The following is a 115,343-nucleotide window of genomic DNA, read 5'->3' on the forward strand; positions in this document are numbered from 1 at the left end:
CTTCAAAGTCCAATTCAAACACGCGCAGCGGATTACGGGTGTATTCAATCGGCGTGGCAATCGCCACCAGCGGCAGAATGACATCGCATTTCTTGATGTGGTATTCGATCCATTCGTTATGGATGCTGATATCGCCTTCCACAAAATGGAAACGCGGATCGCCAAGAAAACGGGCGATGGCATCCGAGCTGATATCCAGCCCGTAGATCTCATAGCGATCGTCACGCAGCAGGCGCTCGGTCAGGTGGTTACCGATAAAACCGTTCACACCGAGGATCAACACACGCGTGCGGCGTCGTTGCACTCGGCTGGCGAGGTTGCCCAGCCGCGCCTGCGGCACCATGCCCATTTCCGCCGCCAGTCGGCTACCCGACATGTACAGCCCGGCTTCACTCTGTCCGCTGACGATCTCAAGTGCGTCTTCACCGCAGGACACCACCAGCGGTGACGTCGAGATAATCGCGCCCGGCTCACCACCGATCTTGTCCTTTACAATACGAGCGCGCCAAATCGTCACGTTGCGCTCGCCGAGAAACGTAAATGCTCCCGGATACGGCTCCGTCACCGCGCGGATCAGGTTGTTAATCTCACGGGCGCTTTTTTGCCAGTCGATCAGCCCATCTGCCGCCGTGCGGCGTCCGAAATAGCTGGCTCGACTTTCATCCTGCGGCGTCAGCGTAATCTCACGCGAGCGGATCAGCGGTAACTGCTGTGCCAGTAACGCGGCAGCGGCGGTACGACATTTTCCATGTAGCGTCAGCGCGGTGTCTTCCTCGTCAATCGCCACCACGGATTGTGCGACGATATCGCCCGCATCGGCGCGAGAAACCATCTTGTGCAGCGTTACGCCCGTTTGCGTTTCACCGTTCACCAGCACCCAATTCACTGGTGCTCGCCCACGGTAGCGCGGCAGCAGTGAGCCATGCAGATTGAATGCGCCAAACGACGGTAGCTGGAGAATGTCATCGCTTAATAACGTGCGGTAATAGAAGGAAAAAATAACATCCGGTGCCAGCTCTCGAATGCGGTTCACCCAAAGTGGGTGATTCACGTCTTCCGGTGCAAACACCGGCACATCCATCTCAGCTGCCGCTTTCGCCACTGATGCATAAAAGTGATTCTCACCCGGTGCATCACTGTGCGTGAATACCGCCTGAATCTCGTAGCCTGCAAGCCTCAACGCTTCAAGACCAACACAGCCGATATCATGGTAGGCAAATACGATCGCTTTCATTCTTCTTCATCCCGTAAGCTGGTGGTCAGTGGCGTTGCCGCGCTCACCGTTTTTTGCACAAAATAGCGTGGCCGAGCACGCACATCGGTATAGATACGACCGATGTATTCCCCCAATAGCCCCATCCCGACGAACTGCGCGCCGATAAACATGAACAGCACGGCAAACAGCGTGAACACGCCTTCAGCCGCCCACTCCGCGCCAAAAAACAGCCGCAGACCAATCAACAGCAGCGCCAGCAGGAACCCCGACAGCGCAACGACGCTGCCAATCAGGCTGAGTATGCGCAGCGGCGTCGTGGTCAGGCAGGTCAGCAGGTCGTACATCAGGTTAATTAGCTTGAGAAAGCTGTATTTGGACGTGCCGAACTCGCGCTCGGCGTGCAACACGTCGATCTCGATAGTTTTGCGCGCGAAGGTATTGGCAAGAATAGGAATAAAGGTGCTACGTTCGTGACAGCGCAGCATCGCGCTGACGATATGGCGACGGTAGGCACGCAACATGCAGCCGTAATCTGCCATCGATTTTCCGGTTGAACGTCGGATCATCATATTGATGGTTTTCGAGGCCAGTTTGCGAAACAGCGAATCCTTCCGGTTTGCCCGCACAGTGCCGACCACGTCATAGCCTTGCGACGCGAACTCCACCAGCCGCGGGATTTCCTCCGGCGGGTTCTGCAAATCAGCATCCAGCGTGATCACCACATCGCCCACCGCCTGCTGGAATCCGGCCATGATGGCCGAATGCTGGCCATAGTTGCGGTTCAACAGCACAGCGATGATGTGCTTTTCCGGGTCGCTCGCCGCCTCAGTCAACAGTTCTGCCGAGCGGTCGCTGCTGCCGTCATCAACCAGAATAATTTCCCAGGGTTTACCGATCTGCCGACAGGCCGCCAGCGTGCGTTCAATTAGCGCCGGCAGGCTCTCTTCTTCGTTATAAACGGGGATCACAACAGAAACATTGTTGATGTCATCAATCACGAACAGACTCCAGAATCGAGGTTAGCGCCGCGACGACGCGATCGACATCGCTATCTAGCATGTCGGGGAACAGCGGCAGCGTCATCAGCGACGCCGAATTCCACTCCGTTGCCGGCAGGTGCAAGTAAGGGTAACGTTCACGGTAGTATTTCTGCGTATGCACCGCCCTGAAATGCAGCCCGGTGCCAATGCCGCGTAACTGCAATGCCGCCATCAAATCATCGCGCGATATGCCGCATTGCGTTTCATCCACCCGCACCATAAACAGATGCCAGGCGTGCAGATGAGGATAGTCAGGAACGGCCAGCGGCAGGAGTGGCAGCGAGCGCAACTGGGTAAGATAGCGCGCCGCAAGCTGCTGACGGCGGGCGTTGATCGCCGGGAGTTTATCCAGTTGAACCAGCGCAATCGCCGCATTGATATCCGCCAGATTGTATTTAAGCCCCGGCGTCACCACTTCAGCCTGCGGTTTGCGCCCCTGCCGTTGCCTGTCGAACGCATCCACGCCCAGCCCATGAAACTTCAGGCTGCGTAGTCGTTCGGCGAGCGCCTCGTTGTCCGTCACCACCATGCCGCCTTCCGCACAGGTGATATTTTTAATCGCGTGAAACGAGAAAATGGCAGTGCCACGCGCGCCGATCCATTCATCACGATATTGCGTACCGACGGCATGCGCCGCATCCTCAATCAGCGGGATGTCGTAGCGTTCACTGATCGCACGCAGCGCATCCAGATCGGCAGGCGCACCGGCATAATGCACGGGAATAATCGCTTTAGTTTTTGGCGTAATAGCAGCTTCAATGTCCTGTGGTCGCACCATCAGCGTATGCCGATCCACATCGACCATCACCGGTTCCGCGCCCAAGAGCGTGATGATGTTGACGGTTGAAACCCAGGTTTGGGATGGCGTAATCACCTCGTCGCCGGGGCCGACACCGAGCGCCATCAGCGTGACGTGCATACCGCCCGTCGCCGAACTGACCGCTATCGCCTGTCGGCACCCTATTCGCTGGCAAAACGCCTGCTCTAATTGCTGACATTTCGGCCCCGTGGTTATCCAGCCGGATCGTAATACTTCTGCCACGGCAGCAATTTCCTCTTCGCCCATGTTCGGGCGGGAAAAAGGCAAAAAATCCGTCATAACGTCTTCCCAAAATAAATAATGGCGAGAAATCATCATTCAGCAGTCTAAATAATGAAGCCTTAAGCCAACCTTAATTTATTACGACAGCCATAAAACCATAGATAAATGGCACCACATGACATAGCGCAAACACATCTCGTACTCAAAGAGATATAATTAATTACAATGTATAAATGAACTTTTCGCTAATAGCCGAATAACAAAAACATCAGAATCTTGGTTTACGACAAAAACTCAATCCTCACCGAATAAATCTCGCGTATAAACCTTCCCCATCACATTTTTTAATTCATCGGCGTAACGATTGGTAATAATAATGTCACACTGATTTTTGAAACTATCGAGTTGATGAACGACAGGGAAATCGAGAAAATGATCATCATCAATACCCGGTTCATAAATCACAACATTGATTCCTTTCGCTTTTATCCTTTTCATAATGCCCTGAATGGAGGAAAAGCGAAAATTGTCCGACCCCGCCTTCATGATAAGGCGATAGACGCCAACGGTTTTAGGGTGGCGGCGGATAATCGTGTCGGCAATGAAATCTTTCCGCGTATGGTTAGCGTCCACAATAGCCTTGATCAGATTATTCGGCACGGTACGATAATTAGCCAGAAGTTGCCGGGTATCTTTCGGTAAGCAGTAACCGCCGTAGCCAAAAGAGGGGTTGTTGTAGTAATCGCCAATGCGAGGATCGAGACACACCCCTTCAATAATCTGCCGGGTGTTCAACCCCAACGATTCGGCATAGCTGTCCAACTCATTGAAGTAGGCCACCCGCATTGCCAGGAAGGTATTCGCAAATAGTTTTATCGCTTCGGCCTCTGTCGGGTCGGTAAAGAGCACGCGGATATCTTTTTTTAATGCACACTTTATCAATAGGTTAGCGAAGAATCTTGCCCTTTCCGACCGTTCCCCCACCACAATCCGTGACGGGTAAAGATTGTCATGCAGCGCCTTTCCTTCACGTAAAAACTCCGGCGAAAAAATGACATTATCCGTATCCAACTGTTGACTGATTTTCTCTGTAAAGCCAACAGGCACCGTCGATTTAATCACCATAATCGCCTGCGGATTAATCGCCAGTACGTCACGAATGACCGCCTCTACCGATGAGGTATTGAAATAGTTGGTTTGCGGATCGTAATCCGTCGGCGTAGCGATAATCACGAACTGCGCATCGGTATACGCTTCATGTTTATCCAGCGTAGCCGAGAAATTGAGCGTTTCATGTTGTAAAAAACGCTCAATTTCAGCGTCATTAATCGGCGATTTTCGTTGATTTAACAGCGCCACTTTTTCAGTCACAATATCCAACGCTACAACCTGATGCCGTTGTGCTAATAATAATCCATTCGATAAACCGACATATCCCGTTCCGCTAATGGCTATTTTCATGAAGGGCTCTTTATTTCATTAGTGGCTAAAAAAACCTATTTCGCCGCAGTATCTTTCTTCTGTTTACATCTGAATAGAGGTGTAACATGTCAATTTATTTCGTGTTTCTCTCCCACGATACGTCGCCATCATTCACAAATGCACACTTTCCTTATCCGTCGATAACGTCAGAAACACAAGAGCCTTATCATTAGCAATCCCAGTTAAACGCCAATTAAACATAGCGTATTTAATGATAAATAAAGATCCCCTTACGCCTTGTGACATGTCTTAATCATTAGCGTGAAAACAAATTTTCATGAGATTGTGTAACACAACGTTATTTATCTTAGAGGATTTTAGTGAATAAACACGATGATGCCTGTTTATTTTTAAGTGTTTATCAACACAACATGGAGATAGTATGTAGAGACGTTATTTTATTATTAACGTGGCTTATTATTCGATAAAAACCGACAAAAAAGCATAAGCAAACCTCATCAATAGCAGCATAAATAACAAGAGCGTCTACACTTATCATCAGTCATCTCTCTGGCTAAGGATGGGAAGAACAATGAGGGTCAGCACGCACAGCAAAGCCAACTACTATCAAATGCCGCTGCAAAAGCTGATGATTGTCTTTATGCTATTCATCATCACAACCGTAGTGGCGCTAAACGGGTGGGCTGTATTCAACTCTCACCAACAGCTTATTGATTCCACAGAGCAAAACGCCAAAAATCTGTCGCTGTCGCTGGCGCGCCATGCTGAAGACACGTTTTTACAAGTCGATATCCTGTTACAAGATTTACAAGAACGTATCGACAAAGATGGCCTATCACCGGCACAAATAGTCAGGCTCGGCGATATTTTAAAAAGCAGAAAAGCCACGCTGCCACAGCTGCATGGCATCTTTATCTACGATGAGAAAGGCGAATGGCTGGTGAACTCGGGGGGAACCAAACCCGCCAACGCCAATAACGCCGACAGAGAGTATTTTAAATATCACCAAAGCAACGTCAGCAAAGACATGCACATCGGCAGCGTGATTCAAAGCCGCTCCACAGGTGATTTGATCATTCCCGTTTCCATGCGCATCAGTAAACCGGACGGTAGCTTTAACGGCGTGCTGCTCGCTACCCTCTCGCTGAACTATTTCAAACAGTATTATGGCTACTACTCCATGGGAAATATGGACGTGCTCGCCATCCTGCTTTCCGATGGTCGGATTCTGTACGGCCGGCCTTACGACGATTCATACGTCAACCGCAATGTGTCCAACGGTCCGCTGTTTTCAGAACATCTGAAACAGTCCGAAAGCGGAACGGCGACGTTTATCTCTACACTTGACCACATCGAGCGAATTTATGGTTACACAAAATTAAAGCGTTACCCCATCGTCATCGCAGCGGGCTTCGATCTTAAGTTGGTTCTCAGTAAATGGCGAACGGACAGCATGATCTACGGTGTCATTACGCTCATTCTGCTGTTCACTATCACTCTGCTCGGCCTGATCGTACTGCGGCAGATTCGCATGAATTTAAAAAATCAGATCGATTTAACCATCGTGCGTGATGAGCTCACATCAGTTAACCACACCCTGCAAACGCTGGCGCTGTTTGATGGCCTGACGGGATTAGCTAACCGCCGTCAGTTTGATATTTTCCTGCAACAAACGCTCTTGCGGATTGCAGGCACGCGGCAGTGTATGGCGCTGATCATGATCGATGTCGACGCCTTCAAGAAATATAATGACCATTATGGGCATGTGGCTGGCGATGAGTGCCTGCGCAAGATTGGTAACGTCCTGAGCAACATGCCGAAGCGTAACGAAGATTTAGTCGCTCGCTATGGCGGCGAGGAATTCGCTATCATCATCACCGATACTGATAAGCAAGGTGCCGCCACGTTCGCTCAGCGCGTGCTGGACTTAGTTCGGGCGGAAAAAATCCCCCATGAAATGACGTTATTTCCAGAAAAAATCGTCACCATTAGCGCTGGAGCCTATGTATTCTGCGTCGATAACCCACCGCCAACAGCGGCATCCGTTGTCGATATTGCCGATGCCGCACTGTATCGCGCCAAAAATGGTGGTAAAAACCGGTTCGAAGTCAGTGAATAGCGAGGGCAATTGGAATTAATGTTGACGCAATGCCTGACAGCACGCGCAGGTTCTGACAAAATAGCGGCCATCTCCCCCCTATTTCAAATTGATGGGTCTCATCTCAGATGGCAGCAAAGATTATTGATGGTAAAACGATTGCGCAGCAGGTCAAAGACGAAGTTGCCGCACGAGTCACGCAGCGTTTAGCTGAAGGAAAACGCGCACCGGGTCTGGCTGTTGTACTGGTCGGCGAGAATCCAGCATCACAGATCTATGTCGCCAGCAAGCGTAAGGTATGTGAAGAAGTCGGCTTTATCTCCCGCTCTTATGATTTACCCATCACCACCACGGAATCAGAGTTGCTGGCGCTTATCGATCGGCTCAACGCTGACCAGGCGATTGACGGTATTCTGGTTCAACTCCCGCTGCCGGAAGGCATTGATAACACCAAAGTGATTGAACGCATCGCCCCGGATAAAGATGTTGATGGCTTCCATCCTTACAATGTGGGTCGTCTGTGCCAGCGGGCACCGCTGCTGCGAGCTTGTACGCCACGCGGCATCATTACACTGCTAGAGCGCTATAATATCGACACCTTCGGACTGAATGCCGTTGTGGTTGGCGCATCCAACATTGTTGGCCGCCCGATGAGTCTGGAGCTGTTACTGGCGGGCTGTACCACCACCGTTACACACCGTTTCACCAAAAATCTGCGTCACCATGTTGAGAACGCCGATCTATTGGTTGTCGCCGTGGGCAAACCGGGCTTCATCCCTGGCGAATGGATCAAACCGGGTGCAATCGTGCTGGACGTGGGTATCAACCGTCTGGAAAGCGGTAAAGTGGTTGGCGATGTGGAATTTGAAACGGCGCAGGAAAGCGCGTCTTACATCAGCCCTGTACCGGGCGGCGTCGGCCCTATGACCGTTGCAACACTGATTCAAAACACGCTACAGGCGTGTGAAGAGTATCATGACCACGCCGAATAATTGGCGATAAGGTCAAACACCGATAAGCAGGAACTTATGGCAACCTTTAATCTTGAAAAACATCCGCACGTTGAACTGTGCGATCTCTTAAAATTGCTGGGCTGGAGTGAAAGTGGCGCAACAGCCAAACTGGCTATCGCCGCAGGTGACGTGACCGTTGACGGCCAGACAGAAACGCGCAAACGCTGCAAAATCTTCGCCGGGCAAACCGTTCAGTTCAATGGCGAGAAGGTAACCATCGCCGAGTAATCCTTACCACGTCGATGATGCCGAAAAAAAGCCCGCGATTTATACTCTGCGGGCTTTTTATTGACTGAAAGTGTGTTGACTGAGAGAAAAGATTACTTACGGCGCCAGATCGTTCCCTGCGGGCCATCTTCCAGCACAATTCCCATTTCGTTTAACCGATCGCGTGCCTGATCGGCCAGCGCCCAGTCTTTCGCCGCGCGTGCATCTTTACGCTGTTGGATTAACGCTTCGATTTCTTTCACTTCATCGTTATCCACCTGCGCACCGTTTTGCAAGAACTGCTCAGGATCTTGTTCCAGCAGACCAAGCACGCCAGACAGTTTACGCAGTGCCGATGCCAGTTGGTTTGCCGCCAGCACATCTTCCGCTTTCAGGCGATTGACTTCGCGCGCCATATCAAACAACACCGAGTAGGCTTCCGGCGTGTTGAAATCATCGTCCATCGCTTCGCGGAAGCGTGCCTCAAACTCATCACCGCCATGCGCCTCAACGCTGAGATCCGTGCCGCGCAATGCGGTATACAGGCGTTCTAACGCCGCACGCGCCTGTTTCAGATTATCTTCACTGTAGTTCAATTGGCTACGATAGTGGCCTGACATCAGGAAGTAGCGCACGGTTTCCGGGTCGTAGTACGCCAATACATCGCGCACGGTGAAGAAATTGTTGAGCGACTTTGACATTTTTTCGCGGTCAACCATCACCATACCGGAGTGCATCCAGTAGTTCACGTACGGACCATCGTGCGCACAGCTGGATTGTGCAATCTCGTTTTCGTGGTGCGGGAACATCAAATCTGAACCACCGCCGTGAATATCAAAGTGCTCGCCGAGCTGCTTGCAGTTCATGGCAGAACATTCGATATGCCAACCAGGACGCCCTTCTCCCCACGGAGAAGACCAATGAGGCTCACCCGGTTTGGACATTTTCCATAGTACGAAGTCCATCGGGTTACGCTTCACTTCGGTAATTTCAACGCGCGCACCAGCCTGCAACTGATCCAGATCCTGACGAGACAGCACACCATAGCCCGGAGCGGTATCAACAGAGAACATCACATCACCATTACTCGCCACATAGGCGTGGCGGCGGGCAATCAGCGTTTCCACCATTTCAATAATGTCGGCAATATGGTGCGTCGCACGCGGCTCAGCATCTGGGCGCAGAATATTCAAGGCATCAAAATCAGCGTGCATTTCTGCGATCATGCGAGTCGTCAATTGGTCGCTGGTTTCCCCATTTTCGATCGCACGCTTAATAATTTTGTCGTCAATATCGGTGACATTACGCACATACTTCAGTGAATATCCCAGATACCGCAAATAGCGCGCCACCACATCAAACGCCACGAAAGTACGCCCGTGACCGATATGACACAGGTCATAAACGGTGATGCCACACACATACATTCCCACCTGCCCGGCGTGGATAGGTTTAAATTCCTCTTTTTGGCGACTCAGCGTATTAAAAATCTTTAGCATCAGGGCGTTCCAGTGTTTTTATAAAAAAATGGTTTTCACAAAAAATGGTCTTCACAAGAAAAATCGTGTTCACTCGATAGGTCAATTACAGCCGCGGTTAGCGCTAGTAACATCAATACATTCAGGGTTTCCACCCTAACGGCGTATTGAAACCTGAACCTTATTGTATTGCAAGGTTAAGAAGAGGGAATAAGAGAGAAAGGATAAAAATGGAATGGCCCGGAAGATCCGGGCCATTTCACACAATCAGTATTGCTGTCGAAAAAACGATCTGCTGACAAAAAACAATCAGCGCCAGCGTGGATTCGACATCACAGAATATTTACCACTACCCAGCAAGGCAATAGCGATACCAGCAAAGAAGAAGACAGCCGCGCCTTCGACCGCCCACGCTCCCGTTTTCTCCAGAGAAAGGAAGTCGCCAGAATGCACTAGCAACGCAGCGACAAGCATCGTGAAAGAAAAGATTACCGCAGCAGGACGGGTCAGAATACCGAGGATCATCATGATCGGGATAATAATTTCCCCGACATAAACCCCATAGCCGACAAAAGCAGGGAGCCCGGCATTGGTCAGCATTCCTTCAATAAAACCAATGCCGCCGTGCAGTTTGTGCCAGCCATGAAACAGCATCAACACGCTGAAAGATACGCGTAAAAACAGTTTGCCAAAATCCGGTTTGTCTAATAAACGATTAACACTGTCCAGAATACCCAGCATAGTTCACCTATCTCTTTAGAGTTATTTGGGAAAATAAGAGTTACTCTCAGATTAATCTGAGCCGAAAAAAAAGAATACGTTGATTACGCAAAACATTGATCTGGGGCAATAAAAATATCATTCAAATAAATTAACCATAAATTCATTACTTGATCAATTTATTTGCTTTTAAAAATCCACATTGCATGATTAATGTGTTCATCAATGCACACTTAGCCACCGCCCCCCTTTCCCAGCGATTACCTAAATCAGAGTAGTACACATTTTTATACGACTTTTCAATCACACCCGTCGCCAACAAACACGCAGCAAGAGCGAAATACTGACTCAATCGACCAGTTATGCTATAACAGCGCTCTTGTTGTTCACCGTCTTTTGTGGACAGCACTCTTAATCACTAAGGCTATCTAGGGTTCATTATTATGATTACGCTTCATACCAATCACGGCGATATCGTTATTAATACGTTTGCAGACAAAGCGCCAGTTACCGTAGAAAACTTCCTGAGCTACTGCCGCAGCGGTTTTTATGACAACACGATTTTTCACCGTGTCATTAATGGTTTTATGATTCAAGGTGGTGGTTTCGCTCCCGGTATGGATCAAAAAGAAACCAACGCGACAATCAAAAATGAAGCCAACAATGGCCTGAAAAATACGCGCGGCACGCTGGCGATGGCTCGCACTAACGATCCGCACTCGGCAACAGCCCAGTTCTTTATCAACCTCGTTGATAACGATTTCCTGAACTTCCGTTCAGAACGTGCCGATGGCTGGGGCTACTGTGTTTTCGCTGAAGTGACCGACGGTATGGACGTCGTTGATAAAATCAAAGGCGTGGCAACAGGCCGCAGCGGAATGCACCAGGACGTACCGAAAGAAGACGTGGTGATTACCCACGTAACGGTCAGCGAATAATCCGTCCTGCATGGCAACGCTGTTCATTGCCGATTTGCATTTAAGCGTTCATGAACCGGCGATTACCGCCGGTTTTCTGCGTTTTTTACGCCATGATGCAATTCATGCCGATGCGCTGTACATCCTTGGCGACCTGTTCGACGCCTGGATAGGTGACGACGATCCGCAACCGCTGCATGCGACTGTCGCCACGGAACTGTATGCCTTACACCAGCGCGGCATTCCCTGCTATTTCGTGCACGGTAACCGTGATTTCCTGATCGGTAAGCGTTTCGCCAAGCAAAGTGGAATGACGCTGCTGCCGACAGAAACGGTGCTCGATCTCTACGGCCAAAAGATTCTCATTCTGCATGGCGATACGTTGTGCACTGACGATCGGCATTACCAGCAATTCCGCCGTCGGGTCCATAACCCGTTCATTCAATGGCTATTCCTGCGGTTACCGTTGTCATCGCGTGTGAAAATTGCGGCGAAGATGCGGGCAACCAGCCAGCACGAAAACCAGAAGAAGTCGCAGCAGATTATGGATGTCAATCACGACACCGTGCTTGAACGCTTACGACATTATCAGGTGGAGACGATGATCCACGGCCACACGCACCGTCCGGCCATTCATCAGGTCGATCTCGGTGAATCTTCTGGTCGTCGCGCCGTTCTCGGTGCCTGGCATGAAGAAGGGTCGATGATTAAGGTCACGCCACAGAATATCGAACTGATTTCCTTCCCCTTTTAATACGTTTTCTGCCATTGACTTAACGGTCTCTCACCTAGTCCCCCCTGTATTTCCGCATACGCAACCGTTTTCCTCGCCATAATGGCGTGATATGCTCTACGCCCTCAACGCCAGACCCTCTCTGTCTGGCCGACGTAAAATCGTCACGAACACGTACAATCACAGGAGCGTCACAGGCATGTCATCCAACGTTGCCCCGGCTAAAATTGCCATCGTCATGGGTTCAAAGAGTGACTGGGCCACTATGCAGTTTGCTGCGGAAATCCTCACCACGCTGAACATTCCTTTTCATACCGAAGTCGTTTCTGCACACCGGACGCCAGATAAGCTGTTCAGTTTCGCTGAGCAGGCGGCAAAAAATGGTTTTGATGTGATTATCGCTGGCGCAGGTGGCGCAGCACACCTGCCGGGTATGCTGGCAGCGAAAACGCTGGTTCCTGTGCTCGGCGTACCAGTACAAAGTTCAACGCTGAGCGGTGTAGACAGCCTGTACTCCATCGTCCAAATGCCGCGCGGTATCCCAGTCGGCACGTTGGCAATTGGCAAGGCAGGTGCAGCGAATGCCGCTCTGCTGGCCGCACAAATTCTCGCCCTGCATGATAACGGCATCGCCACCCGACTGGCCGACTGGCGTCAGGCGCAAACTGATGATGTGCTCTCTCATCCCGATCCGCGGGAGGAGGCATGAAACCGGTCTGCGTATTAGGCAATGGTCAGTTAGGCAGAATGCTCCGCCAGGCTGGCGAACCGTTAGGGATCGCAGTTTATCCCGTGGGATTGGATGCAGAGCCGGAGTCGGTTCCGTTTCATAACAGTGTGATTACTGCCGAGATCGAACGCTGGCCTGAAACTGCACTCACCCGCGAGCTGGCCGAACACACGGCGTTTGCGAACCGCGATATTTTCCCGCGTCTGGCCGATCGCCTGACGCAAAAACAGCTGCTGGACTCGCTGAATCTGGCAACCGCCCCGTGGCAATTGCTGGCCAGCGCCGATGAATGGCCACACGTCTTCTCTTCACTCGGTGAGCTCGCTATCGTTAAACGCCGCGTCGGCGGTTACGACGGCCGTGGGCAATGGCGCTTGCGTGACGGCGAACAGCAAACGCTGCCTGCTGATTGCTACGGCGAGTGCATCGTTGAACAAGGGATTAATTTTTCTGGCGAAGTCTCATTGATTGGCGCCCGTAATGTACACGGCAAATGCGTGTTCTATCCGCTAACGCATAATCTGCATCAGGATGGCATTCTGCGCACCAGCGTGGCTTTCCCTCAGCCCGACCCGCAGTTGCAACAGCAGGCTGAGCAGATGCTGTCCGCGATTATGAATGCGCTAGGCTATGTTGGCGTGATGGCGATGGAATGCTTTATTGTCGGCGACCACCTGCTCATTAACGAACTGGCACCACGCGTACACAATAGCGGACACTGGACGCAAAATGGCGCATCGATCGGCCAGTTTGAGCTCCACCTGCGCGCCATTCTGGATCTGCCGCTGCCAGTACCGGTCGTCGAAACCCCTTCAGTGATGGTCAATTTGATCGGAACCGATGTGAATATCGACTGGCTGGCGCTGCCGCTGGTGCATCTGCACTGGTATGAGAAAGAGGTTCGCCCTGGCCGCAAAGTAGGACACCTCAATCTACCGTCGTCGGACACCGCACAATTGCAGCACACACTGCAATCGCTGGCGCCTCTCTTACCAGAGGAATACCACAGCGGCCTGGCGTGGGCAGAAGAAAAACTCACAGCCTGACGATCGGCGGCTGTTATCCGGCAGATTGCGATCTGCCGGATAACGCTCATTAGAGCACGACGCGATGGGATGTAAAGGTAGGAACGAGATCGCCAGTCTCCCCCAAAAGAGAAAAACCATCATTACGCGTGACATCAGAAAATTTGCGTTTATTATTTCACCTGCCTTTTATTTTATTTACTGTTCGTTTTTTATCACTCGGTAATTAAATAAAGTATCAATAACGAGCCGTTAAAAATATTTAAAATAAAGTATCATTATTGATATTTTAATTTGCGCGGAAATTTATTAAAATATTCCCCGTCAATTCATTTCTGTGATCGCCTCAATATTATTCGCTGACCACCACGATATAGAATGCCGCCACAAAACAGTATTGACCTGTTGACATAATTAGCAATATGTCTTGTTCGTTTTTTAAACTCTGTAACGGCAAGTTGCCGATACTGTAATTTTTATACCTAAATATACCCTAAATAATTCGAGTTGCGTGACAAAACGTGAGCGTTTTAAACAACGCTCTGCGGACAGGGCCGGATTGCCTTGTAACGCGGCAACTAAGCGAATCCCCAGGAGTTTACTCAGGTAAGTGACTGGAGTGAGTAAAGACAAATCGGCTAAGCCGATTTGAACGCCGCTTGCGGCGGCCCTTCGGGCGAGGCCCGAGATGAGCCGAGTATTGCCAACGCACAAGCAGCTTGAAGTATGACGGGTATAAACGGGTATTAATGTGTTCACCGAGGAGAAACCATTAAATGAGCACAATTCAAGATAGCAGCCACGTGTTAGAACAGGCTTCTGGATGGCGTAAAAGCGATACCGTCTGGATGCTCGGCCTCTATGGCACAGCCATCGGCGCTGGCGTGTTATTCTTACCCATCAATGCTGGCATCGGTGGTTTAATTCCGTTAATTATCATGGCACTGATTGCCTTCCCGATGACGTATTATTCTCACCGTGCATTATGCCGTTTTGTATTATCCGGCAAGAAAGGTGGCGAAGATATTACCGAAGTCGTTGAAGAACATTTCGGCGTTGGTGCAGGTAAATTAATCACTTTGCTTTATTTTTTCGCTATTTATCCGATCCTATTAGTTTATAGCGTTGCTATCACCAATACGGTAGATAGCTTTATTACTCACCAATTGCACTTACCTTCTCCACCGCGTGCCGTGCTGTCATTAATATTGATCCTTGGGTTGATGTTTATTGTCCGTTTCGGTGAAGCGATGATCGTTAAGGCAATGAGTATTCTGGTTTATCCTTTTGTTGCCGTGCTGATGCTACTGGCGCTTTATTTAATTCCTAACTGGAATACCTCTGTTTTCGAAAACATTTCTTTGAGTTCCAGCGTAACGGGCAACGGTCTGTTAGCAACATTATGGCTGGCTATTCCGGTGATGGTTTTCTCCTTCAACCACTCGCCAATCATCTCCTCTTTCGCCGTTGCCAAGCGTAAAGAATATGGCGATGACGCAGAGAAAAAATGTTCACGCATCCTGTCTTATAGCCACATCATGATGGTGATGACCGTGATGTTCTTTGTCTTCAGCTGCGTACTGAGCCTTTCTCCGGCTGAGCTGATGGAAGCGAAAGCACAGAATATTTCTATTTTGTCCTATCTGGCGAACCACTTTAACAATCCGGTCATCGGCTATCTGGCACCGGTTATTGCTACTATCGCGATCTCTAAATCCTTCCTGGGTCACTACCTGGGCGCTGGCGAGGGTTTTAACGGCATGATCGTGAAAACGCTACGTAGCAGAGGCAAAACCATTTCCCACACCAAACTGAACCGCATCACAGCGCTGTTCATGCTGATCACCACCTGGATTGTTGCGACCAAGAACCCAAGCATTTTGGGTATGATCGAAACATTGGGTGGTCCGATTATCGCCTGCTTGCTGTTCCTGATGCCGATGTACGCTATCCAGAAAGTTCCAGCGATGAAGAAGTACAGCGGCCACATCAGTAACGTCTTTGTTACCCTGATGGGACTGATCGCTATTTCCGCCATTGTTTACAGCCTGCGCGATCTGCTGTAAGCCCCCGACACTACTTTAACGCCGGCACGTTATTTTCTAGCCATACCCTAAATAATTCGAGTTGCAGGACAAATCGGTCTTAGACCGATTTGAACAGTGCTAGCACTGACCCGAAGGGTGAACCTCATTTATGAGGTTCATCAATCCCCAGGAGCTTACTCAAGTAAGTGACTGGGGTGAGTGGGGAAGCCAACGCACATACGGCTTGAAGTATGACGGGTATGCGGCGTTTTTTTTCAAGGAAATCGCAATGGTCAGCGTATTTGATATCTTCAAAATCGGTATCGGCCCGTCCAGTTCTCATACTGTCGGCCCAATGAAAGCGGGTAAAATGTTCACCGACGATCTGGTGAATCGCGCGCTTATCTCATCGGTGACACGCATTGTCGTGGATATTTACGGTTCGCTCTCCCTGACGGGGAAAGGGCACCACACCGATATCGCCATCATCATGGGGCTTGCGGGTAACCTGCCAGATAACGTAAACATCGATAGTATTCCGGCGTTTATTCAACAGGTGAAAGACTCTCAGCGCCTGCCGATGCTCAACGGTCAGTATGAGGTCAGCTTCCCGCTGGAATCTTCTCTGCGCTTCCAGCCGGAGAACCTGCCGCTGCATGAAAACGGCATGACCATTCGCGCCTATAACCAGCAAGAGCTGGTGTATAGCAAAACGTATTACTCCATCGGAGGCGGATTCGTCGTCGACCAGGAAAATTTCGGCAAACCCAATCTGGCAGAGGAAAGTGCGCCCTATCCATTCTTTTCTGCCCAGAAATTACTGCAACATTGTCACGATCACTGCCTGTCGTTATCCGCCATCGTCCTGAAAAATGAGATTGCGATGCATGGGCGGGAAGCACTTGAGCACTATTTTGCTGACGTGTGGAAAACCATGCAGGACTGCATGCATCGCGGTATGAATACCGAAGGCGTGTTGCCAGGGCCATTGCGCGTCCCCCGCCGTGCATCGGCGCTGCATCGCCTATTGTTCATCAACGATCGTTTCTCTAACGATCCGATGGATGCGATGGACTGGGTTAACATGTTCGCGATGGCCGTGTCGGAAGAGAATGCGGCTGGCGGACGCGTCGTTACGGCACCGACGAACGGTGCATGCGGTATTATCCCCGCCGTACTGGCCTATTACGATCGCTACGTTCAACCCGTCACCCCAGAATCTTACCTGCGTTACTTTCTGGCATCCGGCGCTATCGGCATGCTCTACAAAATGAACGCATCTATTTCTGGGGCTGAAGTTGGCTGTCAGGGAGAAGTTGGCGTGGCCTGTTCGATGGCCGCAGCGGGTCTGGCTGAGCTACTTGGCGCCAACCCGGAACAGGTGTGCATCGCCGCAGAAATCGGCATGGAGCATAATCTGGGGCTGACATGCGACCCGGTAGCGGGTCAGGTTCAGGTACCGTGTATTGAGCGTAACGCTATCGCCTCCGTGAAGGCGATCAATGCCGCAAGAATGGCAATGCGCCGTACCAGCGAGCCACGCGTATCGCTCGATAAGGTGATTGAAACCATGTATGAAACAGGCAAAGACATGAACGCCAAGTACCGTGAAACGTCTCGCGGTGGGTTGGCGATTAAAGTCGTGCTGTGCGAATGATCAAACTGGCCTTGTCGCGTTAAATGCCAGGCAGCTTAACGCGACAATCGGGGTTAATGCATTTGTATTAACCCTTTATTTTTTATCACGTTCCGGCAGCGACCAGACAATATTATTTTCAGCCGCCGCGATGTACCAGTCCACCGTGCTGTTAGCTGGCTTCTTGATGTTTTCATGTTTGGCGAGCGCTTTGGCAGGAAACGTCGCTGCTTTCTTCCTGATACGCAGCGGCGTCTGTTTTTTCTCACCGCTGATCTGCGCATGAAAAGATTCGACTTCCGCATCGAAGAGCACACCTTCAATCTGATGCAGACGGTTCAACCCACGTAGAATAGAGAGCAGGCTGCTGAGCGTAATGGATTCGCCCATTTCAGCCCGTTTAATCGTTGCAATCCCCAGCCCCGCACGCTCAGCGAGATCGACCTGTGATAAACGCTGCTGGATTCTGGCATCTTTTATTCTCCGGCACAGTTCGGTAATAATTTCGCCTTCGTTCATGGTGCTGAATTTCATTTTACCCGCCACTTACCAGAGTCATAAAATTGCGCGCATTTTATCATCAATTTTTCAAATGGCACGGATAATTGATGAACGGTAGCCATAATTTTTTTATGGCCTGATGGGACTATGCACATCCCACCAGCCTGACCGTCAATACGGGTTATATACCCGTAATACTTCAAGCCGCAGGTGCGTTGGCTGCGTTCACTCACCCGAATCACTTACCTGAGTAAGCTCATCGGGACTCCCTCTCTTGCCGCCTTCCTGCAACTCGAATTATTTGGGGTATATTTAATAGAAACGATTAAGTAATATAATAATTAAAACCACTAATAAACAATGAAGAAGACAGAAAATTTAAAATAATCAAATAAAAACAATAAACTAAAAAACAACCGATAATTAACAAAATAAAAAAGAAGACAAATACATTAAGTACGATAAACTTTGTTCTATATTCACGCGATTGTACTGCATAACGATGCTCTACTATTGAATCTCACTCTCACAGGAAAGGAACCTCCATAATGAGCATTACCAGCCTTAATGGTATCACTCATTACTCAGCCCCCTCAGTGAACCGTAAAGAACCAGCGGAAAACGCATTTTCACTCGCTGGCGACACGTCAAAGTCAACCCTCCATTCTGTTTCTGCCAATACCCCCTCAACGATTCAGCCAAGCAAACGTTATGACTTTTCCAATATGACGCCACAAGAAGCGATTGACGCAACAAAAGAATTTACGGCCTCCGGCGATATGTCATTTGAAGAAAGCCTGGAAATTGGTATGGCGGCGCTGCTTATTTTGCATCCTCCGCTTGACGATGTCGCCCCCGCCGACCCCAACCAGAAAATCAATTTTATCCAAATGCTCAAAAACGGGATAAGTGGTTCACTGTCACGCGGTGAGCACTTACATGCGGAACAGCAAAAGGCGGTATTAGACAAATTAGTACAACTCAGTTACACACCGATTAGCGTGAAAGCATAATAAAAAGCAGGCTCTCTTTTTGGGAGAGCCTGCTGAAAATATGGCGTTATCGAATATTCAGTGAAGTGCCAAGCGTTCTAAAAGGAGGATTAGTAGAAGTGGATTGATAGCGGAAATTGCCAGACTGCATGCCATCGCCATTGAAATAAACCATCCATCCTACATAAGTCGCCCCAACGGGGCATGATTCGCTGTAATTACCACGAACAATACAAACGCCATTAACCTGATAGGATTTCTTGTCTAGACCACCAACCGAAGCAAAACGATGGTTCCCATAACCGACTTCCAGCACCGCAATGCGCAGTTGTGCCCCACCATGGTCCTGAGCCGTTATCGATTTATTTGGGCCAATATATTCCCAGGCTCCACCATTCTGTGTTGATGCCACGGCGTAGACATAGACAGAACTCAATGCAGGCGCTGGCGCACGAAGAGGTTTATAGTCCTGAGAAGAGGATTCATTTGCAGATGTTGGGTTCTCCAGAAGCGGAGAATCAAATGCGGTAATTGCTTCCGCCACGGGCTCTTCAATATCCTGAGAATAAGCTGGAAATACAGCGCTAACCAGCATACTGAAGGCAAATCCAATATATATTTTCTTTCTCATCCTGAGTAATTCCATTTAAATACAGCCAATCGCTGTACATAAACTATGAATCAAAATGTTATTTTTTCCAGTAATTAAATCACAATAAAATAAAAATATTTAAATTAGATAAAAATGATTGCTCAGTTATTTATTATTTATAATAAAACTGACCGAATTTATAATATCACCACCATTTATAATAAAATTATATGCATGGTGATGATATTGTATTATTTGAATAATAACCTAACCAAAGCGTCCGGTAATATAATCTTCTGTGCGGCGCTGCATCGGCGAAGTAAATAAATCATCCGTGCAGTTGTACTCAATTAATTTACCCTGATTGATAAACGCGGTGTAATCTGACACACGAGCCGCCTGCTGCATATTGTGGGTCACTAATACCAGCGTAAAGTGCTGTTTTAGCGTTCCCATCAGTTCCTCGACAATCAGCGTCGAAATCGGATCGAGCGCAGAGGTTGGCTCATCTAGCAGCAGCACTTCCGGTTCAATGGCGATAGCGCGAGCGATCACCAAACGCTGCTGCTGTCCGCTGGATAACGTGAGCGCGTTGTCACTTAGCCGATCCTTTACTTCGTGCCATAGTGCCGCTGCCCGCAGCGCACGCTCAACGGCATCATCCAGTACGCGACGATCGCGCAGCCCCTGTAATCTCAGGCCATAAATCACATTTTCATAGATCGACTTGGGAAACGGATTAGGACGCTGAAAAACCATACCGATGCGGCGACGTAACACGGCAACATCCAACTGGGGGTCGTTAATTGGCATACCGTTCAGCCTGATATCACCTTCGGTACGGCAGTCATCCACCAGATCGTTCATGCGATTAAAACAGCGTAATAGCGTGGATTTGCCACAGCCAGACGGCCCAATCAGCGCCGTGACCTGATTCTTCGGAATGCGAATCGAAATATCGTTCAATGCCTGTTTATTGCCATAGTACAGATTCAGATGTTCCACGGTTAACGTCGTCTGTTCATCACTCAGCTGATGAACATCAGGCAGCGGTACCATCTCCTTTTGTGTCATAAATCCCATAACTTCATCCTACTTTCAGAGTGATAACGAACGGTATTTCTCACGCAAAACATGGCGAATCCCAATTGCAGCAAGGTTCAACCCGACAACAATCAATACCAGCAGCAGCGCGGTGATATACACCAGCGGCCTTGCCGCTTCCACATCCGGGCTTTGAAATGCCAGATCGTAGATTTGGAACCCCAGATGCATAAATTTTCGCTCAAGATGCAGATAAGGGAAAATGTCATCAATCGGTAAGACGGGCACCGACTTCACCACGCCGACTAGCATCAGCGGCGCGGTTTCCCCTGCGGCACGTGCCACCGCGAGGATCAACCCCGTCATCATTGCGGGAACTGCCATCGGCAAGACAACGTGCCACAGCGTTTCGGCTTTGGTTGCCCCCAGCGCTAACGAACCGTGGCGCACAGACATCGGAATCCGTGACAACCCTTCCTCCGTCGCCACAATCACCACTGGCAGCGTTAGCAATGCCAGCGTCAACGACGCCCACAGCAACCCCGGCGTACCAAATGTCGGGTTCGGCAACGCTTCAGAATAGAACAGTTGATCCAACGTGCCGCCGATGAGATAAACAAAAAAACCTAATCCGAATACACCGTAAACAATCGACGGCACACCCGCCAGATTAACCACCGCAATCCGCACCCAGCGCGTTAAACTGTTTTTTCCTGCATATTCATGTAGATAAACCGCAGCGATCACCCCCAGTGGCATCACGACAATGGACATCAGCACCACCATTAATACCGTACCAAAAATGGCAGGGAAAAGTTGCCCCGCGCTGTTACTGTCCGGCGAGTAGTGCATCAGCATGTATTTCGCCTGATAGCCCCAATGGCGGGCTTTTTCCCACAAGCTCATTGCATTAGGATACCAGACCTGCTCAATGTCTTTGAGCGGGATAAGATGGACGCTACCGTTCGCATCCCGTAACTGCACAGTATCGCGATTAATATCCAGATTGAGTGCGGTTAACTGGCGCGATAGCTCATCAAAGCGACGTTGCAGTTCAATACGTTCTGCCTGAAGACGGGCTAGCGCCTGATTGTCCAGCGTCTTTGCCTGCTGTCGCTTTTTCTCTTCCAGCCGTAGCGTCTCAAACTGCTGGTTGATCTTTGCCATCTCGCCCATGCGGATTGTCTGCGTCTTCGCGAGCAATCCCTGCACCTGCTCGACGCGATGCTGTAGGGTTGCGGAGAGATTCGTCGCCACTAGCGGTTGCTCTCCCTCCAGCATCCCGGCCAGATAACCGTAGGCGGTGCCATTATTGGTTCGCTTTAACACCAGAATGTCGGCTGGCTTATCAAAGCGAACAACGTCGCGGGACAGCAGCGTGCGAAAGCTTTGCCCATGAATTTCACGTTGGCCAATTTTGATCAAATAGCGGGTTTCTTCCTTACCCTTACCAGACGAAGACGCTAAATTGGCCTGTTGCAACTGCAAAGGCGAAAGCGTCTGCTCGGCATAAATTTCCCCCATCAACGCACGTTGCACACCCTGCTCAGGCTGTAACGTCAGTAGCCAGACGGGCTGCGGCCACAAATAACGCATTCCCTGCCCCGCCAACAGCACGATAATCGCTAGCATGGCCAACAGGCTGATAGAAATTGATGATGCAGTCAGCCACACCCACGGCCTTCCTGAACGGAACCAGCGCTTCACGCGTTTTCTCCTTCATCACGATAACGTTGGCGCAAACGCTGCCGGATAGTTTCAGCCAGCGTATTCACGATGAACGTGAAAACAAACAGCGTGAGTGCCGTTAAAAACAGCACCCGATAGTGACCGCTGTTCGTTACAGCTTCCGGCATTTCAATGGCAATATTCGCTGCCAGAGAACGTAACCCCTGAAGCAGACCTTCATCCATAATCGGCGTGTTGCCCGTCGCCATCAGTACGATCATGGTTTCCCCCACGGCGCGGCCAAAACTCAACATCAACGCGGCAAAAATGCCGGCGCTGGCTGACGGCAGTACAACGCGCCACAAGGTTTGCCACGCCGTTGCCCCCAGCGCCAACGATCCCTGACTTAAACGCGTCGGCACGCTGAACAGCGCATCTTCTGCCAGCGAAAAAATCAGCGGAATCAACGCAAAGCCAAGCGCAACGCCCGCCACCAGCGTATTACGTTGGGCAAAATCGTCACCCAACCATTGGTATAGCGGCTGCCCCAATAGCGCTATTTCGATATGCGGCGCGGCCCAACAGCCAACCACGAACGTCAACAAAATGGCGGGAGTGAGAAATAGTGCGTCCCAGCCCACAGGGAAACGGGTACGCCAGCGTGTCGGCAGGCACTCAACCAACCAGCCACAGCCGAGCACGACCAGCATCCATAACACCGGCATGACCAGAATAGCGGACAAATACGTCGCAAAATGCGGTGCCAGCCAGATGGCCGCAATCAGGCCGACGACGACTGTCGGCAGCGCGCCCATGATCTCCAGCGTGGGTTTAATCCAGCGGCGCAGTGTCGGAGACATAAAGCAGGCGGTGTAAATCGCGGCAGACAGCGCCAGCGGCGTGGCAAACAACATGGCGTAAATCGCCGCTTTCATGGTGCCCAGCATCAGCGGCATCATGCTGAATTTGGCCTGATAGCTATCATCCGCAGACGTGGATTGCCAGATATAAGCCGGTTCCGGGTAGTTCTCATACCACAGCTTTTGCCACAGCCCGCGCCAGCCAATATCGGGATACGGATTATCAACCTGGTAGCGATGCCAACTCTGTGCCGTTTCAATCAGCATGGCAGAACCACGCGGCGAAAATGCCATCCCCTGCGCCTGTGCTGGCAATGTCTGCGTCAGCAACGCATGTGATTGTTTACTGGCAAACAGTGACAGCTCACCTTGTGTATTTAATGTGGCAAATACGCGCCGCTGCGCCTCTGTTGCCAGCAACACCGATTCCCCAGCAACGTGCGGAAACTGACGCGTCTCTGTCAGCCTGGCACCCTTTTCACTCGGGACATCAAACCACTGGCTAATCCGCCCGTCAGCGGCCTGCACCAGCAACGAACGTCCACCGGACAACAGCGCCAGATGCAGGGGTTCCGCCAGTTGCAATTGCCGTTCTTCACGCAGCGTCAGCGTATTTGCTCCCACTTGCCACCACGTTAACGTATTTCCGCGGAGCAAATACACGTGCTGCCCGTCTGGCGTCAGCAGTAGTTGGCTAATGGTACCGGTTGGAAGCGGAATAGATGCCCGTCGCCGCACGCCGTTCTCATCAACATCGGCAATAATCAGTGCATTTTCCTGACCAATCGCAGCAGTAACAACACGTTTTTCGCCCACAGCCGCTATCGCCAGGTGACGCAGTGGCTGCGCGGGTAGCCCCAGTGAATACGCCTGTTCACCCAGCGGATATATCCAGGCAGGAGAACGGTTTTCCGTCTGCGACAATGCAGGTTGAACAAAAAGCAAACGGCCATCAGGTTGGCTCAAGGCATAAATCTGTCGCTCGCCCTGACTTTGCGCCAGCAAACTCAGGGCAGGAACCAGTTGAATGCGCAACATAGGCTGATTTTCCGCAAATGGAATAAACTCACCATATCCCTGAGCGTCGATACGAAACCCGATTTGCCCATTGTCGCTGAGTCCCAATGCCAGCGAAGGTTCCGCACTGTGGCGTTGAACCGTTTTTTGCCCGTTGATCGAAGGGGACAGGAACAGCGGCGTCACCACATACAGTAGATAGAAGAAGATCAACAACAGCATCGCTAGCACCAGCAGCCCGCTGCCCGCAACAATGCGGTGCACCAAACGATCTACCCACGCTCGTCGACGATCCCGATACTGTAATGTGCTGCCTGTTTTGACCATTATTCTCGCCGTTAAAATGAAGTCGCCAGAGTCGTGTTGCTAACGTATTGCGGGTAGCATATGTTGCCTTTACGCCCATAATATGACAATGGTAAGTCTGTCTATGAATTAGATTTTATACCCTAAATAGTTCCAGCCGTATGACAAAGCGTTAGCGTTTTGAGCAACGCTTTAACGTTGCCCCTTTAGGGCGAGGCCTAGGATGGGCCGAGTATTTTGGGGTAGCCAACGTACAGACGGCTCGAAATATGACGGGTATCGTCATCAACACGCCATAATGTTGTTGTACCCTATCCTCACAGAGGAAGGGTATGAATATTGGATGAACCTTCAGTACATGAGTTGAGCGGAGTGACAATGGGTCAGGACAAACTCTATATAGAGAAAGAATTAAGTTGGTTATCCTTTAATGAGCGAGTGCTTCAGGAAGCAGCAGATAAAAGCAATCCGTTAATCGAACGCATGCGCTTTCTTGGCATTTACTCCAGCAACCTTGATGAATTTTATAAAGTCCGTTTTGCCGATTTGAAAAGACGCATTCTGATTAACGAAGAACAAGGTCTGGACGGCAATCTACGGCATCTTTTAGGCAAAATTCAGGCGCGTGTACTCAAAACCGATCAACTCTTTGACAGCTTGTATAACGAACTGCTGTTGGAGATGGCGCGGAACCAGATTTTTCTGGTCAACGAGCGTCAGGTTTCCCCGAATCAGCAGGAGTGGCTAAGGGACTACTTCCGGCAATATCTACGCCCACACATCACGCCAATACTTATCTTTGACGAAACCAACCTGGTGGAGTTCCTGAAAGATAACTACACCTACCTTGCCGTCGAAATTATTCGTGGCGATGAGATCAGTTATGCCCTGCTGGAAATCCCTTCGGATAAAATACCGCGTTTCGTCAACCTGCCAGCGGAAGCGCCACGCCGCCGTAAGACCATGATCCTCATCGATAACATCCTGCGTTACTGTCTGGATGATATCTTCAAGGGTTTCTTTGATTATGATGCGCTGAACGCGTATTCCATGAAAATGACACGCGATGCGGAATACGATTTGGTTACGGAAATGGAATCCAGCCTGCTGGAGCTGATGTCTTCCAGCCTAAAGCAGCGCCTGACCGCCGAACCGGTGAGATTCGTCTATCAGCGCGATATGCCGGACGCAATGGTCGCCATGTTACTTGAAAAACTGGGGATCTCTTCCTATGACTCCGTGATCCCCGGCGGGCGTTATCATAATTTCAAAGACTTTATTTCTTTCCCGAACGTCGGACGCGCCAATCTGGTCAACAAACCGTTGCCGCGCCTGCGACACACCGGGTTCAACCATTTTCGCAACGGCTTTGATGCGATCCGCGAACGTGACATCCTGCTCTATTATCCGTACCACACCTTCGAGCACGTATTGGAACTGCTGCGACAAGCCTCGTTCGATCCCAGCGTGCTGTCCATTAAAATCAATATTTACCGCGTCGCCAAAGACTCACGCATCATTACCTCAATGATCCATGCGGCGCATAACGGTAAGAAAGTGACAGTGGTCGTGGAACTACAGGCGCGCTTTGACGAAGAGGCCAACATCCATTGGGCGAAACGCCTGACGGAAGCTGGCGTGCACGTCATTTTCTCGGTGCCTGGGCTGAAAATTCACGCCAAGCTGTTTCTGATTTCCCGCCGCGAAGGGGAAAATATCGTGCGTTACGCACACATCGGCACCGGTAACTTCAACGAGAAAACCGCCCGTCTGTATACCGACTACTCGCTGCTGACCGCCGATGAACGCATTACCAACGAAGTGCGTCGCGTCTTCAACTTCATTGAAAACCCTTACCGTCCGGTCAGTTTTGAACACCTGCTGGTGTCACCTCAAAACTCCCGCGACAAACTTTACCAACTGATCGATACCGAGATCGAAAATGCGCTGGCGAATCGTGATGCAGGCATTACGCTTAAGGTAAATAATCTGGTGGATAAAGGGCTGGCGGAAAAGCTGTATCAGGCTTCGTCTGCGGGCGTGAAGATTAATCTGCTGGTACGCGGCATGTGTTCATTGATTCCTAATTTGCCGGGGATCAGCGACAATATTCAGGTCATCAGTATCCTTGACCGTTATCTGGAACACGATCGGGTGTATGTCTTCAACAACGGCGGAGACAAAAAAGTCTACCTCTCTTCCGCAGACTGGATGACACGCAACATTGATTATCGCATTGAAGTGGCAGTGGAAATCCTTGATCCCATTTTGAAGAACCGCGTACTGGAAACGCTGGATATCCTGTTCAGCGACACGGTGAAAGCCCGCGTCATTGATAAAGAGTCGAGCAACCGCTATGTATCACGTGGCAACAAGCGTAAAGTACGCGCGCAAAATGCCATTTACGACTACATCAAGGCGTTGGAGCAACCTGGAGATAAGCCTGAATAATGCCGTTAACGAACAATGAAAAAACCGAGATGAAGCCTCAAGAATTCGCGGCTATCGACCTGGGCTCCAATAGTTTTCACATGGTGATCGCACGCGTGGTAAACGGTGCGCTTCAGGTGTTGGGGCGTTTAAAACAGCGGGTACATCTGGCCGATGGGCTGGACAACAAAAGTGTGCTCAGTGAAGAAGCGATTCAACGCGGCCTAAGCTGTCTGGCGCTGTTTGCTGAACGTTTGCAAGGCTTCCCCGCGGTTAACGTTTCTATCGTCGGAACGCACGCGCTGCGTCAGGCGGTCAACGCGCAGGAATTTTTGCGCCGTGCAGCAGATATCATCCCCTATCCGATAGAGATCATTTCCGGTCATGAAGAAGCTCGCCTGATTTTTATGGGCGTGGAGCATACACAGCCGGAAAAAGGCCGCAAACTGGTTATCGATATCGGTGGTGGTTCTACCGAACTGGTTATCGGTGAGGATTTCGAACCGATGCTGGTAGAAAGCCGTCGAATGGGTTGTGTCAGCTTCGCACAGCAATTTTTCCCCAATGGTGAGATCAGCGAAGCCAATTTCAAGCGCGCCAGGCTGGCTGCGGCGCAGAAGCTGGAAACGCTGTCCTGGGAGTACCGCATATACGGCTGGAAATTCGCCCTCGGTGCGTCTGGAACGATCAAAGCCACACACGAGATTCTGGTAGAAATGGGGGAAAAAGACGGCCTGATTACCCCCGAGCGGCTGGAAATGTTACGCGCGCAGATTTTGCAATTTAAGCACTTCAAATCGCTGAGCCTACCGGGGCTATCTGAAGATCGGCAGTCGGTACTGGTGCCCGGTCTGGCGATTTTGTGTGGTATTTTCGATGCGCTGGCGATCAAAGAATTACGCCTGTCTGATGGCGCGCTGCGCGAAGGCGTGCTGTACGAAATGGAAGGCCGTTTCCGCCATCAGGATATTCGTATCCGTACTGCACAAAGCCTGGCAACCCATTACAATATCGACCGTGAGCAGGCACGACGCGTGCGGGAAACCACGCAACAGCTTTATGCGCAATGGGCAGAGCAAAACCCTAGCCTGGTGCATCCACAGCTTGAGGCCATCTTAAACTGGGCTTCCATGCTGCATGAAGTCGGATTGGGCATTAACCACAGCGGCATGCACCGCCATTCCGCCTACATTCTGCAAAATACCAACTTGCCCGGTTTCAATCAGGAACAACAGCTTGTGCTATCAATGATCGTACGGCTGCATCGTAAGGCCATCAAGCTGGAAGAGTTGCCACGACTGAATCTGTTTAAAAAGAAACAGTATTTGCCGCTGGTACAATTGCTACGTCTTGCCACGCTGTTAAACAACCAGCGGCAGGCAACGACGACGCCAGAATCATTGCAATTACATACCGATGATAATTACTGGACGCTGACGTTCCCGCACGACTTTTTTACCAATAACACGTTGGTACAGCTCGATCTGGAACGTGAACAGGAATATTGGCAGGACGTCACCGGCTGGAAGCTGATGATTGAGGAAGAGAAAGCCTGATTACCGAAGGTATTGCGCAAGAAATCTGGCGCGCATTCGGCACCATAATAAGGCGAAATAGCACCACCACGTTGGCGGGTTTATTCTGGTTAACATAAAGTTAGCCAGAATGAGGCCGATACCAAATTGATGGCTGATGAGAATTTTCACCAACATCGTGCAACCTCGGTGGAAAGGCGCGCTTCCTTTTCATACCGGATAGTAATCCAACTCAACGTTAAGGAGAGTAAAATGGATGTATCACAGATTGCATCATTCGCAACCGACCTCAGCAGCCTGCGCACCAGCAGTGAGGCCAGTACGCTTGTGATGAAAAAAGCGCTAGACAGCCAAGAGGCTGTTGCTTTAGGTATTTTGCAAGCCTTACCCCCACTGCCAGCAAACCCGGCAATTGGGCGTAACGTCAATACCACGGCGTAATTCCTGAACGATGCCACATACTCGCGCCCCATCTGGGGCGTTTTTTATTTGTACTATTTCTTCTATAACAAACATGCCACCTTAGTTTGAGCAATATATTGCTCAAACTAAGGTGAATTTCTCAAAAATGAGTAAAATATTGCTCAAAAAAAAGTAAACATGCCATAATTGAGCAATATATTGCTCAATATGGATCAGTGATGCCTACCATACAAATTTTCCATAATCATCAGTGGTATGATGCTGCCGAGCTAGACATTCCCACTCCTTTAGCGGGACAGAATGGGTTATCCTGCCTTGGTTATGACTTTGATTATGCCGCCAGTTGGTTAGGTAAAAATGACCATCGCAGTTGTAGTATCAATTTGCCCGTAGAAATGATGGAAACCTATCGTTCTAAGCCTTGGTTCACTTTTTTGGATGACATTATCCCTTCTGGGGCAAGTCGGCGCTATTGGGTCAATAAATTAGAAATAGGTCATTTACCCGCTAATGAGCAAGATTATGTCCTGTTGGTTCATGGAACCATTGCCCCTATTGGCAATATACGTATCAAAGAATCACTCCCTTCTTCACTAAGTACCCAACAACTACAGAAAATACGTTTCAGTGTGCAAGACGTCGCCGATCGCAATAGTGACTTTATCGAGTACGCACAGCAGCGTGGCGCTGCCGGAGGTGGGGCAACCGGAGCTGGAGGAGAAGCCCCCAAATTATTACTCCGTTGTTCAGATAACGATGAAATTTGGATAGATCCTTTTCAGGACGATCTCTCTACTCAGGACATGCACTATCTGGTGAAATTTCCCAGAGGGCCACGCAGCCCAGTTGATTGCGATATTTTGCGCGCAGAATATTATTTTTATCATGAGCTCACATTACTGGGGATGGAGACGATCAACCTCGAAGGTATGCGATTAATTGAAGGGGAGCATTATCCTTCCTTGTGGCTACCTCGTTTTGATGTCGACTACATAGACGGGAGAAAAACACTACATGGAATGGAGTCTATCTATTCTCTGCTGAAAAAACCGGCGGGAAGCTACCTTAATCATTTCACTGTTATTCAAAGGATCATTGACACGATCGCTCCTCCTACTGGCAATCATGCGCCGCAACGTCGTGAATTAGTTATTGAAATGGTCAAGCGCGACATGCTGAATATCATTTTTGGCAATTCAGATAACCACGGACGTAACACGTCGCTCATTAAGCGCCCGCAAGGAATATGGCTTGCTCCTATTTATGATTTTGCCCCTATGAAAGCTGACCCTGAAGGCATAGCAAGAACCACACAGTGGGGCTCACCTTACGAAGAGGGCGGGAGAATCGATTGGTTCGCTATTGCTAACGCGCTCTCTTCTTTCATTGATCCTGAAGATTTAATTCATGAATTAAGCACGACCGCACGTCAGCTCATCGGCCTTAAATCTCGTCTTATCGAACGCGGCGTTCCACAGCGCATTATCGCTATGCCAGTCATGGCGTTTGATTACATTGATGAAAAACTCGCAACATGGCAATTATTATGAAAAACCTGTCTTCTTCTGAACGTGATGCGCTACTCGCCCATTTACTCACAGAGTTTTTCAATGAGCGGCTCTCTATAGGTGGACTACTTCACAAATTGAGAAAGGACGTTTTCGGTATGTCACAGGAGCAGTACGCCACATTGGTAGAAGTGAGCCGCCGTACTTTATCTGATATTGAAAAAGATCGCGGTAGCCAATCCATCATGCTCTTAAATCGAGTATTCAGACCATTAGGTTTAAAAGTCGGCTTGCTCCCGCGTAGCACTCACTTAATGTATGATCTGCTGGAAAAAGGCAACCATAGCAAAAACTAAAATCATTATAAAAATAAATACTTACTATGCTAAAACCAAATCTGCCCTCACCTTTTTCACTGCGGCAGATTGACCTAGGCTACTGCTTGTGTATAAATAAACAACAGCGAATGTTCGCTTTCACAGAGGATTTACTGGTAATGTCCACGCTTACCCACAAACGACGATTATCGATACGCCCACGACGAAGTGGCTCTCGTATCGCTCGTGCTGTTTTACTCATCAGTTTCATTATTCTTTTAGGTCGTTTTGCCTACTCCACTATCACCGCGTTTGCCCATCATCAAGACAAACAGCAGCAACGTGCTGAACAGCTACTGCCTCCTACCAACGTGCTCATTAATCAGAAAGAGTAACGCTTAGCTAAAGCCGTTTCTTATATTGCCTCGTTAGGCTTTATTGCCTTTGTATTTTCGCGCCCGTTTTTCGCACCAGCACGCGTTGCCCATTCGGCTTATGTCGCACAAATAAAAAAACGGCAGTGCGAATCTTCGCAGCCACCGTTTTCAACTCTCAATAATTCACATCAAACCGGGCTTAGACGATAGTCAAGGTCACATCAATGTTGCCACGCGTTGCATTGGAGTAAGGACAAACGATATGGGCTTTCTGCACCAGATCTTCAGCCACGGCACGATCCAAACCTGGCAGTGAAATTTTCAGTTCAACTTCAATACCAAACCCTGTAGGGATGGCACCAATGCCTACGCTACCGTTTACCGTTGTATCAGCTGGTACGGCGATTTTCTCACGTGCACCGACAAACTTCATTGCCCCAAGGAAACAGGCAGAATAGCCAGCAGCAAACAGCTGCTCTGGGTTAGTCCCCTCACCGCCTGCACCGCCCAGTTCACGTGGCGTCGTCAATTTGATATCAACTGCATTATCGGAAGATACCGCGCGGCCATCACGACCACCCGTGGCCTGAGCATGAGCAACGTATAATACTTTTTCAATAGACATAATGTGACTCCAGATAGTTAAGGAAATAGGGATGCTGCTGTTATTTCATTTAAATAGCAAAAAATTAAATCGTACACTACTTAGTTGAGTAAAAATAAATGACTTAAAAACATGATGCTACCTAACAAATCTTACGATGTGCATAGAACAGGCACGTGTTTAAAGATGTCCGATCAGGCTCTTACGCAGCATCTCGAGATCTTTTTTGATCGTCTGTAACTGTTCGAGATGACATTCCGTCGCACAAAACACACTTTCAGGAATCGCTCGCGCCTGTTGCTGAAGGGCATGACCTGCTTCGGTTAATCCGATCAGTACCTGACGCTCATCTTCCGTACCTCGGTTACGTACCACCAGCCCTGCGCTTTGTAAGCGCTTGAGCAATGGCGTTAGCGTAGCGGAATCCAAATACAGCCGCTCGCCCAACTCAGATACCGTCAATCCATCTCGTTCCCACAAAACCAACATCACTAGATATTGGGGGTAGGTCAGGTTTAGTTCAGACAGTAAACGGCGATACAGCTTATTCATTGCCAGATTGGCAGAATACAGTGCGAAGCATAGCTGTCCATCCAGTTTATAAGCGTTATCGTTCATCGTCTCTGCCATCGGTATCTATTGCGTTTCTGACACTGACTTTACATCGCCCAAAACTAAATAGCAAACGATTTAATATTGCATTAAATAAAAATCATCCTGAAAAACACGTTCGCCTTGTATCAGCTCGTTTTTCAGACTGCGATTCGCCAGTAATCCTATTCTTAATCTACTGATTTTGCGCTACGTTTAATAAAAGATGGATAAAAAACAGACCGAGCATAAAACATTATGTCAAGTGTAAAAAAACTTACCGACCTCCGGCGTCGTATCTCCCTTCTGCTATTAGAAAATAAAGAGCTGGTTGAAGACATCATCAATCGGCAGCCCCCTATCACAGAGCATGATGAAACCACGTTAAGCGACAAAACGGTCTTAAGTAATAAAACCAAGCTGCGTGAAAAAAGTATTCTGCTCGATCAAACCGCAGAAATCAGCGAACTGATCGTCAATTTACATGCTGCTGACCTGGCCGATTTGCTGGAATCGTTACCACAGGATGAACGCCTGGCGCTCTGGCGGCTTATCCCCATAGCGAAACGCGGCCACGTTTTGATTGAGGCCTCAGACAGTATTTCCGACGATCTGATCGGCGATATGCAGGATAAGGAAATTCTCAGGGCAGTTCGGGTACTGGATGTGGATGAACAGGCGCAATTATCTCGCCTTGTCCCCCGCCATTTGCTGGGCCGAATACTGACCTCACTTGAGCCGAAACAGCGCGCGCAGCTACGAGCCGCCATCAACTATGATGAAGATTGCCTCGGCCACATGATGGATTTCAAACTCATCACCGTGCGCGCCGACGTCACGCTCGCAGCCGTACAACGCTATCTGCGCTACCGCAAAACCATTCCTGAATCTACCGATAAGCTGTTCGTGACCGATCGCAAAAACACGCTGATCGGCGAGTTATCGCTGGCGAGTATCCTACTCCATTCGCCTCATGCCTTGGTGACTGATGTGATGGATGCTCAGCCGCTGAGATTTCAGCCTGAAGATAAAGTCGAAGAGGCCGCTGGCGCCTTTGAGCGTTATAACTTAATTTCTAGCGCCGTCGTGGACAGCAAAGGCAAGCTAATGGGACGCCTGACGATTGAAGATATCGTCGATGTCGTAAACCGGGAAAGTGATAGTAACCTGCGGCGTTCTGGGGGGTTAACACCTTCTGAAGATGTCTACGCGCCTGTATATAAGTCGTTCCGCAATCGCTGGGCGTGGCTGGCGATCAACCTTTGTACCGCGCTCATTGCCTCCCGGGTCATTGGTCTATTTGAGCACACATTATCGCATTTGGTGGCGCTTGCGACGCTCATGCCGATTGTTGCCGGCATCGGCGGAAATACGGGTAACCAGACAATCACCATGATTGTACGCGCACTGGCGTTGCATCAACTTGAGCACGGTAAAAAATCGTATCTACTGCTCAAAGAATTAGGCGTTGCGCTGGTAAATGGGGTGATATGGGGCACGATCATGGGCGTGGTGACCTTCCTGCTCTATGGCAGCCCCGCGATGGGTGGCGTGATGATGCTGGCAATCCTGCTGAATTTACTGCTCGCCGCGCTGATGGGTGTCGCGATTCCGCTGGTTATGATGAAGCTTGGACGCGACCCGGCCATCGGTTCCAGCGTGATGATTACGGCAATCACCGACACTGGCGGCTTCTTTATCTTTCTTGGACTAGCAACGCTGTTCCTGTTGCCTTGATAAAAGGGCCAGAATTAACATTAATGATTCATTAATAAACATATAAGTTGTCATTTTATACAAATAAGTTAGTGTAGTTATAGGGTGAAAACTGAGCAACGTGGCGGGATGCCAAATGAAATATTCTGAATTCAGACGCTGGCTTCTGCAACAAGGAGCAGAATTCACTAAAGCATCGGGAGGTGGGAGCCACCTTAAAGTTAAATTAAACGGAAAGGCATCCGTTCTGCCTTTTCATGGCGCAAAAGAAATACCTGAGCCTCTTCGTAAGAAAATTATGAAAGATTTGGGACTATGATACTTAAGGCTTACCAGCTAATTTGGCTATCTCATATACCAAAATTTCTGTAAATTCAGCGAATTGGTTAGAAGAACCACTAATATGATTACGTCGATACCACTATAATCTATGTAAGTGCGATTCTCGTTACATCGGGGGAAACCCCATTTAGAGGTAAAAGTATGTTCAACTATCCCGTAAAACTGGAACTCGACGAAGCAACCGGACAATACGTGGTTTCTTGCCGCGATTTGCCATTAATGAACTCGGTTGGTGACTCCGTTGACTCAGCCCTTCTGGAATCTGTTGACGGAATTGTTACCGCCATAGCCATCGAAATTGAAGAACGCCGCCCTGTTCCTTACGCTAGCGCGCCAATAGCAGGAGAGCACGTTGTCACGATCCCAGTATTAGTGACGATGAAGGCTGCATTACATAATGCAATGATTGAAACAGGAACGCGTAAAGCTGAACTTGCCAGACGGTTAGGCCAAAAAGGTCCGCAAATTGATCGCCTTTTGGACGTTGAACATTCATCAAAAGTTGAAACGATCGAGTTAGCTCTGCGCCAGCTTAACCGTGACGTTAATGTTTCTATTTCTCCACAGGCTCGACAATAAACTGAAAAGGTGAGGTTTCCCTCACCTTTCCCAGCCTAAACTTAACTCACACGCCCAGCCCCATCAGATGCCTGGCACAGATAGATTGACGGCTGAAGCCCGGTGCGCGCCGGATATTCACGCTCGATTACCTGTTTGACTTCATCAGTCAGCGCCGAGGGGATCAGGGCAACAATACAGCCACCGAAACCGCCACCGGTCATGCGTACCCCGCCGCGCTCACCGACATAATCCTGAATCAACGTGACCAATGTATCGATCGGCGGTACGGTAATTTCAAAATCGTCACGCATGGAAACATGCGATTCTGCCATCAGCGTAAACAAGCGGTGGGCATCCTGACGCGCCAGCGCATCGGCTGCTTCCAACGTGCGGCGATTCTCGGTAATGACGTGCCGCGCACGACGTACCGCCACCGGGTCCAGCCCCTCGATTCCCGCCTCAAACTGTGACAGGGATACATCACGCAGCGCTTTAACGTTAAAGTGACGCGCCGCCGCTTCACACTGCTGGCGGCGCGTGTTGTATTCACTGTCCACCAGCCCACGGCGCACGTTGGAATTCACGATCAGCACATCGACACCGTCGAGCATGCGCACAGAACGCCCTTCCAAAGAGCGGCAGTCGATCAACAGCGCCTGACCGGCACGTCCTTGAGCAGAAATAAACTGATCCATAATACCGCAGCTACAGCCGACAAAATGGTTTTCCGCCTGCTGACCGTTTAACGCCACATCCAACTGGCTGATATCCAGATTATTCAATTCCTTGAACGTCTGCCCAATCGCCACTTCCAGCGAAGCCGAAGAACTCAGCCCGGCACCGGAAGGCACATTCCCAGAGACCACCATATCCATGCCGCTAAGCGGCAGGCCACGCGCCAGCAAAAACTTCACCGTTCCGCGGATATAGTTGGCCCAGAGATATTCCGGGTGAGGCACTATTTCTTTAGCAAGATCAAATTCATCCTGCTGATTGTCATAGTCCACCGCCACCACCCGCACGATGCCGTCCTGACGTACCGCCGCGCTGGCAACCGTCTGATAATCGATAGCGCAAGGCAAAACAAAACCGTCATTATAATCGGTGTGCTCACCAATCAGGTTAACCCGGCCAGGAGCCTGAATAGCCGCGTGCGGCGCATAGCCAAATAATCGGACAAAAACAGACTCAGTTAACTGACGTAGAGAATCAATACGGCTCATAAAATGACCTCAAATTTGCTCACTAAAATGGATATCGCTCACGCTGCGTAAGCGTTCAGCGGCCTGTTCTGCCGTCAGATCACGCTGTGCTTCAGCCAGCATTTCATAGCCAACCATAAATTTTCGCACGCTGGCGGAACGTAATAACGGGGGATAAAAATGGGCATGCAGTTGCCAGTGCTGGATGTCGTCACCCTTAAACGGTGCGCCATGCCACCCCATCGAATAGGGAAATGAACACTGAAACAGATTGTCGTAACGGCTGGTCAGTTTTTTCAGTATCAACGCCAAATCGTCACGCTGAATGTCATTTAGCTGTGGCAATCGCTGCACTGCAAACTTGGGCAGTACCAGCGTTTCAAACGGCCACGACGCCCAGTAAGGGACAACGGCTAACCAGTGTTCGGTTTCCACCACAATGCGTGAACCGTCAGACTGCTCTCGCTGAACGTAGTCCAGCAATAATGGCGAGCCATGGCGAGTAAAATAGTCACGCTGCTGTTCATCCTCACGCAGCACTTCGTTCGGTAAAAAATCATTAGCCCAAACTTGCCCGTGTGGGTGCGGATTAGAACACCCCATCATCGTGCCTTTATTCTCAAACACCTGCACCCACGGATAGCGCTTACCCAATTCCTCGGTTTGATCGCTCCACGTATCGATCACGGCTTTCAGTGCTGGCAGCGAAAGCTGTGGCAGGCTTTTACTGTGATCGGGAGAAAAACAGATCACACGGCTTACTCCACGGGCTTGCTGCACGCGGAACAACTCGTCATCCCCCGAGGGAGCCTCCGGCGTGTCTTCCATCAGTGCCGAAAAGTCATTGGTAAACACAAAGGTGCTCTGATAGTGCGGATTGATATCGCCCGTAATACGTTTATTGCCCGCACACAGATAGCAGGTCGGATCGTAAGGCGGCGGCGTGGCGCGGTCGGGTTCATCCTGCTGGCCTTGCCAAGGGCGCTTGGCACGGTGTGGAGAAACCAAAATCCACTCGCCTTTAAGTGGATTAAAACGACGATGCGGATGTTCAGTTGGCTCAAACTGCATTAGCTACTCCTCAATACAAAATACGAATTCGGTACAGCAGTGGTAGCCATCCGCAGCCAATTGTAAGGCGCTAACAGCCTGTCAGCAGTCTGGAAAAAGCGTTTAAAAAGACAGTAAACCTAACCAGAAAATCCCGTTAATGTAATCAGTTTCACCCTAAGCTATGGATAAAATAGCTGTAATAATGCTGAATACAGATAGACTGCTATCGTTTAGCCACCGCATAGGTGTAATCGGTTACCCTAAATTTAAACCTCAGGATGGTATTTTGGAAGAGAGAAATAGCCGATGATTGTTGATAGCGATCACATAAGTACGGTCTGGATCAAAAAGGAAAGCAGGTCGGGTAGGTAACATCCTCCAAAAACCTGTACATTTATCAATATAAGTAATCGATTTTTTCTTTTAACTTGTGCGTTAGGCTGCGGTCCGCCTCACCACGCATTTGACCGTTCAGGAATGCCAATGGCCACAATAAAGGATGTTGCTCGTCTATCAGGTGTATCAGTCGCTACGGTTTCGCGCGTCATCAATAATTCGCCCAAAGCCAGTACGGCCTCAAGGGAAGCCGTACACAAGGCTATGGCGGAGCTGCAATACCATCCGAATGCCAATGCCAGAGCGCTTGCACACCAAAGTGCAGAGACAATGGGGCTGGTCGTTGCGGATGTGTCCGATCCCTTTTTCGGGACAATGGTCAAATCTGTCGAACAAATTGCACAGGCAACCGGCAACTTCCTGCTAATTGGTAACGGCTACCACAATGCCGAACAGGAAAAGAAAGCCATTGAACAGCTGATTCGCCACCGCTGTGCGGGGCTGATCGTACATGCAAAAATGCTTTCAGATGAGGAACTGGCGGCGCTGATGAGCCACATTCCTGATATGGTGCTCATTAACCGCACCTTACCAGGTTATGAACACCGCTGCGTTGCGCTTGACGATCGCTATGGTTCTTGGCTGGCAACACGTCATTTGATTCAGGAAGGCCATCAGAAGATCGGTTTTCTTTGTTCCAACCACCAAATTTCCGACTCCACCGACCGCCTACAAGGCTATATGGATGCACTGCAAGAGCACGGCATCGCACGGGATGAGCGCCTCATTGCCCGCGCCTCACCGGACGAAGTGGGCGGCGAGTCCGCCATGACGGAACTCTTGAGTCGCGGTGGTAATATGACCGCGGTGGTGTGCTACAACGACTCCATGGCAGCAGGTGCCCTTTCCGTCCTGAGTGATAACAGCATCAGCGTACCGCAGGATATGTCGGTGGTAGGGTTTGATGACGTATTGATCGCTCGTTACCTCCGCCCTCGCCTGACCACCGTGCACTATCCGGTTTCCGCCATGGCCATTCAGGCGGCAGAATTAGCTATCGCGTTATCCCACGGTAAACAGCTCAGCGAAACGACGAATATGTTTAGCCCGACGCTGGTACGCCGCCATTCTGTTAGCCCTCCGGCTCGTAAGAAGTAACTGCTATCGCACTGCTTGCCTGATATGATCCTTCATATCAGGCAAGCAGTGACATCATTACCCTTCCGCACTCACACGTTTGTTCTTTACTTCTCTTGCCAACCCCTCTTTCACTCTTTTCCAGAAACATTTCCGATTCTGACATAAAAAAATTTTATGCTGCATTTGAGGCTCACGAACAAAATGTGTAACCAATTACACGCCGTTACACAGCGAATAACATCAGATAAAACCTAATAAATCGCCTAAAACCAGTCTGTATCATCGTTAAATTAGTGTAATTTTTGGTGTAACTCTTTTGTATTTTGTGAGAACAATCATGTCATGCGTTATTTTATTCCCCCATAATCCTTCGCCATGAGTGGAAACGTTTTACCTCCGTTCACGTCATGTTATTTGGAACATCCACATTCTTACCCGAATAAGCGAAAGGTATATTATGAAAAGAAAACTGCTGACGACATCCATTGCGCTGAGTTTGGCAATGCTGGCAACTCCTTCTTATTCTGTTGATTTTTCAGGATACTTCCGTTCTGGCGTGGGTGTATCAAACCACGGGAAACAACAGACAGCCGATAAGAACTATGTGGGAAGATTAGGTAACGAAGATGACACCTACGGCGAAATTCAATTAGGGCAGCAGCTGTATAACGAAAATGGGAAAACGTTTTACTTCGACAGTATGATTTCCATGTTTTCCAACGGCTCGAACGATAATGAAACCACCAAGGATGACGATGCCGAGTTTGGTTTGCGCCAGTTGAATCTTCAGGCGAAAGGCTTTGTGCCAGGGCTGCCGGATGCCACGGTCTGGGCGGGGAAACGCTACTATCAGCGCCATGACTTGCACATCATCGATACCAAATACTGGAACATCTCCGGTGCCGGTGCCGGGATCGAAAACGTCAAGGCTGGTGAAGGCGCGTTCTCTTTTGCCTGGATACGTGCCGATGCCGAAAACATGAGCGTTAACTGTAGCAACAGCGTTAATAGTCAGGAATGTACGTCCAGGCAAGATACCTACAACGATCTGAATATCAACTATCTGGATGCACGCTATGCGGGCTGGAAACCGTGGGACGGCGCGTGGACGGAGTTCGGTATCTCCTACGCGATGCCAAATGAAGCGGACACGCAGAAAAACATCTTCATCGTCTCACCCGAGGAAGGGGGCGGGAAATTCGATCCTAAAGACTCGATGATGATTACGGCTGAACTCAGCCAGTACTTCTCCGGCCTCAAGTCCAACCAGAAACTGGTGCTGCAATACGCCGATAAAGGACTGGCGCACAACATGGTCGATCAGGGCGGCGGCTGGTATGACGTCTGGAACATCAATAGCAGCGCCAAAGGCTACCGCGTCATTCAGGCTGGTGACCTGCCGATCACCGATAATATTTCCCTTAGCCATGTTTTGACCTACGGTAAAGCAGATGAAATCAGCCGCTGGCGCGACAGCACAGAATTATTGTCTGCGGTCGGTCGCGGCCAATATGCCTGGACCAAAAACCAGAAAACCTATCTGGAAGCCGGCGCGTATCAAAAAACAGATAGTTGGAAAGCCGGTACAGAAACCAAATACAGCGGCCAAAAATACACGCTGGCCCACGCCTTCAGCGCCGATATTCCTATGCTGACACGCCCAGAACTGCGCTTCTTCGTTTCTTATCTGAACGGTGGAAATGAAAATAAAAACCGCTTCAACGACGATCGCAGCAATTCAGTGAACGTCGGTATTCAGGCAGAAGCCTGGTGGTAATACTGCACTAACCCTCAGCTCGACGGGCTCATCATTCCCGTCGGGCGTTTCCCAAAAGGCTTTCTACGGAAAGCCTTTTTCTGTTGCGGATGGTATCCGCTATAAAATTTTCACTGTTTTTTATACCAGCGTAAAAAATCGCGCTGAGGTGTGCATGACTGCCGGATGAGCGGCATGGACGCCGCGAAAGCCTGCGCCGCGTCTGGAACGCGTCTCAGGTGATCCGATCAGCAGGCATGCATACCGAAGGAACCGCGCAGCGGCGATATTCACGCCGAAAAGCCAGTGGTCAAGGCGCTGCGGCGATTGAGCGCGCCTTGTCGGGCGTGTAACGATGTTGCAGAGAAATAAGATGCCTAACACGCACGAAACACTTACACCGCATCAGCATAAAGAAAAACAGTTTCTACAATAGGCCGTAGACAGCGGCAGCAAAACCAGCGCCCGCTAAGGGCGCTGGTTATGTTTAGAAGGGATTTTGGCTATTGAGATGCAGCGATGCAGTCGCTTACTACTCACTGATACGCAGGCCATCGGCGTTGAACACCAGACAGTTATTCGGGGAGAAGAACACCTCAATGTGTTCATAGGGTTTAAAAGCACTGTCGCCCGCCAGCAGCAGTTTGAAGTTATCAATGCCACAGCATTGGCCGAACAGGTAGGTGCTGTTACCTAAACGTTCGACGACTTCGCAGCCGAATGACAGGCGAATCCCCTCACCTTCCGGTGACACGTGTTCTGGTCGTAGTCCCAGCGTAATCGTACTCCCAGCGCTCAGCTCACTGGTGCGCACCGGCAGTTCAAGCTGTAACTGCTCGGCGATATTTACCGTCAGGCTATCCGGCGTCCAGTCGATAACCTGCGCAGGTAAGAAGTTCATTTTTGGCGAGCCGATGAACCCTGCCACAAACTGGTTAACCGGATGATAGTAAAGCTCCATCGGCGATCCAACCTGCTCGACTTTGCCATAATTCATGACCACAATTTTGTCGGCTAGCGTCATGGCCTCGACCTGATCGTGCGTTACGTAGATCATGGTCGTTTTCAATTCCTGATGCAGCTTGGCAATATGCAACCGCATATCCACGCGCAACTCAGCATCAAGGTTCGACAGCGGTTCATCAAACAGGAACACTTTCGGATTACGCACGATAGCACGCCCTATCGCCACACGCTGACGCTGGCCGCCTGACAACTCTTTCGGCTTGCGCTCCAACAGGTGAGACAGTTGCAGCGTCTTCGCCACCATCTCGATCTGGTGCTTAATCTGGTCTTTAGGGACGCCATTAACGCGCAGACCGTAGCCCATATTCTCGGCGACGGTCATGTGCGGGTATAGCGCATAAGATTGGAACACCATGGCAACACCACGATGAGCGGGGGCGACATCATTCACTACCGCATCATCAATCATGATTTCACCGCCCGTGACATCTTCCAGCCCGGCAATCATTCTTAGCAACGTCGACTTACCGCAGCCAGACGGCCCAACAAAAACGGCGAACTCTCCATCTGCAATCGTCAGATTCACATCGTGAAGCGTAATCGTTTTGCCAAAATGCTTACTCACTTTATCCAACTGGATCGACGCCATAACGGTAACCTCTTGATAATTTTGCTTTTAAGGATATAAGCGCTGAGTCACAACGGCCCAGTGGTCGTCTACTCAAAATGGCTCGGCAGCCCTTCCAGACGTATCAGCATCCGGCCAGGCTTACCTGCACGCTGGTCATAATCGCAATATAACAGCATGGTGTAACCGTTTGCACAAACAGGGGGTTACTTTTGTGCATAAGATCACAGCCTTTACATGTTTCACTGGCAGACGTGGCGCACTCTGCTTAATGTAATCGCCACTGGTGTAACCGTTACCCTACTTTGTGGAAAATGCACAATAAAGCATCACGCGCCACACAGCGACGATCACCACACAACGCGTACGGTTAGATGCCTCATTTCCTGCTGTGTACTGCCGTGTGGTGTAACGTTACACCCACACCGCACAGAGACGCCAAAAACGGCGAAAGCGGAAAGTACGTGACGATCTCCTACCATGATTGGCCCACCAGGGCTTTGAGGACTAATGATGAAAATGAAAACGCTGACTACCGTCATTATGATTTCACTGGGTATCACCGGCGTGCTCAGCAAATCAGCGCTGGCAGCCGACAAAGAACTTCTGGTATGGGAAGATATCAAGAAATCAGACGGCATTGCCGATGCGATAAAAGCCTTTGAAAAACAAAATAATGTCAAAATCAAAGTGCTGGAAACACCTTACGCCCAGCAGATTGAGAAACTCCGTCTGGATGGCCCTGCGGGGATCGGCCCAGATGTGATAGTGATGCCACACGATCAGGTTGGCACCGCTGTGGTTCAGGGGTTAATTAGCGAATTGAAGCTGGATCAGACGTTCCTGTCGAGTTTCACTAAACCAGCACTGGAAGCACAAACCTACAACGGTAAGCTGTACGGCGTGCCGAAAGCGGTCGAAACCACCGTGCTGGTGTACAACAAAGATCTGATGCCACAGCCGCCGGAAAAATTCGACGACCTGTTTGCCTTCTCCAAACAACAACGTGCCGAAGGTCGCTATGGTTTGTTGGCGAAATTTGATGAGATTTATTACGCCTATGGCGTCATCGCCGGGATGGGTGGCTACATTTTCGGGCAGAACAGCAACGGTTCACCGAACGTAAAAGACATCGGTCTGGATAAACAAGCCACCATCGATGCCGTCAACTACATCAAGAAATTCTATGCAGATGGCCTGTTCCCGCCGGGCATCGTCGGTGAAACTGGCGCTAACGCCATCGACTCCCTGTTTACCGAGAAAAAAGCCGCTGCCGTGATTACCGGCCCGTGGGCGTTCCAGCCGTACAAAAACGCGGGCGTAAACTATGGCGTCGCCCCACTTCCGCTGCTGCCAAACGGCGAGCATCCGCGTTCGCTGCTGGGCGTGAAAGGCTACAGCATCTCCACCTACTCCAAAAACAAAGAGCTGGCGCAGAAATTCATCGAATTCATCAATCAGCCTGAGTACGCCAAAATTCGCTTCCAGTTAACTGGCGAAATCCCACCGATCGCAGCGCTGGTTGACGATCCGCTGATTAAGGATGACGAAAAATCCCGTGCTGTCGCAATCCAGTCTGGCTATGCCGTTCCTATGCCGAGCGTACCGGAAATGCAGGAAGTCTGGACGCCAGCCAACAGCGCGTTGCAATTGAGCGTGACGGGCAAGCAGGACACCAAAGCGGCATTGGAATCCGCCGTGAAGGTAATAAAAATGCAGATCGAAGCTAACCACAGTAACCAGTAAACCACTGCTCCACCGTGGGTCAACATGGGTTCCCCCTGTTTATCCCCACTAGATATCGGGATGCGGGGATACCCATGTTTTTAAGAAAATGGAGGTAGATGTGACCGTCAACGCCAGCGGCCTTACGCCACAAGAAAGAGGACGTCGCCACGCCAGAACAGCGGTATTGCTGGCGATCGTCCCCGGACTCGGACAGATGTATAATCGCCAGTTCGTCAAAGGCGCGCTTTTCTTTATCGTCATGGTTTGCTTCATCGGCATATTCCATGATTTCCTGCAAAACGGCGCTTGGGGACTTATCACGCTGGGCACCGAGCTGCCGCGCGATCACTCTATTTTTCTGTTGGCAAAAGGCATTATTAGTGTGATCGTCGCCGCCTTTGGCGTCGGCGTTTACTATTTGAGCCTGCGCGATGCTTACGTGTGCGGTGCTAGGCGTGATAGAGGCCTACCGTTGAACAGCGTGAAGAAGCAATATCAGATGCTGCTGAGCGAAGGCTTCCCTTATCTGATGATTACGCCTGGCTTCATCCTGTTGGTCTTTGTCGTGGTTTTCCCGATTATTTTCGGCTTTTCCATTGCCTTTACCAATTACAACCTCTACCACACGCCGCCCGCCAAGCTGGTCGACTGGGTGGGGATGACAAATTTCATCAACATTTTCCGGCTCGATCTCTGGCGCTCTACGTTTTTTGACGTGCTGCAATGGACGGTAATTTGGACGCTGATTGCGACCACACTCCAGTGCGCCGTGGGCATCCTGCTGGCGATTTTGGTGAACCAGAAGGGCCTGCGTTTCAAGCCGCTGATCCGCACCATCCTGATCCTGCCGTGGGCAGTGCCGGGCTTTGTCACCATTCTGGTCTTCGCGGGGATGTTTAACGAAACATTTGGCGTGATTAATAACGGTATTCTGGCCGCGCTGGGGATTGAGCCTAAAGCGTGGATGACCGATCCATTCTGGACCAAAACCGCGCTGATCCTGATGCAAACCTGGTTAGGCTTCCCGTTTGTGTTCGCCATGACGACGGGCGTATTGCAGGCTATTCCTGACGATTTGTACGAAGCCGCAACCATTGACGGTGCCAGCAGTTGGTACAAGCTGACCACCATCACGCTGCCGCTGGTACTCTACTCCATTGCGCCGATCATCATCACGCAGTACACGTTCAACTTTAATAACTTCAACATCATCTATCTGTTCAACAACGGTGGACCGGCGGTGATCGGCTCCAACGCAGGTGGAACGGACATTCTGGTGTCCTGGATTTATAAGTTGACCATGTCTTCTTCCCAATATGCGATCGCAGCCAGCATCACCATTCTGCTGTCGATTTTTGTCGTGGGAATCGCGCTGTGGCAGTTCCGCGCCACCAATTCCTTCAAACAAGACAACATGGCATAGGAAAGCGCGCAGATGAAAAAGCACAGCGTTAAACGCCAAAATTTTATCAAACTCGGCCTGACCTACCTGCTGCTGACGATTGTGGCCGTCATTATTATTTACCCGCTGATCTGGACGGTAGGTGCATCATTAAATCCCGGCAGCAGCCTGCTCAACACCTCAATCATCCCGGATAACTTCTCCTTCATTCACTATGAGGAGCTGTTCAACGGCCAGATTGACTATGCCGCCTGGTACTGGAACTCGATGAAAATCAGCTTCCTGACCATGATTCTGACACTCATCAGCGTCAGCTTCACCGCGTATTCCTTCTCGCGCTTCCGCTTTCGCGGCCGCCAGAATGGGCTGATGCTGTTTTTGCTATTGCAGATGATTCCACAGTTCTCCGCGCTGATCGCCATCTTCGTACTGGCGCAGATGCTAGGGCTGGTGAACAGCCATATTGCGCTGGTGCTGGTTTACGTCGGCGGCATGATCCCGATGAATACCTATCTGATGAAAGGCTATCTGGATGCCATTCCGAAAGATCTGGATGAGTCCGCGCGTATGGACGGCGCGGGCAACTTCCGCATCTTTATCGAGATCATTATGCCGCTGTCCAAACCGATCATCGCGGTGATCGCCCTGTTCTCGTTTACCGGCCCGCTAGGCGACTTCATTCTCTCCAGCACCATCCTGCGCACGCCGGATCAGTACACGCTACCTATCGGGCTTTATAACCTGGTCGCACAGAAAATGGGCGCTAGCTACACCACCTACGCCGCCGGAGCCGTGCTGATCGCGGTACCGGTCGCCATTCTTTATCTTTCATTGCAAAAGTACTTTGTCTCCGGCCTGACCTCAGGCGGAACCAAAGGGTAATAACTCAACATCTGTACCTATTCCAGGAACGTAAAATGAAAATGAAAAAACGCGTACTGATGGCCGCCATGCTGGCAACTGGCCTGTTGACCTTCTCCCTGCCGCAAACCCTGTATGCCGCAGAGAATGTGACGATCAATAAGTTGACGAACGTCCCTGCCGACTTCATTAAAGGCGCAGATATTTCCATGCTGAACGAGGTGGAAAAGCACGGCGGAAAATTTTATGACGAACATGGCAAACAGAAAGACGCCATGCTGATTCTGAAAGAGAACGGGATTAACTATATCCGCCTGCGCATCTGGAACGATCCGAAAGATGCGGCAGGCAACGGCTATGGCGGCGGCAACAACGATCTGGCCACCACGCTGGCGCTGGCTAAACGCGCCAAAGCTAACGGTATGAAAGTGCTGCTGGATTTTCACTACAGCGATTTCTGGACCGATCCGGCTCACCAAAACAAGCCCAAAGCCTGGTCTGGCCTAAACGTGGAACAGCTCACCACTGCCGTACATGACTACACCAAAGCCACTATTAGCGAATTTCAGAAAGCGGGCATCATGCCAGATATGGTGCAGATCGGTAACGAACTGAACGGCGGGATGCTGTGGCCGGAAGGAAAAAGTTGGGGTCAGGGTGGCGGCGAATTCGATCGCCTCGCAGCGATGCTGAAAGCCGGTATTCAGGGAGTGAAGGACGTACAGGGCGCGAATAACGTCAAAATCATGCTGCATCTGGCGGAAGGCACCAAAAACGACACCTTTATCTGGTGGTTCGATGAAATCGTCAAACGTAATGTCCCGTTCGATGTCATCGGCGCCTCGTTCTACACCTACTGGAACGGCCCCATCAGCGCGTTGCAGTACAACATGAACGACGTCACCAAACGCTACAATAAAGACATCATCGTGGTTGAAGCCGCCTATGCTTACACGCTAGAAAACTGCGATAACGCGGAAAACAGCTTCCAGCAAAAAGAGCTGGATGCAGGCGGCTACCCCGCTTCCGTTCAGGGTCAGGCCAATTACCTGCATGACCTGATGCAAAGCGTCATCAACGTCCCCAATCAGCGTGGTAAAGGCGTCTTCTATTGGGAGCCCATCTGGCTGCCTACCCCCGGCGCAACCTGGGCCACGAAAGCGGGTATGAAATACAACAACGACGAATGGAAAGAAGGCAACGCGCGGGAAAACCAAGCGCTGTTCGACTGCAAAGGCAACGTACTGCCTTCCATCAGAGCGTTTAAGTAAGTCGTAAACCGTATTCAACGCATCGACAACCGTTTAGGAGAGAACGATGTTCAAATTTCCCCCGCTAAGCAGCAAGGTGCCTGTTCTACTGCATGGCGCAGACTATAACCCTGACCAATGGCTGGACGACCCAGAGGTTCTGGAAAAAGACATTGAGATGATGAAGCAGACCCAGTGCAACGTCATGTCCGTGGGGATTTTCAGCTGGTCTGGGCTTGAACCAGAAGAAGGTCGCTACGAATTTGGCTGGCTGGACGGCATCCTCGATACATTGTATGCCAATGGGGTCTTCGTTTTTCTGGCAACACCCAGCGGTGCCCGCCCGGCCTGGCTATCGCAGAAATATCCTGACGTGCTGCGCGTGGGCAGCAACCGCGTACGGGCGCTGCACGGCGGTCGCCACAACCATTGCCTAAGCTCGCCGAACTATCGCGAAAAAGTAAAACAGATGAACACCCAGTTGGCAAAACGCTACTCGCACCATCCTGCGGTGATCGGCTGGCATATTTCTAACGAATACAGCGGCGAGTGCCACTGCGATACCTGCCGCAGTACCTTCCAAAGCTGGCTAAAAGCACGCTACGGCACGATAGACGCGTTGAATAAAGCGTGGTGGAGCACCTTCTGGAGCCATACCTATACCGACTGGTCACAGTTAGAACCCCCGTCGCCCATCGGTGAAGTATCCATCCACGGTCTGAATTTGGACTGGAAACGCTTTAACACCTCACAGGTCAGCGATTTCTGTGCCGCAGAAATCGTACCGCTCAAAGCCGAAAATCCGTCTCTGCCAACCACGACGAACTTCATGGAATACTTCTATGATTACGACTACTGGCAGTTGGCAAAGGTGATCGACTTCATCTCCTGGGACAGCTACCCGCTGTGGCACAACGCGGAAGATGACTGCACGCTGGGTGCCTATACCGCGATGTATCACGATCTGATGCGCACGCTGAAAGGTGGCAAGCCCTTCTACCTGATGGAGTCAACGCCAAGCCTGACCAACTGGCAGCCGATCAGCAAGCTGAAAAAGCCGGGTATGCATATCCTGTCTTCGCTTCAGGCCGTCGCACACGGTTCCGACTCCGTGCAGTATTTCCAGTGGCGTAAAAGCCGCGGTTCCGTTGAGAAGTTCCACGGTGCCGTCGTCGATCATGTCGGGCATATCAACACCCGCGTTGGGCGAGAAGTGCAGGAGCTGGGTGACATCCTTAACAAACTCGCACCGGTGGCAGGCAGTCGGGTTGACGCCAAAGTCGCCATTATTTTCGACTGGGAAAGCCGCTGGGCGATGGACAACGCCCAAGGGCCGCGCAATGCGGGGCTGTTCTATGAGAAAACCGTCACCGAACACTATCGGACATTCTGGGAACAGGGCGTGGCAGTGGACATCATCAACGCCGATGTCGACCTCAGCGGCTATCAGGTCGTCATTGCACCAATGCTTTACATGGTGCGCGATGGCTTTGCCGAACGTGTCGATGCCTTCGTCAAACAAGGTGGCCGCTTCGTCACCACCTATTGGTCTGGCGTCGTCAACGAAACCGATCTCTGCCACCAAAACGGTTTCCCTGGCCCGCTTCGCCCTATCATGGGGATCTGGGCGGAAGAAATCGACGGACTGTACGATCATGAAAGCAACAGCATCAGCGGTCTGGACGGCAATGAGCAACGTCTGGTCGGGCCGTATCAGGTCACGCAGCTGTGCGAACTGATTCATCTGGAAGGCGCGCGGGCGCTGGCGACCTATGACAGCGATTTCTATGCCGGACGCCCGGCCGTTACGGTCAATGATTACGGCAAAGGACAGGCTTACTACATCGCATCGCGCAACGATCTCACCTTCCAGCGGGATTTCTTCACCACGCTGATACAAACGCTGGATCTACCGCGTGCGCTACCGACCGACCTGCCTTACGGCATTGTCGCTCATCGTCGTGATGACGGGGAAAGCGAGTTTATCTTCGTACAGAATTACACGGCAACACAGCAGCAAATTACGCTGCCTACCGCCTACGAAGAAATGACCACGGGTAGCACGCTTTCAGGGACTATCGACCTGTCAGGCTACGGCTGCCGGATTCTACGCCGCGCATTACAGTAAGGGTTCATGCTGGTCAGTTAAGCATCGCAATACTGGTGGGGCAACGGTGATGGGGATTTCGACGAAACCTCATCGCCGTGTGTCGCCTAACAGTAATGCCAGATGAGCGGCATTATCATACGCACGCTGATAAACAAACGAAGAGGTGACTACGATGGGCAAGATTCACAATTTTCGGAAATTGTTCGCATCAATGTTGGGTAAGCAAATTACCGAGATTGAAATCGCTTCACCGCTAGACAAAGAAAACTTGCAGCAACTGGTAACCGCCTTTGGCGGCAAAGAAAATATTGTCAGTCTGGATGCCTGCATCACCCGCCTGCGGGTCGAAGTTCACAGCCTGCGTCTGGTCAACAGCGACAGTCTGCAAAAGCTGGGCGCTATCGGCGTGATTATTGTCGGCCATCAGGTGCAGGCGATTTTCGGCACGCAATCGGATAACCTGCGGCGCGAACTCGCCGCCTGGTTTGAGGATGATGGCGCAGAAGCGCGGTAGCGGTTTTAAATCTGCTCGGTCGCTATTTCTTAGCCACATTTTTATGCCACTATTGAAGCAGTTTCGTACGCGATAAATGTTGTAAATGTATGAGTACCTTGCCGTTATCTGGCGTAAAAAATTATGCAGCGGTGAGCTTGGCCGCCGAGTGAGCGACAGGACGTCGCGAAAACCAGTGCCGCGTCGGACAAAAACGTCAGAGACGTTTTTGAACAGCACTTGTGCTGGCCCGAAGGGCGAGCCCCGTTTATGGGGCGAGTAAACGTGTCGCAAGCGGTCCTCTAAGCCTGATACCGACGATGGCACCGCGTAAGCGGCATAATTCCCGCCAAAAGCCGGGGTTCATAGGGGGCTGGCGTAGCCCCCTATGTCGGGCGCGTGCTACAAGGTAGCATGAAAATAACGGTATTATCGCGCACGAAACCATCTTCACGCCCGCATAAAAATGCAACGAAAATACCGCTGCAAAGATAGCAATTTCCTAATAGCGACTCGCCCGATCCAACAGCTCAATATCTTCTGCTGGCAGCACCAGCCGCGTGGCACTCGCCAATTCGGCGACCTGTTCCAGCGACGTCGCACTGGCGATCGGGGCTGTAATACTCGGACGTGCGATCAGCCAGGCCAGCGCGACCTGCGATGGCGTCGTTTGATGCGCATTCGCCACGCTATCCAGCGCTTCCAAAATAGTGCGGCCACGCTCGTTCAGGTATTTTTCCACTACGCCCTGCCCGCGTGCGCTTTTCGACGCATCCTTCGGCTGACGATACTTGCCTGACAGAAACCCGCTGGCCAGCGAATAGTAGCTAATAACGCCAACCCCTTGCTCACGCACCAGCGGCTCTAGCGCGGCCTCATAACCCTGCCGATCGTACAAATTGTATTCCGGTTGCAGGGTTTCATACCGTGCCAGATGGTTGGTTTTGCTGACTTTCAGCGCTTCAGCCAGACGCGTTGCGCTGTAGTTGGACGCGCCAATCGCGCGTACCTTACCCTCTTTAATCAGCGTATCAAACGCGGCCAGCGTTTCTTCCAACGGCGTTTCTTTGTCGTCAGTATGTGCCTGATAGAGATCGATGTAGTCGGTTTGCAAGCGCTGTAATGAGGCCTCGACCGCCTGTCGAATATAGCTAGCAGACAGCCCTTTCTTACCCTCGCCCAACTCCATGCCGACTTTGGTGGCAATAATCACCTTGTCACGCTGGCCGCTTTTTTTCAGCCAGTCGCCGATGATGGTTTCAGATTCACCGCCCTGATTACCGGGTGCCCAGCGCGAATAAACATCGGCGGTATCAATGAAATTCAGCCCGTGCGCCAACAGCGCATCCAGCAGGCTGAACGACGTCGATTCGTCAACCGTCCAGCCAAAGACATTACCGCCGAAAGAAAAAGGTGGAACCACGATCCCAGAACGTCCAAGCTCACGTGTGGTATCTGATACTGACATAATCACTCTCCTTTTGAATCATGCAGAAAACATCATAAACAGACTCGCCAATCGGCAATGCAAAGCGTGGCGGAGCAAATTTCTCTACCCTAAATAATTCGAGTTTCAGGACAAAACGTTAGCGTTTTGAACAACGCACATGCAACCTGAAGTATGACGGGTATGTGGAATAAGAATAATGAATGAACAGAAAGACCCAAATAACGAGACGTAGCATTTAGTTTAGATAAAATCCCAAGGTATAATTGTTTTTTTGCGTTCTTCCTCTCATTTTTAGTGCACGCGTTACATAAAATGACGTGGAAAATTTGGCCTGCCTCATATTCGGAGCACACATGTCCTTGTCCCATATCGCGCAATTTGTTCTGGCGCTGGTTGTTGTTACGGCGCTGTCGCTACTCGTCTGCCGCGATCGTAAAAGCATTCGTATTCGTTTTATTATTCAGCTACTCGTCATCGAAATTCTGCTCGCCTATTTCTTCCTGTACTCAAACGTTGGGTTAGGTGTGGTCAAAGGGTTCGCAGCAGTCTTCGACAAATTACTCGGATTTGCAGGCCAGGGGACGGACTTCGTATTCGGTGACATGGTGAATAGTGAGAAGAACCTGATTTCCTTCTTCTTCAAAGTACTCTGCCCTATCGTCTTCATTTCTGCGCTGATCGGTATTCTGCAATACATTAAAGTGCTGCCAATCATCATCCGCGCCATTGGTACAGTGCTGTCCAAAGTGAACGGTATGGGCAAGCTGGAATCCTTTAACGCAGTCAGTTCACTGATTCTTGGTCAGTCCGAAAACTTCATTGCCTATAAAGATATTCTGGGCAAGATGTCTGAAAAACGCATGTACACCATGGCCGCTACCGCGATGTCCACCGTGTCGATGTCCATCGTCGGTGCGTATATGTCTATGCTGGATGCCAAATTCGTTGTTGCTGCGCTGATTCTGAACATGTTCAGTACCTTCATCGTGCTGTCGCTGATTAACCCTTACAAAGTCGGTGAAGAGCCGGAATTGCAGTTGGGTAATCTGCATGAAAACCAGAGCTTCTTTGAAATGCTGGGCGAATACATTCTGGCAGGCTTTAAAGTTGCCGTGATCGTGGCAGCCATGTTGATTGGTTTCATTGCACTGATTGCCGCAGTCAACGCGATTTTCAGCGCCATTTTTGGCATCAGCTTCCAGGAAGTCCTTGGCTACGCGTTCTACCCGTTCGCCTGGATCATGGGTATCCCGTCTCATGAAGCGCTTCAGGTTGGTAGTATCATGGCAACCAAACTGGTTTCTAACGAATTTGTCGCGATGCTGGAACTGCAAAAAGTGGCAGGCGAGCTGTCTCCACGCAGCGTGGGTATCTTGTCTGTGTTCCTGGTGTCCTTCGCCAATTTCTCGTCTATCGGTATTATTGCGGGCGCGATTAAAGGCCTGAATGAGCAACAAGGTAACGTGGTTTCCCGTTTCGGCCTGAAGCTGGTTTACGGATCCACGCTGGTGAGCATCCTTTCCGCGTCTATCGCGGGTCTGGTGCTGTAACCCTTCATCAGGTTATAAAATCCTTATCCCAGTCCGGCAGTCTTACACTGCCGGATTTTTTTTCCTACAAACCCTGACACATCTTCCATATTTCCTTCATTTTTGTCCGGCATCCCCTGTTTAAACTAGTAAAATACGGCCATTGGTCCAATAACACGCTGAGTATGACAGCTAACGCACATGCAGCGTGAAGTATGACGGGTAGATCGTGCTTCCCGCGCAACCTGGAGAGAGTAATCCACCACTATGAATGCTAAACGTATCCGAGGCCTGCTGGTACTTGCTGCTGTTATTGCTATTGCCGTACTGATCTGGCGCCACTTTACCCAGACACCGCCTACTGCCCCCGGCAAAAGTGAACAGCACGCCGCCCGTACGTCAAATTCGGGTAGCAGCAGTGGTGGTGGGCGTAGAGCGGCCATGCGCACGCTGGCTCCCGTACAGGCTGCGCTGACGCAATCCGCCTCCGTACCTTATTATCTCTCCGGTTTAGGCACCGTAACGGCGGCCAACACCGTGACGCTACGCAGCCGGGTGAACGGGCAACTGATGGCACTTCACTTTCAGGAGGGACAACAGGTTAAGGCGGGCGATCTGCTGGCAGAAATCGACCCCCGTCCGTTTCAGGTTGAACTGACGCAGGCACAGGGGCAGTTGGCAAAAGATCGGGCCGTACTGGCTAACGCTCAGCAGGATTTAGCACGCTATCAGCAACTGGTGAAAACCAACCTGATCTCCCGTCAGGAACTGGATACGCAGATCGCCGCCGTGCGTCAGGCGGAAGGCACATTAAAAGCCGATGACGGTGCCGTAGCCAGCGCACAGCTCCAGTTGGATTACAGCAAAATTACCGCCCCTATCAGCGGTCGGATCGGTTTAAAACAGGTCGATGTGGGGAATTACATCACCAGCGGCGACACCAATGGCATTGTCGTGATTACACAGACGTACCCTATCGATGTCGTCTTTACCGTACCGGAAGCGGAAATTTCCACCATCATTAGCGCGCAGAAATCAGGTCAGCCGCCCGTGGTAGAAGCCTGGGATCGCGCCAATCAGAAGAAACTCTCGCAGGGTAGCCTGCTCAGTATGGATAACCAGATCGACACCACCACGGGTACGATCAAGCTCAAGGCGCGTTTTGACAATCTGGATGATGCCCTGTTCCCGAATCAGTTTGTGAATATCCGCATGAAGGTCGATACGCTGCAAAACGCCGTCGTCGCCCCCTCCGCTGCGGTACAAATGGGCAATGAAGGCCGCTTCGTCTGGATTTTGAATGATAAGAACGAGGTCAGTAAGCGTCAGGTCACAACCAGCATTCAGTACGGCCAGTTGGTCGTAGTCACTGCCGGACTGGATGCCGACGTTAAGGTTGTCACTGACGGCATCGACCGTCTGACTGAAGGAACCAAAGTGGAAGTCGTTCCCTCTACGCTAACGGAGAAAACACCTGCCATCACTGGGGAGAAATCCTGATGCAGGATACCGTTCCAGCCAGCGGCGGCGGGCCGTCACGCCTGTTTATTCTACGCCCCGTCGCGACTACGTTGTTGATGTTCGCCATTCTGTTGGCCGGTATCATTGGCTATCGGGCACTGCCCGTTTCCGCGCTGCCTGAGGTTGATTATCCGACGATTCAGGTTGTTACCCTGTATCCGGGGGCCAGCCCCGACGTGGTGACCTCGGCGATTACCGCGCCGCTGGAACGGCAGTTCGGCCAGATGTCCGGGCTAAAACAGATGTCGACACAGAGCGCAGGCGGCGCATCCGTCATCACGCTTCAGTTCCAGCTTGAGCTGTCGCTGGATGTCGCGGAGCAGGATGTACAGGCCGCCATTAATGCAGCCAGCAATCTGTTGCCAAGCGATCTGCCCTATCCACCCACTTACAGCAAAGTGAACCCGGCTGACCCGCCAATTATGACGCTAGCCGTCACCTCCACCGCGATGTCGATGACGCAAGTGCAGGACATAGTGGACAACCGGATCGCGCAAAAAATTTCGCAGGTCGCTGGTGTCGGGCTGGTGTCGTTAGCCGGTGGCCAACGGCCCGCCGTGCGGGTAAGGCTAAACGCGCCGGCGCTGGCGGCTTACGGCCTGACCAGCGAAACCATTCGCACCGCGATTACCGCCGCCAACGTGAATTCCGCCAAGGGGAGTCTGGATGGTCCGACACGCTCAGTGACGCTCTCCGCCAACGACCAGATGAAATCTGTTGATGATTACCGCAAGCTGATTGTTGCATGGAAAAACGGCGCACCGGTAAGGCTTCAGGATGTCGCCACGATTGAGCAAGCCGCCGAGAATATTCATCTCGGTGCCTGGGCGAATCGGCAGCAGGCAATCATTATCAACGTTCAGCGCCAGCCAGGTGCCAACGTCATCACGACCACGGACAGCATTAACAAGATGCTGCCCGCGTTAAAAGCTAGCCTGCCAAACGCCGTCGAGGTCACCACGCTGACCGACCGCACCACCAGCATTCGCGCCTCCGTAAAAGACGTCCAGTTCGAGTTACTGCTGGCTATCGCACTGGTTGTGATGGTGATTTACCTGTTTTTGCGTAACGCCGTTGCCACACTGATCCCGAGCATCGCCGTGCCGCTGTCGCTGATCGGCACCTTTGCCGCCATGTATTTCCTCGGTTTTTCTATCAATAACCTGACGTTAATGGCGCTCACTATCGCTACTGGCTTCGTGGTAGATGATGCCATTGTGGTGATCGAAAACATCGCCCGATATATCGAAAAAGGGGAAAAACCGCTTAACGCCGCGCTGAAAGGGGCGGGAGAAATCGGCTTCACCATTATTTCCCTGACCTTCTCACTCATCGCCGTACTGATCCCGCTGCTGTTTATGGGTGATATCGTCGGACGCTTGTTCCGCGAGTTTGCCGTGACGCTAGCGGTATCGATTCTGATTTCTGCCGTCGTGTCGCTCACGCTCACCCCGATGATGTGCGCACGGATGCTGAGCCATCAGTCGCTGAGTAAACAGAACCGTTTTACGCGTGCCAGCGAGCGTTTCTTCACCCGTCTGATCAATGTCTACGGCGTCTGGCTACGCAAAGTACTCAATCATCCGTGGCTAACGCTCAGCGTCGCACTGGGTACGCTGTTGCTCACTATCCTGCTCTATATCTGGATTCCGAAGGGTTTCTTCCCGCTACAGGATAACGGCATTATTCAGGGTACAGTACAGGCACCGCAGACGGTTTCGTTCAGCAATATGGCTGACCGCCAACAGCGCGTCGCGTCCATTATCATGAAGGACCCTGCGGTAGAGAGCGTTTCCTCGTATGTCGGCGTCGATGGGACGAATGCTGCGCTGAACAGCGGTCGACTGCAAATCAACCTGAAACCGCTCAGTGAACGTAGTGAGCGTATTCAGGCGATCATCAGTCGCCTGCAACAGCAAACTGCCCAGATTCCCGGTATTCAACTGTATCTGCAACCGGTGCAGGATCTCACCATCGACACCCAGATTAGCCGCACGCAATATCAGTTTACGTTGCAGGCAATGTCGCTGGATGAACTGAGCGTCTGGGTGCCGAAGCTGATGACCGAACTGAAAAAGCTACCGCAGCTAGAGGATGTCAGCAGCGACTGGCAAGACGGTGCCGCAGTCGCCTACGTCAACGTGAACCGCGACAGCGCCAGCCGTCTGGGCATCACCATGTCTCAGGTCGATAGCGCGCTGTACAATGCCTTTGGTCAGCGACTGGTTTCCACCATCTATACGCAGGCCAGCCAGTACCGCGTGGTGCTGGAACACGATACGACCAACAACACTGGTCTGGACGCATTGAACGACGTGCGCCTCATCAGCAGCGACGGCGGCACAATTCCACTCAGCAGCATCGCCACGATTGAAGAGCGTCAGGGACCGCTGGCGATCAACCATATCGACCAGTTCCCCTCGACGACGATCTCTTTCAACGTCGCCAGCGGCTATGCTCTAGGCGAAGCGGTTGATGCCATCACGCTGGCTGAACAACAGCTGAATCTGCCCGCGGATATCACCACTCGTTTTCAGGGCAGTACGCTGGCGTTCCAGTCGGCGCTGAGCAGCACCGTGTGGCTCATCGTGGCGGCGATTGTTGCGATGTACATTGTGCTCGGCGTGCTGTACGAAAGCTTTATTCATCCGATCACCATCTTGTCTACACTGCCAACGGCGGGCGTCGGTGCGCTGCTGGCGCTCATGATGGCGGGGAATGAGCTGGATGTGATCGCCATTATCGGGATCATCTTGCTCATCGGGATCGTGAAGAAAAACGCCATCATGATGATCGACTTCGCGCTAGCGGCGGAGCGAGAACAGGAGATGACACCGTATGACGCCATTTATCAGGCCTGTCTGCTGCGTTTTCGACCGATTCTGATGACCACGATGGCCGCCCTACTCAGTGCGTTACCGTTGATGCTGAGCACTGGCGTCGGCGCGGAACTGCGTCAGCCGCTAGGAGTCTGTATGGTCGGTGGCCTGATCATGAGCCAGATTCTGACGCTGTTTACCACACCGGTAATTTACCTGCTGTTTGACCGTCTGGCGGCGCGCTTTCGTCGTGCACCGCGTCAGGAGGAAGAAATCGAGTGAAGTTCTTCGCCCTGTTCATCCACCGCCCCGTCGCCACCCTGCTGTTGACGTTGGCCATCGCGCTCTGTGGCGTATTAGGTTTCCGCCTGTTGCCCGTATCCCCGCTGCCACAGGTGGATTTCCCGGTGATCTCGGTCAGCGCCTCACTGCCCGGCGCATCACCGGAAACCATGGCCTCTGCCGTCGCGACGCCGCTGGAACGTGCGCTCGGCAGGATCGCGGGCGTCAACGAAATGACGTCCACCAGCTCACTCGGCAGTACGCGCGTCATTCTGGTGTTTAACCTCGACAGGGATATCAACGGCGCGGCGCGTGATGTTCAGGCGGCCATCAACGCCGCGCAGAACCTGCTGCCGTCCGGTATGTCCAACCGCCCGACTTACCGTAAGGTCAACCCATCCGACGCACCGATCATGATTCTGACGCTGACCTCGGACACCTACAGCCAGGGTCAACTGTACGATTTCGCGTCCACCCAGTTGTCACAGAAAATCTCTCAGATGGAAGGCGTTGGCGATGTCTCCATCGGCGGAAGTTCGCTCCCCGCCGTGCGCGTGGCACTGAATCCGGTGGCGTTATTTAACCAAGGCATTTCCCTGGATGACGTACGACAGACCATCGCACAGGCAAATGTGCGCCGACCGCTGGGGAATGTGGAAAACAGTCAGAAAAGTTGGCAGATACAAACCAACGATGAGCTCAAAACTGCCGATGCTTACGCACCGCTGATTATCCACTACAACAACGGCGCCGCCGTTCGCCTGAGCGACGTCGCCACGGTGGAAGATTCCGTGCAAAACGCGCGCAATGCAGGGATGGCGAACGCGAAGCCTGCCATTCTGGTGATGATTCGCCGCGCGCCGGATGCCAACATTATCACCACGGTAGACAACATCCGTGCCGCAATGCCGGAACTGCGCGCCAGCCTGCCTGCCGAAATACAGTTGGATGTCGCACAGGATCGTTCCCCCACTATTCGCGCCTCGCTGGCGGAAGTGGAGCAATCACTGATTATCGCCGTCGCACTGGTGATTCTGGTCGTCTTCCTGTTCTTACGCTCCGGGCGGGCAACCGCTATTCCGGCACTAGCCGTTCCCGTGTCACTCATTGGCACCTTTGCTGCCATGTACCTGTGCGGCTTCAGCCTGAATAACCTGTCGTTGATGGCGCTCACCATTGCTACGGGTTTCGTGGTGGATGATGCCATCGTGGTATTGGAAAATATTTCCCGCCACATCGAAGCGGGCATGAAGCCGCTCCAGGCATCGCTTCAGGGGGTGAGAGAAGTGGGGTTCACCGTTTTATCGATGAGTCTGTCGCTGGTGGCGGTGTTCATCCCGCTGCTGTTGATGGACGGCCTGCCGGGGCGACTATTCCGTGAATTCGCCGTGACGCTGTCAGTGGCGATCATGATTTCCCTGCTGATCTCGCTCACGCTAACCCCCATGCTGTGCGCACGACTGCTACGTGCCGTGCCCAAACGCAGCCAGCCACGCACACGGGGTTTTAACCGTGTATTGCTCGCCATGCAACAAGGCTACGGGCGATCGCTGAAGTGGGTGCTCAACCATGCACGCTGGGTTTTGTTGCTCTTGCTGGGAACCATCGCACTTAACGTCTGGCTGTACATCAGTATTCCGAAGACTTTTTTCCCGGAACAGGATACGGGCAGGCTGATGGGCTTTATTCAGGCCGACCAGAGTATTTCTTTTCAGGCCATGACGGTGAAGCTCCAGAATTTCATGACCATTGTCAGCAGCGATCCTGCGGTGGATAACGTGAACGGGTTTACGGGGGGATCGCGCACCAACAGCGGCTCGATGTTTATTTCGCTTAAGCCGCTATCCGAGCGCGATGTATCGGCACAGCAGGTCATTAGTCGTCTGCGCGTCAAGCTGGCAAAAGAACCCGGTGCCAATCTGTTTTTAATGCCGGTGCAGGATATCCGTATCGGCGGGCGGGAATCGAGCGCCGGGTATCAGTACACGCTGCTGTCTGATGATTTGAGCGAACTGCGTACCTGGGAGCCAAAGATCCGTGCCGCTTTCAGTAAACTGCCTGAACTGGCCGATGTGAACTCCGATCAGCAGGATAAAGGTGCAGAAATGGCGTTAACCTACGATCGTGATGCGATGGCACAGTTGGGCATCAACGTCTCTGCCGCTAATGCATTGCTTAATAATGCCTTCGGCCAGCGTCAGATTTCGACCATTTATCAGCCGTTAAACCAGTACAAGGTCGTGATGGAAGTCGACGACGCCTACACGCAGGATGTCAGTTCACTGAACAAGATGTTCGTCATCAATAACGAAGGTAAACCCATCCCACTTTCTTATTTCGCCAGTTGGAAGCCGATCAACGCGCCGCTGTCGGTAAACCATCAGGGGCTATCTGCCGCTTCAACCATCTCTTTTAACCTGCCAGAAGGCACCGATCTTTCCACGGCGACGGCGGCGGTAGAAAGAACCATGACGTCACTGGGTGTGCCGTCCTCGGTACGCGGTCAGTTCTCCGGTACGGCGCAGGCGTTCCAGCAATCACAGTCTTCCCAGCTGTTGCTGATTCTGGCGGCGATTATCACGGTGTATATCGTGCTGGGCGTGCTGTATGAAAGCTATGTGCATCCACTGACGATTCTGTCTACCCTGCCCTCTGCGGGCGTAGGTGCACTACTGGCGCTGGAGTGGTTTGGCGTACCGTTTAGTCTGGTGGCGCTGATTGGGATCATGCTATTGATTGGGATCGTGAAGAAGAACGCGATCATGATGGTGGATTTCGCGCTGGTGGCACAGCGCAGCGGCGGGTTGAGCGCACAGGACGCCATTTTTCAGGCCTGCCTGCTGCGTTTCCGCCCGATTATGATGACCACATTAGCCGCTTTGTTTGGCGCACTGCCGCTGGTGCTAACCAGCGGTGACGGTGCAGAGTTGCGTCAACCGCTCGGCATCACGATTGTCGGCGGACTGGTGATGAGCCAGATCCTTACGCTGTATACCACTCCGGTGGTGTATCTGTTTTTCGACAAACTGAGGAATATTCGGCGCAAAGCCCCACGAGAACTGGAAGCGAATTCCTAGTGCGAAAAAACTCTCGGATGAGCGGCAGGATTTGTCACTATCATAACTGGACATGAGTAACGATAAGACCTAATAACATGTTATTTCTAGAGAGGTTTCGTGCGCTTAACGTTCACTGTTTTTCTAATAGCGCCCAGAACGCGCCCGACCAAGGGCGGCTCAATTGCCGTCGCCCTTGGAACCCTGGCTTTTGGCGCTAAATTGTACCGCTACGCGGTGCCTTCGCCGAAAGCCGTCTCTTTACGGGCCGCCAGTGCCGCGCCGGGAGCGCGTCACTGTCTTTCGTGGCGTCCATGCCACTCACCCGTGAGCCAGCTTCCGTCTCAGTACAATTTTTTACGCCAGGAAAAAATGTTAAGCACACGAAGTGACAGAAAAGAAATATATAGCTCGCAACGAACTCCCGCCTTGGCGTAAATGATGCTGAGGAGGAGATGATCTCTCGGATGAGCGGCAGGACGCCGCGAAAACCGCTGCCGCGTCGGGAACGCGTCAGCGGCGGTCCGAACAGGAGAGCATTGACGACGAAGGAACCGCGAAGCGGCATCATTTCCCGCCAAACAGCCTGGGTTCACAGGGCGGCGGCGACTGAGCGCCCCTGTGTCGTGCGCATACGGAAAGCATGCAGAGAAAAACAAATGTTAAGCGCACGAAACCTCGCCAAAAGAACAAGTTACACAATCAGGTGTCGGCATATGTATTCACCAGCTATCCATCTATCACTTAATCAGGGGGAATCTTAAACATGATGAATTCCGCCTCTGTCCGCTGGCAGCTTTGGATTGTTGCCTTTGGCTTTTTTATGCAGACGCTGGATACCACCATCGTGAATACCGCATTGCCTTCAATGGCCGCGAGCCTGAATGAAAGCCCGCTGCATATGCATTCGGTGATTGTTTCCTATGTGCTGACCGTCGCGGTGATGTTGCCCGCCAGCGGCTGGCTGGCGGATCGTATCGGCGTGAAAAACATCTTTTTTGCCGCGATTCTACTGTTTACGCTGGGGTCGCTGCTGTGCGCCCGTTCAGAAACGTTGGATGAGCTGCTGCTCTCCCGCGTGATTCAAGGCATTGGCGGTGCGATGATGGTGCCGGTAGGACGTCTGACGGTGATGAAGATCGTCCCGCGCGATCAGTATATGGCGGCAATGACCTTCGTGACGCTGCCCGGCCAGATCGGCCCATTACTGGGGCCCGCGCTCGGCGGTTTTCTGGTGGAATACGCCAGCTGGCACTGGATTTTCCTTATCAACCTGCCGGTTGGCATGATCGGCGCGCTGGCAACCTGGTTTCTGATGCCCAATTACACCATGCAAACTCAGCGTTTCGATGTCAGCGGTTTCTTCTGGCTTGCCGTCGGTATGGCGACGCTGACGCTGGCGCTGGACGGTAACCGCAGTCTCGGCATTCCGCCGATTGCCATTTTCGCGTTGATTGCCATCGGACTCATCGCGCTATTGAGCTACTGGCTGCACGCTCGTCACAACGAACGGGCGCTGTTCAATCTGCGTCTGTTCGACACCCATACTTTTTCTATTGGCCTGACAGGCGGACTTCTGGCACGCATCGGCAGCGGCATGTTACCGTTTATGACACCGCTATTTTTACAATTAGGAATGGGGTTTTCCCCGTTTCATGCCGGGCTGATGATGGTGCCAATGGTGCTAGGTAGCATGGGAATGAAGCGGATCGTGGTACAAATCGTCAACCGATTCGACTACCGCCGCGTGCTGATAGTCTCCACGCTGCTGCTGGCACTGATCACGGCGCTGTTTGCGCTGGTCGCACTGATGCAATGGATTTGGATGATCCCGATTGTGCTGTTCTTCCTCGGTACGGTGAATGCTATTCGCTTCTCCACCATGAACACGCTGACGCTGAAAGATCTGCCTGATTCCCTCGCCAGCGGCGGAAATAGCCTGCTGTCGATGACCATGCAGCTATCCACCAGCCTGGGGGTGAGCATCGCGGGTATTCTCTTAGGCATGTTTTCTCAACCGCACATCGCAGCAGAAAGTGGGGCAACCCACACGGTATTTCTCTACACCTATCTTAGCATGGTCGTCATCATCGCTCTGCCAGCGTTGATTTTTAATCGTGTCCCACCTGACACCGTAAAACAGTCAACGCTACCGCGTAAATCGTGAGGTCGTTATGAAATTCGGAATCACCGCCAAACTGTTTCTCGCGATTTTCGCCACCTGTATGCTGGTGCTGGTAACCATGCACTGGGGTGTGCGCGTCAGCTTTGAACGCGGCTTTATCGACTACATTAAGCGCGGCAATGAACAGCGGGTTATGCAGCTACGCGATGCGCTGGCAGAGCAATACCAGTTGCACGGCGATTGGTCATTCCTGCGCAATAATGAGCGTCTGGTGTTCAAGATGCTGCATGCGGTGGATCAGAACAGCGACACCGACAACAGCATGCAGGGATGGCGAGTGCGTCTTTGGGTGCTGGATAACAGTAAACGCAAACTGTTCGGATCGCCGGCACCAATACCCAATGAAGGTACCCGGCAGCCCATTCAGGTACAGAACCAGACCGTCGGCTGGATTGTCGCCTCACCCGTTGAACGCCTGACCCGCAACGCCGACATCAGTTTCGATCAACAGCAACAGCGCACCAGTTGGCTGATTGTGGCGCTGTCGATGTTGCTGGCTATCATCGCCGCCTGGCTGACTGCACGTGGCCTTCTCGCCCCCGTTAAGCGACTGGTCAACGGCATGCACAGTTTAGCGTCGGGGGATTTCAGCACCCGCGTGACGGCAAGCTCGCATGATGAGCTGGGCAGGCTGGCACAGGATTTCAATCAGCTTGCCAACACGCTGGAAAAAAATGAACAGTCTCGCCGCGCGTTTATGGCCGATGTCTCCCACGAGCTGCGCACGCCGCTGGCAGTGCTGCGTGGCGAACTGGAAGCCTTGCAGGATGGTGTGCGCAAGCCCGACGCACACTCTCTGCATTCGCTTCAGTCGGAAGTCGCAACGCTCACCAAACTGGTAGACGATCTGCACCAGCTCACCTTGTCCGATCGCGGGGCGTTGGCCTACCGCAAAACGTCTGTAGACGTAGTGCAAACCCTGCATATTGCTATTGCTGCATTTCATGCACGTTTCCAAAAAAAGCAGATCGCGCTCACCACCGATTTACCCGATCAGGCTGGCGTTTTTGGTGACCCGGATCGGTTAAGCCAGTTATTTAATAATTTGCTGGAAAATAGCCTGCGCTATACCGATGAACAGGGTCAACTGACCATTTCACTGGTTCAGCGACATAAACGCTGGGCGATTATCTGGCAGGACAGCGCTCCAGGCGTAACCGATGAGCAGCTCACACTGATTTTCGAGCGTTTCTATCGGGCGGAAAGCTCGCGCAACCGTGCCAGCGGTGGAGCAGGTCTGGGGCTGGCGATCTGCAATAATATCGTTGAGGCACATAGCGGACGGCTGTATGCTGAACATTCACCATTAGGGGGAGTGATGATTACCATTGAGCTTCCATCGCACGTTCCTGATTAAACGCCACGCTAAGCGAAACTGAAGATAAACAGATCTATGACAACCGCACCCGATTTCGCTATGACGTCACCGATTTTGATCGTCGAAGATGAGCCCAAGTTGGGGCAACTGCTGGTGGATTACCTTCAGGCCGCAGACTATGCCACGCACTGGCTGCCAAATGGTAATGATGTCGTTGAGTGGGTGCGACAGCATTCTCCTTCACTCATTCTGCTGGATTTAATGCTGCCGGGCTGTGACGGCCTGACCCTGTGTCGCACCATCCGCCAGTTTTCCAACGTGCCGATTATCATGGTCACCGCCCGCAGTGAAGAGATCGACCGCCTGCTGGGGCTGGAAATTGGTGCCGATGACTATATTTGTAAGCCTTTCAGCCCGCGTGAAGTCGTCGTGCGCGTCAGAACGCTACTGCGCCGCTGCGGCTGGCAGAACGACGGTCTGAAAGCCGCAGAGAAAAACGAAACAGCGCTGTTGATTGATAAAAGCGGCTTTCAGGCCAGCTATCTGGGGCAGAACCTTGACCTGACACCTGCGGAATTTCGCCTGCTCAAGACCCTCTCCACTGAACCGGGCAAAGTGTTTTCACGCGAGGCGCTGCTGGATAAGCTTTACGACGATTATCGTGTCGTGACCGATCGCACCATCGATAGCCACATCAAAAACCTGCGCCGTAAACTAGAACAGCTGGATGAAGAAACCTCATTTATCCGCACGGTGTACGGCATCGGCTATCGCTGGGAAGCCGCGCCCTGTAATGAGGTGTAACGCCCACCGCCTTATGATGTTATGGAGACCATGTTGAACGGACCCGATCCTGATAACCGCTACCCGATGGCCGGTTTCCCCCAAGTGTGTTTCATCAACAATGTTGTCACCAACCCGAATATTGAAATTGGCGACTACACCTATTATGACGATCCCGATGGTGAGGAAAATTTCGAGCAAAATGTGCTCTACCACTATCCGTTTCTCGGCGATAAATTAATCATCGGTAAGTTTTGCGCTATCGCGCGTGGCGCAAAATTTATCATGAACGGGGCTAATCATCGGCTTTCCGGCTTGTCTACCTACCCGTTTCAGATTTTTGGCAACGGTTGGGAAAAAGTAACGCCTAAGCCAGAAGATTTACCTTACAAAGGCGACACCGTGATCGGCAATGATGTCTGGATTGGCTATGACGCGCTGATCATGCCCGGTGTTCATATCGGAAATGGAGCCATTATTGCCTCACGCGCGGTGGTCACAGCTGATGTACCCGCGTATACGGTCGTCGGCGGCAATCCGGCAAAAATCCTTAAAGCCCGTTTTGCGCCGGATGTCATCAATGCACTAGAAACGCTGAGCTGGTGGGACTGGCCGATAGAAAAAATCACACGCCATCTGGATATCATCGCTGCGGGTGATATTGACGCCCTGCAAGCCAGCCATCAGTCAGAATAACCGTCTTTCATTGCGCACCAATCCCTTTCCCACGAAGAAGAGGCTTTCACGATAATGACTGCGCTATTTTCCGAAACCATCAAAATCGAAACACCTCGCCTACTGCTACGCCCGCTCTATCGTGATGATGCACCTGTACTGTTCGTTTTTATGTCCGATCCGGTCGTGATGCGTTTCTGGAATCACCCGCCCTGGCAGCACATCGAGCAGGCGCATGACGCGATTGACGAATACTGGAGCGCGCTGTGCGCTGGGCAGTACATGAAGCTGGGTCTGGAAGTCAAAGCGAGCGGTGAACTGATCGGCACCTGCGTGCTGTTCAATCTTGAGATTGACTCTAAACGTGCAGAGATCGGCTACTGTCTGGCCGCAGCTGCACAAGGGAAAGGCTATATGGCGGAAGCACTCTCTGCCCTACGGGATTTTGCCTTTGAAACAGCGGGTCTGAGTCGGCTGGAAGCCGAAATCGATCCCCGTAATGTGGCTTCAGCCAAATCGCTGGAACGGCTGGGATTCACGCAGGAAGGGTTATTAAGGCAGCGTTGGATCGTAGACGGCGACGTGTCTGATTCTGCGCTCTACGGCTTGCTGGCGGCTGAACGTTAATCGCCTCTTTCGTATGCCAGTCAAAAATACTGTCCGACTTAATGAAAATTTTGTCATTTTTTCTTTTCCCACGGCTGTTACCATTTCAAGCCTACAATAATGACAGGTATCCATCCGCATCATATGCGGGCACAGGTCACCTGCAACACCATTGATTTTTTAACGCCATTGATTTTGAAAACAACGGTTCTTCCAGGTAATTGTTCTTCAAAAGAATGGGGCTTAAAAACAATAGACAGGGGAAAATGTATGTCAGGTTTAGTTGATGGCAAATGGGTTAACGGCGATGTCGCGGCAGAAGAGATCAAAAATGGCGCGTTCCACCGCGAAGAGACCAAATTTCGGCAAACCGAGCTGGTGCCAGAGGCTGGGCGTTACCAGCTTTTTGTTTCTTATCTCTGCCCGTGGGCATCGCGCACGCTGATTTTCCGTAAGCTGAAAGGGCTGGAGAACATCATTTCGCTCTCGATTGCCAACCCACGTATCGCCGATAACGGCTGGGAATTTGCCACGCCGCAGGATGCTGGCGAGCACGCGGGTGAGATTCACTATCTGCACCAGCTGTACACCGCCAGTGTACCGAACTATACCGGAAAGGTATCGGTGCCCGTGCTGTGGGATCGGGTAGAAGGCCGTATCGTGAACAACGAATCGGCGGATATCATCCGTATGCTGAACAGCGAATTTAACGATCTGACAGGCAACCACCTCGATTTCTACCCGTCTGAACTGCACGGTGAGATCGACCGCTGGAACGAAACCGTGTACCACAACGTCAATAACGGCGTGTATAAGACCGGGTTCGCCAAAACGCAGGAACACTATAACGATGCGGTCGCCACGCTCTTCGCCACGCTGGACGAGCTGGACGATCATTTAGGCAGCCATCGTTACATGTTGGGCGATACGCTGACCGAAGCCGACTGGCGTCTGTTTGTGACGCTGATACGTTTTGACGTGGCCTACCACGGCGCGTTCAAATGTAATCTGAAACGCATTGCCGACTATCCGCACTTATCAAATTACCTGCGCGAACTGTATCAGTGGCCGGGCATCGCAGAGACGGTCAATATCGATCACATTAAAGCGGGCTATTACGGTATTGCCTGGCTGAACCCGACACAGATTGTGCCGGTTGGCCCACTGGTTGATTTATACCAGCCACACAACCGCGAAACCCTCAGCACATCCCGTATCGCCACGCGTTAATACGGCGAGATCTGGCCTGCTCTGTTTATGGCAGGCCATTCTTTATTTAGGTAAAACGATTGATTTACGTCAAACAATAGGCCCACTTTTCGTGTGTCGTCTACTGCAATTTCCCCCTATTAGCGCTAGAATCCTCCGCCTTTACTGTTCCCACCGCGGAGCAGCCTGACTTGTGATCAGAATCGAGAGATACCATGTTTAAACCGGAACTGCTTTCTCCGGCCGGTACGCTGAAAAATATGCGCTACGCCTTTGCCTATGGCGCGGACGCGATTTATGCCGGTCAACCTCGCTACAGCCTGCGCGTGCGCAATAACGAATTCAACCATCAGACGCTGGCGCAAGCCATTAACGAAGCGCATGAACTGGGCAAGAAATTCTACGTGGTCGTTAACATCGCACCGCACAACGCCAAGCTGAAAACCTTCCTGCGTGACCTGCAACCCGTGATTGAAATGGGGCCAGATGCGCTGATCATGTCCGATCCGGGCTTGATTATGCTGGTGCGCGAAAATTTCCCACAGATCGACATTCACCTTTCCGTTCAGGCCAACGCGGTCAACTGGGCGACGGTGAAATTCTGGCAGCAGATGGGGCTGACGCGCGTGATTCTGTCCCGCGAGCTGTCGCTGGAAGAGATTGCAGAAATTCGCCAAAACGTGCCGGATATGGAACTGGAGATCTTCGTTCACGGTGCGCTGTGCATGGCCTACTCTGGCCGCTGCCTGCTGTCCGGCTACATCAATAAACGCGACCCGAATCAGGGCACCTGCACCAACGCCTGCCGCTGGGAATATAAGGTTCAGGAAGGCAAAGAGGATGACATCGGGAATATCGTTCATCAGCACGAGCCTATCGCGGTGAAAAACGTTGAGCCTGCGCTGGGCATCGGCGAACCGACCGACAAAGTCTTTATGCTGGAGGAAAATATGCGCCCCGGCGAGTACATGAGCGCCTTTGAAGACGAGCACGGCACCTACATCATGAACTCCCGCGATCTGCGGGCGATCCAGCACGTTGAACGCCTGACGCAGATGCAGGTTCATTCGCTGAAAATCGAAGGCCGCACCAAGTCATTCTACTATTGCGCCCGTACCGCACAGGTGTATCGCCGCGCCATCGACGATGCCGTCGCAGGCAAGCCGTTCGACCCAACATTGCTGGAAACGCTGGAAGGCTTAGCGCACCGTGGCTACACCGAAGGCTTCCTGCGCCGCCACGTGCATGAAGATTACCAGAACTACGACTACGGCTATTCCGTTTCCGATCGTCAGCAGTTTGTCGGTGAATTCACCGGCGTGCGCCGCGATGGGCTGGCGGAAGTCGAAGTGAAGAACAAATTTTCCTGCGGCGACAGTGTGGAAATGATGACGCCAAACGGCAACATTCAATTCACCATCGAATCTATGCAGAATACCAAAGGCCAACCGACCGAGGTTGCGCCGGGTAACGGCCATATCGTTTATCTGCCGGTGCCGGATGATGTCTCGCTGGACTACGCACTATTGCTACGTAATTTGCCGGGTACCACCACGCGTAATCCTAACGCGGAATAAATCAGTCATATCGCCGGATGTCCTGATCGTCCGGCGATGCCTTCACAAGGCATTGCGTCCTCACGGTATGTCCCCCCATCATCACTCCTGCTCTGCCACAAATAAGTACGCTAATAGCCTGAGGTATCGTTACAAAGCTCAGGGTTTTTAACGAATATTAGAAACAGATCACATCAATTCGCCGGTCTTGTGGTTAGTATTGCGTCGCTGAGAAAACATAGAACGAAAAATAAGCGTAGTGATACTACTAGGAACCACCTCCTTGGCCAGCTCAATCTCCCTTGAGCTGGCTTTTCTTTTTCTCTCGCTCACGCATTTTCCCACCGCATGTATACCCTAAATAATGAGGCCCACGACGGGCCGAGTATTTAAGCGCAGCCAACGCACATGCAACTTGAAGTATGACGGGTATATTCACCGACTCTTCTGATTTCTACCTACCGATTTAGTGTCTATTATTAATTTCACTATCCTGCTGAGGAGAATGAGGCCATGGAAAAAAATCCGGTGACACTGCTGATTTTGAATGGAAAAAGCGCGGGCAATGAAGAACTCCGCGAAGCCATTGATGAGCTACGCAAAGACGGCTATACGCTGCATGTCCGCGTCACCTGGGAATACGGTGATGCGAAGCGCTACGTGGAAGAGGCGATCCAGCTCAACGCAGATAATGTGATCGCTGCCGGAGGCGATGGCACCGTCAATGAAGTCGCGGCGGCATTGGCGGTACAGCCGGAAGCAGTGCGTCCATGTCTCGGGATTGTACCGTTAGGCACGGCTAATGATTTCGCCACCAGCTGTCAGATTCCGATGGAAATGCACAACGCATTGACGTTGGCGATCAAAGGCCGCGCCACCGCCATTGATATCGCCAAGGTGAACGACAGTCATTACTTCATCAACATGGCGACAGGCGGATTCGCCACGCGTATTACCACGGAAACGCCAGCCAAGATGAAGGCCGCGCTGGGGAGTGCTTCTTACGTGCTGCACGCGCTCTTTCGCATGGACATGCTGCAAGCCGAACGCTGTGAGATTCGCGGGCAGGATTTTCACTGGGAAGGCGATACGCTGGTTATCGCAGTGGGAAATGGTCGTCAGGCTGGTGGCGGGCAGCAGCTTTGCCCGGAAGCGCTAATCAACGATGGGCTGCTGGAGCTGAGCGTGCTGTCGGCAACAGAGCTGCTGCCGAATATGTTGCAAGCCTGGTTTACCGGCAGCGAAAACCAGAACATGATTTCCGCTACCCTACCCTGGCTGGAGATTACTGCGCCAGACGATATGACGTTTAATCTGGACGGCGAACCGCTCACCGCCAAACGCTTCCGCATTGAGGTGCTTCCCGCAGCGATTCACTGTCGGCTACCGCCTCAGTGTTCACTGCTGGAATAGCGGCGCGTTTCGACTATTCCTGTTTCGATTATTCCCGCTTCAGGCGATTACTGTTTGCCAGATACAGCGTCACCACCAGCAGCAGAATCGCCGCGGAATAAATCAGCGTATCCGACGGGCTTTTGTGATCGACAATAATCAGGCGAATGATGGCCGTAATGCCGATGTAGATAAAATAGCGCAGCGGGAAGTGATAGCCGGACTGAAAATACTTCACGATCAGCGCAATGAACTCAAAATAAAGGAAATAGATAACAATTCCTTCTATCAGCTGATAGGAGGAATCTTTCTCGTTGGAGATCAACAGCACCTTCGCCAAATGAAACGTTTCCTTGACTAAAAAAATCACCAGAATAGTTGCCAGCACCAGCAGGCCGATATTAAGTATCGTCTGAAGCGCCTTGGCAGCCATCGCACTACGAGCAGAACCTGCCATATGTTATCCCCACATCCTATTTCACATTAACGCTAAGATTTCACAGCAAAGTAACCGGATGCCCCCGCACTGTCACGCCAAAATACGCTTAATTTAGTTTGAAATTACTGGCAAATATGTCACGCAAAGTACAAGTCAATTTACTTATACCCGTCAGACTTCAGGCTGCATGTGCGTTTTACCACCAGCGGTGGAAATGATGAACAGGGCCGATTCCTTGCCCAACCTCCAGCGTGTCGGCCTGCTGCAACGCCTTCTGTAAATAATCCTTCGCTACTTTGACCGTCTCACCCCATCTATCGTGACGTGGCCGCAGCGCCGCTAACGCGGCAGACAGCGTGCAGCCAGTGCCGTGCGTATGACGTGTATTCACACGCGGTGCGCTAAAGCGCAGCGGATCGGCCTGTCTGCTGAACAGCCAGTCCGGGCTTTCCGCTTCGCTGAGGTGACCGCCTTTCATCAGCACCGCCTGACAGCCCATCGCCAGCAGCGCTTCCCCCTGCTCACGCATTTCCCGCTCGTTGGTGGCCGATGACGTATTCAGCAGCGCTGCGGCCTCCGGCAGGTTCGGCGTAATCAGGGAAACCAGCGGCAGCAGCTCACGACGGATCGACTCCACCGCCTCAGGAGCCAGTAGCGGATCGCCACTTTTCGCCAGCATCACGGTGTCCAGCACCACGAAAGGCACCGCGTAATGACGCAAACGCTCGGCAACCGTTTCGACAATATCGGCCTGCGCCAGCATCCCAATCTTGGCGCTATCGATACGCACATCGCTCAACACGGAATCCAGCTGTGCCGCGACAAAATCTGGTTCAATCCGGTAGACGGACTGCACACCGCGCGTATTTTGCGCCACTAGCGCGGTAATGACCGACGTGCCGTAAGCACCCAGCGCAGAAAACGCTTTTAAATCCGCCTGAATTCCCGCCCCACCGCTCGGATCGGTACCCGCAATCGTCAACGCATTGATACGTTTCATGCCAGATCCTCCACGCGCAGGGTATAAAGCCGATCGAGAAAGCTGGGGATAAAGCTTCCCGTTCCTTGCGACGTCGAAGCTGCCTGCTGCCCCGCTAACGCCATGACATAACACGCCGCCGCCACGTGGGATAAGCGGTCCCCCTCCAGAGAACAAAAACCCGCCACCACCGCCGACAGCGCACAGCCCGTTCCAACCACCCGCGTCATCATGCTATCGCCGCCGGTTATCGCCATATTGCGCTCACCGTCCGTGACATAATCCACCACGCCAGTCACCGCAACAATCGTCCCCACTTGCCGCGCCAGCTCGCGTGCGGCAGGGAGCGCTGCCCGCGAATCATCAGCGCTATCCACGCCCCGCCCCTGTGCGGCTAAGCCCGCCAACGCCATGATTTCAGACGCATTGCCGCGGATCGCCGCCGGTTTCCATGCCAGTAATTCCCGGCAAAATTCGGTACGAAAGGTCAACCCGCCTACGGCAACCGGATCGAGCACCCACGGTTTCCCCGCTTGATGTGCGCGGCTTACCGCCGCCCGCATCGCCTCAGCGCGCGTGCGTTCCAGCGTTCCGACATTAATCAACAGCGCATCGGCCACCGCGCTAAACTGCGCAGCTTCTTCAGGATCGACCACCATTGCAGGCGACGCATTCAGCGCTAGCAGCACATTAGCGGTAAAAGATTGCACCACGTCGTTGGTCAAACAGTGCACCAGCGGTGAAGCAGAACGAAATTGGGTGAGCGATGTTGCTGCCTGAGCGGCAGAAAAGTCGGTGGGTCGAGTGTTCATAGGTCTCCCAACCGGCGTGGAAGAAGGCGGCAACCGGTGGGCATACCGTGACTTCCCTACGCTGGCATTATCCAGATCAGGTGGTACGGGTATTTCTCAGCCTTCACAAAGAAGGGCACCCCGAGTCATTAAAAATCAAAATGTTGCGATTAATGTTTTATTAATCTTAAATAAGGGTAATGCCAGCGGGAAGTATTGTAAATGGCAAAATCTGCTTTCATCGGGCCATATGTTACAGTTTATATTTCAACCGAAAACTGCTTTTACCATATGGTAGGAACAGAAAAAGCTGGGTCTCCCCAGCTTCAGGTTTCTACATCTCTGTTTAGAATGATCATTTAAACCACTTATCTTGTATGAACTTCAATACTTTAGAATCAATATTATAAGCATAAAATTTATTATGAGACGCATCTACAACAATCAACTTATCGTCATTATCCATCACAGCTTTCACTTTCCTAGCCGCATCTTCGGCAGAATAAATCGAGTTTACATACCAATTTGACTCTGTAACTTTTGCCCAATTTCCTAATGCTTTAATAGCATCATGTATGGCAGGGTAATCTTTCGTTTTGATCAAATCGTAAGTAATAAATAAGTTATTAGCCATTATATTTCTCCAGAGGTATAAACAGAAAAAGCGCCTAAATGGCGCTTTTTAGATATCACTTCTTCCCTTTCTTAGCTGGTGTCTTGATGGTTTCAACCACCGTTGTATTAGGATGTTTTTTTGCTTCACTTACCGGGATAAACTGACCTGTTTTCGCATCACGACCGATTTTAGCCATAGCTGGCCTCCAATTCAGAAGTATTGATGGGTGAATGCTTAGTTTTTAGCCTCTCAAGAATGCCCTACCCCAAACAGACTGTCAATACATACAGTGCACATATTGATATTTTTACAACAATAATGTCTATATATAGTTTTTAGCTGTGTATGCATATGTAAAAAACCGGACACTCTTCTAGAATTTCCCCACACGACAAAAAATGAAAAACCCCAGGCACGTTGTGACATAGAGAAAAACGCCATAACCCTTTAGACTGGTTAATCAAACCCGTACTGAGGAGATTGTGATGACGATAATCAAGAGTTATGCCGCACCGGAAGCAGGCGCAGCGCTGGAGTTGTATGAGTTTGATGCGGGTGAACTGCATGCGGAAGACGTCGAAGTCGTGGTTGATTACTGCGGCGTGTGCCATTCCGACCTGTCGATGATCGATAACGAATGGGGCATGTCGAGCTATCCGCTGGTTGCCGGGCATGAAGTGATTGGCCGTGTACACGCGTTGGGTGACGCGGCGAAGAACAAAGGATTAAAGATTGGGCAGCGCGTCGGCATTGGCTGGACGGCACGCAGTTGTGGGCATTGCGATGCCTGTATCAGCGGTAGCCAAACCAACTGTCAGCAAGGCAGCGTGCCAACGATTCTGAATAAAGGCGGTTTTGCCGATAAGATTCGTGCGAACTGGCAGTGGGCTATCCCGCTTCCTGATTCCATTGATATCGAATCGGCAGGTCCGCTACTGTGTGGCGGCATCACCGTGTTCAAACCGCTGTTAATGCACCATGTCACGGCAACCAGCCGCGTCGGCGTGATCGGTATCGGCGGCCTGGGACATATCGCGATTAAGCTCCTGCACGCGATGGGTTGCGAAGTCACGGCGTTCAGCTCTAATTCGTCCAAAGAGCAGGAAGTATTGGCGATGGGTGCCGATAAGGTCGTCAACAGCCGCGATCCGCAGGCGCTGACCGCGCTGGCAGGCCAGTTCGATCTCATTATCAACACCGTAAGCGTCGATCTGGAATGGCAACCCTACTTCAACGCGCTCGCCTATAACGGGAAATTCCATACCGTCGGCGCGGTGATGAAGCCATTTAGCGTTCCGGCTTTTACACTTATCGCTGGCGATCGCAGCGTTTCTGGTTCTTCTACGGGTTCTCCGCATGAGCTGCGTTCTTTAATGAAACTCGCCACGCGTGCCAGCGTGAAACCGCAGACGGAACTGTTCCCAATGTCGAAAATCAACGATGCCATCCAGCACGTGCGTGACGGAAAAGCCCGCTATCGCGTCGTGCTAAAAGCCGATTTTTAATCGGTAAAGACGCCTGAGCGATCGGGCGTCTGCTTTTTACACATTTGTCAGATTACCGTCATTCTCTGAACCACACCGCCCGGCACCACGCGACTGAATGTATTCAATAGGTTTCATGATAGGATTGGAAGGTGATGCAAGAGGAGATCCGCAATGCCTTTTAAAGAGTATGACCACGACTTCATTGATAGAAATAAGAAGGCTTCCTCGTCAGTAAGGTTCTCCCTTTTATTGTCTGCGTTAATCATTATATTTAATCTCCTGTTCTTCAAGCACCGCGATTTTCAGGAGCAGTTGCACAATAATCCGGGGTCTTATACCGATTCGGTCGCGCTGGTTTTTCTTTTTTTTATCTTGTCATGCACCAGTAAAATCTCACTGAATCATACGTCAGCCTTATCCATCCGGCTCGGACTACATATCTGGATATGCTCAGCCACATTTGACTTCATGGATGAGTTTATCTATCAACCCAAGCTAGTGGGGTACTATGTTGAGGATATGCTGAGAATTATTGGTATGTTTGGCGTCGGATTCGGTGTCTATACCCTGATACAACAAATCAATAATAAGTATGTCGAAGCCAGAATACAGTCATTCAGCGATGAACTTACGCAGCTCCCCAATCGCCGGTTTTTTATTAACGAATTAAAAAAACTCGAAGCGAAAACACCCTATTTATTTATCATCGACATCGATAACTTCAAAGTCATCAATGACAAATATGGGCATACGAAAGGCGATGAAATATTAAGTAAATTCGGCCATATTCTTTCCCGTTTCGATAACAGTGAAGTCGTCGCAACCCGAATTGGTGGCGAAGAATTCGCGATTATTCTTTATGCCGGAACACAGGATCGGGCAGAGAAGTTGGCGAGAGAAGTATTAAAAAACGCCAACAAAATCATTATTAAAAATAGGCATTATCTTTCTGTCAGCATTGGGGCAGGTAAAAAACAACCGCAGGAACCCACAGAACACTTTATGAAACGCGTGGATGTTGCACTTTATCAAGCCAAAAATACCGGCAAAGGCAAAGTGGAATGGGCCCTGGAGCCGTAATCCAACGCAGCCTCATCCGATAACACGGCCGCACGGACGCGCCTCTCCCTAACTCATCATAAAAACTACTGTAAACAACATTCCCGCTATAGAAAACCATCGATTAAATAGCCCATCATTTTGTAACAAAATTAAACGCTTCCTGATTAGTTAACTCGCTGACCTACGTATACTCTTTTATAGGTAGAACAAAATACATTACCCCCACAACACATTCAGTAAAAGGAAGACGAATGAAAGCAGCTATCGTTACGAAGGATCATTCCGTTGAGATTCAGGACAAAAAACTACGTCCCCTCCAACACGGAGAGGCTCTGCTAAAAATGGAATGCTGTGGCGTGTGCCACACCGATCTGCACGTCAAAGACGGTGATTTTGGCGATGTGACTGGCATCACGCTCGGTCATGAAGGTATCGGTATTGTTAAAGAAGTCGGCCCAGGCGTGACATCACTGAAACCCGGCGATCGCGCTAGCGTAGCCTGGTTCTATCAGGGCTGTGGTCACTGCGAATACTGTAATAGCGGTAACGAAACGCTCTGTCGCACGGTGAAAAATGCAGGTTATTCCGTTGATGGTGGGATGGCGGAAGAATGCATCGTCGTTGCTGATTACGCGGTAAAAGTGCCGGATGGTTTGGATTCTGCCGCAGCCAGCAGCATTACCTGCGCTGGCGTGACAACCTACAAAGCAGTGAAAATCTCGCAAATCAAACCAGGACAGTGGATTGCCATTTATGGTCTGGGCGGGTTGGGAAATTTGGCGCTGCAATACGCCAAGAATGTCTTTAATGCCAAAGTCATCGCGATTGATGTGAATGACGCACAGTTGGCCTTTGCCAAAGAGGTCGGTGCAGACCTGATCATCAATCCAGCCAAAGAAGATGCCGCCAAGATCATTCAGGAAAAAGTGGGCGGCGCACATGCGACCGTGGTCACCGCTGTTGCACGCGCAGCGTTTAACTCTGCCGTGGATTCTGTTCGCGCGGGCGGACGCATTGTTGCCGTCGGCCTACCGCCGGAATCCATGGATCTGAACATTCCGCGTCTGGTGTTGGATGGTATTCAAGTATTGGGTTCGCTGGTCGGCACGCGTGAAGATCTGAAAGAAGCGTTCCAATTTGCGGCCGAAGGAAAAGTGAAACCGAAAGTCACTCGCCGTCCGCTAAAAGATATCAATGCCATTTTCGCTGAAATGAAAGGCGGGAAAATCACCGGCCGTATGGTGATCGATCTGTCACTGTAAACGATAGTTAGCCAACAGGTATAAACGGGATAGCACTGCGCTATCCCATTTTTTATATTTTAGCCAAGCGCTTGGGTATTACCGGGGCAAACAAGCTGCTTGCTTTTAATATGGTAAACCTCGACGTCAGGGCGTGTGAAAAAGGCAATTTCCCACGGGTTCTTGGTGACGAATTCATGGCGTACTTTTTCATAGAGCGGATTATCGCGCGCGATAATAAATGCTTCCCCTTCGATAATGGTGTAGTTCCACTCGATGGCTCGCTCAAAGGTATAATGGCTGCGCTCATCCATCGCAAAAAAGCAGTGCGGATTACGTTTGAGCAACTGGGATTTAAAGGTCTCGGGGAACGTAATCAGGAAGATGTCGTTATCCACGGATGAGAGGAACGCCAACACTGTAGTATGCGGCTGTTCGGCAGCCATGGTGATTAAGACGCCGACCTTATTGGAAAAATCCTGCTTTTCCGTCGGCGGAAAATCGACCATTGGCGTCAATGGCACGGGCATGGACGGGCGATCGTCTTGTGGAAACTGATAGCCCGGCTCGCGGATGTCCAGCACAGGCGTGAAACCATGCAGGAGCTGACATTCCCTTGGTTCCAGTACCACCCAATCACCTTCGCTTGCTATTACGCGTCCTTTGTAAGAGGCGCGATAGACCTGAATATTGGCATCAAACTCATCGACCCCAGAGCGGTTATCAAGGTGAATGGTTGTCAGATCGCCAACGACAAACTCATGTCCGTGCGGGAAAAAAACGCGCAGGCTGTTATCCGCATTGGGATAAACGCCGCAAATATGGATGACCATGCCATCCTGCTTATAACCCGCCAGTACACCGAGAGTTTGCTTTCCGAGATAGCTCACGAGACTCATACATCACGCCTTATTCAGATTGGGCTTCAGAGAGGATGCCGACCCAGCTTCACTCGGGCCGCACCAGCAACGGTCAGGGATTATTTGAGAAATCACTCCGTCTGACCGCATGACTTCCTACCTATCAACGGAGAAAGCGCTGAAAACTTTAGGCTTAATGTCTATCTATTTAAAGGAATAAGTATGAATTAAAAGCCATATGTATGAGAAATCTCTCGTTATTTCAGCACCAGCATAGCGATTCCTACGCCGACCAGCATCAGGCAAAACGCGCCGCGTAGATAAGCGACTGGCAGCTTGTGAGCAACCGCTACCCCCCAGGACACGCTGACAATTCCCCCCAGCGCGAGTGGTAAACCGATACCCCAGTCAACATTACCCGCCTGCGAATAGGACAGCAGCGCCGCCAGTGCGCCCGGCACAACAAGAATCAGCGCCATCCCCTGCGCCTGCGTTTGTGCAAAGGCAAACAGCGTAACCAGCACAGGCACCACCACCAAACCGCCGCCGACGGTAAAAATACCGGACATAAATCCGCTCGCGACACCAAGTAGCGGCAGATACTTGGTCGACAGTACAATCTCCGACGTTTGGCTGCGCTTTTTGTTATACCACTGCCACATATAGTACGCCGCCAGCACCAGCAGAAAAGTGGCAAAGGCGCGCTGAAGATTGTGAACATCAATCGATGAGGCAATGTGAGCGGCAAGGTAGGCAGACCCCGTGGCGAATAGACACATCGTCAACGCCAGCCGCGTATCAATGCGGTTACGCTGTCGATAGCGCAGAAAACCAATCAGTACGTTAGGTGTTATCATCACCAGCGCGGTTCCCTGTGCCATATGCTGATCCATCCCAAAGAGCACACCAAGAATCGGAATCGCGATAAGCCCCCCGCCGATCCCCAGCATTCCTCCGCAAAATCCCAGCCCGATCCCCAAAAGCAAACACAACAAAATATCGCTGAACATCATTAAGCTAAACATAACCTAACCAGATAACCCATAAGGTAAAAATAGAGAGAGAACAACACCATCCTAGGTGCAGAGCCGCGTTTTGATAATCACTGAATCGTCAATGACCCTTTCCTGTTAGGAAAACCTCCAACTGTGTTAACGTACAGCGTGACATAAGACATGTGACGACATGCTGCGCGGAATCAAACTGCCAGCTATTGTGCGGTTTTCCCGCCCTGCTGAGGACTCTCGATCAACCATGATTAATCCGGCGCATTTTGACTTCCAGTCACTTCGTATCTTTTTGCAGGTTGCCCAAACGGGTAGCCTGACCAAAGCCGCAGAAAAATTTCACATCACGCTTTCGGCCTTGAGTAAACGTATCGCCGAATTGGAGCGTACCGTGGACTGTGCGCTGTTTATCCGTATGCCGCGCGGCCTGACACTCACCCCGGCCGGTAAAGAATTGGTTACTCTCGCAGGCAATGTATTAAGCAACGTGGAACGCATGGCGAGTGAGATGAACGATTACGCTGCTGGCGTTCGCGGCCACGTACACATGTGGGCGAATACTTCGGCGATTATTCAGTTTCTTCCGCAGGATCTGGCGTCATTTCTTCTGACGCGACCACTCATTCGTATTAACCTGGAGGAAAAGCTCAGTAAAACGGTGGTAACGGCGCTGGCGATGGGGGATGCTGATATTGGCATCTTCGCCGACAATGTGGGGTCGCAAGGCGTCGAAAAGATCCCTTACCGCCAAGATAAGCTTGTCGTACTCGTTCCGCCTCTGCACCCGCTTTCCTCACGCCCAGAGGTGAGCTTTAACGACACATTGGGCTACGACTACGTTGGTCTCAATAACGGCAGCTCTTTGCTCAAACAGCTGAAAGACGCCTCGGATGCATTGGGAAGAGTACTGCGCCTGCGGGTTCAGGTCAGCAGCTTTGATGGTATTTGCCGCATGATAGAAGCAGGGCTGGGGATCAGCGTCCTGCCAGAGGGCGCGATTCGCCCTGAAGTGCTCGGCACCGGGTTACGCGCCATCACACTCACCGATGAATGGGCATCGCGCCAGCTTTGGCTTGGCGTAAAATCCGGCGCGATCCTGCAACCCGAAGTAGCTAACTTACTCGCTCATCTGCGGCAATACGGAGCGTAAGGGTAAAATGTGGCTCTCAGCCTTCTTCGCTACCCGTTTTGTCATAGCCGAGACGGCCAATAAAGGGTAAACGCAGCGCGGGCGGGTTGATATCCACGCCCATATTCAGACCCAGAATATTGGCTTCGATCCCCTCTTCAACGCCCATGGTGATACCCATGACACCCAGCAGTGAAATCTGCACGCCACTCCCCGACGGCGATCGGCCAACGGGACGTGTTATTGGACGGTAATCTTTACCAATCGCATTGGCCGGCATATCCAGCTTGAGCGCAGGCACCTCACGGCCAATGTGTGCCAGAAACGTATTGCTATTTGGCCCAGGCCACGCATGATAGGTATTCGGCCACGGATAGCTTTTGATGGCGGCTTCAATCTGCGGGATCATCGCTTCCGCCTTGTTACCTCGATGATCCACTAACAGTGTCGGTTTCGCACCGTACCAATATGCATCGGCCGCCGAACGGTTCAGATGGATGACGTTATCGCTCCCCCAACTCAAAATCTCGTAACGGCGATATTGGGTTTCCCCTGCTTTCTTGAAAATGATCCACGGATGCACCGCCACCAGCCCGCGCCAGCCATAAGTCGGCGCAGCATAAACCTGTACGACGGCAGTTTGGCGGGATTGCACCGGATTCGGCGCTAACCCGGAAGAATCGCGTTTAGCAGACCACCAACTTTGCCCACTAAACGTTTCGCCGTTACGCGTTGAATGCGCCCAACTTTGCCAAAAAGACAGCAGCAGCACACAAATAAACCCAATCCCCAAGAATTTGAGGTACGTCATAGGCCAGATAGCTCACAGAAAAGGAGTGGAACAGAATCGATACACCTGCGGGCGAACACCCACAGTGAAAATCGGTCAAAAAATCATAACGACCAGTTTACTGCCAGTTGGCAGTCAGATTAAAGCATTGGGTGAAACCTTGACCTATTTTTACGCTGTGCAGATACAGGCAGGTAAAATTCTTCCTTTTATCTGGTCCGCATGTCACATTCTATTCGCGGAATACACCACGCTAAAAAATACCAAGGAACAACAATATGAGCGATAACTCGTCTCTGGCGGTCGCGTTCTATCAGGCCTTCAATACCAATGACAGCGCTGCTTTCGACCGCCTACTTGCGACTAATTGGATCAATCACCCCGCTGACCCCGGTCAACCAAACACACCCGCGGGATTCAAACGCGCGGTGGCGCAAACGCATGCGGCTTTTGAAGGCTTCCATATTGATATCGAAGCGGTCGTTTCCGAGAACGATCTCATCGTTTGCCGAATTGCCATGAGTGGTCGACATATCGGTGATTTCGATTGCTGGAAAGCATCTGGTCGACAGGTACGTTTTTCGGGTATGGATATGCACCGTATTGAAGGAGAACGCATCAGCGAAACCTGGCACTTTGAAAACTTCGATGGATTAAAAACAAAAGAAACCGCCTGATTAGCTGTACTCAAACTCCCCGATTGCCCGAGTGAAATCACGTTTACTCGGGACCCGTCATGCAACAAAAACCGTGGATGTAAAAATGATTTGCCCAGAAGATTACAGGAAAAATGAAAAAGAGGCTGGTAAGGCGCTGGATGCGTATACGGAAAATAAATTAGGGGATAGATTCTGCTTCAAAGAAAAGAAGGTCAGCTTTATTTATAAAGAAGACGATAACGTTGTTGGCCGGATCGTTGGGTCCATCTTTTTCAATTATCTCCAAATAGAAATGGTTGTCGTAGACGATCGTTACCACGGAAAAGGTATAGGAGGACAGCTACTGGCTGCGGCAGAAAAAATGGCCTTAGAAGAAGGCTGTATCTTCGTCTATTTGGAGTCAATGAGCTTCAACGCTCCCGCTTTTTATGAGAAGAAAGGATATAAAATCATTGAAAAAGTCGAAAACTCCCCCTTACCAGGAGAATCACATTACTTCTTTATCAAGCATCTAAAAAAGCCATTGCACAAAACGGCATGAGAGTGTGTAAAAAATCACCATGGGAATAATATATTTACGAAATGCAATTATTAAATAATCAACAAACATTTTTCAGTTTATTTTAATTATTTATCACCATTAAAAAACCACTGACTATAATAAATCTGAAAATTCAATTAACAACACACCTCTGGTAGAAAGTGGAGAAATTAAATGATAAAAAATAATAAGCGCATTAAGTCTACGGTATGTGCATTATCATTAGCCGCATTAACGCTGGGCTCCGCGGTTTCACTCGCCTGTACGCGCTTCGTTTATCTGGACCCACAAAACCCTGATTACCCTATTACTGCCCGTTCAATGGACTGGGCCGAGGATACCCACACCAATCTCTGGATTTTCCCACGAGAATTAAATCGCTCTGGCGCAGCCGGCCAGTATTCTCTGGAGTGGACATCAAAATACGGCAGTGTTATTGCTTCTGCTTTTGATGGCGACGAAAGAATGGCTTCCACAACCGATGGGGTGAATGAAAAAGGGTTGGCGGCTAACGTGCTGTGGCTGGCTGAGTCTACATACCCTAAAACCAAGCCGACAGCCAAAAAACCGGGATTGAGCGTCGCCGCGTGGGCGCAGTACGTGCTGGATAATTTTGCTACCGTCGATGAAGCCGTGAAATCGCTACAACAGGAAAAATTTGTACTGGTTACCAAAGACGTACCAGGACAGGATCGACTGGCAACGCTGCACCTTTCGTTATCTGATTCGTCTGGCGACAGTGCAATTATTGAATATATCGACGGCAAACAGGTTATTCACCATAATAAAAGCTATCAGGTAATGACCAATTCTCCCACGTTCGATCAACAGTTGGCGCTTAATGCCTATTGGGATCAGATTGGTGGTAATGTGATGCTGCCGGGAACGAACCGCGCAGCCGACCGTTTCGTTCGAGCCTCATTCTATGTGAAAAGTGTTGCCCCCAATAAACTCATTCCTGGCATAGCAGAAAAAGGAAAAATAGAAAAAAATAAAGCGGACTTAGCTACCGCATTCAGTATCATACGTAATGTGTCGGTTCCTTATGGTTATTCCTTACCGAACATGCCGAATATTGCCTCAACGCGCTGGCGTAGCGTTATTGACCATAAATCGCTGCAATATTTCTTTGAATCTGCCGTTTCGCCTAATATCTTTTGGGTCGATTTGAAGAAGATCGATTTTGCTCCGCGTGGAGGTAACGCAGCCAAACTGGATTTGGGACCAGACCAAAGCAAAATCTATTCAGGTCAGGCCTCAGAACACTTTAAGCCAGCGACACCCTTTAAATTTGCAGGACTGTAAATCGGGACGTTATTTCCCGACATTCTGTTTATTGCATGATGATGTTAAAGCGCCATGTTCACATGGCGCTTTCGCTCAATAATAATAAGCAAGGATATCGACAAACTATTTATAACGACTTCGCATTCCCTGCCCATTCGGCGTAGAAATGGCTCGAACAGATCCCTGGCTCAATTGCCTTTATTTCTGTTTTGACTAATCCCAGATTGATAAACGGATCATCGGCAAGAATATTTTCCATCTCATAAAGCGCTAAGCCGTAGGCTAAAATAAACCCGCCCGAGCCCTCTTCCAGTGGGCCGGCAAAAATAACATTTCCCTTTTTAATATTATCAGCCAGCCATTTTTTGTGTGCATCAATACTCTTTTCAAGTTCATCTTTCGGGCTGGTGTAAGAAAGCGTAATCGCATAGAGCATGATTGCTACCTCAATAATTATTGAACGGGGATAGATGTAATAATGGAACGAACAGAGGATTTCGCATTGTGAATTTCACGATTCTTGATTTCATCCCCTTTTGAAGCCCCTTCCACACGGACAAAATGAATATCGCTAATACCAAGAAACCGGAAAAAACCCTGGAGATAACGCTCCTGAAAATCCATATCTAAAAAAGGCGGAGCAGTATAAAAACCACCGCGAGAAGAAACCACAATAACCGTTCTTCCCCCAGACAGCCCTACCGGACCTTTTTCCGTGTATTTAAAGGTTTTTCCGGCCTGCGCAAGCCGATCCAGCCATGATTTCAACTGGCTGGAGACGGAAAAGTTATACATCGGCGCACCAATAACAATAATGTCATGCGCCAGAAATTCCGCGACCAACGCATCAGACAATTGGTGTTCCCGCAGCGTGGTTTCATCCGCTGAAGAGGACGCTATTTGGCGAAATCCTGCGGCTATCGGCCCCGTTAAGTGGCGTATTTCATCGTTAACCACATCGCGGTAAGAGACGGCGGCATCGGGATGTTGCTTGACTAACTCATTCACCACGTCAGCAGAAATCTGTCGGGAAACGGAACCGCTCTCAAGAATACTGGAGTCTATATGTAAAATGTTCACAATGACCTCTCCTACATTTGAGTTTCAAAGCTCACTTAGTTAACTGCTTTAGCCGCGCTATCAATAAAATCCGCAACAGCTTCCGGGTGTGACACCAGAGACATATGGCTGGACGCAATAGAACGAGTCTTTGCACCGATATGGCCCGCGATTTCTTTCTGAATAGATGGATTTAATGCCTTGTCATTCTCCGTCAGCAAATACCAGCTCGGTTTAGCTTTCCACGCTGCTTTCTGAACGCGATCGCCAAACGCTTTTGCCGCAATCGGCTGCTGCACCGCAGCCAACTCCTGCGCCTTTTCTCGCGGCACATCGCCCGCCATAACCGCACGATACTGCTCAGGGTTATCCAGCCAAATCAGGCCATTAACATCCGGTTCCATGCCGTCCATCGGCGCTTTCAGGCGCTGCAATAAATCAGAGACGGATTCTCCGCTGTCTGGTACAAGAGCGGATAAATAGACGATGCCGCGAACCTTGGGATCATTGCCAGCCTGCGTCACGACAGCGCCCCCCCACGAATGCCCAACCAACAGCACATCGCCCTGTTGTCTTTGCAGCACGCGATCTGTCGCTTCAACGTCATCCGCTAAAGAAGTGAGCGGGTTTTGCACTGCGGTCACGTGGTATCCCATCCCCTGTAGTCGGGCCGTAACAGCAGACCAGCTGGAGCCATCGGCAAAGGCGCCGTGGACTAAGACGATATTGTTAATTTTTGCCGCCTCCGCAACATTGTGAACACTGGCTGACAGCACCAGCGATAATGCAATAGCCACATGACCGAGCCATGTAATACGGTAATGCGTCATACGCTTTCCTCTGGAAAAGTGATACGGCTTTCGATTTTCCCCATCGGGTTTCATCAGGGGGTAGCGAATGGTTGAATGTTAATCGTGGTTGACGCTTGCGGTAAGATGGCAAACTTGACATAGTTCATGCAAAATTCGCCAAATTCTATCTAACAGGAAAGTCCACTATGCACATCGCCATTCTGGCGTTGCCGGGCAGTATGCAGTCGGCCATCTCCGGGCTTTCCGATATCTTCTGGATGGTTAACCAGACGCTGATTACGCAGCCTGATAGCGCGTCCTCCTCCTCCACACCGCTCTCTTTTGAAACGTCCATTGTCAGTGCCGACGGCAAACCAGTACGTGATGCCCAAGGCAGGCTAATTCACATAGACAGTTCGTTTGACGCAGTGGGTAAAGCGGATGTCGTGCTGGCGACCGGAATGATGCTCGGACCGGACAAATTACCGCTGGCGGCATCATCCGTTAATGAATCCGCCATTTGGCTCAGGGAGCAATATCAGCAGGGCTCACTGATAGGCGGGGCCTGTGCGGGTGGGTTTATTCTGGCCGAAGCTGGGCTATTGGATGGTCGCTTCTGCACCACAACATGGTGGCTCTACCACACCTTTAAGCAGAAATACCCGAAGGCAAAACCGGTGTGGGGCAAGGCGCTGGAAGAACAAGATGGCATCATTACCACCGGTGGGCCATTATCCTGGGTGGAACTTGCCCTGCATATTATTCGCCGCAGTGGTGGGCCTAAGATCGCAAAATTAGCGGCAGATATCGCGGTGGCAGACAGCCAGCCGCTCTCGCAGCGTATTTATGCACCGCAGGGGTTCATTAATACCGTACATCCCCTACTGCTGCGTGCTGAACAGCTCATTCGTTACGAAAATCCAGCAATCACCGCAGAAGCGTTAGCCAGCGCTCTGAATTTCAGTGACCGAACGCTTCACCGCAAGCTAAAAGAACTTACGGCGGAAAGCCCGAAGAATTTTATTACCCGCGTCAGGATCGAAATGGCCTGTCTGCTGCTTGAAAACCCAATGACCAATATCAAGCAGGTTGCCGCCGAATGCGGTTACAGTGAAGATACTGCTTTCAGACGCGCCTTTTCCCAGCAGATGGAGATGACGCCGACCCAGTTCAGAAAATGGGCGTTATTGAGAAATAATAAACCGGGTGCGTTAGATAATGACGATGGTGATTGAATCGAGAGTTCCATAAGGCACGATCTACGGCAAACCATCACCTTAGCCGACACCTTTGCTACACATTGCTATTCACTCAGGGAATGAACATTGATGATAAGGAAAACAATGATTGCCATGCTGCTCAGCCTGTCGGCGGTATCCATCAGTCCAGCCAATGACAAGATAGAGGCGATCTACGAACGCCTGACGCAGCAGGATGCTCATGCATTAACCGCGTTGGCAGCATTAGCGAAAGACCGCGACCCGCAGGCATTAAGCACGCTGGGGTTCATCTATGAGTACGGCATCACAGTCCCGCAAGATACTACGCAAGCGCTCCAGTATTACCAGCAGGCCTGCGAAATAGATGGCAATTTTGGCTGCTACAACGTCTGGTATTTTTATCAATACGGCAAAGGTGTGGCGCAGGATAAAGAACGCGCCAGACAGTTCGCAGAAAAAATGAATCGTGCCGATCTCAAAACACCGCCTGATGTAATAGAGATAATCATCGATTATCTCTATAGCGCAAAAGCCAATGCCGATAGCGATATAGCACAGCGTTCTACGTTAATTTACGCCGCCAAAAGATACCTCACCAGTGGTGATGAAGAGACACAACGTTTCTTTACCCGTATCGGCTTTAGCAAACGGGATGTGCTACGGCTGGCAACATTCTGGGCAAAAGATGGCGACCCAGAAATAAATTTCCTGGTCGGTTATTTCTATAATTTTGGCTATGCCGGTATCAAAAATGAGAATATTGAAGCCCTTAAATGGTTCCGTGTCGCTGCCGAAGGCGGCCATCCAGAAGCACAAAATATTCTGGGGTCGGTATACGAAAAAGGACGCTGGGGTATTCATGCAGATGGAGCAGAAGCTGAAAAATGGTATGAACGGGCAGCAAAACAAGGCAATGACAACGCACTGATGAATCTGGGAAAAATGTATTACGATGGCGTACTCATCAAGGCCGATTACCGTAAGGCCTATGCATTATTTGAACAGGCTCATAAAAATGACGTGACTGGTGCCAGCAGATATTTGTCCCAGATGTATTACAGCGGACAGTACGTTGATGTGGATTGTCATCAAGCCCAAAAGTACCAAGGGAACACAGATAACCATTATTTTCGCCAATGTGAAAAAGATAAGCGCGAGAGAAAAGCGACACGCGACGTATTACCAGTCTTAACGTTAAAACATGAATCGAGCCCATTCGGTGGAGATAATAATCCCTATAAATGCGAACTTAATTTCTCTATCAATACGAATAAACTCGGTGAAGTCGCCAATTTTCGCGCCACGTTACGACTCAAAAATAGTGAAGGCGCGTCGGCCGAACAGACACTCGCTTTCCCACCTTTTGGGTTGAGTAGTCTTGATGCCGGAATGATGGGAGAAAAATTCATTTTTTCCCGGGCATCTGCTCTGCTCCCACAGTACAAACCCGATTTTTGCCCATTCAGCGATCTGGAATATCAGGTCACCTCCGCCACCGCCACGATTAACGGAAAGGAAGTGGATATACTTAAAGCAGGAATATTGAAACAACAAGAAAAGCGTTAACCCTCACGATTAGTGGCCGATTCTCCATGCTGTAGCCCTGAGTTTTGGGCTAGGCAGGATCTCTATTGCACTTTAGGGGAAGAGCGGGGATGAGGTTCAGGCTTAGCCAGCTCCCGCCTCTCGTATACTTGGGGATGAATGGCAAACTGGCGTCATGTGACTATCATGAACTCCGTCTCCACTATCCCCCCTGAAAATTCCATCGACGACTTATGTCGTTCCGACAATTATTCATCGTCGCGTTCTTTTCTTGCCCGCTGACGTTCGTAGAACTCATCTTCAGCGGCAATGATTTCATCGATCAGTGAACCCATATCCACTTCATGCGCCGCTTCGACGAAGAGACCGGTTAGCACTGTTTCTGGGGTTAATTTTCCGTCTTCATATAACATCCAGATTTCTTGCGCATACCGTGTTTGCAATAATTGTGGCGCGAACTGGCCGTAGTAAGCAGTAATGTTATTAACATCACGTACAAACATTGATTCAGCAAGGTTATTTGCAGCGGCGTCCACAGCCTGTGGCAAGTCGATAATTACCGGCCCTTGCGCATCAAGCAGTACATTAAATTCCGATAAATCACCATGTACGATGCCTGCACACAACATGCGCACAATATTGCGGATCATCGTATTAAAATCAGCAACGGCACTCTCTTCCGTTAGAATCACATCGCTAAGGCGTGGAGCAACAGCGCCTTCAACATCTGTGACCAACTCCATCAATAACACACCGTCAATGCAAATATAAGGTTGTGGTACACGAACGCCGGCATTAGCAAGACGAAACAATGCTTCGACCTCCGCGGTTTGCCAGGATTCTTCTTGTTGCTTGCGTCCGAATTTTGAGTTTTTTTGCATTGCACGAGCGTTACGCGTATTACGGACTTTGCGCCCTTCCTGGTACTGCACGGCCTGTTTAAAGCTACGCTGCATTGCTTCTTTGTAAACTTTGGCACACTGGATTTTGTCACCACATAAAACAGTGTAAACGTCCGCTTCCTTGCCGCTTTTCAAGCGTTGGAGCACATTGTCTATCAGGCCATCATCGACCAGCGGTTGTAGTCTGTTTGGGATTTTCATGCGGCTTTATGTCCTATTTCAGCCGCTTTTCGTATCAACAACAAAGACGGCGATACTGGAAAAAATGGCAGAGTCTGAAGAAAGATCTTAATTCTACCAATAATCACCAGATTTTGCTGACCTGCTGCGATCATCTTCTTGCTTCATTCAGCCGTTCATTGTTGGCTCCCAAACCCATTCGTGCAAAATGTAAAATCGAGTGAACCTCTACTGAATGAATTTTTAATCCGATTCCCCTGCCTCACTTTGCCTTCTCTTGATGTTTTGATAGCGCGACGGCCAGATCTCTTCGGGGCATTTATTTAGCGCCTCAGCGATCAGGCGCTCGCCTTTCGGCCAGTGCCGCGTCAGCGCGTTTGCCAGCGTAGATGAAGCCAGCCCCGCCGCTCTGGAAACCGCCGCCAGCGTCGTCCCTTTCTTCCGTAATCCCGCGATGATATCCGCCGGGTGCCAGTCAGTGTGATTCATTCCATTTCCCTCCATCTATCAAAAATCATTTTGATTTCCGTGTGGGTAGGATCGCGTTTTGTGATGAGCAAGACCACGGACGATGAGTCACATATTTAAGGTGTTAGACAAGCGTTATAATTCTGACTATCTAGTATGTGAATAGATATAAAATTGTCGTGCGTGATAAACCGCCGTGTTTCTCTGTTATTTCATCAAACACCTAACAAGGCGCACTTGTGCAACAGAGCATTCATTACCTATCGCGCATGAAACCTCTCTTGTTCGTAAATAAAAAACTTAGTTCCAAAACCTGATGCACCAATACGTTCGAAGGCGTCCTTGCAAGGTTGTCGTTTTTAAGTTACAAATATTAAAGGACTAAGGACTTGCGAGGACGCTATCTTGTATACAGTAAAACGTTACCAAAGCAGTGACGGTAAAGTCCCTTACACTGAATGGATACAGAAATTGCGCAAGAGAGATCATCGCGCTGCTTCAAAAGTAGATATCCGAATAGATCGCGCAGAAAAGGGAAATTTCGGCGACCATAAATTTGAAAGAGACGGTGTCTGGGAGCTCAGAGTTGATTATGGTCCAGGCTATCGAGTGTATTACGCGATAGAAGGCGATAAGATAATTTTGCTCTTCACCGGTGGCGATAAATCAAGCCAAAGCAAAGATTTAGATAAAGCGGTGCAATACTGGCGGGATTATCAAAAGAGGTAACATCATGGCAATCATCACCCAATCAACTAAATTCGAAAAAGCCATTAGCCACGATGATGCAATGGTTGCAGAACTACGAGAAAATCCTGAATACGCAGAAATATACCTCCAGACGGCACTAGAGGATATTTATGAGGAAGGTGGCATCGCTGCATTCCTGACAGCATTACGCCGTGTTGTTGAAGCGCGTGGCGGAGTGGGCGAAATAGCCAAAAAATCGGGACTGTCTCGTCAACAGTTATACAGAACACTGTCTGAAAATGGCAACCCAACGCTGACGACACTCACCGAAATCACCAGAGCCGCAGGCGTTCGGCTTATTCCCCATACTCATAATAATTAAAATATAAGTAGTTCTCAATCACGTAGAAAGTCTTAGTCAGACGTAAAAAAACCCGCAGTTACGCGGGTTTAGATATGTTTTTTGCTGCCTAGCACAACGCTATTGCAGACGCAGGTTTATTCCCACTCGATCGTTGCCGGTGGCTTGCCCGATACGTCGTAAACGACGCGGGAAATGCCGTCGACTTCGTTGATGATGCGGTTGGAGACGCGACCTAAGAAGTCGTATGGCAGATGTGCCCAGTGCGCGGTCATAAAGTCGATGGTTTCGACCGCACGCAGTGAGACAACCCAATCGTATTTACGACCATCGCCCATCACACCCACGGAACGAACCGGCAGGAAGACGGTGAATGCCTGGCTAACCTTGTTGTAGAGGTCGGCTTTGTGCAGCTCTTCGATGAAGATCGCATCCGCACGACGCAGCAGGTCACAGTATTCTTTCTTCACTTCACCCAGTACGCGCACGCCCAGACCTGGGCCCGGGAACGGATGGCGGTACAGCATGTTATACGGCAGACCCAATTCCAGACCGATCTTGCGCACTTCGTCTTTGAACAACTCTTTCAGCGGCTCAACCAGACCCAGTTTCATCTCTTTCGGCAGGCCACCCACGTTGTGGTGTGACTTGATCACGTGCGCTTTGCCCGTCGCAGACGCCGCAGATTCGATGACGTCCGGGTAGATGGTGCCTTGCGCCAGCCATTTCACGTCGGCTTGCTTACTGGCTTCTTCATCAAACACTTCAACGAACACGCGGCCGATGATTTTACGCTTGGCTTCAGGATCGTTTTCGCCAGCCAGCTCACTCAGGAAGCGATCTTCTGCCGCGACATGCACAATGTTCAGACCAAAATGGTCGCCGAACATTTCCAGAACCTGATCGGCTTCGTTCAGGCGCAGCAGGCCGTTGTCGACAAACACACAGGTCAGACGATCGCCAATCGCACGGTGCAGCAGCATCGCAGTAACGGAAGAATCCACGCCGCCAGACAGCCCCAAAATCACGTGGTCGTTACCCACCTGCTCACGAATACGGTTCACCGCATCGTCAATAATCTTGGCTGGCGTCCACAGGGCTTCACACTGGCAAATATCGCGTACAAAACGTTCCAGCATGCGCTGGCCCTGACGGGTGTGCGTCACTTCCGGGTGGAACTGCACGCCGTAAAAACGCTTCTCTTCGTTAGCCATGATGGCGAACGGACAGGTATCCGTACTGGCAACGGTCTCAAATCCTTCCGGGATCGCCGTCACTTTGTCGCCGTGGCTCATCCAGACATCCAGCAACGGCGCGCCCGTCGCGCTCAACACATCCTGAATATCACGCACCAGCGCGCTATCAGTCTTAACTTCTACCTGCGCATAACCAAACTCACGCTCGTTGGAACCTTCAACGTGGCCACCCAACTGCATCGCCATCGTCTGCATACCGTAGCACACGCCTAATACCGGTACGCCAGCATTGAAAACGTATTCTGGCGCGCGCGGGCTGCCAAATTCGGTGGTGCTTTCCGGGCCGCCGGACAGGATGATCCCGTTCGGATTAAAGCCGCGAATCTGCGCTTCCGTGACATCCCATGCCCACAGCTCACAGTAAACGCCCAGTTCGCGCACGCGACGTGCGACCAGTTGCGTATATTGCGAGCCGAAATCCAGAATAAGAATGCGGTGTTGATGAATGTTTTCAGTCATGAGGAGCGTGTTCCAAAAAGCTAAAAAATAAGTAAACCCGGCGAATAGCCCTAAAAAGGTAGGCAATAGTACCGGGTTTATCGGGTTAAATCAGCCCGCAAATTACCTTATGAACCCATACGGTAGTTTGGTGACTCTTTAGTAATGGTAACATCGTGAACGTGGCTTTCCTGAATGCCCGCACCGCTGATACGCACAAATTCAGCCTGCGTACGCAGCGCGTCGATAGTGGCACAACCGGTCAGCCCCATACAGGAGCGCAAGCCGCCCATCTGCTGGTGAACGATCTCTTTCAGGCGGCCTTTATAGGCTACGCGGCCTTCGATACCTTCCGGCACCAGTTTATCGGCAGCGTTATCGGTCTGGAAGTAACGGTCTGATGAGCCTTTAGACATCGCGCCCAGTGAACCCATACCGCGATAAGATTTGAATGAGCGCCCCTGATACAGTTCGATTTCGCCTGGAGATTCTTCTGTACCCGCCAGCATAGAACCGACCATGACACAGGCTGCACCTGCCGCGATGGCTTTAGCAATATCACCAGAGAAACGAATACCGCCATCGGCGATGACCGGAATGCCCGTGCCTTCCAGCGCTTCAACCGCATCAGAGATAGCCGTAATCTGCGGTACGCCTACGCCAGTCACGATACGCGTCGTACAGATAGAGCCAGGGCCGATACCGACTTTCACCGCGCTCACGCCAGCTTCAACCAGCGCTTTCGCGCCAGAGCCTGTCGCAACGTTGCCGCCGATGATTTCGAGGTTCGGATATTTAGCGCGAGTTTCACGAATACGTTGCAATACGCCTTCGGAATGACCGTGTGAGGAGTCAATCAGCAGGACGTCAACACCTGCGGCAACCAGCGCATCAACACGCTCTTCGTTACCGGCACCCGCGCCAACCGCTGCGCCTACACGCAAACGACCGTGTTCGTCTTTACAGGCGTTCGGTTTACGTTCTGCTTTCTGGAAATCTTTTACCGTGATCATGCCGATCAGGTGGAATTGGTCGTCAATTACCAGCGCTTTTTCAACGCGTTTTTCGTGCATTTTTTGCAGCACGACATCACGCGCTTCGCCTTCTTTCACCGTGACCAGACGCTCTTTCGGCGTCATGAACGCGCTAACTGGTTTTTCCAGATCGGTAACAAAACGCACGTCACGACCGGTGATGATACCAACCAGTTCGTTGTCTTTTGCCACAACCGGGTAGCCCGCGAAGCCGTTACGCTCGGTCAGTTCCTTCATTTCACGCAGCGTCGTTTCTGGCGTGACTGTCTGTGGATCAACCACCACGCCGCTTTCATGTTTTTTCACGCGGCTAACTTCTTCAGCCTGACGCTCAATGGACATATTTTTATGAATAAAGCCCAAGCCGCCTTCCTGCGCCAGCGCAATGGCCAGGCCGGATTCGGTAACGGTATCCATCGCTGCGGACAGCATAGGAATATTCAGGCGGATGTTTTTCGTCAACTGCGTGGACAGATCGGCAGTGTTAGGCAGAACGGTAGAATGAGCAGGAACCAGGAGGACGTCGTCAAACGTCAGTGCTTCTTTAGCGATACGTAGCATGGGCAATATCTCACCAAGGTGGATGTAAGAATAGATAAAATATTGCCGTGGCATTATACAGAGCGTAATCGGTTGCCTCCAGCATTATTTTACTAAAATGCTTGATTACCTGTTTCAGGTAGGTAGTATCGATCAATTAAGTGACTGTTTTAAAATTTGATCTGGCTCACAATGTCTCAATTTCCCTCCTCTGCAATTTTTACCGTTAGCCGACTGAATCAGACGGTTAGACAACTGTTGGAAATGGAAATGGGCCAGATTTGGCTCTCCGGCGAAATCTCCAACCTTTCTCAGCCCTCATCCGGCCATTGGTATTTCACGCTGAAAGACGAGCGAGCGCAGGTGCGCTGCGCGATGTTCCGCACCAGCAACCGCAAAGTGACGTTCCGCCCACAAAACGGTCAGCAGGTTCTTATTCGCGCGAGCATTACGTTGTATGAACCGCGTGGCGACTATCAGCTGTTGGCGGAAAGTATGCAGCCTGCCGGCGATGGTCTGTTACAACAACAGTTTGAACAACTCAAGCAGCGTCTCGCCGCCGAAGGGCTGTTCGACCAGCAGTTTAAGCAAGTGCTCCCCTCTCCCGCCAAACGGGTCGGTGTGATTACGTCAGCCAGCGGTGCCGCCCTGCACGATATCTTGCAAGTCTTGCAGCGCCGCGATCCGTCACTGCCAGTGATCGTTTATCCCACGTCGGTGCAAGGCACTGACGCGCCGCTACAGATTGTTCGCGCCATCGAACTGGCTAACCAGAGAGATGAGTGTGACGTGCTAATTGTTGGGCGCGGTGGGGGTTCACTGGAAGATCTCTGGAGTTTTAACGACGAACGAGTAGCTCGCGCTATCTTCGCCAGCCGTATTCCTATCGTCAGCGCCGTCGGCCATGAGACCGATGTCACCATCGCCGATTTCGTCGGCGATCTGCGCGCGCCCACGCCGTCCGCTGCTGCCGAGTTAGTGAGCCGTAACCAACTTGAGCTGTTGCGTCAGATCCAGTCCCAGCGCCAGCGCCTGGAAATGGCGATGGACTACTACCTTGCCCAGCGCAACCGGGAATTTACCCGCCTGCACCATCGCTTGCAGCAGCAGCACCCACAACTGCGGTTGGCACGTCAGCAGACTCAGTTGGTTAAACTACGCCAGCGACTGGATGACGCCATACAGCAGCAGCTTCGGCAGACCTCGCGCCGAAGTGAACGCTTACAGCAGCGTCTGATGCAGCAACAGCCGCAAACCCGGATTCATCGTGCGCAACAGCGTTTACAGCAGCTTAGCTATCAGATGCAGAGCGCGGTGGAGCGTCAGTTGAATCAGAATAAGCAGAAGCTGGGCATCGCCTGTTCACGACTGGAGGGGGTTAGCCCGCTGGCGACGCTGGCGCGTGGCTATAATGTCACCACCGCACCGGACGGTAAGGTGCTAAAAAATGTCGCGCAAATTGCCCCCGGCGAAACGCTGAAAACCCGTTTGCAGGACGGCTGGGTGGAAAGTCAGGTCACGACGCTGATTCAAAACCCAAGTTCCGTGAAAAAGCGGCGAAAACCCTCGTCCCAGACGCCAAAATAACGCGATTGGCATAAAATGCACGAAATGGGGATTTATCCTAAAACGACGGCGATCCCCCATTCTTGCCACTGACATCTGAACTATACTCATTTCCAGCTCACTAAAATTTATCCCCGTCATACTTCAAGCTGCACGGCGCGATGAAGCGGATGGGATAAAAAGACAGTGAGCTTTATTGATCGTCTGTGTTACCCCTGATGAGCGTTTTCAAGGAGATGAGGTATGAAGTCCAGACAAAAAATTTGTAGCGTAATTCCCCCCTATATTCTGCATCGTATTATTGCAAACGGCACAGACGAGCAGCGACACTGTGCGCAACAAACGCTAATGCACGTTCAGTCATTAATGGTCAGCCACAACCCGCGCCCGGAACCCCATGAGAAATTGCCCGCCGGGCAAGCAAACCGCCGTATCCTCGATGCCGAACAGCAGCAACAGTTGCCTGGCAAACTGGTACGCGCTGAAGGCCAATCCAGCAACGGTGATATCGCTGTGGATGAGGCCTATGACTACCTAGGCGTAACCTATGATTTTTTCTGGAAGGTTTTCCAACGCAATTCGCTGGACGCTGAAGGGCTGACACTGGCTGGCACCGTGCATTACGGTCAGGATTACCAGAATGCCTTCTGGAATGGGCAACAGATGGTATTCGGGGATGGTGACGGTAAAATATTCAATCGCTTCACGATTGCGCTTGATGTGGTTGCACATGAACTCGCTCACGGCATCACCGAACATGAAGCGGGGCTGATTTATTTCCGCCAATCCGGCGCGCTCAATGAATCGCTGTCCGACGTCTTTGGTTCGATGGTCAAACAGTATCATTTAGGGCAAACCGCTGAGCAGGCCGACTGGTTTATCGGTGCCGAACTTCTGGCAGACGGTATACATGGTATGGGGCTGCGCTCGATGTCTCATCCGGGCACCGCGTATGATGATGAACTGTTGGGTACCGATCCCCAGCCCTCCCACATGAACGAATATGTCAACACGCGTGAAGATAACGGCGGTGTCCACCTGAACTCAGGTATTCCCAACCGGGCATTCTATCTGACAGCTATCGCGCTAGGCGGGCATTCCTGGGAAAAAGCGGGTCGAATCTGGTACGACACGCTGTGTGACAAAGCGCTGCCGCAAAATGCGGATTTCGAGATTTTCGCGCGCCATACCATTCAACATGCCGCTAAGCGTTTTAACCACACGGTTGCCGATATCGTCCAGCAGTCATGGGAAACCGTGGGCGTGGAGGTTCGTCAGGAGTTCTTATGAGAACGCTGCCAGAGCTCAACGACGACGCCATCATTGAGCTGGCGCGTGAAGGGGGATTCGCCTTTATCCCCAAGCTGGCGGGGCCGCGACGCTTCGCGCTCGCCAGCGTCCCCTCATCCGAACGGGAGCGCATTTGTAATGCGATCCGAGATGCCTTTCCCCAAGCTCGTGAATCCGGTGAACCCGATGGCCCAGGACGCGGCGACCAGTTCTACTACCGAATCCACATCAGCTACAGCCATCCGCAGCAGAATCAATATGCCGATGTCATCCTGCTGATCCCCGAAGACCGCGCGCCGCCAGAATTGGCCGAGCTGTGGCGCAACGGCGTACAGGAGTAACAATTGGCTTAATCGGCAGGTACGTAGCTGAGCACGACCCGCCGTTTGGAAATCATCCCGTGTTGCTGACAAAAATAATCCACCGCGCCACAGGCTTTCAGTTCCTGAAGTAAGTGGTTACATTCAGGGCACGCCGCCTTACGCAGATAATGCTGCTGGCAGTCCTCGCATAAAAACGAGCCATCAGGCTGCCACAGCATCACGTGGTGACAATCAGGACATAGCGCATCCATCTTTTCTCCTCCATTTTGCTATCAATAACGCGTGGTGGTCAGACGTTAAATCACACCGAGGGAACGCAGTACGTACAGCCCAATCGCAATCATGAAAAACGCGCCAACCGTCGTCAGCCCGATGATATTGGCCGCCAGCGTAGCATTTCCCCCCATCGCGCGAGTCATTGCATAGCTACCTGCTGCGGTTGGCGTCGATGAAAACAGAAAAATAATGCCCAGCTCGACACCGCGAAAGCCAACCAGCCATCCGCCCAGCGTGAGTAGCCCCGGCACAATGAATATCTTCGCCACAGAAGACAACACGGCAACATTGGACGAACGGAACATACTGCGCCACTCCAGACTCGCTCCGGCACAGAGTAATGCTAGCGGCAGCGCCATTGAGGAAATAAAGCCGCCAGTTTGCTTAATCACACTCGGCATCGGCAATTGGCTCTGCCCATATGCCGCCCCCAGAAGTAAACCAATGATCAGCGGGTTCGTCACAATCCCCCGTAGCAATTGGCTTACTGGGATCTTCTGTTCAGGAGATTGCCGCTGCAAGCTGCGCGTCAGCGTAATGACAGACAGTGCGTTGAACATAATCACGGTCACCATCAGATACATTGAGCCAACAGCAATGCCTTCATCACCGTAAGCACTCATCGCAAATGCCAGCCCCATTACGCCAGTATTCGAACGGAACCCACCTTGCACAAAAATGCCGCGTTCCTTCGGGTCCTTAACGACCTTCACCGCCGCGATTTCCAGCAGCAGAAATGTCGCCAATGTCCCTACCGTGCCATACACCACTAGTGGCCATTGGCTTGCGAAAGAATGGTGATTGCCTGCGACACTAAAAAACAACAGACAGGGAAGAGAAAGATTGAATACAACCCGCATTGCCGTATCACAAAACGCATCATTCAGAAGATTGAGTTTGCGTAACACAATACCTATCAACAACATAAGTACATTAGGCATCGTAACGTTGAATGCAAAACTCCAGGTTTCCCAGGACATGACTTTCCTTGATTATTATTCGTTTTATCAGAGACGAAACGGGGGCGAATATCGCTATTCGCCCCCGTTGATGAATCACTTACTCTTTTTAAGATGCGACATTAGCCGCTTACGCTTACGTAGCTGGTTTGGCGTCAGCGTGTTGCGCTTGTCTGCAAAGGGATTTTCCCCTTCTTTAAACTGAATACGAATCGGCGTACCCATCACTTCCAGCGAACGACGATAGTAGTTCATCAGGTAGCGCTTGTAGGAATCCGGCAGGTCTTTCACCTGATTACCGTGGATCACCACAATCGGTGGGTTATAGCCCCCGGCGTGCGCATATTTCAGCTTTACACGACGACCGCGCACCAGCGGCGGCTGGTGGTCGTCTGCCGCCATTTGCATAACACGCGTCAACATCGCCGTACTCACGCGACGCGTCGCGCAAGAATAGGCTTCGGCAACCGACTCAAACAGGTTACCTACGCCGCTGCCGTGTAGCGCAGAAATGAAGTGAATGCGGGCAAAATCGATAAAGCCGAGGCGCAGATCCAGCGTATCTTTCACCTGATCGCGCACTTCCTGCGACAGGCCATCCCATTTGTTCACCACGATCACCAGTGAGCGCCCACTATTGAGGATAAAGCCCAGCAGTGAGAGATCTTGATCGGAGATACCTTCACGTGCATCGATAACCAGCAGCACGACGTTAGCATCTTCAATCGCCTGCAACGTCTTGATGACGGAGAATTTTTCTACCGTATCCGTGACTTTACCGCGCTTACGCACCCCAGCAGTATCAATCAGAATATATTCACGTTCATCGCGCACCATCGGAATGTAGATACTGTCACGCGTTGTGCCCGGCATGTCGTACACCACAACACGCTCTTCACCCAGAATACGGTTAGTCAGCGTGGACTTACCCACATTCGGACGCCCGACAATCGCCAGTTTGATCGGCAAATCTTCAGGATTGAAATCGTCTTCCGCTTCTTCTTCGCTGGCCTGCTCTTCCGCTTCTAACGCTGCCCAATAAGCCGCGTTTTCTTCTTCTTCGGTTAGCTCGACCGGCTCTTCTATTTCATCTTGTACAAACGGCAGCAAAACCGTTTCCAGCAGCGACGTTACGCCACGGCCATGAGATGCTGCAATCGCGTAGACTTCACCCATACCGAGCGAATAAAAATCCGCCGTGACCATATCAGGATCAAGGCCATCAGTTTTGTTAGCGACCAGCACGGTCGTCTTTTCGCGGCTACGCAAATGTTTGGCAATGCCTTCATCCGCAGGCATCAGCCCCGCGCGAGCATCTACCATGAACAGCACGATATCGGCTTCTTCAATCGCCACCAGCGATTGACCTGCCATGCGCGTTTCCACGCCGTCTTCCGTGCCGTCAATCCCACCGGTATCGACGATAATAAATTCATGCCCTTCCACTTCTGCACGACCATACTTGCGGTCACGAGTCAGCCCAGGGAAATCCGCCACCAATGCATCACGAGTGCGCGTTAAGCGGTTAAATAGCGTGGATTTACCCACATTCGGGCGCCCGACCAGCGCGACGACAGGTATCATTGTTACAACCTCATTACTTATATTTCAATACGTTACAGCGAAATACTCGCTGACGATAAAAAGACGAAACGGCCCCTGATAGTGTCAGGAGCCGTTATGGGAACGCATCCAAAAGCGCTGCGCTCCAAATCGATACGGTATTACTTAGCGAGTGAACGCGTAGACATCACCGTTTTTCGCCTGAATCAACAGCTTGTCGCTGGCAATGACAGGCTTGCTCAGGAAGCCCGAGCTATCCACTTTTTGTTGCGCCACAAAGCGACCATCTGCCGTATTCAGCCAGTGCAGATACCCTTCGGCATCGCCCACAACCAGATAACCGTTATACAGTGCCGGAGCCGTTAAGTTACGGTGCAGCAGATCGCTTTGACGCCACAGGCTCACGCCGCCGTTGGTATTCAACGCAACAACGCGATCGTCCTGATCGACCAGATAGATGCGGTCGCCGTCAATGATGAAATCATGCACGGAACCCAGTTCACGCTTCCACAGAACCTGACCAGAACGCAGATCCAGCGCGGTCATGTTGCCATTATAACCCAGCGCGTAAACCACTTCGCCCGCGACAACGGGAGTCGTGTCGACATCGTTCAGGCGATCGATTTCGGTGGCACCACTCGGCTGTGAAATACGCTGCTGCCAAATGAGCTGACCCTGATTGATCATCACGGCGTTCACACGACCGTTGTCGCCGCCGACAATCGCCGCACCAAATGCGGTTGTCGGTGCAGATTCACCGCGCAGAGACAGCGTCGGCATATCCAGATTAACGCTCCACTTGATTGCGCCATCCGCTTCATTCAAGGCCTGTAACATACCGTTGCTGGTGTGAATCAGTACCACACCATCACTGACAACAGGACGGGACAGCGCTTCACCTGCCACTTTCGCCTGCCATACCGGCGTACCATCTTCAGTATTCAGCGCATAGACCTGCGCCTTTTCGCTACCGACATAGACATGATTGCCCGAAACCGTTACGCCGCCAGACAGCAATGCTGGGTTATTACGGGAGAAGAAGTTAGTCTTCTCGGACAGATCGGCGCGCCATACCTCTTTGCCATCATTCAGGTCCATCGCTTTGACGGTACCACGACGATCGGCGGCAAAAACGCGATTATCCTGCCATGCGGGGTGAAGGTTGGAATAAAACTCACCAATGCCACTCCCAACCGAACTGTTCCACACTTTGGTTGGCGTGAACTGGTTTTCCACCTTCGGCAGTGGAGACATAGTGACAACATCTTCTTCGCTGTTAAACAGCGAGCATCCGCTCAGCAGGGCAACAGAAACCAGTCCTACCAACAGTGTTTTACGCAATTGCATGGAATTCCTCTTAGCTGGACAGGTTATTCAGTTTCATGCGCAGTAACGCTTGCTGTGCCTGCGATGGATTGGAAGACAACCCTTTGTTGTAGGCATCACGCGCAGCCTGATTGTCCCCTTTGCTCACCAGAATATCGCCACGCACTTCCGCTGCCTGTGACGCCCAGCCTTCCAGCTTGATGGCATCCAACGTTTTCAGCGCGTCATCCGCTTTGTTTTCCTGTAGCTGAATCCGCGCCAGACGCAGATTCACTACTGCCAGCAGATCGGCATCTTTAGTCTGCGACTGTGCCTGTACCAGCTGTTGCGCTGCCTTAGCAAAATCTTTCTGATCAACGTAATGACGAGCCAGTTCCAGAGAAGCCAGCGCACCATAGGTATTCTTATTCTCAGCCGTAAATTTCTCTGTTGAAGCAATCGCTTCAGCTTTACCTTCGACCAGTTGATCCGTCACCTGCTGATAAGACGCCGATGCCGCCTGCACGCTGTCATTTTGATGGTTTTGCCAGAAACGCCAGCCAACCAGCGCACCGACGCCCAACACAACACCGACAACGAGCGCCTTTCCGTTCTCCGCGAGGAAACGACGCAGTGCATCAACCTGTTCATTCTCTGTGGTATAGACTTCCACGGTGTCTCTCTCCTCAATCCAGTAACGTTGCCAGCCGCGATGCGACGTCGGCCTGTGCCAATGTATCCTGTTCGCCATTGCTCAGGTTTTTAACCACAACCTGACCGGCCGCCACTTCATTTTCGCCTAATACCAATGCGACGCGTGCGCCCCATTTATCAGCGCGCGCAAATTGTTTCTTAAAGTTGCCACCGCCATAGTTGGTCATCAATTTCAGCTGCGGCAGCGCATCGCGTAATTTCTCCGCCAGCTGCATTGCAGCTCCCTGCGTTCCTGCGCCGGAAGAAATCAGATAAACATCCACGCTTGGCTTTGCTTTGAAATCCGGGTTCACAGACTGCACCAGCAGAACCAGACGCTCCAGCCCCATCGCAAAACCGACGGCTGGCGTCGCGTGGCCGCCCAGTTGCTCCACCATACCATCATAACGCCCACCGGCACAGACCGTGCCCTGAGCGCCCAGACTGGTGGTAACCCATTCAAATACGGTGCGGTTATAATAATCTAAACCACGAACCAGACGCGGATTAACGGTATATGGGATACCAGACTGCGTTAAAAGTTCACCCAACGCCTCAAAGTGTTCACGCGATTCATCATCCAGGTAGTCCGTCAGCACCGGCGCGTCATTCAGCAGCTCTTGAATCTGTGGATTTTTGGTATCCAGAACGCGCAACGGATTGGTGTACATCCGGCGTAAACAGTCTTCATCAAGCCGATCTTTATGCTGTTCGAGGAACGCCACCAGCGCTTCGCGATAGCGAGCACGCGCGTCCAATGAGCCGATCGAATTCAGTTCCAGCTTCACATGATCGGCGATACCCAGCACACGCCACCAGCGTGCCGTCATCAGGATCAGTTCTGCATCAATGTCCGGCCCTTGCAGACCAAAAACCTCACAGCCCAACTGATGAAACTGACGATAACGCCCTTTCTGCGGACGCTCGTAGCGGAACATTGGGCCGACATACCACAGGCGCTGTTCCTGATTGTAGAGAATACCGTGCTCAATACCAGCGCGGACGCAGCCTGCCGTCCCTTCAGGGCGCAGAGTCAGGCTCTCGCCATTGCGATCGTCAAAGGTATACATCTCCTTTTCGACAACATCGGTCACTTCACCGATAGCGCGCTTAAACAGCGGTGTTTGCTCGACAATCGGCAAACGAATTTCATTATAGCCGTAGCCGCTGAGCACCTGTTTCAGGCTGTTTTCAATACGCTGCCACAATGCCGTTTCGGCTGGCAGGTAATCGTTCATGCCGCGAATGGCTTGAATATTTTTTGCCACGTCAGTTCTCTATGCGTTTTTCAAAAAATAAACCCGATTATAGAAGGATTGTCGTCGCATCTTCAATGCGGGGCATCCCCATCGGGTTCAGGAGTCGTGAATTATACCGGCGACAGCATACCGCCACGCCTGCAAAATTATTTATCCACCAGATTGACGGTAATACGCTGATTTTCGTCCATCATGGAGGCTTTAGCGCGAATCTTGGCTTCTAACTGATCGATCATCTGTTCGTTATCGAAGCGCTCTCTCTGCCGCACACCGTCTTCATAGAAGCCGCTCTTATTGTGCCCACCCGTAACACCAATGGTAGACACCAGCGCTTCACCGGGGCCATTCACCACGCAACCGATAATTGAGACATCCATTGGTGTGATGAGATCTTCCAGCCGTTGCTCCAGCGCGTTCACCGTACCGATCACGTCAAATTCCTGGCGAGAGCAGGTCGGGCAAGCAATGAAGTTGATGCCGCGTGCACGAATGCGCAGTGACTTCAGGATATCGAAGCCAACCTTCACTTCTTCAACGGGATCGGCCGCTAGAGAGATACGCAGCGTATCGCCAATACCTTCAGACAGCAGCAGACCGAGGCCAATAGCCGATTTCACCGCACCACTACGCGCCCCACCGGCTTCGGTAATACCAAGGTGCAACGGCTGATCGATACGCGCCGCCAGCAGACGGTAAGACTGCACCGCCAGGAAAACATCCGAGGCTTTGACGCTGACTTTAAACTGATCGAAGTTCAGGCGGTCGAGGATATCGACATGGCGCATTGCGGATTCAAGCAGCGCTTCCGGTGTTGGCTCACCGTATTTTTCCTGCAAATCTTTTTCCAACGAGCCGCCGTTAACACCAATGCGGATCGGGATATTGTTGTAACGCGCACAGTCAACAACCGAGCGAATACGCTCTTCGTTACCAATATTACCGGGGTTGATGCGCAGACAGTCGACGCCGTATTCTGCAACTTTCAGCGCAATGCGGTAGTCAAAATGAATGTCAGCGACGAGCGGAACATTCACCTGCTGTTTGATCAGCTTAAAGGCTTCCGCCGCATCCATTGTGGGTACGGAGACGCGCACAATATCGACACCAACACGCTCTAGCGCTTTAATTTGGTTGACGGTGGCTTCAACGTCGGTGGTTCGAGTGTTGGTCATGGATTGCACCGCAATCGGCGCGCCATCACCAACAGGCACCTTGCCGACGTAAATCCGTGTTGATTTTCGACGGGTTATGGGTGCAGCGTTATGCATTACTTCATCTCCAACATTGCAGTCTTACTTGAACAACATGTTATTCGGCCGTCAGCGTCAGGCGTGCAACCTGACTACTGCGCACAAATTGGCTTAAATCGACCGGCTTACCTTGAAATTGGATCTGTAGCGCCGCTGGTGCACCAATTTTAAGTTTATAAGGTGACTGGCCATCCAGATTCAGCGTGCCGCCATTACGCTGCATGCCACTAAACAGTTTCTTACCGCTCGCATCCGTGACTTCCAACCAGCAATCAGCCGTAAAGGTCATGACCAATGCATGAGTTGCAGACACCGGATTGCTCTCCGCTACCGTAGCAGCAGGTGCGACGGCCCCAGCCCCAAGTAAGGTATGACCCGCAGCCTGTGGCTGCGCCACGTTCGCCGATGAAGATGATTGGCTGGACGGTGCAGCAGAAGGGGCTGTTGTGGAAGAAGGCGTCGTTGATGGTGCCGCAGCAATAGTGGCGGAAAGATCGACTGGCGTAGAAGAAGGTGCAGTTGCAGAACTCGACGTCGTGGTTTCCTGCGGAGCGCTGTTATCCATCAGCGGAACAGACTGCCCTTCCGTTTGCGCCTGTACCGAACTGGCGTGATCGACCATGCTGTTGATCTCTGCCTGTTGAGCCTGATGGTTTTGCCACCACCATGCCCCCGTCAGCCCCAGAACAACCAGCACAACCAGCCAGGTGATTGTCATCAACCAACCATCACGCTTTTTGCGGCTTTTTTTCAGTGAAAAACTCTGCATCGGCGAAACTGAGATCGTTTTAGGCACGGCCTGTTTATCCACTATGGGAAGCAGATCATCTTCAGGCAAATGAACCAGCTTGGCATAAGAACGGATATAGCCGCGCAGAAAGGTCGGCGCTAAATCGGCAGGGGTCGTACCGTCTTCGATATCACGAACGGTGGTGATTTTAAGGCACAAACGCTCGGCAATAGTTTGCTGAGTCAGCCCAAGGCGTTCGCGCGCCTCACGCAGACGTTCACCGGGTAGTTTTGCTTCTGTTGTATTTTGGGTGGCTTCAGTATTCATTAGCTAAGAAATGCTGGTACTGTTTAGATTGTGGAAAACTTCGCGCCAGCACGTTGCCATAACGTTCTTTATCGCCATCATGGCCCGCTAACGCGGCGAAACGAATCTGTAACCATAAACTTTCGGCACTGGCCGGAAGACTATGCTGATAAATCTCAATCAGCAGTCGCGTTTGCTCACTGTTTCCGGCAGAAAACTGTTGGTTTGCTTCCGCCAGCAATGCGATGCCTTTCTTCGGGTCATATTTCAGCGCCCGACTTAATAAACGACGTGCGTCTTCAATTTGCCCGGCATTGAAAAAGCAGTATCCCGCATTTTCCAACGCATCAGCAACCTGACTGTAATCAGGAAGTTGTGCAGCCGCACTAAACTGTCGCTGCGCCGCTACATACTGCCCTAAACTACACAGAAACGCACCGTAATTATTCATGACGCTGCCATTTTCCGGCGCCATGTTCAGCACTTGCTGATAACGCTGTTCGGCCAGACGGTTTTCACCTATCCGCTGTTCGTAAAGCGCCATCCCCAATTGTGTTCGATAATCCTGCGGAGCAATCGCTACCGCCTTCTCAAGATTCTGCCGCGCCGAATCCAGATTATTGTGCGTCAAATACGCCAGCCCCAGCTGTAAGCGGGTTTGGGCGACCGCTGGATTTGTCACCTCCTGAGGCGAATTCACGCATCCCACCAGCAGCAACACCGCAAACACACTACTCAGCGGTGATAACGGCCTTCCATGTAATAAAAACAGTCCCTGCAATAGAGGCTTCACCATCCCTGTTCCCTCGCGTTGTCATTCCTGACAAAGAGGTTACCTGAATACAAACAGAGTGGCAGTCAGGCCTCACAACAACGCGGCACGCCTCGCAATTTTCCCACCGCGGCCCTAAAAATGACCTCGGCGGCAAGACGTTGGGTTAACGCTTCCGCATTAACCCGTGCCATTCGTTATCAGACCGCTTTCACCGCGATAGGTTCACCGGCCATTTTCTTCTTCAGAGTACGTTTGGTTCTGTCCACGACTTCCCCCGCCAACTGACCGCAGGCAGCATCAATGTCATCCCCACGCGTTTTACGTACGATCGTCGTGAAACCATATTCCATCAGCACTTTGGAGAAACGGTCAACGCGGCTGTTTGAGCTGCGGCCATACGGCGCACCTGGGAACGGGTTCCACGGAATCAGGTTGATCTTGCACGGCGTATCTTTCAGGCATTCAGCCAGTTGATGCGCATGCTCGGTACCGTCATTAATATGATCCAGCATCACATACTCAACCGTAACGCGTCCCTGATTCGCATTGGATTTCTCCAAATAACGACGCACCGCGCTCAGGAACATCTCGATATTGTACTTTTTATTGATCGGCATGATTTCGTTGCGGATATCGTCTGTCGGCGCATGAAGTGAAATCGCCAGCGCAACATCAATCATATCGCCTAATTTATCCAATGCTGGCACCACACCAGACGTGGACAGCGTCACACGGCGCTTAGACAAACCAAAGCCGAAATCATCCAGCATAATTTCCATCGCTGGCACCACATTAGTCAGGTTCAGCAGTGGTTCACCCATCCCCATCATCACCACGTTGGTGATCGGACGCTGACCCGTGACTTTAAAAGCACCAATGATCTTCGCTGCGCGCCACACCTGACCGATGATTTCCGATACGCGCAGGTTACGATTAAAGCCCTGCTGCGCCGTTGAACAGAATTTACACTCCAGCGCACAGCCAACCTGAGAGGAGACGCACAGCGTGGCGCGATCTTCTTCTGGAATATAAACCGTTTCAACCCGCTGACCGCCGACCAGAATCGCCCACTTAATCGTGCCGTCGGAAGAACGTTGCTCATCCACCACTTCGGGTGCACGGATCTCAGCGATTTCCTGCAATTTGGAACGGAAGACTTTATTGATATCCGTCATCTGGTTGAAGTCATCACAGCAGTAGTGATAGATCCATTTCATGACCTGATCGGCACGGAACGGCTTCTCCCCCATAGATACGAAAAGATCACGCATTTGCTGGCGGTTAAGATCAAGCAGGTTAATTTTTTCCGCACTAGTTTTAACGGATTGAGAAGCATCAGCAGATGCCGGGGAGAATTCAGACACGATAGTTTCAGACTCAGACACGATTTGCTTAGACATTGATAGATCCTGGCCTCGTTGTTACACGTTATGGCACTAAAAAAGAGGGTTGAATTCGATGGTAATGACCAAAGAAATGCCCCGGGCAAGTGCAGGCTCATCCGGGGCGCAGCATTGTACAAAGTTTAAAACAGGTAAGCTACTATCACCGCTTTTTTTCTGTGTCATCGCTTCAGAGTCGCGCACTGACTCGGTGAAAAAAGGGTCACATCACGAGTACTCACCTGCTATTACCCACGCAGAATTATGCGCGTGGGCAGATTTCGTCTTCGCTAAAGAAATAAGCAATTTCACGCTGAGCAGACTCAATGGAATCGGAACCATGCACCGCGTTTGCCGTGAAGCTGTCGGCATAATCAGCACGCAACGTTCCCGCCAACGCGTTAGCTGGGTTGGTGGCACCCATGATGTCACGGTTACGTTGGACGGCGTTTTCACCTTCCAGCGCCTGCACCATGATCGGACCAGACATCATGAATTCAACCAGGCCATCAAAGAATGGCTTACCTTTGTGCTCTGCGTAGAAACCTTCTGCCTGTTCACGGCTCAGGCGCAACATTTTAGCCGCAACGATGGTAAAACCAGCGCTTTCAAAGCGTGCGTAAATTGCACCGATGGCATTCTTGGCAACCGCATTAGGTTTTACGATGGAGAAGGTACGTTCTATCGTCATATTGACCTCATTAACTAAACTATCAGATTGCAGCCGGATTATAAGAGTTGTTTACCCAGCCGGTGAAAGTGGCGGAAATTATAGGGGTACTGGCCTTTATTGCCTACCAAGGAAATAACATTTTTATTAAAAAAATATTACCTATTCTTTTCTCTTCATTAACGATTCAATTCTCAATGATTGACGCCAATCGGGATGACCGGCTGCAATTAAAACAAGCCTATACAAACCGTAGCATCCAATCATCCATGGCTTGTCGGATTAGGGAAAATCGCTGACAATAAATCTATCATTGCACATCAGGGCTGAATCCCTCAGCTCTAGCGTGGAGGATCTATGTCAGCATCGTCTTCTGATTTGCCCGTTTCTCATGAGCGGTTTGTGTCCGCAGACTGGCTTGCCAGCCACCTGAATGATAGCAACATCACGCTTATTGACGCACGAATGCTACCACCGGGTAACGCTAGCCGTGATATTCATGCTGAATACCGCGACGGTCATTTGCCAGGCGCGGTTTTTTTTGACATTGAAGCCTTGTCCGATCACAGCACAGACCTGCCGCATATGATGCCAACTCGCGAAGATTTCGCACACGCGATGGGTGAACTGGGGATCGATAATCAGCAGCATCTGGTGATTTACGATGAAGGCAATCTCTTTTCCGCCCCCCGAGCATGGTGGATGCTGCACACCTTCGGTGCCACATCACTTTCTATTCTGAGCGGCGGGCTAGCAGGTTGGAAAGCGCAAGCCCTGCCACTGGAGCAAGGCGATGCCGTACGTAAGCCCGTCACGTTTCATGCCGCGTTGGATGAAAACGTCATTCGCTCACGCGATGACGTACTTTCAATCAGCCGGGATAAATCAGAACAGATTATCGATGCCCGCCCCGCCCCACGCTTTCATGCCGAAGTGGACGAACCGCGCGCCGGCCTGCACCGTGGCCATATTCCCGGTAGCCTGAACGTGCCGTGGACCGATTTAGTGAATAACGGTACGTTGAAGCCCAATGCGGAACTGGCGACCATTCTGCATAAGCAGGGCGTGGATTTCACTCGCCCCATCGTCGCCAGCTGTGGTTCTGGCGTGACGGCGTGCGTCGTAGTATTAGCGCTGACGCAGTTAAATGTCCCTAATGTGACGTTATACGATGGGTCGTGGAGCGACTGGGGGAGCCGCGATGATGTCCCGATTGCACGCGATTAATGCCGGGTGAGATTGTATTCAACCGCGAATGACGGTCAGGTGTAGAGCAGGCAACAGCGGAAAAAGCGTAATCCGCTGTCGCCTATATCAAACTTAGATACCCTAAATAATTCGAGTTGCGTGACAAAACGTGAGCGTTTTGAACAGCGCTATGCGCTGGCTCGAAGGGCGAAGCTCAGCGATGAGCCGAGTATTACCAACGCACAAGCAGCTTGAAGTATGACGAGTATCAGGCGTTGCCGGTGGCCTTAAACTCCCGCAGGAAACTGCCCCACTTGCGCTCGTAGAACGGCGTGGTGTGTTTAATCATATAATGGCTGATACCCGGCTCGCCGTCTTTCACCAGACACAAATCGACAGGACGATCGTCCGGTAAGGTATCGCTAGCGACGTTGCCCGCCTCACGAATGATGGTTTCCTCGTCCCGATCGGCATCGATACCAATCAGCAGGTGCGGCTGTTCTTCACCTGGCTCCTGAATCTGTGCCAAAAACGCCCGTTTTACCTGGCGGTGTTTGGCAAACAGCTGCGTCAAAGAATCAATCATCTGTGCTGGCATCTCGGCTGGCTGGCTCAGCATCACCTGCATATCTTCTTCAACAACGCGCTGCTGAACAAAACCATTGCCTTCGCCAGACAGAATATGTTCAATTTCCTGCGGCAAAAATTCTTTGCCATACGGTAGTTTAGGATTAAGGAACAGCGTGACGCCCTGCGTCATTTCAAACAACGACCGTACTGGCAGTGCCAGAAAAGGGGCTTCTTCCGTAATCACGCTCTGTAACGCTTCCAGGGAAGAAAAGAAGGGAATGGCGGATGAACCATCGTCTTTTTCCCAGTGCTGGATGTTCACATTACTGCCCGCATGCAATACTACCTCACCGGATTCATCCCCGTCGTCGGTACTGCCTAGTACAAACACCGTAGCTTCCATCAGTTCACTGAAAAATTCAGGACGATGCGCCGGCTCCGTTGCGGCCAGAATCAGCACGTCTTCCAGTTTGTTACGTGGCGAAAACTCCATACTTTCCTCAACATGATTACGTTAAAAGCCGGCGCGTTGAGGCCCGGCTTTATTTCTTCAACACATTAAATGGCAGATAAACCTGAATCGACTATTTGGCGTTGCTCAGCAGGAGATTCGCCAATGTGCGAACACCAAGCCCCGTCGCGCCTGTCGCCCACTGATCTACCGCACTTTTGCGGTACGTTGCGGAACAGTCGATGTGCAGCCAGCCCTGCTGGTAATTTTTCACAAAATGCGACAGAAAAGCCGCTGCCGTGCTGGCACCGGCGGTGTGTGCACCGCTGGCAATATTGTTCAGATCGGCAAAGCTTGACGGCAGATGGCTGCGGTGGAATTCTTCCAGCGGCAAGCGCCAGAACGGTTCGTTTTCTTCTTTCGCACTTTCCTGCAATGCCGCCACCAGCTCATCATCAAAGCTAAACAGCGCGTGATAATCGTTACCCAGCGCCATTTTCGCTGCGCCTGTCAACGTGGCACAGTCGATAATCCACTGCGGATTCTGCTCGGAAGCATCGATCAGACCATCCGCCAGTACCAGACGCCCTTCCGCGTCGGTGTTCATCACTTCAACCGTTTTGCCGTTACGGTAGCGAATAATATCGCCCAGACGGAACGCATTGCCGCTCACCATGTTGTCTGCACAGCACAGGTACAGCTTCACACGCTGTTGCAAACCGCGTGACGCCGCCAGCGCCAGTGCGCCAGTCAGGGTGGCCGCACCGCCCATGTCTGACTTCATGGAATCCATGGACCCGCTAGGCTTGAGGCTGTAGCCGCCGGTATCAAACGTAATACCTTTACCCACCAGACAGGCGAATACTGGCGCATCCGGATTGCCCGTTGGGTTATAGTCCAGCGCCAGCAGCACCGGCTGACGTTCAGAGCCGCGGCCCACCGTGTGCAGACCAGCATAATTCTGTTCACGCAGATCTTCACCTTTGGTGATGCGGTAGCTGACGGCATCACAGGCTACATCGCACAGCAGGTCGATTGCACGGGTCGCCAGTTGCTCTGGCCCCAAATCTTCGGCAGGCAGGTTGATGGTGTCACGCACCCAGTCCACAATCTTCAGGCGATCGTTCAGCTCTTGCTTATCCGCGTCGTTCAGTTCCGCCCATTCGACCGTTCTTTGCCCTTTCGGCCCACGATAGCCCTGCCAGAATGCCCAGCTGTTTGCCAGATCCCAGCCTTCCCCCGCTAACGTAACGTGTTTAATCCCCTGCCCATCGATTTTACGGGCGGCACGCTGGATCGTTGCCAAGGCAGCTTTGCCATTCAGCGACATCGACCCAACATGAATGGTAAAGCCCTGCTCATTCACACTCAGCGTCGCTTTTTCTCCCCAGCGCGCGTCAGCAGGTTGAGTGGAGAGTGAAATCAGCATGGTATTGTTCGTCATAGTGCTTCTCCGATAATAGGTATTCCTGCCACTTTTCATGTTTGCAGGTGATGTTCATATTTGCAGACATTCTGCTTATCAATGCGTGTTTATAAACGCTCTCGCTTATAAATACTCGGTTTGCAGATAAATAAACGGTGCATCATGACATGCAAATGTTACGAATTTTGGCACGAAATAAAATGGGCCACCCAAGGCAGCCCGTCATAATGTTAGTCGGCTTCATCTAACCAGACCAACAGGATCGCTTCCAGAATTTTTTCATTGGAGGCATCTGGCCGATCGTCAAATTCATCCAGTTCGCAGATCCACTGGTGCATGTCCGTGAAACGTACGGTTTTCGGATCGAGATCGGGGAACTGGTCGTAAAGCGCTTCACCGATAGCCCGGCTGTCTGTCCATTTTAATCCCATCGCGGTTTCTCCTTATTCAGATCAATGCTCGCGCGCATGGTTGATCGTATAGCGCGGGATCTCGACAACCAGATCGTCCCCGGCGATACGCGCCTGACAGCCCAGACGACTTTCCGGCTCCAGCCCCCAGGCTTTATCTAACATATCGTCTTCGTCTTCTGTACTTTCTGCCAGCGAGTCAAAGCCTTCGCGCACGATGCAGTGGCAGGTGGTACAGGCACAGGATTTCTCGCAGGCGTGCTCAACGTCAATACCGTTACGCAGGGCGACTTCCAAAATGCTTTCACCGCGTTCCGCTTCCAAAACCGCCCCTTCAGGACACAGATCCTGATGCGGTAAAAAAACTATCTTAGGCATGTTACACCTCATCCACAGAATGGCCTGCTAGCGCGCGACGGATAGAGGCATCCATGCGGCGGGCGGCGAATTCCTGGGTTTGTTGATCGACTGTTTTAATCGCGGCTTCAATCGCCACGGGATTGCTTCCCTGCATCATCGTATGCAGGTGTTCGGATGCCGCGACAATGATGCCTTTTTCGTCATGGCTCAATAATTCTGCGTCGGCCACCAGCGCACTTTGCAAGCTTTCCAGCACGCGTGCTGCCTCGACTTTTTGCTCTGCCAGCCGACGCGCGCCAACATCTTCCTTCGCATTCAGCATCGAGTCGGTGATCATCGTGGCAATTTCCGTATCGCTCAAACCGTATGACGGTTTAACCTGAATGGATGCCTCAACGCCCGTCGACTTCTCCATCGCCGTCACGCTCAGCAAGCCATCCGCATCGACCTGAAAGGTCACGCGAATGTGAGCCCCACCAGCAGGCAGCGGCGGCAGGCCGCGCAGTGAGAAGCGCGCCAGCGAACGGCAATCCGCCACCATTTCGCGTTCGCCTTGCAAGACGTGGATCATCATGCCGCTCTGGCCGTCTTTGAAGGTGGTGAATTCCTGTGCGCGGGCAACGGGGATCGTGGTATTGCGCGGAATGATTTTTTCCACCAGCCCGCCCATCGTCTCCAGCCCCAGCGACAAGGGGATCACATCCAGCAGCAGCATTTCGCTGTCTGGCTTGTTGCCCACCAGAATATCCGCCTGGATCGCCGCGCCGATAGCCACAACCTTGTCTGGATCGATCGACGTCAGCGGTGTACGACCAAAAAACGTTCTTACTTGATCGCGCACCAGCGGAACACGCGTCGATCCGCCCACCATCACGACTTCCAGCACCTCTTCTGCCGTCAGCCCCGCGTCTTTCAGCGTACGACGGCAGGACAGCAGCGTGCGTTTCACCAGCGGAGCAATCAGTGCATCAAGCTGTTCGCGGGTGATATCGCCCTGCCAGCCTGCGACATCCACAAGCACCGACTCGGCGCCGCTTAGCGCAATCTTGGCTTTCACCGCCGCATCACGAAAGGCATGATCCAACTGGCGATCGTCACGATCGTGAATACCCGCCTGCTCACGCAGCCACTCCGCCAGCAGATGATCGAAATCATCACCGCCCAATGCAGAATCGCCGCCCGTCGCCAGCACTTCAAAGACGCCACGACTTAAGCGCAGAATGGAAATATCAAAAGTACCGCCGCCCAGATCGTAAATGGCGATCACGCCTTCTTTACCGGAATCCAGCCCGTAGGCAATCGCGGCTGCGGTCGGTTCGTTCAGTAGGCGTAGGACGTGCAGCCCAGCCAGACGTGCCGCATCTTTGGTGCCCTGACGCTGTGCGTCATCGAAATAGGCGGGAACGGTAATCACCACGCCATCCGGCACACCGCCTAACGCCGCTTCCGCACGCGCAGCCAGCGCGGACAAAATATCCGCCGATACCTGTACAGGATTGAGGTTGCCGGCCGACGTCTGAATCAGCGGCAGACCGTTATCGCTGGCATAAAAGCGATAGGGTAAATGCGGGTAACGCTGCTGAATATCGTCCAGAGAACGCCCCATCAGGCGTTTAACTGAACTGACGGTATTTTCCAGATCGTGGGCAGCATTGTCGCGCGCGTGCCAGCCGACGCTGTGACCATCGTGACGATAGTGGACAACCGACGGCAGCAGGTCGCGTCCGTCGCTATCCGCGAGCGTCTGCGCTTCGCCGCTGCGTACGGTGGCAACAAGAGAATGGGTGGTGCCTAAATCAATACCGACAGCCAGACGGCGCTGGTGCGGTGCGGCGCTAAGGCCAGGCTCACTAATTTGTAATAAGGCCATATTGAGCTTCCATCAATTGGCTGACGAAAAAACCGGTATGGTAATCACCATCGGGTTTCCCGCCGGATTAACCAGTTATCTGTCCAGCAATTGTTCTTCGAGTTCTTCAACCTGTTGCTGGAGCTTGTCTAAAAAGCGTAGCTTGCGCACGGTATCCGCGGCGTCTGTCCACGTCTCATTATCGAGTTCATCACGCATATGCGAACGGCGCTTAACGATCATTGCCTGCAACCGCTCCGCGAAGGCCGTCAGCGCTTCATCCGCATCAGATCGCGGTGAGATCGCCTCCAACTCTTCACGCAGTTCCAGCTGTTCCATCAGGAATGCCGTGTCCTTCATCGTATGCTGTTCGTTGTTCACATCAAAACCGTGCAGCGACAGCATGTACTCCGCGCGTTTCAGCGGATGCTTGAGCGCCTGATAGGCGTTATTGATCGTCGCCGCCTGCTGCACCGCTAGCATGCGCTCGCGTTCTGGGCTGGCCGCATAACGGTCAGGATGGAACTGCCGCTGCAAATCCTGAAAACGGGATGCAAGCAGGCCGCCATCCACATCATAGCGAATCGGCAGCCCGAATAACGTAAAGTAATCCATAGTGGTACTCTGGGAGTTCTGGGTAGTTGCGCTTGCCATTCATTGATAGCACGCTCACTACCCAAGAGGGGTCAGACGTTGAAACTTTCGCCGCAACCACATTCGCCGGTAATGTTCGGATTATTGAACTTAAAGCCTTCGTTCAGCCCTTCTTTGACGAAATCCAATTCGGTTCCGTCAAGATAGACCAGACTTTTGCCGTCCACGATGACTTTGACACCTTTGTCTTCAAAGACCGTATCACCGTCGTTCAAATCATCCACAAACTCCAGCACATACGCCATACCGGAACAGCCGGATGTCCGTACGCCAAGACGCAGCCCAAGACCTTTGCCCCGGTTTGCGATGAAAGCGCTCACGCGTTGTGCCGCACTTTCGCTCAGAGAAATCGACATACTGTTACCTCGATCGTTCGCCAGCTCGACGGGATCAGGCACCGAGAGAAACGGTGCCCCGACGAGTTCAGCCGCAGAGATTACTGCGCGTCGCGTTTACTTTTGTAATCCGCAATCGCTGCCTTGATAGCGTCTTCCGCCAGAATGGAGCAGTGAATCTTCACTGGCGGTAGCTCAAGCTCTTCGGCAATCTGCGTGTTCTTAATCGCTTCAGCTTCATTGAGCGATTTGCCTTTTACCCACTCGGTGACCAGCGAGCTGGAGGCAATGGCAGAACCACAACCGTATGTCTTGAAGCGGGCATCCTCAATGATACCCTCATTGTTGACTTTTATCTGCAACTTC

The 115,343-nt window shown here is 51.4% G+C and carries 105 protein-coding genes and 1 riboswitch (2 of these 106 only partly in view); of the genes, 54 read left to right on the forward strand and 51 right to left on the reverse strand.

Translation table 11 applies throughout. The features are described from left to right. The 4 genes from arnA to EDI29_RS06980 all read right to left on the reverse strand — a co-directional run. Window positions 1-1,234 carry the 5' portion of a bifunctional UDP-4-amino-4-deoxy-L-arabinose formyltransferase/UDP-glucuronic acid oxidase ArnA gene (arnA, locus tag EDI29_RS06965; protein ID WP_137740304.1) on the reverse strand. 767 nt of this gene lie to the left of the window's left edge, so only the first 1,234 of its 2,001 coding nucleotides appear in the window; the start codon lies at window positions 1,232-1,234; its stop codon lies off the left edge, out of view. Then, a complete protein-coding gene (gene arnC, locus EDI29_RS06970) occupies window positions 1,231-2,214 on the reverse strand; it encodes an undecaprenyl-phosphate 4-deoxy-4-formamido-L-arabinose transferase (RefSeq protein ID WP_137740305.1) in 984 nt (327 codons plus the stop codon). Before arnC ends, arnA begins: the two co-directional genes overlap by 4 nt. Next, entirely contained in the window at window positions 2,207-3,355 is a 1,149-nt protein-coding gene (arnB, locus tag EDI29_RS06975; protein WP_137740306.1) for a UDP-4-amino-4-deoxy-L-arabinose aminotransferase, read from the reverse strand. Before arnB ends, arnC begins: the two co-directional genes overlap by 8 nt. A gap of 237 nt (window positions 3,356-3,592) precedes the next feature. Next, window positions 3,593-4,759: a nucleotide sugar dehydrogenase gene (locus EDI29_RS06980; protein WP_137740307.1), complete on the reverse strand. Its 1,167-nt coding sequence runs from the start codon at window positions 4,757-4,759 to the stop codon at window positions 3,593-3,595. A gap of 553 nt (window positions 4,760-5,312) precedes the next feature. Between EDI29_RS06980 and EDI29_RS06985 the strand changes: the two genes are divergently transcribed. The 3 genes from EDI29_RS06985 to ybcJ all read left to right on the forward strand — a co-directional run bounded on the left by EDI29_RS06985 (window position 5,313) and on the right by ybcJ (window position 8,080). Beyond that, on the forward strand, window positions 5,313-6,860 hold the full coding sequence (locus EDI29_RS06985; protein WP_137740308.1) for a sensor domain-containing diguanylate cyclase: 1,548 nt from the start codon (window positions 5,313-5,315) through the stop codon (window positions 6,858-6,860). 107 nt (window positions 6,861-6,967) lie between these two features. Beyond that, window positions 6,968-7,831 carry a bifunctional methylenetetrahydrofolate dehydrogenase/methenyltetrahydrofolate cyclohydrolase FolD gene (gene folD / locus EDI29_RS06990; RefSeq protein WP_137740309.1) on the forward strand — a complete coding sequence of 288 codons (864 nt, stop codon included), beginning with the start codon at window positions 6,968-6,970 and terminating at the stop codon, window positions 7,829-7,831. 36 nt (window positions 7,832-7,867) lie between these two features. After that, window positions 7,868-8,080 carry a ribosome-associated protein YbcJ gene (gene ybcJ, locus EDI29_RS06995; protein ID WP_137740310.1) on the forward strand — a complete coding sequence of 71 codons (213 nt, stop codon included), beginning with the start codon at window positions 7,868-7,870 and terminating at the stop codon, window positions 8,078-8,080. Window positions 8,081-8,172: 92 nt separating this feature from the next. On the opposite strand, the gene cysS is transcribed toward ybcJ, so the two are convergent. Both cysS and EDI29_RS07005 read right to left on the reverse strand, forming a co-directional pair. Then, window positions 8,173-9,558 carry a cysteine--tRNA ligase gene (gene cysS, locus EDI29_RS07000; protein WP_107170853.1) on the reverse strand — a complete coding sequence of 462 codons (1,386 nt, stop codon included), beginning with the start codon at window positions 9,556-9,558 and terminating at the stop codon, window positions 8,173-8,175. 288 nt (window positions 9,559-9,846) lie between these two features. Continuing rightward, complete coding sequence (locus tag EDI29_RS07005; RefSeq protein WP_137740311.1) at window positions 9,847-10,278, reverse strand: DoxX family protein; 432 nt, start codon at window positions 10,276-10,278, stop codon at window positions 9,847-9,849. Window positions 10,279-10,700: 422 nt separating this feature from the next. Here EDI29_RS07005 and ppiB point away from each other — a divergent pair, with 422 nt between their 5' ends. The 6 genes from ppiB (at window position 10,701) to EDI29_RS07035 (ending at window position 17,346) form a co-directional block, all read left to right on the forward strand. Beyond that, window positions 10,701-11,195: a peptidylprolyl isomerase B gene (gene ppiB / locus EDI29_RS07010; RefSeq protein ID WP_137740312.1), complete on the forward strand. Its 495-nt coding sequence runs from the start codon at window positions 10,701-10,703 to the stop codon at window positions 11,193-11,195. Window positions 11,196-11,205: 10 nt separating this feature from the next. Further along, on the forward strand, window positions 11,206-11,928 hold the full coding sequence (gene lpxH, locus EDI29_RS07015) for a UDP-2,3-diacylglucosamine diphosphatase (protein WP_137740313.1): 723 nt from the start codon (window positions 11,206-11,208) through the stop codon (window positions 11,926-11,928). 178 nt (window positions 11,929-12,106) lie between these two features. Next, entirely contained in the window at window positions 12,107-12,616 is a 510-nt protein-coding gene (gene purE / locus EDI29_RS07020; protein ID WP_137740314.1) for a 5-(carboxyamino)imidazole ribonucleotide mutase, read from the forward strand. Further along, complete coding sequence (gene purK / locus EDI29_RS07025; RefSeq protein ID WP_137740315.1) at window positions 12,613-13,683, forward strand: 5-(carboxyamino)imidazole ribonucleotide synthase; 1,071 nt, start codon at window positions 12,613-12,615, stop codon at window positions 13,681-13,683. Before purE ends, purK begins: the two co-directional genes overlap by 4 nt. A gap of 755 nt (window positions 13,684-14,438) precedes the next feature. Continuing rightward, window positions 14,439-15,728, forward strand: a complete 1,290-nt coding sequence (locus EDI29_RS07030) for an HAAAP family serine/threonine permease (protein WP_137740316.1) — start codon at window positions 14,439-14,441, stop codon at window positions 15,726-15,728. Window positions 15,729-15,978: 250 nt separating this feature from the next. After that, window positions 15,979-17,346, forward strand: coding sequence for an L-serine ammonia-lyase (locus EDI29_RS07035; protein ID WP_137740317.1), 1,368 nt, complete (start codon window positions 15,979-15,981; stop codon window positions 17,344-17,346). Window positions 17,347-17,421: 75 nt separating this feature from the next. Here the strand turns inward: EDI29_RS07035 and EDI29_RS07040 are convergent, their stop codons facing one another. Beyond that, complete coding sequence (locus EDI29_RS07040) at window positions 17,422-17,859, reverse strand: helix-turn-helix domain-containing protein (RefSeq protein WP_137740318.1); 438 nt, start codon at window positions 17,857-17,859, stop codon at window positions 17,422-17,424. 515 nt (window positions 17,860-18,374) lie between these two features. Here EDI29_RS07040 and EDI29_RS07045 point away from each other — a divergent pair. After that, window positions 18,375-18,839: a hypothetical protein gene (locus tag EDI29_RS07045; protein WP_137740319.1), complete on the forward strand. Its 465-nt coding sequence runs from the start codon at window positions 18,375-18,377 to the stop codon at window positions 18,837-18,839. A 46-nt stretch (window positions 18,840-18,885) separates the two neighbouring features. Here EDI29_RS07045 and EDI29_RS07050 read toward each other — a convergent pair whose 3' ends face one another. The 4 genes from EDI29_RS07050 to EDI29_RS07065 all read right to left on the reverse strand — a co-directional run bounded on the left by EDI29_RS07050 (window position 18,886) and on the right by EDI29_RS07065 (window position 24,326). Beyond that, a complete protein-coding gene (locus EDI29_RS07050; protein ID WP_137740320.1) occupies window positions 18,886-19,449 on the reverse strand; it encodes a YolA family protein in 564 nt (187 codons plus the stop codon). Window positions 19,450-19,677: 228 nt separating this feature from the next. Beyond that, window positions 19,678-20,493 (reverse strand): phosphate ABC transporter ATP-binding protein PstB, encoded by an 816-nt coding sequence (gene pstB / locus EDI29_RS07055; protein ID WP_137740321.1) that lies wholly within the window; start codon window positions 20,491-20,493, stop codon window positions 19,678-19,680. 15 nt (window positions 20,494-20,508) lie between these two features. Beyond that, complete coding sequence (pstA, locus tag EDI29_RS07060; RefSeq protein ID WP_137740322.1) at window positions 20,509-22,161, reverse strand: phosphate ABC transporter permease PstA; 1,653 nt, start codon at window positions 22,159-22,161, stop codon at window positions 20,509-20,511. After that, window positions 22,158-24,326, reverse strand: a complete 2,169-nt coding sequence (locus tag EDI29_RS07065; RefSeq protein ID WP_137740323.1) for an ABC transporter permease subunit — start codon at window positions 24,324-24,326, stop codon at window positions 22,158-22,160. Before EDI29_RS07065 ends, pstA begins: the two co-directional genes overlap by 4 nt. A gap of 357 nt (window positions 24,327-24,683) precedes the next feature. Between EDI29_RS07065 and ppk1 the strand changes: the two genes are divergently transcribed. From ppk1 to EDI29_RS07095, 6 genes are all read left to right on the forward strand, one after another. Continuing rightward, complete coding sequence (gene ppk1 / locus EDI29_RS07070) at window positions 24,684-26,756, forward strand: polyphosphate kinase 1 (RefSeq protein ID WP_137740324.1); 2,073 nt, start codon at window positions 24,684-24,686, stop codon at window positions 26,754-26,756. Then, complete coding sequence (gene ppx, locus EDI29_RS07075; RefSeq protein ID WP_137740325.1) at window positions 26,756-28,291, forward strand: exopolyphosphatase; 1,536 nt, start codon at window positions 26,756-26,758, stop codon at window positions 28,289-28,291. Before ppk1 ends, ppx begins: the two co-directional genes overlap by 1 nt. A gap of 231 nt (window positions 28,292-28,522) precedes the next feature. Then, entirely contained in the window at window positions 28,523-28,711 is a 189-nt protein-coding gene (locus EDI29_RS07080; protein WP_137740326.1) for a YjfB family protein, read from the forward strand. A 200-nt stretch (window positions 28,712-28,911) separates the two neighbouring features. After that, window positions 28,912-30,243, forward strand: a complete 1,332-nt coding sequence (locus EDI29_RS07085) for a type II toxin-antitoxin system HipA family toxin (protein ID WP_137740327.1) — start codon at window positions 28,912-28,914, stop codon at window positions 30,241-30,243. Further along, entirely contained in the window at window positions 30,240-30,557 is a 318-nt protein-coding gene (locus tag EDI29_RS07090; protein ID WP_137740328.1) for a helix-turn-helix transcriptional regulator, read from the forward strand. Before EDI29_RS07085 ends, EDI29_RS07090 begins: the two co-directional genes overlap by 4 nt. A gap of 140 nt (window positions 30,558-30,697) precedes the next feature. Further along, window positions 30,698-30,913, forward strand: coding sequence for a YfgG family protein (locus EDI29_RS07095; protein WP_107170869.1), 216 nt, complete (start codon window positions 30,698-30,700; stop codon window positions 30,911-30,913). Window positions 30,914-31,094: 181 nt separating this feature from the next. Here EDI29_RS07095 and EDI29_RS07100 read toward each other — a convergent pair whose 3' ends face one another. Next, entirely contained in the window at window positions 31,095-31,520 is a 426-nt protein-coding gene (locus EDI29_RS07100) for an organic hydroperoxide resistance protein (RefSeq protein ID WP_137740329.1), read from the reverse strand. Between the two features lie 159 nt (window positions 31,521-31,679). Beyond that, a complete protein-coding gene (locus EDI29_RS07105; RefSeq protein ID WP_137740330.1) occupies window positions 31,680-32,129 on the reverse strand; it encodes a MarR family winged helix-turn-helix transcriptional regulator in 450 nt (149 codons plus the stop codon). A gap of 219 nt (window positions 32,130-32,348) precedes the next feature. On the opposite strand from EDI29_RS07105, the gene mgtE reads away from it, so the two are divergent. From mgtE to EDI29_RS07120, 3 genes are all read left to right on the forward strand, one after another. After that, a complete protein-coding gene (mgtE, locus tag EDI29_RS07110; RefSeq protein ID WP_137740331.1) occupies window positions 32,349-33,827 on the forward strand; it encodes a magnesium transporter in 1,479 nt (492 codons plus the stop codon). A gap of 115 nt (window positions 33,828-33,942) precedes the next feature. Further along, complete coding sequence (locus EDI29_RS07115) at window positions 33,943-34,125, forward strand: type II toxin-antitoxin system HicA family toxin (RefSeq protein WP_039471080.1); 183 nt, start codon at window positions 33,943-33,945, stop codon at window positions 34,123-34,125. A 164-nt stretch (window positions 34,126-34,289) separates the two neighbouring features. Continuing rightward, window positions 34,290-34,727, forward strand: coding sequence for a type II toxin-antitoxin system HicB family antitoxin (locus tag EDI29_RS07120; RefSeq protein WP_039471078.1), 438 nt, complete (start codon window positions 34,290-34,292; stop codon window positions 34,725-34,727). Window positions 34,728-34,768: 41 nt separating this feature from the next. Here EDI29_RS07120 and galK read toward each other — a convergent pair whose 3' ends face one another. Further along, window positions 34,769-35,932: a galactokinase gene (gene galK, locus EDI29_RS07125; RefSeq protein ID WP_137740332.1), complete on the reverse strand. Its 1,164-nt coding sequence runs from the start codon at window positions 35,930-35,932 to the stop codon at window positions 34,769-34,771. Window positions 35,933-35,941: 9 nt separating this feature from the next. After that, complete coding sequence (galT, locus tag EDI29_RS07130; RefSeq protein WP_137740333.1) at window positions 35,942-36,982, reverse strand: galactose-1-phosphate uridylyltransferase; 1,041 nt, start codon at window positions 36,980-36,982, stop codon at window positions 35,942-35,944. A gap of 465 nt (window positions 36,983-37,447) precedes the next feature. Here galT and galR point away from each other — a divergent pair, with 465 nt between their 5' ends. Both galR and EDI29_RS07140 read left to right on the forward strand, forming a co-directional pair. After that, window positions 37,448-38,458 carry an HTH-type transcriptional regulator GalR gene (gene galR, locus EDI29_RS07135; protein WP_107170875.1) on the forward strand — a complete coding sequence of 337 codons (1,011 nt, stop codon included), beginning with the start codon at window positions 37,448-37,450 and terminating at the stop codon, window positions 38,456-38,458. A gap of 439 nt (window positions 38,459-38,897) precedes the next feature. After that, window positions 38,898-40,217 carry a maltoporin gene (locus tag EDI29_RS07140; protein WP_137740334.1) on the forward strand — a complete coding sequence of 440 codons (1,320 nt, stop codon included), beginning with the start codon at window positions 38,898-38,900 and terminating at the stop codon, window positions 40,215-40,217. 511 nt (window positions 40,218-40,728) lie between these two features. Here EDI29_RS07140 and EDI29_RS07145 read toward each other — a convergent pair. Next, a complete protein-coding gene (locus tag EDI29_RS07145; protein ID WP_137740335.1) occupies window positions 40,729-41,811 on the reverse strand; it encodes an ABC transporter ATP-binding protein in 1,083 nt (360 codons plus the stop codon). Window positions 41,812-42,303: 492 nt separating this feature from the next. Between EDI29_RS07145 and EDI29_RS07150 the strand changes: the two genes are divergently transcribed. From EDI29_RS07150 to EDI29_RS07175, 6 genes are all read left to right on the forward strand, one after another. After that, window positions 42,304-43,536 (forward strand): extracellular solute-binding protein, encoded by a 1,233-nt coding sequence (locus EDI29_RS07150; RefSeq protein WP_137740420.1) that lies wholly within the window; start codon window positions 42,304-42,306, stop codon window positions 43,534-43,536. A gap of 88 nt (window positions 43,537-43,624) precedes the next feature. Then, window positions 43,625-44,941 carry a sugar ABC transporter permease gene (locus tag EDI29_RS07155; protein WP_137740336.1) on the forward strand — a complete coding sequence of 439 codons (1,317 nt, stop codon included), beginning with the start codon at window positions 43,625-43,627 and terminating at the stop codon, window positions 44,939-44,941. A gap of 12 nt (window positions 44,942-44,953) precedes the next feature. Further along, window positions 44,954-45,802 (forward strand): sugar ABC transporter permease, encoded by an 849-nt coding sequence (locus EDI29_RS07160; protein WP_137740337.1) that lies wholly within the window; start codon window positions 44,954-44,956, stop codon window positions 45,800-45,802. Between the two features lie 35 nt (window positions 45,803-45,837). Continuing rightward, window positions 45,838-47,052: a glycoside hydrolase family 53 protein gene (locus EDI29_RS07165; RefSeq protein ID WP_137740338.1), complete on the forward strand. Its 1,215-nt coding sequence runs from the start codon at window positions 45,838-45,840 to the stop codon at window positions 47,050-47,052. Between the two features lie 46 nt (window positions 47,053-47,098). Beyond that, window positions 47,099-49,159 carry a beta-galactosidase gene (locus EDI29_RS07170; RefSeq protein WP_137740339.1) on the forward strand — a complete coding sequence of 687 codons (2,061 nt, stop codon included), beginning with the start codon at window positions 47,099-47,101 and terminating at the stop codon, window positions 49,157-49,159. A 154-nt stretch (window positions 49,160-49,313) separates the two neighbouring features. Beyond that, the gene (locus tag EDI29_RS07175) at window positions 49,314-49,655 is read left to right on the forward strand and encodes a glucose PTS transporter subunit EIIB (protein ID WP_010301002.1); all 342 of its coding nucleotides are present in this window, start codon (window positions 49,314-49,316) and stop codon (window positions 49,653-49,655) included. 481 nt (window positions 49,656-50,136) lie between these two features. Here EDI29_RS07175 and EDI29_RS07180 read toward each other — a convergent pair whose 3' ends face one another. Continuing rightward, window positions 50,137-51,102: an aldo/keto reductase gene (locus EDI29_RS07180; protein ID WP_137740340.1), complete on the reverse strand. Its 966-nt coding sequence runs from the start codon at window positions 51,100-51,102 to the stop codon at window positions 50,137-50,139. Window positions 51,103-51,443: 341 nt separating this feature from the next. Between EDI29_RS07180 and EDI29_RS07185 the strand changes: the two genes are divergently transcribed. The 12 genes from EDI29_RS07185 (at window position 51,444) to yegS (ending at window position 70,036) form a co-directional block, all read left to right on the forward strand. Continuing rightward, window positions 51,444-52,634, forward strand: coding sequence for a NupC/NupG family nucleoside CNT transporter (locus EDI29_RS07185; protein ID WP_107170895.1), 1,191 nt, complete (start codon window positions 51,444-51,446; stop codon window positions 52,632-52,634). Between the two features lie 246 nt (window positions 52,635-52,880). Continuing rightward, window positions 52,881-54,113: an MdtA/MuxA family multidrug efflux RND transporter periplasmic adaptor subunit gene (locus tag EDI29_RS07190; protein ID WP_137740341.1), complete on the forward strand. Its 1,233-nt coding sequence runs from the start codon at window positions 52,881-52,883 to the stop codon at window positions 54,111-54,113. After that, window positions 54,113-57,235 carry an MdtB/MuxB family multidrug efflux RND transporter permease subunit gene (locus EDI29_RS07195; protein ID WP_137740342.1) on the forward strand — a complete coding sequence of 1,041 codons (3,123 nt, stop codon included), beginning with the start codon at window positions 54,113-54,115 and terminating at the stop codon, window positions 57,233-57,235. The genes EDI29_RS07190 and EDI29_RS07195 overlap by 1 nt, the downstream gene beginning before the upstream one ends. Next, window positions 57,232-60,312 (forward strand): multidrug efflux RND transporter permease subunit MdtC, encoded by a 3,081-nt coding sequence (mdtC, locus tag EDI29_RS07200; protein WP_137740343.1) that lies wholly within the window; start codon window positions 57,232-57,234, stop codon window positions 60,310-60,312. Before EDI29_RS07195 ends, mdtC begins: the two co-directional genes overlap by 4 nt. A gap of 745 nt (window positions 60,313-61,057) precedes the next feature. Further along, window positions 61,058-62,458 carry an MFS transporter gene (gene mdtD / locus EDI29_RS07205; RefSeq protein ID WP_137740344.1) on the forward strand — a complete coding sequence of 467 codons (1,401 nt, stop codon included), beginning with the start codon at window positions 61,058-61,060 and terminating at the stop codon, window positions 62,456-62,458. A gap of 7 nt (window positions 62,459-62,465) precedes the next feature. Beyond that, complete coding sequence (gene baeS, locus EDI29_RS07210; RefSeq protein WP_137740345.1) at window positions 62,466-63,833, forward strand: envelope stress sensor histidine kinase BaeS; 1,368 nt, start codon at window positions 62,466-62,468, stop codon at window positions 63,831-63,833. Between the two features lie 36 nt (window positions 63,834-63,869). Then, window positions 63,870-64,598: an envelope stress response regulator BaeR gene (baeR, locus tag EDI29_RS07215; RefSeq protein ID WP_137740346.1), complete on the forward strand. Its 729-nt coding sequence runs from the start codon at window positions 63,870-63,872 to the stop codon at window positions 64,596-64,598. A gap of 30 nt (window positions 64,599-64,628) precedes the next feature. Beyond that, a complete protein-coding gene (locus EDI29_RS07220; RefSeq protein ID WP_395303343.1) occupies window positions 64,629-65,273 on the forward strand; it encodes a Vat family streptogramin A O-acetyltransferase in 645 nt (214 codons plus the stop codon). A gap of 54 nt (window positions 65,274-65,327) precedes the next feature. After that, a complete protein-coding gene (locus tag EDI29_RS07225) occupies window positions 65,328-65,879 on the forward strand; it encodes a GNAT family N-acetyltransferase (RefSeq protein WP_137740348.1) in 552 nt (183 codons plus the stop codon). 249 nt (window positions 65,880-66,128) lie between these two features. Next, a complete protein-coding gene (locus EDI29_RS07230; RefSeq protein ID WP_137740349.1) occupies window positions 66,129-67,088 on the forward strand; it encodes a glutathione S-transferase family protein in 960 nt (319 codons plus the stop codon). Window positions 67,089-67,282: 194 nt separating this feature from the next. Further along, window positions 67,283-68,644 carry a prephenate-dependent tRNA uridine(34) hydroxylase TrhP gene (gene trhP / locus EDI29_RS07235; protein ID WP_137740350.1) on the forward strand — a complete coding sequence of 454 codons (1,362 nt, stop codon included), beginning with the start codon at window positions 67,283-67,285 and terminating at the stop codon, window positions 68,642-68,644. A 492-nt stretch (window positions 68,645-69,136) separates the two neighbouring features. After that, window positions 69,137-70,036: a lipid kinase YegS gene (gene yegS / locus EDI29_RS07240; protein ID WP_137740351.1), complete on the forward strand. Its 900-nt coding sequence runs from the start codon at window positions 69,137-69,139 to the stop codon at window positions 70,034-70,036. A gap of 28 nt (window positions 70,037-70,064) precedes the next feature. On the opposite strand, the gene psiE is transcribed toward yegS, so the two are convergent. From psiE to EDI29_RS23115, 5 genes are all read right to left on the reverse strand, one after another. Then, a complete protein-coding gene (psiE, locus tag EDI29_RS07245; RefSeq protein ID WP_010305490.1) occupies window positions 70,065-70,472 on the reverse strand; it encodes a phosphate-starvation-inducible protein PsiE in 408 nt (135 codons plus the stop codon). Window positions 70,473-70,650: 178 nt separating this feature from the next. Next, complete coding sequence (gene thiD / locus EDI29_RS07250; RefSeq protein WP_137740352.1) at window positions 70,651-71,454, reverse strand: bifunctional hydroxymethylpyrimidine kinase/phosphomethylpyrimidine kinase; 804 nt, start codon at window positions 71,452-71,454, stop codon at window positions 70,651-70,653. Beyond that, a complete protein-coding gene (gene thiM / locus EDI29_RS07255; RefSeq protein ID WP_137740353.1) occupies window positions 71,451-72,245 on the reverse strand; it encodes a hydroxyethylthiazole kinase in 795 nt (264 codons plus the stop codon). The genes thiD and thiM overlap by 4 nt, the downstream gene beginning before the upstream one ends. 36 nt (window positions 72,246-72,281) lie before the next feature. Beyond that, window positions 72,282-72,378, reverse strand: a riboswitch (TPP riboswitch). 201 nt (window positions 72,379-72,579) lie between these two features. Continuing rightward, window positions 72,580-72,858, reverse strand: coding sequence for a hypothetical protein (locus EDI29_RS07260; RefSeq protein ID WP_137740354.1), 279 nt, complete (start codon window positions 72,856-72,858; stop codon window positions 72,580-72,582). 55 nt (window positions 72,859-72,913) lie between these two features. Further along, complete coding sequence (locus EDI29_RS23115) at window positions 72,914-73,036, reverse strand: hypothetical protein (RefSeq protein WP_277751448.1); 123 nt, start codon at window positions 73,034-73,036, stop codon at window positions 72,914-72,916. Window positions 73,037-73,325: 289 nt separating this feature from the next. Between EDI29_RS23115 and ahr the strand changes: the two genes are divergently transcribed. The 3 genes from ahr to adhP all read left to right on the forward strand — a co-directional run bounded on the left by ahr (window position 73,326) and on the right by adhP (window position 76,651). Then, window positions 73,326-74,345, forward strand: a complete 1,020-nt coding sequence (gene ahr, locus EDI29_RS07265; RefSeq protein WP_137740355.1) for an NADPH-dependent aldehyde reductase Ahr — start codon at window positions 73,326-73,328, stop codon at window positions 74,343-74,345. A gap of 153 nt (window positions 74,346-74,498) precedes the next feature. Continuing rightward, on the forward strand, window positions 74,499-75,407 hold the full coding sequence (locus tag EDI29_RS07270) for a GGDEF domain-containing protein (protein ID WP_137740356.1): 909 nt from the start codon (window positions 74,499-74,501) through the stop codon (window positions 75,405-75,407). Between the two features lie 233 nt (window positions 75,408-75,640). After that, entirely contained in the window at window positions 75,641-76,651 is a 1,011-nt protein-coding gene (adhP, locus tag EDI29_RS07275) for an alcohol dehydrogenase AdhP (protein WP_137740357.1), read from the forward strand. 59 nt (window positions 76,652-76,710) lie between these two features. Here the strand turns inward: adhP and EDI29_RS07280 are convergent, their stop codons facing one another. Together EDI29_RS07280 and EDI29_RS07285 are read right to left on the reverse strand one after the other, a co-directional pair. Next, a complete protein-coding gene (locus EDI29_RS07280; protein ID WP_137740358.1) occupies window positions 76,711-77,529 on the reverse strand; it encodes a hypothetical protein in 819 nt (272 codons plus the stop codon). Between the two features lie 218 nt (window positions 77,530-77,747). Next, complete coding sequence (locus EDI29_RS07285; protein WP_167494488.1) at window positions 77,748-78,515, reverse strand: sulfite exporter TauE/SafE family protein; 768 nt, start codon at window positions 78,513-78,515, stop codon at window positions 77,748-77,750. A 160-nt stretch (window positions 78,516-78,675) separates the two neighbouring features. Between EDI29_RS07285 and EDI29_RS07290 the strand changes: the two genes are divergently transcribed. Continuing rightward, on the forward strand, window positions 78,676-79,647 hold the full coding sequence (locus EDI29_RS07290) for a LysR family transcriptional regulator (RefSeq protein WP_241664898.1): 972 nt from the start codon (window positions 78,676-78,678) through the stop codon (window positions 79,645-79,647). 16 nt (window positions 79,648-79,663) lie between these two features. On the opposite strand, the gene EDI29_RS07295 is transcribed toward EDI29_RS07290, so the two are convergent. Continuing rightward, window positions 79,664-80,437: a DUF3750 domain-containing protein gene (locus EDI29_RS07295; RefSeq protein WP_137740359.1), complete on the reverse strand. Its 774-nt coding sequence runs from the start codon at window positions 80,435-80,437 to the stop codon at window positions 79,664-79,666. Between the two features lie 257 nt (window positions 80,438-80,694). Between EDI29_RS07295 and EDI29_RS07300 the strand changes: the two genes are divergently transcribed. From EDI29_RS07300 to EDI29_RS07310, 3 genes are all read left to right on the forward strand, one after another. Beyond that, window positions 80,695-81,093, forward strand: coding sequence for an ester cyclase (locus EDI29_RS07300; RefSeq protein ID WP_137740360.1), 399 nt, complete (start codon window positions 80,695-80,697; stop codon window positions 81,091-81,093). Window positions 81,094-81,124: 31 nt separating this feature from the next. Beyond that, window positions 81,125-81,616: a GNAT family N-acetyltransferase gene (locus EDI29_RS07305; RefSeq protein WP_241664899.1), complete on the forward strand. Its 492-nt coding sequence runs from the start codon at window positions 81,125-81,127 to the stop codon at window positions 81,614-81,616. Window positions 81,617-81,790: 174 nt separating this feature from the next. Next, window positions 81,791-82,921 (forward strand): linear amide C-N hydrolase, encoded by a 1,131-nt coding sequence (locus EDI29_RS07310; protein ID WP_137740361.1) that lies wholly within the window; start codon window positions 81,791-81,793, stop codon window positions 82,919-82,921. A 109-nt stretch (window positions 82,922-83,030) separates the two neighbouring features. On the opposite strand, the gene EDI29_RS07315 is transcribed toward EDI29_RS07310, so the two are convergent. The 3 genes from EDI29_RS07315 to EDI29_RS07325 are packed head-to-tail and all read right to left on the reverse strand — an operon-like array spanning window position 83,031 to window position 84,792. Beyond that, window positions 83,031-83,339 (reverse strand): YciI family protein, encoded by a 309-nt coding sequence (locus EDI29_RS07315; protein ID WP_137740362.1) that lies wholly within the window; start codon window positions 83,337-83,339, stop codon window positions 83,031-83,033. A 17-nt stretch (window positions 83,340-83,356) separates the two neighbouring features. After that, the gene (locus tag EDI29_RS07320) at window positions 83,357-83,983 is read right to left on the reverse strand and encodes an FMN-dependent NADH-azoreductase (RefSeq protein WP_137740363.1); all 627 of its coding nucleotides are present in this window, start codon (window positions 83,981-83,983) and stop codon (window positions 83,357-83,359) included. 35 nt (window positions 83,984-84,018) lie between these two features. After that, the gene (locus tag EDI29_RS07325; RefSeq protein WP_137740364.1) at window positions 84,019-84,792 is read right to left on the reverse strand and encodes an alpha/beta fold hydrolase; all 774 of its coding nucleotides are present in this window, start codon (window positions 84,790-84,792) and stop codon (window positions 84,019-84,021) included. A 167-nt stretch (window positions 84,793-84,959) separates the two neighbouring features. On the opposite strand from EDI29_RS07325, the gene EDI29_RS07330 reads away from it, so the two are divergent. After that, window positions 84,960-85,988 (forward strand): GlxA family transcriptional regulator, encoded by a 1,029-nt coding sequence (locus tag EDI29_RS07330; protein WP_137740365.1) that lies wholly within the window; start codon window positions 84,960-84,962, stop codon window positions 85,986-85,988. 108 nt (window positions 85,989-86,096) lie between these two features. Beyond that, entirely contained in the window at window positions 86,097-87,539 is a 1,443-nt protein-coding gene (locus EDI29_RS07335) for a tetratricopeptide repeat protein (protein WP_241664901.1), read from the forward strand. Window positions 87,540-87,766: 227 nt separating this feature from the next. Here the strand turns inward: EDI29_RS07335 and EDI29_RS07340 are convergent, their stop codons facing one another. Beyond that, window positions 87,767-88,621, reverse strand: coding sequence for a PA4780 family RIO1-like protein kinase (locus tag EDI29_RS07340; protein WP_137740366.1), 855 nt, complete (start codon window positions 88,619-88,621; stop codon window positions 87,767-87,769). Between the two features lie 222 nt (window positions 88,622-88,843). Next, window positions 88,844-89,089, reverse strand: a complete 246-nt coding sequence (locus EDI29_RS07345) for a helix-turn-helix domain-containing protein (protein WP_137740367.1) — start codon at window positions 89,087-89,089, stop codon at window positions 88,844-88,846. Between the two features lie 381 nt (window positions 89,090-89,470). Between EDI29_RS07345 and EDI29_RS07350 the strand changes: the two genes are divergently transcribed. Both EDI29_RS07350 and EDI29_RS07355 read left to right on the forward strand, forming a co-directional pair. Further along, on the forward strand, window positions 89,471-89,797 hold the full coding sequence (locus EDI29_RS07350) for a type II toxin-antitoxin system RelE/ParE family toxin (protein WP_167494490.1): 327 nt from the start codon (window positions 89,471-89,473) through the stop codon (window positions 89,795-89,797). 4 nt (window positions 89,798-89,801) lie between these two features. Further along, complete coding sequence (locus tag EDI29_RS07355; protein ID WP_010279998.1) at window positions 89,802-90,140, forward strand: addiction module antidote protein; 339 nt, start codon at window positions 89,802-89,804, stop codon at window positions 90,138-90,140. 116 nt (window positions 90,141-90,256) lie between these two features. On the opposite strand, the gene guaA is transcribed toward EDI29_RS07355, so the two are convergent. Both guaA and guaB read right to left on the reverse strand, forming a co-directional pair. Continuing rightward, window positions 90,257-91,834: a glutamine-hydrolyzing GMP synthase gene (guaA, locus tag EDI29_RS07360; protein ID WP_137740369.1), complete on the reverse strand. Its 1,578-nt coding sequence runs from the start codon at window positions 91,832-91,834 to the stop codon at window positions 90,257-90,259. A 107-nt stretch (window positions 91,835-91,941) separates the two neighbouring features. After that, on the reverse strand, window positions 91,942-93,408 hold the full coding sequence (gene guaB / locus EDI29_RS07365; protein ID WP_005970134.1) for an IMP dehydrogenase: 1,467 nt from the start codon (window positions 93,406-93,408) through the stop codon (window positions 91,942-91,944). 171 nt (window positions 93,409-93,579) lie between these two features. Here guaB and xseA point away from each other — a divergent pair, with 171 nt between their 5' ends. The 3 genes from xseA (at window position 93,580) to EDI29_RS07385 (ending at window position 96,584) form a co-directional block, all read left to right on the forward strand. Beyond that, window positions 93,580-94,974 (forward strand): exodeoxyribonuclease VII large subunit, encoded by a 1,395-nt coding sequence (gene xseA / locus EDI29_RS07375; RefSeq protein WP_137740370.1) that lies wholly within the window; start codon window positions 93,580-93,582, stop codon window positions 94,972-94,974. A gap of 222 nt (window positions 94,975-95,196) precedes the next feature. Continuing rightward, window positions 95,197-96,243: a M4 family metallopeptidase gene (locus tag EDI29_RS07380; protein WP_137740371.1), complete on the forward strand. Its 1,047-nt coding sequence runs from the start codon at window positions 95,197-95,199 to the stop codon at window positions 96,241-96,243. Continuing rightward, window positions 96,240-96,584, forward strand: coding sequence for a protealysin inhibitor emfourin (locus EDI29_RS07385; protein WP_137740372.1), 345 nt, complete (start codon window positions 96,240-96,242; stop codon window positions 96,582-96,584). The genes EDI29_RS07380 and EDI29_RS07385 overlap by 4 nt, the downstream gene beginning before the upstream one ends. 8 nt (window positions 96,585-96,592) lie before the next feature. On the opposite strand, the gene EDI29_RS07390 is transcribed toward EDI29_RS07385, so the two are convergent. From EDI29_RS07390 to ndk, 11 genes are all read right to left on the reverse strand, one after another. Then, window positions 96,593-96,817: a zinc ribbon domain-containing protein gene (locus EDI29_RS07390; RefSeq protein WP_137740373.1), complete on the reverse strand. Its 225-nt coding sequence runs from the start codon at window positions 96,815-96,817 to the stop codon at window positions 96,593-96,595. Window positions 96,818-96,862: 45 nt separating this feature from the next. After that, window positions 96,863-97,822: an AEC family transporter gene (locus EDI29_RS07395; RefSeq protein ID WP_137740374.1), complete on the reverse strand. Its 960-nt coding sequence runs from the start codon at window positions 97,820-97,822 to the stop codon at window positions 96,863-96,865. 75 nt (window positions 97,823-97,897) lie between these two features. Beyond that, window positions 97,898-99,385, reverse strand: a complete 1,488-nt coding sequence (der, locus tag EDI29_RS07400; protein ID WP_107170460.1) for a ribosome biogenesis GTPase Der — start codon at window positions 99,383-99,385, stop codon at window positions 97,898-97,900. Window positions 99,386-99,529: 144 nt separating this feature from the next. After that, window positions 99,530-100,711, reverse strand: a complete 1,182-nt coding sequence (bamB, locus tag EDI29_RS07405; protein WP_137740375.1) for an outer membrane protein assembly factor BamB — start codon at window positions 100,709-100,711, stop codon at window positions 99,530-99,532. Window positions 100,712-100,721: 10 nt separating this feature from the next. Beyond that, on the reverse strand, window positions 100,722-101,342 hold the full coding sequence (locus tag EDI29_RS07410) for a YfgM family protein (protein WP_137740376.1): 621 nt from the start codon (window positions 101,340-101,342) through the stop codon (window positions 100,722-100,724). A gap of 13 nt (window positions 101,343-101,355) precedes the next feature. Next, complete coding sequence (hisS, locus tag EDI29_RS07415; protein WP_137740377.1) at window positions 101,356-102,630, reverse strand: histidine--tRNA ligase; 1,275 nt, start codon at window positions 102,628-102,630, stop codon at window positions 101,356-101,358. A 137-nt stretch (window positions 102,631-102,767) separates the two neighbouring features. Continuing rightward, complete coding sequence (gene ispG / locus EDI29_RS07420; protein ID WP_014698959.1) at window positions 102,768-103,889, reverse strand: flavodoxin-dependent (E)-4-hydroxy-3-methylbut-2-enyl-diphosphate synthase; 1,122 nt, start codon at window positions 103,887-103,889, stop codon at window positions 102,768-102,770. Window positions 103,890-103,929: 40 nt separating this feature from the next. After that, a complete protein-coding gene (rodZ, locus tag EDI29_RS07425; protein ID WP_137740378.1) occupies window positions 103,930-104,928 on the reverse strand; it encodes a cytoskeleton protein RodZ in 999 nt (332 codons plus the stop codon). Further along, window positions 104,918-105,703, reverse strand: coding sequence for a type IV pilus biogenesis/stability protein PilW (pilW, locus tag EDI29_RS07430; protein ID WP_193555645.1), 786 nt, complete (start codon window positions 105,701-105,703; stop codon window positions 104,918-104,920). The genes rodZ and pilW overlap by 11 nt, the downstream gene beginning before the upstream one ends. A 176-nt stretch (window positions 105,704-105,879) precedes the next feature. After that, window positions 105,880-107,082: a dual-specificity RNA methyltransferase RlmN gene (gene rlmN / locus EDI29_RS07435; RefSeq protein WP_241664902.1), complete on the reverse strand. Its 1,203-nt coding sequence runs from the start codon at window positions 107,080-107,082 to the stop codon at window positions 105,880-105,882. 244 nt (window positions 107,083-107,326) lie between these two features. Next, on the reverse strand, window positions 107,327-107,755 hold the full coding sequence (gene ndk / locus EDI29_RS07440) for a nucleoside-diphosphate kinase (protein ID WP_005970161.1): 429 nt from the start codon (window positions 107,753-107,755) through the stop codon (window positions 107,327-107,329). Window positions 107,756-108,091: 336 nt separating this feature from the next. Between ndk and sseA the strand changes: the two genes are divergently transcribed. Continuing rightward, window positions 108,092-108,961, forward strand: coding sequence for a 3-mercaptopyruvate sulfurtransferase (sseA, locus tag EDI29_RS07445; RefSeq protein WP_137740379.1), 870 nt, complete (start codon window positions 108,092-108,094; stop codon window positions 108,959-108,961). 229 nt (window positions 108,962-109,190) lie between these two features. Here sseA and sseB read toward each other — a convergent pair whose 3' ends face one another. From sseB to iscU, 8 genes are all read right to left on the reverse strand, one after another. Next, window positions 109,191-109,985: an enhanced serine sensitivity protein SseB gene (sseB, locus tag EDI29_RS07450; RefSeq protein ID WP_137740380.1), complete on the reverse strand. Its 795-nt coding sequence runs from the start codon at window positions 109,983-109,985 to the stop codon at window positions 109,191-109,193. Between the two features lie 91 nt (window positions 109,986-110,076). After that, entirely contained in the window at window positions 110,077-111,387 is a 1,311-nt protein-coding gene (gene pepB / locus EDI29_RS07455) for an aminopeptidase PepB (protein WP_137740381.1), read from the reverse strand. A 212-nt stretch (window positions 111,388-111,599) separates the two neighbouring features. After that, window positions 111,600-111,800 carry a Fe-S cluster assembly protein IscX gene (iscX, locus tag EDI29_RS07460; protein WP_005970169.1) on the reverse strand — a complete coding sequence of 67 codons (201 nt, stop codon included), beginning with the start codon at window positions 111,798-111,800 and terminating at the stop codon, window positions 111,600-111,602. A 21-nt stretch (window positions 111,801-111,821) separates the two neighbouring features. Beyond that, window positions 111,822-112,157: an ISC system 2Fe-2S type ferredoxin gene (fdx, locus tag EDI29_RS07465; RefSeq protein WP_095700236.1), complete on the reverse strand. Its 336-nt coding sequence runs from the start codon at window positions 112,155-112,157 to the stop codon at window positions 111,822-111,824. A gap of 1 nt (window position 112,158) precedes the next feature. Continuing rightward, window positions 112,159-114,009 carry a Fe-S protein assembly chaperone HscA gene (gene hscA, locus EDI29_RS07470; RefSeq protein ID WP_137740382.1) on the reverse strand — a complete coding sequence of 617 codons (1,851 nt, stop codon included), beginning with the start codon at window positions 114,007-114,009 and terminating at the stop codon, window positions 112,159-112,161. 75 nt (window positions 114,010-114,084) lie between these two features. After that, complete coding sequence (gene hscB, locus EDI29_RS07475; protein WP_137740383.1) at window positions 114,085-114,603, reverse strand: co-chaperone HscB; 519 nt, start codon at window positions 114,601-114,603, stop codon at window positions 114,085-114,087. Window positions 114,604-114,674: 71 nt separating this feature from the next. Continuing rightward, a complete protein-coding gene (iscA, locus tag EDI29_RS07480; RefSeq protein ID WP_005970175.1) occupies window positions 114,675-114,998 on the reverse strand; it encodes an iron-sulfur cluster assembly protein IscA in 324 nt (107 codons plus the stop codon). Window positions 114,999-115,078: 80 nt separating this feature from the next. Continuing rightward, on the reverse strand, window positions 115,079-115,343 hold the 3' portion of the coding sequence (iscU, locus tag EDI29_RS07485) for a Fe-S cluster assembly scaffold IscU (RefSeq protein WP_005970177.1). 122 nt of this gene lie beyond the right edge of the window; only the last 265 of its 387 coding nucleotides appear in the window; its start codon lies off the right edge, out of view; the stop codon is at window positions 115,079-115,081.

This window comes from Pectobacterium polonicum (assembly GCF_005497185.1).
Classification (GTDB): domain Bacteria; phylum Pseudomonadota; class Gammaproteobacteria; order Enterobacterales; family Enterobacteriaceae; genus Pectobacterium; species Pectobacterium polonicum.

Bases quoted from the DNA above. Each gene is read 5' to 3' on its own strand.
- arnB (WP_137740306.1), bottom strand. From the start codon at position 3,355: ATGACGGATTTTTTGCCTTTTTCCCGCCCGAACATGGGCGAAGAGGAA.
- EDI29_RS06980 (WP_137740307.1), bottom strand. From the start codon at position 4,759: ATGAAAATAGCCATTAGCGGAACGGGATATGTCGGTTTATCGAATGGA.
- EDI29_RS06985 (WP_137740308.1), top strand. From the start codon at position 5,313: ATGAGGGTCAGCACGCACAGCAAAGCCAACTACTATCAAATGCCGCTG.
- folD (WP_137740309.1), top strand. From the start codon at position 6,968: ATGGCAGCAAAGATTATTGATGGTAAAACGATTGCGCAGCAGGTCAAA.
- ybcJ (WP_137740310.1), top strand. From the start codon at position 7,868: ATGGCAACCTTTAATCTTGAAAAACATCCGCACGTTGAACTGTGCGAT.
- cysS (WP_107170853.1), bottom strand. From the start codon at position 9,558: ATGCTAAAGATTTTTAATACGCTGAGTCGCCAAAAAGAGGAATTTAAA.
- EDI29_RS07005 (WP_137740311.1), bottom strand. From the start codon at position 10,278: ATGCTGGGTATTCTGGACAGTGTTAATCGTTTATTAGACAAACCGGAT.
- ppiB (WP_137740312.1), top strand. From the start codon at position 10,701: ATGATTACGCTTCATACCAATCACGGCGATATCGTTATTAATACGTTT.
- lpxH (WP_137740313.1), top strand. From the start codon at position 11,206: ATGGCAACGCTGTTCATTGCCGATTTGCATTTAAGCGTTCATGAACCG.
- purE (WP_137740314.1), top strand. From the start codon at position 12,107: ATGTCATCCAACGTTGCCCCGGCTAAAATTGCCATCGTCATGGGTTCA.
- purK (WP_137740315.1), top strand. From the start codon at position 12,613: ATGAAACCGGTCTGCGTATTAGGCAATGGTCAGTTAGGCAGAATGCTC.
- EDI29_RS07030 (WP_137740316.1), top strand. From the start codon at position 14,439: ATGAGCACAATTCAAGATAGCAGCCACGTGTTAGAACAGGCTTCTGGA.
- EDI29_RS07035 (WP_137740317.1), top strand. From the start codon at position 15,979: ATGGTCAGCGTATTTGATATCTTCAAAATCGGTATCGGCCCGTCCAGT.
- EDI29_RS07040 (WP_137740318.1), bottom strand. From the start codon at position 17,859: ATGAAATTCAGCACCATGAACGAAGGCGAAATTATTACCGAACTGTGC.
- EDI29_RS07045 (WP_137740319.1), top strand. From the start codon at position 18,375: ATGAGCATTACCAGCCTTAATGGTATCACTCATTACTCAGCCCCCTCA.
- EDI29_RS07050 (WP_137740320.1), bottom strand. From the start codon at position 19,449: ATGAGAAAGAAAATATATATTGGATTTGCCTTCAGTATGCTGGTTAGC.
- pstB (WP_137740321.1), bottom strand. From the start codon at position 20,493: ATGGGATTTATGACACAAAAGGAGATGGTACCGCTGCCTGATGTTCAT.
- EDI29_RS07065 (WP_137740323.1), bottom strand. From the start codon at position 24,326: ATGGTCAAAACAGGCAGCACATTACAGTATCGGGATCGTCGACGAGCG.
- ppk1 (WP_137740324.1), top strand. From the start codon at position 24,684: ATGGGTCAGGACAAACTCTATATAGAGAAAGAATTAAGTTGGTTATCC.
- ppx (WP_137740325.1), top strand. From the start codon at position 26,756: ATGCCGTTAACGAACAATGAAAAAACCGAGATGAAGCCTCAAGAATTC.
- EDI29_RS07080 (WP_137740326.1), top strand. From the start codon at position 28,523: ATGGATGTATCACAGATTGCATCATTCGCAACCGACCTCAGCAGCCTG.
- EDI29_RS07085 (WP_137740327.1), top strand. From the start codon at position 28,912: ATGCCTACCATACAAATTTTCCATAATCATCAGTGGTATGATGCTGCC.
- EDI29_RS07090 (WP_137740328.1), top strand. From the start codon at position 30,240: ATGAAAAACCTGTCTTCTTCTGAACGTGATGCGCTACTCGCCCATTTA.
- EDI29_RS07095 (WP_107170869.1), top strand. From the start codon at position 30,698: ATGTCCACGCTTACCCACAAACGACGATTATCGATACGCCCACGACGA.
- EDI29_RS07100 (WP_137740329.1), bottom strand. From the start codon at position 31,520: ATGTCTATTGAAAAAGTATTATACGTTGCTCATGCTCAGGCCACGGGT.
- EDI29_RS07105 (WP_137740330.1), bottom strand. From the start codon at position 32,129: ATGGCAGAGACGATGAACGATAACGCTTATAAACTGGATGGACAGCTA.
- mgtE (WP_137740331.1), top strand. From the start codon at position 32,349: ATGTCAAGTGTAAAAAAACTTACCGACCTCCGGCGTCGTATCTCCCTT.
- EDI29_RS07115 (WP_039471080.1), top strand. From the start codon at position 33,943: ATGAAATATTCTGAATTCAGACGCTGGCTTCTGCAACAAGGAGCAGAA.
- EDI29_RS07120 (WP_039471078.1), top strand. From the start codon at position 34,290: ATGTTCAACTATCCCGTAAAACTGGAACTCGACGAAGCAACCGGACAA.
- galK (WP_137740332.1), bottom strand. From the start codon at position 35,932: ATGAGCCGTATTGATTCTCTACGTCAGTTAACTGAGTCTGTTTTTGTC.
- galT (WP_137740333.1), bottom strand. From the start codon at position 36,982: ATGCAGTTTGAGCCAACTGAACATCCGCATCGTCGTTTTAATCCACTT.
- galR (WP_107170875.1), top strand. From the start codon at position 37,448: ATGGCCACAATAAAGGATGTTGCTCGTCTATCAGGTGTATCAGTCGCT.
- EDI29_RS07140 (WP_137740334.1), top strand. From the start codon at position 38,898: ATGAAAAGAAAACTGCTGACGACATCCATTGCGCTGAGTTTGGCAATG.
- EDI29_RS07145 (WP_137740335.1), bottom strand. From the start codon at position 41,811: ATGGCGTCGATCCAGTTGGATAAAGTGAGTAAGCATTTTGGCAAAACG.
- EDI29_RS07150 (WP_137740420.1), top strand. From the start codon at position 42,304: ATGAAAATGAAAACGCTGACTACCGTCATTATGATTTCACTGGGTATC.
- EDI29_RS07155 (WP_137740336.1), top strand. From the start codon at position 43,625: ATGGAGGTAGATGTGACCGTCAACGCCAGCGGCCTTACGCCACAAGAA.
- EDI29_RS07160 (WP_137740337.1), top strand. From the start codon at position 44,954: ATGAAAAAGCACAGCGTTAAACGCCAAAATTTTATCAAACTCGGCCTG.
- EDI29_RS07165 (WP_137740338.1), top strand. From the start codon at position 45,838: ATGAAAATGAAAAAACGCGTACTGATGGCCGCCATGCTGGCAACTGGC.
- EDI29_RS07170 (WP_137740339.1), top strand. From the start codon at position 47,099: ATGTTCAAATTTCCCCCGCTAAGCAGCAAGGTGCCTGTTCTACTGCAT.
- EDI29_RS07175 (WP_010301002.1), top strand. From the start codon at position 49,314: ATGGGCAAGATTCACAATTTTCGGAAATTGTTCGCATCAATGTTGGGT.
- EDI29_RS07180 (WP_137740340.1), bottom strand. From the start codon at position 51,102: ATGTCAGTATCAGATACCACACGTGAGCTTGGACGTTCTGGGATCGTG.
- EDI29_RS07190 (WP_137740341.1), top strand. From the start codon at position 52,881: ATGAATGCTAAACGTATCCGAGGCCTGCTGGTACTTGCTGCTGTTATT.
- EDI29_RS07195 (WP_137740342.1), top strand. From the start codon at position 54,113: ATGCAGGATACCGTTCCAGCCAGCGGCGGCGGGCCGTCACGCCTGTTT.
- mdtD (WP_137740344.1), top strand. From the start codon at position 61,058: ATGATGAATTCCGCCTCTGTCCGCTGGCAGCTTTGGATTGTTGCCTTT.
- baeS (WP_137740345.1), top strand. From the start codon at position 62,466: ATGAAATTCGGAATCACCGCCAAACTGTTTCTCGCGATTTTCGCCACC.
- baeR (WP_137740346.1), top strand. From the start codon at position 63,870: ATGACAACCGCACCCGATTTCGCTATGACGTCACCGATTTTGATCGTC.
- EDI29_RS07220 (WP_395303343.1), top strand. From the start codon at position 64,629: ATGTTGAACGGACCCGATCCTGATAACCGCTACCCGATGGCCGGTTTC.
- EDI29_RS07225 (WP_137740348.1), top strand. From the start codon at position 65,328: ATGACTGCGCTATTTTCCGAAACCATCAAAATCGAAACACCTCGCCTA.
- EDI29_RS07230 (WP_137740349.1), top strand. From the start codon at position 66,129: ATGTCAGGTTTAGTTGATGGCAAATGGGTTAACGGCGATGTCGCGGCA.
- trhP (WP_137740350.1), top strand. From the start codon at position 67,283: ATGTTTAAACCGGAACTGCTTTCTCCGGCCGGTACGCTGAAAAATATG.
- yegS (WP_137740351.1), top strand. From the start codon at position 69,137: ATGGAAAAAAATCCGGTGACACTGCTGATTTTGAATGGAAAAAGCGCG.
- psiE (WP_010305490.1), bottom strand. From the start codon at position 70,472: ATGGCAGGTTCTGCTCGTAGTGCGATGGCTGCCAAGGCGCTTCAGACG.
- thiD (WP_137740352.1), bottom strand. From the start codon at position 71,454: ATGAAACGTATCAATGCGTTGACGATTGCGGGTACCGATCCGAGCGGT.
- thiM (WP_137740353.1), bottom strand. From the start codon at position 72,245: ATGAACACTCGACCCACCGACTTTTCTGCCGCTCAGGCAGCAACATCG.
- EDI29_RS07260 (WP_137740354.1), bottom strand. From the start codon at position 72,858: ATGGCTAATAACTTATTTATTACTTACGATTTGATCAAAACGAAAGAT.
- EDI29_RS23115 (WP_277751448.1), bottom strand. From the start codon at position 73,036: ATGGCTAAAATCGGTCGTGATGCGAAAACAGGTCAGTTTATCCCGGTA.
- ahr (WP_137740355.1), top strand. From the start codon at position 73,326: ATGACGATAATCAAGAGTTATGCCGCACCGGAAGCAGGCGCAGCGCTG.
- EDI29_RS07270 (WP_137740356.1), top strand. From the start codon at position 74,499: ATGCCTTTTAAAGAGTATGACCACGACTTCATTGATAGAAATAAGAAG.
- adhP (WP_137740357.1), top strand. From the start codon at position 75,641: ATGAAAGCAGCTATCGTTACGAAGGATCATTCCGTTGAGATTCAGGAC.
- EDI29_RS07280 (WP_137740358.1), bottom strand. From the start codon at position 77,529: ATGAGTCTCGTGAGCTATCTCGGAAAGCAAACTCTCGGTGTACTGGCG.
- EDI29_RS07285 (WP_167494488.1), bottom strand. From the start codon at position 78,515: ATGTTTAGCTTAATGATGTTCAGCGATATTTTGTTGTGTTTGCTTTTG.
- EDI29_RS07290 (WP_241664898.1), top strand. From the start codon at position 78,676: ATGCTGCGCGGAATCAAACTGCCAGCTATTGTGCGGTTTTCCCGCCCT.
- EDI29_RS07295 (WP_137740359.1), bottom strand. From the start codon at position 80,437: ATGACGTACCTCAAATTCTTGGGGATTGGGTTTATTTGTGTGCTGCTG.
- EDI29_RS07300 (WP_137740360.1), top strand. From the start codon at position 80,695: ATGAGCGATAACTCGTCTCTGGCGGTCGCGTTCTATCAGGCCTTCAAT.
- EDI29_RS07310 (WP_137740361.1), top strand. From the start codon at position 81,791: ATGATAAAAAATAATAAGCGCATTAAGTCTACGGTATGTGCATTATCA.
- EDI29_RS07315 (WP_137740362.1), bottom strand. From the start codon at position 83,339: ATGCTCTATGCGATTACGCTTTCTTACACCAGCCCGAAAGATGAACTT.
- EDI29_RS07325 (WP_137740364.1), bottom strand. From the start codon at position 84,792: ATGACGCATTACCGTATTACATGGCTCGGTCATGTGGCTATTGCATTA.
- EDI29_RS07330 (WP_137740365.1), top strand. From the start codon at position 84,960: ATGCACATCGCCATTCTGGCGTTGCCGGGCAGTATGCAGTCGGCCATC.
- EDI29_RS07335 (WP_241664901.1), top strand. From the start codon at position 86,097: ATGATTGCCATGCTGCTCAGCCTGTCGGCGGTATCCATCAGTCCAGCC.
- EDI29_RS07340 (WP_137740366.1), bottom strand. From the start codon at position 88,621: ATGAAAATCCCAAACAGACTACAACCGCTGGTCGATGATGGCCTGATA.
- EDI29_RS07345 (WP_137740367.1), bottom strand. From the start codon at position 89,089: ATGAATCACACTGACTGGCACCCGGCGGATATCATCGCGGGATTACGG.
- EDI29_RS07355 (WP_010279998.1), top strand. From the start codon at position 89,802: ATGGCAATCATCACCCAATCAACTAAATTCGAAAAAGCCATTAGCCAC.
- guaA (WP_137740369.1), bottom strand. From the start codon at position 91,834: ATGACTGAAAACATTCATCAACACCGCATTCTTATTCTGGATTTCGGC.
- guaB (WP_005970134.1), bottom strand. From the start codon at position 93,408: ATGCTACGTATCGCTAAAGAAGCACTGACGTTTGACGACGTCCTCCTG.
- xseA (WP_137740370.1), top strand. From the start codon at position 93,580: ATGTCTCAATTTCCCTCCTCTGCAATTTTTACCGTTAGCCGACTGAAT.
- EDI29_RS07380 (WP_137740371.1), top strand. From the start codon at position 95,197: ATGAAGTCCAGACAAAAAATTTGTAGCGTAATTCCCCCCTATATTCTG.
- EDI29_RS07385 (WP_137740372.1), top strand. From the start codon at position 96,240: ATGAGAACGCTGCCAGAGCTCAACGACGACGCCATCATTGAGCTGGCG.
- EDI29_RS07390 (WP_137740373.1), bottom strand. From the start codon at position 96,817: ATGGATGCGCTATGTCCTGATTGTCACCACGTGATGCTGTGGCAGCCT.
- EDI29_RS07395 (WP_137740374.1), bottom strand. From the start codon at position 97,822: ATGTCCTGGGAAACCTGGAGTTTTGCATTCAACGTTACGATGCCTAAT.
- der (WP_107170460.1), bottom strand. From the start codon at position 99,385: ATGATACCTGTCGTCGCGCTGGTCGGGCGCCCGAATGTGGGTAAATCC.
- bamB (WP_137740375.1), bottom strand. From the start codon at position 100,711: ATGCAATTGCGTAAAACACTGTTGGTAGGACTGGTTTCTGTTGCCCTG.
- ispG (WP_014698959.1), bottom strand. From the start codon at position 103,889: ATGCATAACGCTGCACCCATAACCCGTCGAAAATCAACACGGATTTAC.
- rodZ (WP_137740378.1), bottom strand. From the start codon at position 104,928: ATGAATACTGAAGCCACCCAAAATACAACAGAAGCAAAACTACCCGGT.
- pilW (WP_193555645.1), bottom strand. From the start codon at position 105,703: ATGGTGAAGCCTCTATTGCAGGGACTGTTTTTATTACATGGAAGGCCG.
- rlmN (WP_241664902.1), bottom strand. From the start codon at position 107,082: ATGTCTAAGCAAATCGTGTCTGAGTCTGAAACTATCGTGTCTGAATTC.
- ndk (WP_005970161.1), bottom strand. From the start codon at position 107,755: ATGACGATAGAACGTACCTTCTCCATCGTAAAACCTAATGCGGTTGCC.
- sseA (WP_137740379.1), top strand. From the start codon at position 108,092: ATGTCAGCATCGTCTTCTGATTTGCCCGTTTCTCATGAGCGGTTTGTG.
- sseB (WP_137740380.1), bottom strand. From the start codon at position 109,985: ATGGAGTTTTCGCCACGTAACAAACTGGAAGACGTGCTGATTCTGGCC.
- pepB (WP_137740381.1), bottom strand. From the start codon at position 111,387: ATGACGAACAATACCATGCTGATTTCACTCTCCACTCAACCTGCTGAC.
- iscX (WP_005970169.1), bottom strand. From the start codon at position 111,800: ATGGGATTAAAATGGACAGACAGCCGGGCTATCGGTGAAGCGCTTTAC.
- fdx (WP_095700236.1), bottom strand. From the start codon at position 112,157: ATGCCTAAGATAGTTTTTTTACCGCATCAGGATCTGTGTCCTGAAGGG.
- hscA (WP_137740382.1), bottom strand. From the start codon at position 114,009: ATGGCCTTATTACAAATTAGTGAGCCTGGCCTTAGCGCCGCACCGCAC.
- hscB (WP_137740383.1), bottom strand. From the start codon at position 114,603: ATGGATTACTTTACGTTATTCGGGCTGCCGATTCGCTATGATGTGGAT.
- iscA (WP_005970175.1), bottom strand. From the start codon at position 114,998: ATGTCGATTTCTCTGAGCGAAAGTGCGGCACAACGCGTGAGCGCTTTC.